Below are 115,343 nucleotides of genomic sequence, written 5' to 3' on the forward strand. Positions count from 1 at the left end.
AATCACTTTGCTGAGATTTTCGAAGAACTAGAGCAAGGTGATGAACTAGATGATAGTTTTGTTACATTTGCAGAGAACTTCGATCATCTTGAAAAAGAACAAGTTCTAAGAGCAATGTACAAGTCTCTATTTGCGGATAACTTAAAGCGCTTTGAAATGAACCCGACAATCGACCTTGAGCCAAAGGGCCGTGGCGAAAGAGCAAGTGGACCTCGTGGAGAAGTAAGAGCTGATGCTCGTGGTAATATTCGTTGTTTCGTAAATTACGGACGTGAAGACGGTGCTCAGATTAAGTCTTTCTTAGATGCAATCGCAGGTGAGCTAAATATTGATCAAAGAAGAATCCGTAATGTTCAACTTAAGGATAAATTCTCTTTTGTTGATATTCCTTTTGAAACAGGTAAGCTTCTAATTGATGGACAAGAGCAGGTTTTCATTGGAAATAAAAAGCTAAGATTTGAAGCTACTCGTGAGCGTGGTGGAGATCGTGGTGGACGCGGTGGTCGCGGCGGAGATCGTGGCGGACGCGGTGGAAATCGTGGTGGTCGTAGCGGTCGCAGTGGAAGTCGTGGCGGAAATGAAAGCTGGGGCAACAAACGCTCTTCAAACGGTGGAAGTAGAGGAAGTTCTCGTCAAAGCCGTTATTAATTAAATATGAGTAAATATGATGTCATAATTATTGGTGCGGGTGCTGCAGGTTTATTCTGTGGCATCCATGCTGCCAAAAGAGGGCGAAAGGTATTAATTCTTGAAGGTGCCAAAGGCCCTGGAAAGAAGATCTTAGTCTCTGGTGGTGGACGTTGTAATTTTACAAATCTTGATATCACACCAAATTTCTACGTTTCTCAAAATCCTCATTTTTGTAAATCTGCTTTAAGCCAGTATACGAATTGGGATTTTATTTCTTTTATCTCCGAATTGAATTTAACATATAATGAAAAAACACTTGGCCAATTATTTTGCGACCAAAAGTCACGAGGAATATTGGAAGGACTTTTGAAATCAATTCCTTCAAATTGTGAGTTAAAGGTTAGTAGTCGAGTGAATGAGGTATCTTATGAAGACTACTATAAAGTTAGTCTTACTAATGGAGATTCTTTCCAAGCAGATAGCCTAGTCGTTGCCACCGGAGGACTTTCATTTCCTGGATTAGGGGCCACTGATATTGGTTATCGTATCGCAAAGCAGTTTGGACACAAAATGGTTGAAACAACACCAGCTCTTGTTCCATTTACTTTAGAGAATGTCTTAACGAACTTAGCAGGTGTTGCTATTGAATCTGAGGTATGTGTAGGTAATAAGAAATTTCTCGAAAATATCCTATGGACACATAAGGGACTAAGTGGGCCATCGATTTTAAAGGCCTCTCTCTATTGGGAATCTAAGAGTAAAGTAAAGATTAACTTCTTACCTAAGTCTGATATTTACCAAATCCTAAAAGATAAAAATAAGAAGACACTTCTTAATGCTCTAAAAGAAGAACTGCCAATTCGCTTTGTTGAAGAGTGGTTAAAATTATTTAAGCTACCTCTTAACCGAAAATGTGCCGAGCTATCAGGTGATCAAAAAGAGCTTTTAGTTAAAGTATTTCATCATTGGGAATTTATACCTAGCGGTACAGAAGGCTATCGTAAGGCCGAAGTAACACGTGGTGGAGTCGATACAAATCAAGTAAGTTCAAAAACAATGGAGAGTCGACTTCAAAAAAATCTCTTCTTTATAGGTGAAGTTCTTGATGTAACAGGACTTCTTGGTGGATACAATTTCCAGTGGGCCTGGTCTTCTGGCTATGTAGCTGCAAAGTATGTATAATTAATGCATGCAAAATGAATTAATTGATAGAAATAGAAAGGCCGTTGTATTCACTGGTGGTGGAAGTGGGGGACATGTTGTTCCAGCACTAACTCTAATTAGTGAAATAAGAAAATCAAATATCAAAGTAGTGTATTTTGGATCTTACAAAGGGATTGAATCAAACCTGACAAGAGGCAAGGTTGATCGCTATATTGGAGTCTCTACAGGGAAGCTTAGAAGATATATAGATTTTCAAAATCTCACAGATATTTTTCGTTTAATAATAGGTCTATTTCAATCATTCATTCATCTACTTCTACTACGTTCTCGTGCTAGTACTATTGTGTCGATGGGAGGCTTTGTTAGTGTTCCCACTGTCATGGCCGGAAAAGTTCTTGGTTATAAAATAATAGTCCACGAACAAACATCACGTGTTGGTCTTGCAAATAAGATCGCATCGATTTTTGCTTATCGCGTTTTTGTAAGCTTCAAAGATTCTTTAAAGTATTTCCCCAAAGATAAGGTTCGATATTCTGGTTATCCAGTTAGAGAAGAGTTTAAAACAACTCAGCTCAATATTCGTACTTTTGAAGGCATTGAATTAAAAAATCCTGCTCTGCCAATCCTATTTGTTACTGGTGGAGGAAATGGCTCAAAATTACTTAATGATAAAATCAAAGAGAACTTAGACTCATTATGTGAAAAATTCACAGTCATTCATCAAGTTGGTAGTCAGTCTATCGATGAATTCAAGTCTCTTCGTAGTAAAACCTATATACCTTTGGCCTTCTTAGGTGATGAAATGCCAGATCTAATGAAAGCTTCTCGCTACATCATTTCGCGCTCTGGTGCTGGTACAGTTGCCGAGCTTATTGCTCTTGGAAAACCAAGTCTTTTTATTCCATTAAAAATTGCTCAAAAGAATGAACAATATCACAATGCCATGGAAGCACATCGCGTATTAGGCTCCATTGTTATTGAGGAAGATGAATTCAAGAATTGTTCAATCGAAGAAGAGCTCAAAAAGATTCCAAGCTCGAGTGTTCCACAGGATCGCGAACATGCAACTCAAATTATTTTAGATGAAGTCCTACAGTCTAAGTAGGACTCCACGAGATTTTATTGTTTTAATATATTCTGAAAACGGTTTTAGCTTGCGTCGTAAGTTTGATAGGTGAGTATCAATATTTTGGGCGTTGTTATTGCTTTCGGCCCAAACGACTTGAGAGATATGCTCTTTTGGAAAAACTTTACTTGGATTAGAAGCTAATAGCGTAATAATCTTATATTCTGTTGAAGTCAGTTTAACTTCTTTTTCATTTAGATACACTAATTGCTGGTCAAGATCGATATTAAAGCCTTGCTCTTCAAATCTAATTTCATTCTTCTTTTTACGACGGTGACGATTCTTCTTTGCTTCAACTTTATTTTTGATACGAGCAATTAACTCATTGATCGTTACAGGTTTTACAATAAAGTCCTCTGCTCCAATTTGAAGGCCCTTAACACAAGCTTCTTCTGATGGGTCACCTGTTAAGAAAATAACAGGAGTCTTCTTGGCAAGAAGTCGCGCTTTTTCGTAAAGTTCAAAACCATTTAGTTCTGGCATATGAAGGTCAAGAACCATAATGTCAGTTTTGTTAGTGTTTAGAAAAGTAAGTAGTTCGAGCGGTCTTTGAATTAACTGTAGATCAAAATCATCTTCCAAAAGATCTTGATAATTTTCTAAGTTATCAGAGTCATCGTCGACAATAGTTACATGTGGTTTCTTTAATCGGCTTAATCTAGACATAATTCAACTTCTTTAGTTTTCATCAATAACATATTGATTTTATAGGATGAAAGGGGGCGTCGTCAATAATTTGAATATATGTGCAGTGCGTTTATTGGGAGAAATTTTAAAATTCTCTATGATATTAATTACTTAAAAGGCCTCTAAAAAGGGCCTCTAGAGGCCTCTTAAGTAGTATTTTGAACTTATTTCTTTTCTTTTCTAACTACAGAACGCTTATTTGCAGCAAGTTCTTTCTTTCTGATACGAACATTTTGAGGAGTAATCTCAACCCATTCATCATTATCAATCCAGTCTAGGGCCCACTCAAGAGTTCTAGGTCTTACTGGAGGAAGAATAATATTTTCATCCTTACCTGCTGTACGAACTGATGTAAGTTGCTTACCACGACAGATATTTACGTTAGCATCGTTTTCTTTCTTGCTCTCACCAATAACCATTCCTTCGTAAACCATATCACCAGGTTCAACAAAGAACTCACCATTGTTGAGTAGGTTAAAGATTGCGTATCCAGTAACCTTACCAGCTCTATCTGAGATGATTGCACCATTTTGACGAGCAAGCATATCTCCAGCGTATGGACGGTAACCTAGAAATTCAGTAGAAAGGATTCCTTCACCACGAGTATCTGTCATGAAAGCACCACGGTAACCAATTAGACCACGTGATGGAATTTCAAATTCAATTCTTGTGCGACCTTCACCAATTGGCATCATTGAAGACATGATCCCTTTTCTGATTGAAAGCTTCTCTGTTACAACACCTGTGAAATCATCAGGAACATCAAGAACGGCAAGTTCATACGGCTCATGTTTCTCACCATCTATTTCTTGGAAAAGTACTTCTGGTCTTGAAACCATTAGTTCAAATCCTTTACGTCTAAGCTCTTCAAAAACGATAGCGATTTGAAGCTCTCCACGTCCTTTTAGCTTATATACTTTTGCATCGTCAGTTGCTTCATATTTAAGAGCAACATTTAGACGACAAGCATCTTGTAAGAATTCTTCAAGCTTTCTTGAAGTAAGGTATTCACCTTCTTGACCACTCATTGGAGATGTTGAAACGGAAACGTTAACAGCAACTGTTGGTGGTTCAACTTCAATTCTTTCTAGTGGATTTTGATCAGTTGTTGGAGTGATTGTATCTCCAATATGAACTTCTTCTATACCTGCACAGATTACAATCTCACCTGCATGAGCTTCGTTAACCTCTACTGTTTGAAGTCCTGAATAAGTTTGGATATTTGAAACTTTAAAGTTCTTTGATTTATCAGCACCAATACAAGTAAATTGTTGGTTCTTAACAATCTTTCCTTGGTGAATACGCCCTACGAATTGTTGTCCTAGGAATTTAGAATATGTAAGGTTTGATACAAGAAGTTGCAGTGGAGCTTCGATGTCTTGTTTTGGTTCTGGGAAGTAATCCGAGACCATGAAGTCTAGAACAGGAATCATATCTTCGCGAACAACTCCTGGCTCCATTGCTGCCCAACCATTTTTAGCTGATGCATAAATGAATGGAATATCAATATCAAAGTCTTCAACTTCTAATTCTGTTGCAATCTCAAGTAGTAGGTCTTCACATTCACCTCTAACTTCATCAATTCTTTGATCTGGACGGTCAACCTTATTAATAATAACCGCAACCTTAAGACCACGAGAAAGCGCTTTTCTTAGTACGAAACGAGTTTGTGGAAGAGGACCTTCTGAAGCATCAACGAGAAGAAGTACACCATCAACCATCATAAGAGATCTTTCTACTTCACCACCAAAGTCCGCGTGGCCTGGAGTATCAAGTAGGTTAATCTTTGTATCTTTATAAAAGAAAGAACAGTTTTTTGCAGTGATTGTAATCCCACGCTCTTTTTCGATTTCACCAGAGTCCATAACTCTTTCTACAATCTCAGCTCTTTCTTCAAAAGTATTGGATTGTTTTAAGATTTCATCAACCATCGTCGTTTTACCGTGGTCAACGTGCGCAACTACTGCGATATTTTTTAATTTCTCAAATTGACTCATTTTGTGCCCTTTCCTGTCTGTCTAATCTACTTTCTAATAATGAATTTATTTGTTACACAATATATATGATTCAGCTTGTAAATGTAACTAAATCTTTTGGTGGCCGAACGCTTTTTGAAGAAGTGACGTTTTCACTTGGAAGTGGTGAAATAATCGGCCTAGTTGGTAGAAATGGAACAGGTAAATCGACTTTGTTTAAAATCATCACTGGCGTCGAGCCCTATGATAGTGGTGATGTGAAGATACCAAAGTCTTATAAAATCGGTACCTTAGATCAGCATATTCACTTCACTCACAAAAGTGTTGTGGATGAGTGTATGTCTGCTTTAGGCCCAGAGTTTAAATATGAGACTTATCGAGCGGAGAAATTACTTACAGGGCTTGGTTTTTCAGATGAAGATTTTGAAAAAGATCCCCAAAGTTTTTCTGGTGGATACCAGATTCGTATCAATTTAGTGAAAACTTTATTAACTGAACCCAATTGTTTGCTCTTAGATGAGCCTACAAATTACCTCGATATTGTCTCCCTCCAATGGCTAAGGTCATTTCTCAAGTCTTTTAACGGAGAAGTTATTCTCATCACTCACGACCGTTCATTTATGGATTCAGTGACAACACATACGATGGGTGTTCATCGTGGAAAGCTTCGAAAAATAAAAGGTCAAACAAAGAAATATTATGAGCAATTGGAACAAGATGAAATTGTTTACGAGCAAACACGTATAAATCAAGAAAAGAAGATAAAGCATATGATGGATTACGTGGATAAATACCGCGTAAGTGCAAGGGGTGCTTCTCAGGCCCAGTCTCGACTTAAGGCCATTGAGAAAATGCAGGATATGCAACAACTTGATAAGATCGCTGATTTGGACTTCTCTTTCAATCATACTCCATGTCCTGGAAAGCAGATTATGAAAGTTAAGAATCTAAGTTTCGGCTACACTGAAGAGAACCTATTTTCAGGTGTGACTTTTGAAGTTGATCGTGAAGATCGTATTGGAATTATTGGAAAAAATGGAAAAGGGAAGTCGACACTATTAAATGTTTTATCTCACGAACTAAAGGAGCGAACAGGAGAGATTTGGGAGCATCCAAGTCTTGCTCTAGGTCACTTTGGTCAAACTAATGTCCAAAGGCTGCATCCTGAAAATTCAATTACTCAAGAGATTCAGGAAGTAAATACGGATCTAAATATCACTAGAGTAAAAGCAATTGCGGGAACAATGCTATTTACTGGAGAGGATTCTGATAAGAAGATTTCTGTTTTATCAGGGGGAGAAAAGGCTAGAGTAATGCTTGGGAAAATCTTGGCCCAAAAAACGAACCTGCTCTTTTTAGATGAGCCAACAAATCACTTGGATATGGAGAGTATTGACTCTCTAGGTGAAGCTATTAATGAATACGACGGCGCATGTTTGATCGTAACCCATAATGAGGATTTACTTAGGTCATGTGTAAATAAGCTTGTTATTTTTAGACAGGATGGGGCGGAGTTCTTTGAAGGTACATACGATGAATTCTTAGAAAAGATTGGATGGGAGGAAACTCCTCAGACAAAGAAAGAAAAGAAGGCCGTTGAAAAAGAGAAAAAGCCAGAAAAAACACAAGAGACTTCTAGCGTAAATAAGTATCGCGAGGAAGAAGTTATGGCCCAGATTGAAACTCTAGAGAAGTATCAATCTGTGTTAGAAGAAAAGATTCAAAATGCTTCAGCAGCAGGTGATACTGATGCAATAACTAGCGCGGGCCATGAGCTCGAGCTAGTTAATGCAAAAATAGATGAATTATTAGAATTATTGTAATTATTGTTGTGTTGATTCAGTGCTTTGAGAATTATCCTTCTCAGTCACAACGGCTTTATCTGCTATAGCATTAGCACATTCTGTGGCATCACTCTCATCACATGAACAATATGCTAGTATTTTTGCTTTAATATCGTATTGCTTTTTCTCTTTTGAATAAGATTCACAAGTTACTTTCTTTAAGCAAACACCCTTATTTGCACATTGAGCATTCTTTCCTTTAAAAAGATTCTTTGTATCAGTGAAGTTACAATTATAGTAGATAAGATCTTCAGGAAGAGGCTCTTCTTCTTGCTCATCAAGTACGAATTCTTCTTTTCCGTCATCATCACGAGGAATTGGAATTGATTTATCCCCTCTAGGTGGTGGGATCGCTTTTATCGCAGGTGTAACAACTTCCTGCGCTTCTTGAACTTCTTCTACTTCAGGAGCAACTTCGACAACTTCTTTTTCTTCTTCAAAGATTTTTGATAAACGCGATCTAAGAGCGTTACAACTAAACTCTCTCTTATCAGTCTTTTGAGCATCACAGAAACAATTTACGTTATCAATAATGCGCTCAAATGTTTCTTTATTGTTATTATAGCGTTCTCTAAGTGCTTCTTTGAAATTTGGTATCTTTGACGAAGCCTCTAAACACTGTGCTGTTGCATACTTATATGAGCCTCTGACCTTTATACATATACCTGCGGCAGAGTTTCTTTTCGAATCACTTGTATCAACCATTTGTACCGGATCTAAGCTAGAGTCATATGGACCGAAGATCTTTGGGTTACAACGAAAACGGTTCTTACCACCACAGCTGTAGTCTCTTGAATATACTTCATTATCAACAGCTTTCACTTTTGCATCATTCTTTGTTTTCCAAGGAGCCTGGCAGTAGCCTCCTTTTCTCGTTGATGCCCAACCTCCAAAGTAGCACATATTATCGCAACTACTCTCATGAGCACAAAGTTTAGGAGCTAACATATCTAGGAACAATGATGAATACATTGAACCAGTAGTACTTTCTTGTTTGTATAACCCGTTCTTTGATATATCAGATAAGGTTTGTAGATAAGCTTCTATAATGTCAGACGTGTATTCTTCTTGTGACAACATTTTTAAGGCGTGTTGTTGGATAAAGCCTTTATCAACCTTGATTTCAGTGTTTGAAACTGGATAACTAATTTGAACACCAATTTTTGGTTTTTTCAAAAATGGTTTTACCTTAATCATTTTCTTTGATTTAGTTTGTATTAAGTAATGGTCCTTAGTTACGTTAATAAGCTTACCTGTGTTGTAAACCTTAGGTACAGTTAGGGCCAATGCTGTGTTGATAAATAACAGAGATGCGATTAACCATTTCATCATTACACCTCCGTTCCTAATTCAACAATTGTACATTTATTCATAATTGTATCTTCATTAATTGATTGAACATTACATTTGTTATTATTAACTGATTTTTCATCATCAAATTGACAAGTAACTTGGTATGTTTTGTTTTGGCATGTATAAGTTTGTGCACAAACTCTAGACTCACTATTGTCATTTAGGCATTGACCAGCTTGGTTTTGTGAGAATGAAATCATTTGAAAGTCTTCGAAGTCTATTTGATCTGTTGCATTTGTACAAATCTCATCACGACATCGAGAATATAGCCTAGCAATTGGTGTGAAGCCATCTGCTTCGTTATATGTATAGTTTTGATTAATTGGATAACAATTCGACTTACCAACTTTTTCAAGTTCATCATCAGTTAATCTAATTTTTTTAGGATTACAGCTCTTTGATTTTGAAAGAATGCTTTTATCTCTTTGATAGCAGAAATAAAGCTTTCCTTCAGGTTGAGGAGCTTTACCAGATGATGTTTCTACACTTATCTCGTTGGCCTTTTGAGGATCATTAGTTGCAACATCTACGATTCTTTGCGCACTTTGATTATCAATACAACGCACATCAAAGTCTTCACCTTTCATGAGCCTTAGTGTCGTTTTTTGATTATCGTAACAATAATAATCCATATTCTGATCTTCATATTCTTTGATTTCTTGGTGTAGATTCAATACGTAGTCTCTACTTTTGATAGATTCTATTTTTTGCTCAATTTGTGCGAGTCTCGATCTTTGTTCTTGAGTAGCATTACCACTTTCAATAAGGGCCGCTAGTTGATTTTGTTCTTCAATATAAGGACTTACTACTTGAATGATTCTATTTTGTAAGAGCTTTCTTAAGTGAAGATAATAGCTTCTTTGGTATGCAGTTGATTCAAGAACATTAATTTGACTACCGTGTACATTCTCTTTTCTATATGAATGTCCATCAACAATTTGTTGAATGAAGTCAGTACTGCTATTTGCACTTGTTACTTGGGAAATTAATATACAACTAAGTACGCTAATCTTTGAGATGACGTTAGCAAACCTCAGTCGATTTCTTGAATTTTGTCTCTTCACAATTAGTTCCTTCTCTCTAATACTCCCTTGGCTTATCGGAAGGAGTTAGACAGAACTTGAGAGGAGTTGTCGGAATGTAAGCTTCTAAAATTACTGGCTTATTGCCGTTTCTCTGGCCTTCTCACCGCTGTATTGTTGAGGTGATTTTTTGAGGTTTTCTCTTGTTTCGTTTACAACACGATCTCTTGACTTTAATTTAACTTCAGCTGCTCCAAACCATGGGTCTTCATGAGATATAGCATCTTCATTTCCTTCTAAGATTTCAACAACTGGAATAATATCGAAAGAGCCGCGCTCTTTTTGTTTTACAGAAAGACGAAGAACCTGGGCACCATGGCCACCTTTAGCACTTGATTTGTCGATTTTTAAAATATACTTACTATCTTCTTCATAGGTCTTATATTTTTTTCGAGGGCATCCTCCAAGCTTGTAAGATGTCACAATATCGTACGCACAACCGTCACTGATATAGTATCGTAGTTTGTATTTAACAGTGATCTCATTTGGTGAATCTGCATCGATAATAATGTCTTTTTTAGGAAAGAAGCTTCTCCCGAGGTCGATAGTCATTGCTGAGACGCTCGTTGAAAACATAGAAAAATATAATCCTATAATAAATAATATCCTTAATCTATTCATCCTTTCCACCCATGAAAGTATTAGTACGACTAATTTATCGGATATTATTTGATTTTATTAAATTTAAGAGGAACAGAGTTGGCCATATCCCTTACAAAAACCTCGTCTAGCTCTTTATTAAGCTGCTCATCAAGGCAAAGGATTGTATTTTCATAAGAGTGGTCTGTGGCATTATGTTGAAAGTTATAGCTTCCAATACTTGATAAAATGCGATCAAAATAGAATACTTTTGAATGAAGAAAGCTTAAATGAAGCCATACGTTCGTTGTATCATATTTTGCGTAGTCATTAATTAGATTATTAAAGTGTGCAACTCCAAAATAGTCATTCCACTTATCAATACTTTTGACTTTCTTTTTTATTTTCTTATTTCGTTTTTTTTCAGATAAATCATAATCTTCTAATAACTTTCTTATTTCTTGATTTTTGAAGTCGATGATCTCATTACCAGTCATATCTGTTCCTGTTGTAATGAAGTCAACTGGTAGCCCTCTTTCTTGTAAACTCTTAACTTTAAAATGTAGTTTATTAAACATTTTAAATGAATCGAGCTTCTCAATGAATGGAGCATCCTTAAAAACAGAAGGGTAGTATGTGTCTGTTCGAATTGGGTCCATAATACCTAGGTAGTTCTGTGTATTATCCAGTGCCAGAAGATAAGCCTCTCCAATATTTCTTTGATTCTCATATGGTGATTGTTGAATGAAACGACATACTCCTTTCATTCTTCTATCTGAATCATTAAGAATTTCTCTGTAATACTCTTGACCGCGCTTTTGAAGTAATCTTTCTTCATCTCTTTTCGTTTCATACATACTAAGCTTATGAGAAAGATTGTGAATATCTTTTCCTGTGTACCTTACTATACGCCTTTTGTGGTCTCTAATTGGGCGTGTTTTCTTCTTTTTAAAATATTGCCAGTCTTTTAAAAAGCCAATAGCAATATCAGTAACCATCGGTCCCTCTATGAGAATATCGATATCTTTGTTTTTAAAGTCTGTTCCCATTGAAAGATTATCTGCATTGAGTTGATTTTGTCCTCCAACTATTGCGATCTCTCCATCTATAATCAATTTCTTGTGGTGATAAACTGTTCTTCCCTCATGGCGCCAAAAATCATTTGCCCTGATGAATTGTACTCCGGCTTTTTTAAGTCTCTTTGGGCATTCACTATGACCAAGGAGCTTAGACATCATACTGTCATCCATTGCATAAACTTCAACGCCTCTGTTCTTTGCTTTAATAAGTTCGCTAACAAGAACCTTTACAGATGAATCACAGACAAAGCTTAACGATGACATAAGGATCTCATCTTTAGCATTTTTGATTAGACTTAATTTTCTCTGATATGAATTTGTATTTTCTAGAACTTCTATCTTATTTCCAAAACTCAATTCAGACTTTGAAACTTTATCCATTTTCTTGTTAAAGCTTTCAGTGAAAAATCTATGATTTAAGTTCTTATAATCAATTTGATGATAGTTCTTTGAAAACTTCGATAAATTATCTAGTTTTTCTAGCAATGGTGGATGATTTAAGAATCCCCATTCTCTAAGAGGTCTAGTATCTGTTAAATGGAATCTTTCTTCTTTTGAAAAATCGAATTGAGAATAATAGTTGATTTTCGCCTCATTAAAAGTTTGGCCATTATAGAATTCAATATATTTATCAATATCTATTTTAAAATCGGTTTGAAGTTTATACCAATTTAGCTCATACCATTGTGAGTTTTGTAGACGTCCGTAAGAGTCTTTTTCGTATATGTAATTATCTCTTTCACTAGAAGAAAGATCGATAACATATGGAGTATCGCCAAAAGGGATCTGGGCCATTACTGACGAAGCTAAGCTTAATAGAATGAGGCTCTTTTTTAACATAGATGTAGTTTAAGTGAGACTCGTGGTTTTTTATTGAAATTTGAAAATTCTACTGGGCCGTTTAATTGGAAGACAGATGTAATTTAAAGTAGTTGTGGACTTTCCACATACTTTTTAATGCCTGCAATAATTCGACTGGCATAAACTCCATCAATAATTCGGTGATCTAGAGTTACACCAACGCTAAGTGTTTTCTGTATGATGACCTTGTCATCTTCTACAATAGGCTCATTTTTAACTTTAAATAAGCTCAGAACTATTGGTACATGAGATATCGTTGGGATAGGAGCAAATGCAAACTCGGCACCAAAATTTCCTACACTTGTAATCATACATGAGCCAAACGGGTCATTCTTTACACCAAATAGCGGTGAGTAGAAATTGAATCGATACATTGCAAGATCAAGTAAATAGAGAAGGGGACGAGTTAGGAAATTAGGAATGAGAGAGACAATCTTTTTTACTTTTTTAAAAGACTTATCTTTATTGTCTCTAATATTTTGAGCACTTTCCATGAGCTCTTTTCTTATTTCAAATACTGACTTTTTGTCGGCATCTCGAATAATCGCTCCGGAAAGATCATGTCCTTTGTGATCGACAGATACTTGTAAGAAGATATCAACACTTTCTCGTTGGTAGAGGTTTGCACCTCTTACGATTCGATTTATCTCAGGATTTTCATGAAACACTTGTGCGATGACTTTTGTAAATAAGTGAGTTGGTGTAACTCCATTCTCTTTTGCAAAGCTTTCAAAGTTTTTGGCATTAAACTTAAGAAGTCCATAAGTCGATGGGTCAACAGGCATTTTCCAAGTATTGATGGAAACTTTTCTCCACGAAGACAGACGCTTTACCTTCTTAAGCTTAATATGTTTCATAGGCGGGAATTGCCCTTTTGATCACCAATATATTTAAAGCGTGGTGTCTCAACACCATCGATGATAACAGTTTCTAAAAACATCTCTTTTGGTCTTACCCAAAGCTTTCCAAGATCGTTTTCATAAAGACATTCATAATAAACTAATTCTTCAAGTGTTTCAGAATGTCTCACTGTATCGTGTACGATATAATTCATTCCTTTGTAGTGTTGGTATAGTCCACCCTTAACAATGTCTTTCATTAATCTTTCCTCACTTTACGATAAAATTTAATGGCCATCATAAGAACCACAGCAAGACCTACTATCGCTCCAATTCCATAAAAGATTCCTTGTAGTGTTTTTAGTACTGCAAGAAAGACAATGGCAAAGAGGAAGAGAGTGGCCACTTCATTCCAGATACGAAGAAAAGAACTAGAATGCTTAAAAATATTATTTTGTAAGTCTTTATAAATACGATGACACTTAAATTGATAGACTAAAAGTAAGAGTACAAGAGTCAGTTTTAAGTGAAGCCAGTAGTGTCCTGTTAATGGCCAATAAGTCGTATAAACTAATGCTAAACCAAAAATAATTGTAAATATACACGCAGGCCAAGTAATTCCATACCATAGCCTACGTGACATAATTTTAAATTGTGCACTTAAAATATCGCGTTCAGTTTGTGACTTGTCTTGTGCCTCTGTATGATAAATAAAGAGGCGAACAATATAAAAAAGTCCTGCAAACCAACAAACAATACTAATTAAATGGAAAGCTTTTAAATACTCGTAAGTCATTACTTTCCAAATGTTGGAGCACCTGAGATATTTTCTTCATAGAAATTCCCAAATGTACTCATTTGCTTATGAAAGCTATCAGCAAGTTCTTGAGCTTTCTTTGTATAAGCTTCTTGATCTTCCCAAGACTTCTGTGGATTTAGAATCGTGCTTGGAATTTCTCCAACCATCTTTGGAATATGTAGACCAAAGATTGGGTCTTGCTCTGTTTCTACTTTATCAAGATTATTTGCTTGAATATTTCTAATGATCTGTCTTGTGATATTAAGTGGGAAACGTTGTCCAGTACCGTATGCACCACCAGTCCAACCAGTGTTAACCATCCAAACGTTAAATCCTAATTTATCAATATACTCACCAAGAAGTTTTGCGTACTCACTTGGGTGGCGAAGCATGAAAGGTGCACCAAAGCATGATGAGAAAGTAGCTGTTGGCTCTTTTACACCGATTTCTGTACCTGCAAGCTTTGCAGTATATCCTAGAACAAAATAGAACATTGCTTGTTCTTTTGTAAGCTTTGCCACTGGCGGAAGAACACCAAAGGCATCGGCAGATAGGAAGAATACATGCTTAGGAATATCTCCACGTGAAGATGTTTCTAATTCTTCGATGAATTCTAGAGGATATGATGCACGTCCATTCTCTGAAAGAGTCTTGTCATAAAAATCAACAAGTCCTGTATTCTCATCAAGAATAACGTTTTCAAGTAATGAACCAAAACGATTAGAAGCTTTATAAATTTCAGGTTCCCCCTCTTTAGAAAGCTTATATGTTTTTGCGTAACATCCACCTTCAAAGTTGAATGTACCTGCTTCACTAATTCCGTGTTCATCATCACCGATTAGGAATGTTCCTTCATCAGTTGAAAGAGTTGTTTTCCCTGTTCCAGATAAACCAAAAAATACTGAAACTTCACCATTTTCAAGACGTGAAGCACCTGAGTGAGTTGGCATAATATTTGATTCAGGCAGAAGGTAGTTCATGGCCGCAAACATACTCTTTTTGATTTCACCTGCATAAAGAGTACCAGCAATAATTGTTAGTTTTGATTTTAAGCAAGTAACAACAGCAGTTTCAGAACGAAGACCAAATTCTTTTGGGTCTAGTTGTAATTCTGGTGCGTGAAGAATTGTAAAATCATTTTCATTAAAATCTCTAACCTTATCTCTAAATAAGTGAGTAGAGAAAAGTGCATGATTTGGATTTGTTGTCACAAGTCTTGCTCCAAGATTGTGTACTTCATCAGCTCCAACACTTCTTTCTGTAATAAATAGGTCACGATCTTGATTTAGGTAGTTGATGATATGACTCTTTAGCTTAGAAAAAGTATCAGGTGTCATTTCTTTAAAGTTATTATCCCACCAAATAGTGTTTTCTGTAACTTCATCGCGAACGATGTAGCGGTCATTAGCACTTCGTCCCGTATGCTTTCCTGTCTCAACAACAAGCGCTCCATCTTTAGTAAGTTTTCCAATGCCACGAGCAACTGTTTCTTGTATTAAAAAACTACGTGGTGAGTCCACAAATATTCTATTATTTGGGCGCTCCATGTTAATTCCCATGTCTGCATAAAATTGAGTCATACATCATCTCCTGTTCGTAATATTGCGCACATGTTGTTTCTTTCTTCTTTGGTATAAATATATGCTTTTTAACCCACATTGATAATAGTTTTTATCCTAAATCTGGTCATATTTTTTAACGCTAGAAGTAGTCGGAAGCTCGATTTTATAGTATATTTTGGGGACTTATACACATAATGAATGATGCGAGTAGTAATACTGGCAAAGAAATATAAGGAAGAAAAATTATGCAGCCACTTTCGTCTCGAGAAATTAGAGAGAAATTTTTAGAATACTTTGAAAAGATGGACCATTTAAAAATCGGTGCTTCATCGATCGTTCCTCAAAATGATCCGACACTGCTTTTTATAAATTCAGGTATGGCGCCATTAAAGAATTACTTTCTTGGAAAAGAAACGCCACCATCACCAAGGCTAGCAAATTATCAACCTTGTATTAGAACTAAAGATATTGATGATGTTGGAGATCGCCATCACTTAACAATCTTTGAAATGCTAGGGTCGTGGTCAATTGGTGATTATTACAAAGATAAAGCATGTAAGCTTGCATATGACCTACTTGTTGATGAATTGGACTTTGATCCAAAACGCCTATATTTCACTGTTTATGGTGGAAATGAAGACCTTGGTATTAAGCCAGATACGGAGTCAATTGAAGCATGGAAAAAGTGCGGTGTTCCTGAAGATCATATTGTTGTTCTAGGTGATGATAATTTCTGGGGACCAGCTGGGGACCATGGACCTTGTGGGCCATGTACAGAAGTTTTCTATGATACTGGTGCTGAATATGGCCCTGAATATAAACCAGGTGGACATTTTGATGATGTAAGTCGCTATATTGAAATATGGAATGCTGGTGTCTTCATGGAGCTTAATAAGAAGAAGGATGGTACCTTTGAGCCACTTCCTCTCAAGTCTGTCGATACAGGTTCTGGTCTTGAAAGACTTGCTATGGTTATGAATGGTTGTGACTCAGTATATGAAACAGATCTTCTCGCTCCTCTAATGCAACTTTCAAAAGAGTTATTAGGCAAAAATACTGATGTTCAAACAGAGCGTATGATCTCTGATCATATGCGTGCAAGTATTATGATCCTTGGTGAAGGGATTATGCCAGGAAACGAAGGTCAAGGTTATATTCCAAGACGTTTAATTAGAAAGTGTGTTGCGGCCTGTATTTCAAGAGGCGTAAAACCAGTCTTTAAAAAGCATATTCAAAAAACAATTGAGATGCTCGGTGATTACTATCCACAGCTTAAGTCTGCTCGTGAAGCAATCATCTATAATATGGAACAAGAAATTAATGAATTTGTTCCTATTGTTGAAAATGGCCTTAAGAAAATTGAAGAGGAGCTTTCAACGAATCCTAAATCTAAAGAGCTATTTCCTGGTCATGTAGCATTTGAGCTTGTGACGACTCATGGGCTTCCTTTAGAAGTAATTAAGGCAGAGCTTGCTTCAAAGAATATCGAGTTTGCTGAAATTGAATATAACGAATGTTATGAGGCCCATAGAAAAGCTTCTCGAGTTATTTCGAGAAAAGGCGGGGTGGCAGCAGATCAAGAAAGAATTGAGCTTGAGTTTATCGAAGTCGATGATACAGAGTTCACTGGATACGATTCTCTAGAAACAGATAGTGAAATTTTAAAGATATATCGTGACGATGAAACTACATACTTTGCAACAAAGCACACGCCTTTTTACGGTGAGTCAGGTGGACAGGCCGGTGATATTGGAACTGCTAGAACTGCAACGGGTGAGTTACAAATTCTCGATACGATGAAAGTTAAGAATGTTCATGTTCACGTTGCTAAAGTTATCTCTGGTGAAATTGAAACTGGTGAAAAAATTGAATTAATTGTTAATGAAGATAATCGCAAAGCTTCAATGAGAAATCACTCTGCGACTCACTTGCTTCATTCAGCTCTTCACGAAGTAATTGGAAAGCATGCAATTCAAAAGGGTTCAATGGTTACAGCTGATCGATTACGTTTTGATTTCCAAAACCCACAAGCTGTTTCAAATGAAGAATTAATCAAAGTTGAGGCCCTTGTTAATAAGTGGATTATGCAAAATGATTCACGTACCACAAAGCTTTGTTCATATGAAGAAGCAATAGATAGTGGAGCGATGGCACTATTTGGTGAGAAATACGATAGTGATGTTCGAGTTATTGCCTTTGGAAAAGATAGTGTTGAACTTTGTGGGGGGACTCACGTTGGCCGCACAGGTGATATTGGTTTATTTGTTATCACTTCGGAAACATCTGTAGCTAAAGGAATCCGTCGTATTGAAGCGGTTACTGGATCTGCTGCAATTAAAGTTATGCAGGAAAGATCGGCATTATTAAATGCTGCGGCCAAAGAGCTAAGTACTAAACCGACTGAAGTTCCTGCCCGTATCAAAGATCTGCGCTCTGAGATGAAAAAGAAAATCAAAGAAGCACAAGCAAAAGCTGCACAAGGTGGATCAACTGAATTTAAAAAAGAAGTAAAACGTGATTACGAAGGCTTCAAGTTATTTGCTGCAACTATGGAAGCAGACGCTAAGGCCGTAAAAGAAGTCGGTGATAACCTAATTAATAAAGGCGACTATCAATTAATCTGTCTTTTAACAAAAGATGAGAAAGGGATGAAGTCATTTGTTTGGTCTAACTCAGATGTAAAAGCCGGTGACTTCTTAAAGAAGATCCTAGAGCCAGTCTCTGGACGTGGTGGTGGACGCCCAAATTTCGCCCAAGGTGGTGCTCCTGATGTTAACTCAGGTACACAAGTTATTGAATTTATTGAATCACTATAATGAAAATTGGCCTAGTTCATTAACTAGGCCAATCATTGTCTAAAATCCTAACACGTTAATCATTCTTACAATCTTCAATAACTTAGAACCTGTTCTAGGGTATAAAGTTTATGTCTTTTTGATTATGGAGTGTAAGACGTGACTACTAAGAAATTACCTACAGACTCTCTTTCGAGAGAAATTCGCCGTTTAACTATGCAACTTGAGTTGATTGAAAGACACTTGCAATCAGCAGAAATTGAGCAAAGTCGTGAAGTCGTCGAAAAATCAATCATTCTAAAAATGAACGATATGACTTCTTCCAATATAAATTATCTTGGAAAATTAAAGGGTGTACGTGGCACAAAATTAAAGAAGCGCTACGTTCAGGCCGAAATTACTTTATTAAGTAAGGGGATTAGTCGTTTCCCTGAAAAAAATGAAATACGCTTAAAACTCTTAAAGGATCGTTTCAATATTGCCATTGAACGTTTCAATCAAATATCTGCATAAAACTTGTTCATAATTAACTTTTTCTTTACCCAACTCCGAAGAGCTGGGAAGATAGAGATGGAGTTAATTATGGGAAGTTTCAATTATTCACATTCATATATTCAAAAGGTATTTACAGCACTTGAGTATTGTACAAATAATCGCTCACGTGTGAATGATATCTTTTATTTTTCGTCTCTGAGACATGTGGATGCTCCTCTTATTGAAGCGAAAGTTATTCCTGTTGAAGTCGTTGAGAAGATAATTGAAACTTGGATAAATTGCTACCGTGAATTGCTCGAAGATAAGCACCTTCTAAATGAAAGTGGATTGAAGCATCTGGCCCATTGGCAAGAGTTACTAATGCTTCCTCCTGCCGGTCTCCACTAAGACTTCTTAGCAAGATTAAAGGCAAGGGAAACTCTAGTTCCAATCTTATGCTCTGATGAAATTGCTACACGCCCATTTGAATAATCAGTAAAGTATTTAACAATAGGAAGTCCATAGCCCGTTCCTGATTCACCATGTGTACCTATGCGCTTTGACTTCTTATCAAACTTAAAAATATCTTTAATTAAGTTCTTAGGTATACCAACACCCTTATCGATAACGTCAATATATAGCTTTTGTGTATCATTATAGACTTTAATTAAAATATCCTGGCCATCATGACTAAATTTGATGGCGTTAGTTAATACATGACCAAGGATATGATCCGTCAGAACTCTTTTTTCACATAGGAATGATTTATTAGTATCAATATCAAAATGTAGCTTAAGGTTTTTTGTATTATGACTTTCAAAAAATCTCTTAGAGTAACTATGAATGAAGTCAGGAGAGATCTCAGCTTTTTGAAAAGTTAGGTTATCTGTATCAAGTTGAAAAGTACGAACAGACTTAATGATCTCTTCGATTTTACTAAATGAATTATTAATTTGTTGCTCCGACTTCATCCCAAGATCATGCTTCCTAGATAAGTTTTTTATCTTAAGTTTTAGAATCGTAATTGGATTAGATAAGTCGTGTAGGACAACATGTAAAAGAGTGTCCAATTGTTTATTTGTATATATAAGACGCGTTCGATGATTTGATTCAAGCCAAATATAAAAAGAGAAATAAACGGTTGTTAACGCTGAAAATTGAATAATATTTGAGCGAAGTAAAGACTTGTATTCAATTGATGTTAATGGCCTAACCAACTCTAATATATGATAGTCGAATACTAGAAAGAATGTGAAGACACACAACATGACAAAAAGTCCCGTTAGCATACCTGTTCTTTTATAGAAGACGCCCATAAAGATTGGGGTACCAGTAATCCAAAGAACACCTGGAGAATTCAATCCTCCAAATGAAAAGATCAATAGATTCATCATTAGGATTGATGGAATAACACATGTGAATTTCTCTAAATGATCAAGCTTTAAAATATTAGCTAGAATGAAAACAATAAACTGTAGAGCTGCTATCGAATAAAACATCTCTTTTGAAACAACTTCAAAAATTATATGTGGAAAATATATAAAGTAATAGAGATAGCTTATTCCCACCATGAGCATTGTTGCCATGAGTAGGAATCCCTCAATCTTATTCTCTTTGTCTGTGTTGAAATTCATTTCGGGAGACTAACTTAATTTCCTTGAATTATCTAGCCTTATTGAAATTTATTTACGGTGAAAAGTCTTTAAATTCAGTCGCTTAACTACTTTTGTTTAGGGTATTTAAAGTTTTAAAGTATAACTTATAGATAATACTTAGAATCGATTCTTTACAGTGAAATAACTTAGAGAAAGTATCGTTTTATGAACAGTGGCTTAGTTTGTGAATTTGTTTGGAATTGGTTGCGGGGATAGGATTCGATACCTCTGGAGCCGACCTTAAGGAGGGTCCAGCCTGAGGGCCTGCCCGAAGGTCAATAGGTTCCCCAGAAACAAAAAAACCAACTATTTAGTTGGCATCTTTTAATTATGAATTGGTTGCGGGGATAGGATTCGAACCTATGACCTTCGGGTTATGAGCCCGACGAGCTACCAACTGCTCCACCCCGCGACAAAGTAAAATCAATATATTATCGAAAGCTCCTTATGTCAAATTAAAATTGTCAGACATAAATTACTAAAATTCCTTGAGTTGCTACCGATATGAACTATGTATGAGGGATGTGAAAAAATAAATTTTTTGGAGATTAAACAATGGAAATGCAAAACCACAGTAAGCTAACTATTGATATCGATACAACAGAGCTTACTCCAGCGCAACTTCGAGCTATCAAAACAATCAATATGCTAATGGCACATATTATTACAACAGAAGACGAAGCCGACTTCTTTGATGGAACGGCCGAAACAATGCGCTTGTGTGCTTCACTTGTTAAGCAATCTCGTTTTTGTCACCAAGACTCTTCTATCCCTTATGGCGATCAGGCCTTAGAATTTGCTATTGAAGCATTAACAGAATTGATGGAATCATCATCTGTTGTTAAATACGATAATTAAGAATAAAAAATTTCTGAATATAAGAAAGGGCCTAAGGCCCTTTTTTTTTGTCTAATAATTAGCTATAAATGACTGTGAACTTTTATCAATAGGCTTGAGAATGAGTAATGAGAAGATTTGTTTGACTGGTGTAAAGCCAACTGGAATGCCACACCTAGGTAACTTCATTGGTGCTATTAAACCAGCAATAGAAAATGTGAAAAACTCTGATATGGAAGGATACTTCTTTATTGCTGACTATCATTCTCTTATTACAGTTCACGATGGTGAGCAGCTTCGAAGTGACATTTATGAAGTTGCCGCTACTTGGTTAGCAGCTGGCCTTGATCCAGAAAGGGCCGTTCTTTACAAGCAAAGTGATATTCCAGAGATTACTGAACTCAACTGGATTATCTCTTGTTTTGCATCGAAAGGATTAATGAATCGAGCACATGCTTACAAGGCAAAGAAGGATAAGAACGCAGAAGAAAAACGCGATGAGGATTATGGAATTAATATGGGACTATTTTCTTATCCTGTATTAATGGCCGCTGACATTCTTTTCATGAATACTAAGTATGTTCCTGTTGGTGAAGATCAACTTCAGCATATTGAAATCGCACGTGATATCGCTTCAAGCTTTAATCATAAATATGGTGAAATTCTAACTCTTCCTGAAGCAATTGTTAGCAAAGAAGAGAATAAGTTACTACCTGGCCTTGATGGACGTAAGATGAGTAAGTCTTATAATAATCATATTCCATGTTTCATTCCAGAGAAGAAGCTTAAGAAAATGATTAATAAGATCACTACTGATTCGACACCTCCTGAGGCACCTAAGAATCCAGATGATTCTCTAATTTTTGATATCTATAAGTTCTTTGCAACAAAAGAAGAGCAAGATGCACTTGCAAAAAGATACCAAGAAGGAATTGGCTGGGGTTATGCCAAGCTTGAACTCTTTGAGGTTGTTAATCGTGAGCTAAAACCAATGCGTGAGAAGTATGATGCATTAATGGCAGATAAATCTCAGATTGATAAAATTTTAGCTGATGGTGCTGCTAAGATACGTCCTATTGCTCAAGAGAATCTACGTCGCATTAAACAAGCAATTGGTGTTTCAAACTAAGATTTAATTTTTATGGTAAGGATGATCTTGTTTAATTGTTTGAGCACGATAAAGTTGCTCAACAAAAACTAGACGTGCAATCTTATGTGGAAAAGTCATAGGGGAGAGTGATAGTTGGTAATCAACAGTTTTTAAAAACTCTCTAGGAAAGCCTGCTGCTCCACCAATTAGAAAACAAATTCCACACTGTTTATTTTCCATCGTTTCATAAACATATTGGCTAAGCTTATCACTTGTTAAGGTTTTCCCATGTTCAGTAAGTGCAACAATATGCTGCTTTCCATGTTTGGCCTTAATGGATTCAACTTTATTTAAGAGTTCTTTTAATTCGAGATCAATATTTTCTTTGTGGCCCTTGCATTCATGGATGTGAAGTTTTGGGAAGTTAATTCGTTTGTGATAATCGTTCTCAAGGGCGATGAGATTCTTATCCTTTAACTTCCCAATGACGATGAGATGAAAGTCTTTCATAACTTGAAGGTTTAGAAATAACCTTTTTCATCACCTGAAGTTGATTCTGCTTCATCTGAATAATAATATTCGTTTGGAATATCAACTGAAGGAACAGACCATAGATTGTCGATATCGTAAGCTTCACGAGATGATTCATCAAAGATGTGAACAATGATATCTCCAGCGTCAATTAGGATCCAATCAGTTGATTGGTGAAGACCTTCTTTAGAAACAATCGTTTGTCCCTTTCGCTTCATTTGCTTTCCAATTTCATCAGACATCGCATTGGCCATTGCAGAGTTCGTTGCAGAAGCAAGAACAAAGTAATCAGCAAGAGATGTTGTCTTTCTCATATCAAGAACTTTAAGGTTAATACCTTTGAAGTTTCCTAGAATCCATGCACTTGCCATTGCAATATTTAATGGAAATTCTAATTCCTTATTATCTGCAATTTCATCAACATTTTTATTAATAAACTCGTTTTGTGACATTTATTCGTCCTTTATCGTTTTAAGCATTAGTGATTTTAATATATCAATATTTAATCCTGAAACAGAAGAAATAGGTAAGCACTTGCGATCAATTTGCTCTTCAAAAAAGACTTGAAACTTTTTGATCTCTTCATCTGTCATTGCATCAATTTTTGTTAAGCAAACGATTTCTTTCTTATTTAAAAGGTCTTCGTTATATCTACCAAGTTCTTGGCGAATGATTACATATTGCTCAAAGGCCTCGTATTCATCGAGACACCAAGAAACATCAACAAGATGAACAAGTGATTTTGTTCTTTCTATATGTTTTAAGAATTTAATTCCAAGTCCCTTTCCTTCTGAAGCATCTTCAATAAGGCCGGGGATATCAGCAACAACAAAAGAGTCTTCTTCACCTAGGGTAACAACACCTAGGTTTGGCTCTAAAGTTGTAAAAGGGTAGTCGGCGACTTTTGGTTTTGCCGCTGAAATTGAAGATATTAATGTTGATTTACCAGCATTTGGTAAACCTACCAATGCGATATCTGCTAGAAGTCTAAGTTCTAATTCAACATCAAGTTCTTGCCCTTCTTTTCCGGCCGTTGCTTTTCTTGGGGCTTGGTTTGTTGCACTTTTGAAGTGTAGGTTACCAAGTCCACCACGGCCACCTTCTGCTACTTTGATTCGCATACCGTGATCAGTTAAGTCTGCAATGACCTGACCATTTTCTTGTAAGCGAACAATGGTACCAACTGGTACTTTGATTGTGAGGTCGTCTCCGAAAGGGCCACACATCTGGCGGCCTCCACCCTGCTGACCATGTTCAGCACGATAGGTTTTCTTTCCACGAAAGTTGACGAGAGTATTCATCCCTTCATCTGCTTCGAAGAAGACACTTCCTCCATCTCCACCGTCACCACCATCTGGGCCTCCAAATGGGATATACTTCTCACGGCGGAAGCTTACGCATCCATTACCACCGTTTCCGGAGATTACTGTTATTTTTACTTCGTCAATAAACTTCATAATTTCTCACTCTTTATAGAGCGTTTATATAAAAAAAGGGAGCACTATGTATAGGCTCCCTTTCATATTTACAACTAATTAATAGTGTAAGATTTAATAATTCTTATGCTTCAACAACAGAAACAATTTGCTTCTTCTTGTTGTAGAAACCGAATTGAACTTTACCTTCTTTTGTTGCAAAAAGAGTATAGTCCTTTCCTACTTTAACGTTTTTACCAGCATGGAATTTAGATCCTGCTTGTCTTACAATGATGTTTCCTGGAACAACAGCTTCACCACCAAATTTCTTAACACCGTACATATTCGGGTTTGAATCACGACCGTTACTTGTTGAACCACCGGCTTTTTTGTGTGCCATATTTAACTCCTAAAATTAATAATTGATTAAGCTTTAACTTCTTTGATTTTTAAAGTTGTAAAGTGTTGTCTGTGTCCGTTCTTCTTCTGGTATTTACCTGGCTTTCTTTTGAAAACGATAACTTTTCTTGAACGATCATGTCTAACTACTTCAGCAACAACTTTTGCACCATCAACAGTTGGAGCACCAACTTTTGCACTCTCACCACCAACAAATAGAACCTTATCAAATTCTACAGTTGATCCAGCTTCTTGATCTAACTTCTGAACGTCAATAGTCATACCAGCTTCTACTCTGTACTGGTGACCTTGAATTTCTACTACTCCGTACATAAATTCTCCTATAAAAGGCAATCTTTGGGGGCCAGAGGTTTTCTCCAACACTTCCTTCCCTCGGACTGAAATATTAACTCTATGAAACTAGGATTTTTATGAAAAATTGGGCCTGTTGTCAAGCATTTAGACGCAATTACACGCAGCTTTTTGAGGATTTTTTGCCTAGCTCCTGTCATAGTGAGTCATTTGCTCATAAAGATATTTCAAAAGCCGAAAAGTTAGGATGACGGAGGTATCAGATGCAATCTGTAAGTAATGAAAAATACACGTATTATCAATTTGCTAAGGAGCAATCGCTTCCTATTTACATCAGATTGAGGGTTGCTGAGTTTGATCCGGAGGTTGTAGGCTTCTTACAGGTAATGAACTTTACGGAATTAAGTGAGAAAGAAGGGGAGTCTGCACAGCAGACTATAGCAACGAGTCAGATGGCGAAGGTTTTAACGATAGATGAGGCCACTCCAATGGTTGCCTCGCAAATTCGTTCAAACTTCCAAGATGATAAGTATGGAATGGAAAGTATTGTCCAAAAACCTGGATATAATGTTTATCGATATAAGAATATGGCGATGATTGTTCTCTCACTCGCATCAAATGAATGGCTAATGGGAACATTCCCTGAATTTGGTCACACAAATAAAGAATATGAGTGTCGAGTCGTAATTAACCGCTACTTATCTTGGGCCCTTGCCCCAATGGGGATTGCTGGGTTCTGGGGAAGAAAACTTAAGGAAGGAATCGTTCTTGGACGCATGAATGAAGTAAAGGGTGAAGTTGTATTTATTGATGTAAGAAACAGAACCTTATTTTCTAAGAGAGAAGGCGTAAGTCTTAAAAACTCTGAAGTATTTATCAAAATTGACCCTCTTCATAAATCATCACCAGCTAGAATGAGATTTGAAGATGCACAGGCCTTCTTGGCCATACATTCATCTTACTTTGGCGCCAATGGAATGCCGCTAGCAATTCGCCAAGTAGTGGCCACTATAGCTAAGAATTTTCACAGCTATAAATTTGCTATTTCGGATCTTTCCCAGGAGTTGAATTAGCCTTAAGTAATTGGGTTAGAAAATTATTTGGATTTTCAGATTCATCTTTTCCAATCATATGAATATAGATTGGAAAGCATGTTATGGTACAAGCTCCTGAATAGGTTACTCTTTTATTTTCCTCGTCTTTCCAAATGTAAACAGAGGTTCCATCGCGATTAAGGAATTGGTCTTGTTTTCCATAACGGTTAATTAATGACTGATGAAATGTATTGTGAAGAAAGTAATTTGGTAGTCGAGCATAGAAGTCTAAGACAGTATTATCCGAGTTTTTTATATGAACAAAAACAGGAAAGAAATAGTTCTGATGTCTAATTTGTATTTCATAAGTTTTTACTAATTCGCCATTATTGATAAGTCTCATGGCCTTATATTCTTTTTGAATATCCGATAGTTTTTGTCCGGGATGAAACGGCTTAAATTTATCAAAGGTAAAATTATAATTTGGTTCTTCAACCTTAGCTTTTGCCGTATTGATAAATATGCAAAATGATAAGAGAATATATGAACTAGTTAATAATTTTTTTAGAGTTTTTTTGAACATACGTTATTTTAAACGATTTAGATTTTTATATTTAAAAGGGGAATTTAATGCAACCAGCAGCAAAGAAGGAAGCGCAGAAGATCGGTATTGCGATGGTTTTAGGTCTAGTTCTAGGGCTAGTGCTACATTATTTTGGGAAAGGAGCTTATGTTCAATATATTGCTCCAATTGGTGATGCCTTTATTGGCCTACTAAAAATGGTTATTGTCCCATTAGTTTTCTCTTCTATCTTTATGGCCATGTATCACCTTGGGACTCCGGAGTCTCTTGGAAGAATGGGAGTAAGGGCCGTTGCTTATTATTTCTTCACAACTTGTATCGCCGTATTATTCGGGATCATTTTTGTTAATATTATCAACCCTGGAATCGGAGCAGATTTAGGCTCAGCAGGTGTTCAAGGATTATCAGAAGCGATGCAATCAAAGGTTGCAGGAAATTCTGGAGGTTGGGCTTCGCTTTTTGCTTCTATAAAAGAAGTTCTCTTAGGTGCAATTCCAACAAATCCATTTGGTGCATTTGCTGAAGGTAATATTCTACAAGTAATTGTCTTTTCAATCCTAATGGGAATGACAGCTTTATTTATTCCTAAAAAGAGTGAGCCTTTTGTTAAATTTGTAGGTGCATTAGAAGAGCTTGCAAATAAACTTACAATGGGAGTAATGAAATTAGCTCCTTACGGTATCTTTGTTCTAATGACTGGAGTACTTGCAAAGTCTGGAACAAGTGCGATTGTCTCACTATCAAAGTATATGCTTACAGTTATTCTAGGTCTTCTATGCCATGGAATCTTTCTACTTATTGTCGGAAGTATCCGTGGAAAGATGTCACCTTTAGAAGTCTTAAAGGGAATTGGTCCAGCAATTGTTACGGCCTTCTCAACTGCATCGTCAGCGGCTACTTTACCGATTACAATGATGAATGTTGAGGAAAACTTAGGGGTCGATAAAGACACTGCTAAGTTCGTGTTACCACTAGGAGCGACAATAAATATGGACGGAACTGCGCTATATGAGTCAGTTGCGGCAATCTTCATTGCACAGGCCTATGGTATTGAATTAGGGATAACTCATCAAATAATTATCTTTATGACTGCATCTTTGGCCGCAATTGGTGCAGCTGCGATTCCTGGCGCAGGGCTTATTACGATGTCGATCGTTTTATCGGCCGTAGGACTGCCTATTGAGGGGATTGGGCTTATTTTAGCAGTTGATAGAGTACTGGACATGTTCAGAACAGCTGTGAACGTTTTTGGGGATGCTATGGGGACAGTAGTTGTTGACTCGATGCTTAGGAAAAACTCATAGGTAAAATATAAGTTATTGATTTTAGTAGAGCTCTTAACTCGAAAAAATCTTTTCCTCGTTGACTCAGACACCACAATTTGAAAAAATATTAGGGCCCCATTTTTGGGGCCCTTTTTCGTAAAGAGAGAATTGAACACATATAAGGAAGATCAATGAGAAAAAACGGATTGTTGTTACTGGTTCTAGGCCAACTACTTTTTTCGTGCATCAGTACAGAAAAAGACGTTCCAAGTCCAAAAGAGATTACGGAGTCATTTAGTACTGAAGATGAGAATCTCGATGGTGCTGATTTCTCTGAAGAAAAGATCATTGCTCGAACTGCAAAACATGGTGCAGAGTTTTCTAGTGATCAAATTGTTGGTTCTGCTGTTATTGAGCACCCTGCAAATCACGAAATCAAAACTTATTTCTTATATGGTGCTGAGCACTTAAATCTTGAAAATAATTATTTTGATATTCCTGTTGTTTATAATGCCGCTGTTAAGAAGTGGATTAAATATTTCACAGGAAGAGGACGAGGCTTCTTTCAAAGATATTCAGGAAGGGCCGGAAGATATGCGCCGATCCTCTCTAAAGTTCTAAAAGACAATGGACTTCCACAGGACTTAATCTTTTTAGCAATGGCCGAATCAGGATTTCAAACAAAAGCAAAGTCTTGGGCAAAAGCAGTTGGCCCATGGCAGTTCATGCCATATACAGGTCGTCGTTATGGCCTTGAGGTAAATTGGTATGTTGATGAAAGAAGAGACCCAATTAAGTCTTCAATCGCAGCATCAAAATACTTAAAAAAATTATATAAGCAATTTGGTTCTTGGGAGCTTGCCGCTGCATCTTATAATGCAGGTGAAGGTAAGATGGGTAGAGCAATAAGAAGATATCGAACAAAAAACTTTTGGAAGATCAGAAGAGGTCGATACCTAAAGCCTGAGACAAAGAATTATGTTCCAAAAATTATGGCATTGGCCATTATCGGTAAAAACTTAAAGTCATTTGGCTTTGAAGAAATTGATTGGCATGAGCCTCTTGATTTTCAAGAAATCCAAGTTCCTGGCGGAGCGGATTTATTTAAAATTGCAAAAGACTTAAATGTAGAATTTGATGATCTTCATTATTTAAATCCAGAAATTCAAAGATGGTTTACACCACCAACGCATGAAACATATACGCTTCGAGTTCCTGTTGGAAAAAGAGATGCATGGGCAGATTGTTGTTCAGTTAAAAAAGAAGAGTATATTGCTTCACAAGAAGTCTTTCAAAAGTATCGTGTAAGAGGTCGTAAAACTCGTCTTGATGATGTAGCAAGAAAGTTTAAAATCAAAGATAAGAAGGTTCTTACTTGGCTAAATGATAATTACAAGTCTCACCGCTCTCGTGTTCCAAGAGGAACTTATGTGACTCTTCCATTTAGAATCGGGCAAAGTAAGAAAGATAATATGTATGCGGACCTATATGATAAACCTCGTAAGTCTGTCATTCGTAAAAGAAAATATCGTAACCGTATCCGTGTCGCTAAGAGACGTGGGAAAAAGATCAGTAATCCATCACAATTCTACACTGTGAAAAGAGGAGATTCTCTCTGGTCTGTTTCTCGTAAAACGGGAGTTAGCCTTGATACACTAATTGTCTCTAACCTAAAAATCATTAAGAAGAGACAAATTCGTGCAGGTGACCGCCTAGTGATTCGCTAATTTCAAAAAATGTAAGAAAAAAATAGTAAAACATATTGAAACCACGCTCTAATGCGTGGTTTCGCTATTTTAATTCTAAAAAAAATAAGCTATTGTATTCCTCACGAACACAACACACGTATACACGAGGAAATTCAAACTATGGCCTATAGCGATATTTTAAAGCTTAAAAAAGTCGAAGTTAAAAACGAAGAAAAGGTATTCATTAAAAATCTCATTGTTGGTAATGATATTTTTGCAATGGATCTCTTTGACCATCTCTATAAAAAGGACTCAACTTCAGTGAAATTATTAACTGAAGAAGAAGTTACTGAAGATAATTTTAAAGTCATGGGACCGTCTCTTGTAAGAGGCGAAAATAATATTTCAGTCCTGCGTGATCTTGGGATTATTGAAGAAGCTAATCCATTGAGCTCATGCTTTTATAAGGACTCTAAGTTTCATGATTTTGGTTCACGTACAAAGCCAATGCCTCTTTTATGGGGAGAAGAAAGTTATATTGATGAACATATTAAAGTTGGTCCAACTGATCTTCTTCCATCACTCAATAGTGAAGGGCTTTTAGAGCGTATTCGCGAAAATAGTTATAGCTTAAGAATTAAAGAAATCTATCGTACAACTCCTGAAGAGTTAATCGATCAGGCCCATTGGAAAGTGTACTTAACGAACGGTTTAATTATTGAATGTGAGAACCTTTATTGGGGAGAGTCTCCTGCCATCTTCTTAGACTTGTTTAAGGATAAGAAAACTCTTTCTACTGAGTTTATCGAGTTTTGCGAAAGTACTAAAACACCTTGTTCTCTATATGTTCACCTTGATCTTGAAGAGAAGATTACTGATGATGAAAAGACATACTTTTTTCCACTTTCATTCACACATGAATGGGGACATTTCATTGGTGAGATTGGTGAAGCAGAAAGCGAAGGATATGCTCAAACAGCTAAATTTGTTACTTTCATCGATAAAGAAGAGAGTACAGAAGAAGATATTTCTAAAAAAATCAATCTTCTGAAAAAAAACTTGGCCAAAAATTTCGACGCTTTTGATGTAAATAAGTCAAAAGAGCGCGTCATCCTAAGAGATTATTCTTATAGTCCAGAAATTGACGATTCTAAGATCGCACAAGAGTCTTTAAACGAAGATCATTTAATTTTCTTTAGCTTTAACGCACCTCTTAGGCAGTCTGCAGTGAAGAATGAAACATTCGTAGATTCCTGGATGTCGTCAAAATTCCTTGCAAGAGGCCTTGCAGTGCAATCAAAAATAAAATAAAAAAAACCTATAAACACCCCGTAAATGCTAATTCTTATGCAATTTCGGGGTGTTGACATTCATCTCAACTGCCTTGAAAATTTAATAACTAACATTTTTTATCAGTGTCTCTTCATATAAAGACGACACACGGATTTTTTTTACTCACTCAAGGAGAGGAATATGAAAAAGGTATTTTTAGGAGCAGCTACGCTAGCACTTTTAAGTACAAGCGCTTACGCAACTAAAGCAAGACTACTTGCTCTTGGTGACGAAGTTGAAGACAACTACTACACAATGGATGATCGTTACATTTTCACTAACGCTTCATACGTAAATAACTATGGTGACATGGTTGTATTAGAATATGGAGAAGAAGGGGTTGGTTCAGGATCATCAACTCTTGATACAGATGGTGACCCTAAACCAATGGGTGGATTCTTTAAAAAGATGGGTAAATTCACATACGGTGTTTACTTAGGAAACGAGTCAAATGTTTCAACTTCTTTAAGAATTATTTCATCAACTCCAACTGCTACAGCTAACTACCTAGCATCAGCAGATAACCAAATTGATCTTTTCATTGCTGGTCAAGCTGGTGTTAACTGGGGTGCTTCATTTACTTATGCATCATCAGAAAGAAATGTTGTTGGTCTAGATGGTTCAACAAATAATGAAATGGATGATTCAGCTATGGCAATTAGACTTGGTGCTAATAAAGATAACTGGGAAGGTTATGCGAATATCTCTCTTCAGTCTGAATCAGAAAACAAAACAACTGGTAACAAGTTTGATGGAACTTTAGGTGTACAAGTTGGTGGTTCTTATACTTTTAATCAAGATACAAAAGTATACGGTACTTATAAAACTTTTTCTTGGGATCAAACAAGACTTACTAACGAAGAAGAAGGTGAATTCTCTCGCTTAGAAGTTGGTGCTGGTAAAGAATACAAAATTGATGGTGGAATGGTTTTCGCAAGAACAGCTTTCCAAATGCTAAATGTAGAAGTAGATGCTGCTTCAGGTAAGGCGTCATTAGATACAATCAATCTTCCAGTAGTAATTGGTGCTGAAGCAAAAGCAACTGATTGGTTAACTCTAAGAGGTTCTGTAACTCAATCTATTTACTCAAACGCAGATTCAAAAGATCTTTCAAATGCAATCCTTGGTGGAGCAAGTAATACTCTAGGTGCTGCAGTTATGGCAAATTACTATGGTTCTTTCACAAATGGTGAAACTTCATTTGAAAATACTACAAGAGTTGCTGTAGGTGCTACTTTAACTTACAAGACTGTTAATGTTGATGTTTACACTGGATCAAACGGTGAAGACACAGATTCAAGAGTTGCAATGAAGTACAACTTCTAATTTGAATTTAAACAAATGATTAAGAAGGCCGTGGATGCAAAAACCACGGCCTTTATAAAAAAATTAAAAAAAAATTGCACAGGAAAACAAAAACGGTATAATTTAATAAATTAATTTTTCAAACGAACTAGATTACTAGTTAGAATAAAAACAAAACAAGGAGTAAGTTTTGAAAAAAATGACAGGTATTATCGCAATGGCAGTTCTTTCTTCTGCAGCATTTGCAAACACAATCGTTCCAGAAACTTCACGTGATGGAAAAACTAAAAACTCTTCAGCTATCGCTGTTACTCAAGAAATGAGAACTTTCGTTGCTGGTGAGTACAACATGACAACAAATGAAGCAGATACTTCTGGTTCAGTTGAAACAGAAACAACTAACATGAATGTTTATGGTGGTTGGGCAAACAAAATGATCTCTGTAGAAGCAGACCTTAACATGGCAAATGAAGAGCAAGGTACTACAACTGATACAGATACAAATGACTATGGTTTCAAAGCTGGTTATAGAATCAATAAAGAAATCGCTTTAGGTCTTGGTTACACAATGGGTAACGAAGAAGATAAAGCAGGGACTGAAACAGATACTTCAAGACTTGAGCTTGCTGGTTCATACAACATGGGTGATCTAGTTCTTGGTCTTTCTTTTGGTATCAACTCTTATGAGCAAGGTACAACTGATGGTTCATTCAATAACCTAATTGTTGGTGTTGGTTCAAACGCAAACAATATGTCTTGGGAAGCAGGTCTTGATTACACAATGGAAGAAGATGAAGATCTAAATGTTGGATCAAGATTTAAACTTTTTGCAGGTATGACAAAAGTTGTAAACAACATCGAACTTGATGGTGATCTTTCTTATACAACTGGTGATAACCAAGCAGTTGCTACTGGTAACAATGATTACTCTAACCTAGATCTTAGATTTGATGCTGAATTCCTAGTAGGGAAAATGTTCTATGTAACTCCAGGTCTTTCTTACTCATCTGAAGATGAAGCTGGAACAGAAACAACTGATCTAGCTCTTTCTGCTGACTTTGGTTACAGAGCGAACAAAATCGACGCTACTTTTGGTATTGATTACTCACTATCAAACGAAGTTGATAACGGTACAACTACAACTGACTATGACAACATGGCATGGAAAGTTAACGTAGCTTACCTATTCTAATTTAATCTTTTAAATTTTGAATATATGGGAAGGGAGACTTAGGTCTCCCTTTCTTATTTGTATGTATCCATAATATCCCTAAAGAATATCTTAACTTTCTAGTTCAAGTCCTTTGTATATAATTAAATGTATTTCATCTAAGGAGTACAAAGTGAAAAAGTCATGGACGTTACTTGCGGCATTAATCTACTCGTCAGCATTTGCTAATACAATTGTTCCTGAGGCTTCACGGGATGGTAAAACATTAAATCGCTCAGCATTAGCGGTAGCTTTTGATAAGAGAAACTTTGTGGGAGCACAAGCCTATGATGGAGATTATCTAGGGGAGAATGTTCAGCTCTTTGGCGGTGCTTATGTTGATGAGTTCTCATTTGAAGCCAAAGTTGATTTCGATGATGTCTTTTTTGATAATGACTTTTATGATGTTAAAGCAGGCTATCGTTTTAGTGAAAAGATGGCCTTAGCAATTGGAGCTTCAGCAAGTGACTTTATAGATGATCCTTCTGTTGAAGTTGGCCTATCAACGATTTCTAAAAATTTAATTATTGCAGGCTCTCTAACTGCTAACTTTAGAGATAATGCAGATGACAACTTCACTTTAACTGCTGGTTTAGGTCAGGATGATGAAGAACTAAGTTGGGAAGCAGGTATTCATTATGATCTTAATGATAACGAAGATGATTTACTCAGCATATTTGCAGGAACAACCAAAGTTGTAAACAATGTCGAACTCGACGGTGATATCGAAATCAAAACAAGGGATGAGTTTACAGAACTATATGTAAACTTTGATGCAGAATTACTCATTCAAAAAGAATTTTATGTAACTCCAGGAGTTTTCTTTAATTATAGGGAAGTCGGAAATAATGACGATGACTACTTAGGAATGTCTGGTGATTTCGGTTATAGAGCTAACCAAATCGATGCTACTGCAGGACTCGATTATGTTATCTCTGATAACGATAGACGTGATGGCCTACAGTGGAGAATTAACGCTGCATATTTCTTCTAATACATTTATTTTCTTCAGTTCTTTACGTATAATTTAACCATTGTTTTAATTGAGTTAACTTAAGGAGTAAGTTTTGAAGAGAGTTTTCAAACTGAGTGCAATAGCAGCACTATCACTATCAGCTTATGCAAATATTTTAATGCCAGAGATTTCTAGAGATGGAAAAACTAGAAATACATCAGTTATGGCCGTATCTCAGTCAACACGAACATTTGCCTATGGTGACTATAATTCAACTACATTTGAAGATGATGCATCTAATGAAGTCGATGTTGCTATTTCAGAGATCTATGGTGGTTTTAGTAACGGTAAGTTTAGTATGGAACTAGGCTACAATATGCAAAAGTATGAATCATCAACTTCTGATCTTGATTATGTTGATTTATCAATTCTTGCTGGATTTAGAGCTAATGACAAATTAACAATTGGTTTTGGATTAATTTCTGATGAGCTAACGAGTACAACGGATGATACTGCTCTAACGATCGGTGGAACACTTCTTGTAAACGGTACAGTACTCGGTGGGACAATTACGAAACATAATATCGATGCGATTACCGCAGAAGGATCATACCTTGAATTAACAGGTGCCTTTGGAGCGGCCAAGAATGACTTAAGTTGGGAGACAGGAATCGTTTATAAGACTGAAGGAGAAGATGATGTAATCGTCGGAAGTCGTCTTAGAGTATTTGGAAATACAACTTATATCACTGGATTATGGGAGTTTGATGGATCTCTTTATTACGAATACGGAGATAATCAAAGAGATGTGACTACAGATAATGATTATACTGAGATCTATGCTAGTTTTGATGCTGAATACTTAGTAAATCCAACTTTCTATATTACACCAGGATTTGAATATTATTCAATCGATCGTCCTCAAACATCAGCTGATTATAAAACGATGGCACTGAATACAGACTTTGGATACCGTAATGGTAAGGGCCTAGATGCCACATTTGGCCTTGGTTATATCGTTTCAGGAGAAATGAGTGGAGAAGATATTGACGGACTTGGTTTCAATATTAACGTAGGTCACGTTTTCTAATTGAATAAAAATATGTATTATTGAAGATAGATAGGGGAGACAGTAGTCTCCCCTTATTTTTTTGGGGGATATTTTGAAATATATTTTTATTCTAAGTGCACTATTAATAATGGCCCTTCAAACAGAGGCGAATTTCTTCTTACCTGAAATGTCTCGTGATGGAAAAACTCTTAATTCATCAGTCTTGGCCGTCTCTAGAGATTCTCGAAGCTTTGCTGGATTAACATATGATTATAGCGACCTTAAAGAGGATGGTGGAAGTAATACTGATTACGATATAACTACGCCAGGTGCTTTTGGTTCTTTTTCAACAAGTGACTTCTCAGCTCAATTAGAAACGCAGTTTGCAAAGTCTGAATTAGGAGTTACTCAATCAAGTAGTGATCTTTCATCTTTATTATTAGGTTATCGTTTAAGTAATAAAATGACTCTTGGACTCGGATATCTGCAAGATGAGTATGAACTGGGCGTTGATGCTAAGAAAGTAGAAGCTGGTGGAACTCTTATGTTTGATGGAGTTGTATTCGGAGGCTCTATTGCATACCGTGAAGTTGATGAAACAAGCTTAGATGGTGGATATTTTATTCTTACGGCAGGTATGGGACAAAAAGAAAAGAACGATATCGTTGAAGCCGGAGTCCAGTTGATGACTGAAGGCTCTGATGATCTTACAAGAGGTAAACGTTTTTCTATCTTTAGTAATATGACTAAGTTAATTGGAAGTGTTGAAGTAGATGGAAGCTTTAAGTTTGGTTTTGGAAATTATTTTAAAGATGATGGTAATACGACAGATGGAAATAATTACACTTCTTTAGAGTTTGAAATTGAAGCAGAATTCTTAGTATCGAATAACTTCTATTTAACACCTGGACTAGCGTATGATTCTAGTAACGCGCCAGGTACTTCAGAAGATACTTCGTTAGTAAAAATTGGAAATGATTTTGGTTATCGCAGAGATAATTTAGATGCTACCTTGGCCGTGGATTATATCTTTGTAAGCGAGAAGAATGATATTGATTACGATGGTTTAGGACTTGGTCTAAATATCGCCTACTTATTTTAACAAGTATAAAATAATAAAAATTAAGATTGGGGAGGCTATGCCTCCCTTTTTTTATGCCTTAAGATGGAATTAATATCTTAAGGAAGGATTATGAGTAAAAAGATTTTAAGTTTTTTAGTTCTTACGCAATTAAGTGTTTTCGCTAATCGCGTTATGCCAGAAGTCTCAAAAGATATGAAAACTCGTAATTCTTCATCCATGGCGGTGGCAAACGAAAGACGCTCATATCTTGATGTGGCCACATTTGGTTATGATGCTGAAATTGAAGGAATTGATGATCTAGACTCATCTGACTTTGATATTAATGGAGCTTTCGCTAATAGGTGGCTTTCTGTTGAATTCGGATATAGTGAAAATGCAAGCTTTGGAGAAACAGAACCTATACTTACTGAAGTTGGTTATCGTCGAGAGGCAACATTGCTCTTAGGCTTTAGGCCTATTGATATGTTCTCTTTTGGTTTGGGCTATCGAAATTTAGAAAATGATTCAAACCTAGGTAATAAGAAAAACTTTAATCGTTACGAAGTTGAGGCATCCACTACTTTTAATTATGAAAGAATCGTTTTTGCAGGTGCTTACAAATACGTTAAGCCTAGATCAGATCAACATGGTTATTATTCTGATATAACGTTTGGAACAGGCTATTTAGATGAAGTTCTCTCTTTTGAAGCTGGAATAAGTTTTAAAACTAAGAGCCTTGAACTTTCTCGTGGTGATCGTATGGAAGTTTTTATTGGTGGAACAAGACGTTTTCACAATATGGAATTTGATACTGATTTGGAGTATGAATATGGTGATGGAGGTTATGAAAGTGGAGACTATAATCGCTATGATTTCTCTTTTGACTTCGAATATTTAATAACGAAATTCATTTATCTAACACCTGGTTTTCGAATACAAAAGATCGAGTTAAATAATGCTGAGGTATCAAGCCAGCTGTTAAGTTTTGATTTTGGCTATCGTGAAGATGGCCTTGATGTAACTTTTGGATTTGAGAAGTTGATTAGTGGAGACATCATCATCTCTGGAAATTCAAATGATATCGACTTATTTAAATTTACAGTTGATGCAGGTTACGCTTTCTAATAAGAGATATTTCTTAATGCTTCATAAGCTACTGCTGTAGCAACATTAGAAAGGTTTAGTGATCTAACATGTTCTGAGAACATTGGAAGACAAAATAGGCGATTGGGGAAAGTTTCAAAGATATGCTTTGGTAATCCCTTTGTTTCAGAACCAAAAACAAGATAACACCCTTTAGTATAACCACGTCCATAGAAGTGATTTTTTTTTGCTGTCTTTGTATAGAAGAAGAGGTCTTCATCTTTAGGGGACTCTTTTTGGTAGAACTCATCCCAGTTTTCATATTCAGCAACATCAACATGCTTCCAATAATCAAGTCCAGCTCGTCTAACTGCTTTTTCAGATAGATCAAAGCCATAGGGCTTAATTAAAACAAGTCTTGCTCCAAGGGCAATACATGTGCGCCCAATACTCCCGGTATTACCGGGAATATCAGGCGCGTATAGAACAATATTAAAAATTGCGTCTTTACTCACTTTAAATTCTTAGTTCTGCTTTAGGAATTCAACTAGTGATCTTACGATTACACCAGATGCACCTTTAGATGGACAGTATGGTAGGTGAGATTGAGAATCACCAACACCTGCGATATCAAGGTGTGCCCAAGCTACATCGTTCTTAATGAACTCTTGAAGGAAAGCTGCTGCTTTTGCAGTTCCACCAAAACGTGATCCACCAATATTTTTAAGATCTGAAATTGTTCCTTTCATATCTTTTTGCCATTCTGGGATAATTGGAAGTTGCCACATATATTCATCAGCTGACTTAGATGCTTTTAGAAGATTATTTGCTAATTTGTCATCGTTAGACATTAGACCACAAACTTCTGTTCCTAGAGCAACTAGACAAGCACCTGTAAGAGTTGCAGCATCAATTAGTGCATCTGGCTTAAGGTCACATGCATAGTCTAGACAGTCTGCCATAACTAAACGGCCTTCAGCATCTGTATTTAAAATTTCAACTGTTTTACCATTTCTTGCTTTTACAATTGCATCTGGCATCGTTGCTTTTGAGTTTACAGCATTATCAGTCATACCAAGGATACAAGTGATTTTTACTGGAAGCTTCATAAGTGCAGCAGCTCTGAATGCAGCAAATACTGTTGCAGAACCGGCCATATCAAACTTCATATTCATCATTGATCCACCTGGCTTAAGTGAATATCCACCAGTATCAAAAACAAGTCCTTTACCAACGAAAGCGATATGCTTCGTGTTTTTAGTAGTTTTTGATGGAGTGTAAGTTAGGTGTACAAGTTGAGCATCGTAAGCAGAACCATCATTTACAGAGAGGAATAAGTTCATATTCTCTTTTTGTAGTTCTTTTCTACCCATGATTTTACATTTTACACCTGGGATATCTTTTACATCTTTTTGAACCATTTTTGCATATGCTGTAGAGCGAAGAACATTTGGTGGCTCGTTTACAAAGTCACGTGCAACGTTAACTGATTCAGCTACATGCTGAGCGTCTTTGATTGCTTTTTGGAAAGCTTTTTTCTTAGTTCCCTTATCTGCTGAATCAAGAATAACTTCTTCTAATTTTGCAGACTCTGACTTTGAAAGATACTTATCAAATTTATAAGCAGTCATCTCAAATGCTTCAACAAGAATTGCTAGAGATTCTTCTTTTTTAGATTTAAAAGTGAAAGTATCAAATGCAACAGCTACTTTCTTATATTTTGAAACTGCTTTGTATGCTTTTGCTAATTCTTTTCTAATGTCTTCTGTTGTAACTTTTGTTTTGTCACCAAGGCCAATAACTAGAACATCACTTCCATAATGGTTGAATGAATAAGTTGAACCTTTTGATCCTGTGTAATCAGCTGAACTATTCATTGATTCAAAAGTCGCTTTTAGCTCTTTTGGCCAACCTGTTAGAACAACAGTTGATACATCTTTTTTACCTTTAGTTTCTGTTTTTGAGTAAGCACCGATAACATAACAATCAGCACTTGAAACTTCTTTAGTGTTTAAATTCAAAGTGAATTTCATATTTGCTCCTTAAAGGGGTTTCAAAGTGAATTAAGAGGGTATAAACTAACAGTAAGTATACAAAAAGACAAAGAATGACAATAGTCGGCAAGGGTGTTCATGAATCAGTTTGCTCGCATTAAAGACCTAATTCCAAATAAGATATTTCAAAGATATCTTGCGTCAAACTTTATTGTCCCTTTTGCAATGAGTCTAACATTCTTTGTGGCCTTCCTTTTAACAACCCAACTATTTAGATTTATGAGAGTTGTAACTAAGAAAGGCGTAAGTATAATGCAGTTTATGGAGATCTTGGGCCACATCTCTATGAGTTTTATTCCAATGGCCACTCCTTTATCAATCCTATTTGCCATGATCTACACACTCAATAAATTAAGTGAAGATAGTGAGATTGTTGCATTAAGATCGATGGGAATAAATAAGCATCGAATATTCTTTCCTTATTTTATTATCTCTATTCTCATAGCTTGTTCCGTTGTCGTATTAAATACGAATTTAGTACCGACCTCTAAGAAGATCTTTAGAAATGAGTTTCGTCAACTTGGCTCAAAGGGTGTTCTGACAGACATTAAGAAGGAGCAGTTCTTTACAGATATTCCAGGAGTTATTCTCTTTGCTGAAGATGTGCAAGACGATGGGAAGATATTAGATGGTGTCTTTCTTAAAATCACTTCTAATAAAGATGTTGATAAGCTTATTATGGCAAAAAAGGGAATTTTAAATAAGCCAAAGTCTGATGCTGCTCAATCGATGAATATTCAATTTGATTTCTATGATGGAAGTATTGTCACCTTAGATAAAGATGGTAATGAAGTCGAAAAGATTCTATTTGAAAAATATGAATATCCAATTGTTTCAAGCTTTTCGGTTAAGTCAGTGAATAAAGCAAGTATGATGTCTTCAACAGAACTTAGAAGACATCTTCGTAAGCTAAAGAATAAGCGCAATAAGACAGAGAATAAGAGAGCTCGTAATAATCTCTCAAGTGACTTAAGAAAGGGCTATATTGAGTACTGGGGACGCTTCACTGTTCCGATTCAATGTGTGGTCTTTGCTCTATTAGGTTTCGTCTTTGGAGTTAAGAAAGGGCGTGGTGCAACTAAGAATACTAGTGCTATGGCCTTATTTATTACGATTTTTTACTATGGCCTATATTTTTCAGGTATTTCATTGGCCAAGAAATCAGATGTGGCCATTCCATTTATTCTATTCACACCTGCTATTATCACAGCATTTATAGGAATGAGATTTTATAAAAAGCTAGATTGGAATTCTTAGGAGAGTTAATGAAAAAGCCTGAAGATTACTCTTCAGACTTCTTTTGAGCTTCAATATATTCTTTAGATGTTTGAAATGATCCGTCTTTATTAAATATGAATAGTGGTAGCTTATATTCTTTTGCAATTTCTACAGGAAAAACTAAACTTTTTACACCTGAACGAGATGTCATACCAAGTAGATCATTATTATAAAATACGTGCATAGCATTGATATTCCCAAGTCTAACAATCACGCGTTGGCCTTTTATAAAAACATATCTACCTTCTTTAAGTGTAAATGCTTTTATAGGCTCATCATCTTTTTTGTAAACAACCCAAGAATCACCTGAAGTTGATCTCAAAAAGACATTTTGCATATCGTCTTCGTAAGAGTTTCTTATGTTTTCAGGAATTAACTCATTTCTTTCTTCATCTGAAATTTCTTTAAATCCAAAAAGAGGAGAAGGTAAGTTGTAGAAGTTTATTTCTTTTGGCGCTTCTTCTTTTTTCTCAGTCGTTTTTTCTTCTTCTGGGACCTTTGTTTCAACAGCAGCAACTTCTTCTTTCTCTTCAACATTAGCTTCAACGGCCGCAGTCTCTTCTTGAGCAACTTGAGTTTCTTCTTGAGGAGTTTCTTCTACCGGCGGCTCTTGTGTTGTTTCAATTGCCTTAGTTTTAAGGACAACTTCTTTGGAAGTATCTTGAGAATCGACCTCTTTACTCTTATTGATATTGATATAGATAAAAATACCAATTGAAATTAAACCAACGAGACTAATAACTTTATATTTTAATGAGTCAGAGAACTCAAAACTCTTTGGTTTTAAGTCTTGTTTCCTTTCAACTTGTGCTTGAGGAAAGTCTTCTGCTTCTAATTGTTGTTTACTACTACTTGATGATTGGCCATATAATTCTTCAAGAAGATTAATGGCCTTATTTTCGTCGATATCATAAGTCTTAGAAAGAGTTTTAACAAAGCCACGTACGTACGCAATATTTGGTAGACGATTAACATCATCAGCTTCTAGTGCAGAAAGGTTTGTGATATTAATACGTGTATGACTTGAGACAGCTTCAATTCCTAGCTTCTTCTCTTCTCTGGCTTTTTTGAGATAAGAGCCTAAAGTATCTCTATTCATCTCTTCATTTGTCTGGGCTTCTTTTGCAACATCCTGTTCCATATAACGCCTTTTTAAAGATTGTTATTCTTATTTTTCTTTGAATAATAGATTTTTTTCATTAATTTATTTTTAAATTTTAAACTTCTCTTGGCGTATTGTGTGCGAGGGAATGCTTCAATAATGTGATTAAATTCAGCAATTGCTTTCTCTTCTTCACCTAGTGTTTGATAAACTTTTCCTAACTCAAAATATGCTGCTGGTTGGTCTTTACACTTTCCAGTCTTAGCAATATTAAAGTTTTTAATTGCTTCAGCAATCTTACCTTCTTCATGTAACAGAATACCTAGTTGATAAGGGGCAGGACAATAGTCTAGTGTGTAGCCCAGTACTTCTTTTAGGTAATCCTTGGCCTTTTGCTTATTTCCTCTTTTAAGTTCAATTAATGAAAGGTTGTACTTAACTCTGTATGTGTAGCGATAGACTAGATCTTTTAAAACTTCCTTGTATTGCTTCTCAGCTAAATCAATCTTTCCTTCTTTAAAATAGATTGAAGCAAGATTATTTCTTGCATCAGAATTTTTTGGATCAATTTCAATTGCTTTAAGAATTAATCTCTTTGCCTTTTCTGGACGATCTTTGAAGAAGTAGGCTAGTCCAAGGTTGTTAAGAGTTTTGGTATCATTTGGTTTTAATTGATTGGCATTTTCTAAAGCTTCTAATGCTTGAGAGTATTCCTGATCAATCATTTTTTGAGTTCCATATGTATAAAAAAGTTCTGCTTTTTTATCTGAATTATCTTTTTGTCCTGATGAACATGAAGTCATCAGAAAAACTAAACTAATTACAATGAAAAGTAGGGAATTTCTTTTTCTCATAAATACGCCAAATGTTAATAGTTATCGTGGTTAGACTACTTTAATTGTAATTGTTTTAACGATTCTTTACAACGTTAATCTAAGAACTTACAAAGCTTTCCTATGTTTAAAAATATTAACCGATTCAAAGTGTCGGGTACCTGGGAAAAAGTCAAATAGATGGGCCTCTTGGACATCATATTCTGCTAAAATTTTTGCAGTATCTCGAGCAAGAGTTTGATTGTTACAGCTTACGTAAATGATATATTTTGGTTTAAATAACTTAGTGTATTCATCGATATTCTTCAGGCCACTTCTGGGAGGGTCTATTACTAAGAGATCGACCTCTTCAACATTCAATTTCTTTAACTGTTCTATTGCTGATGAGTTGTAAATATCAACTTCATGATATTCTTGAGTCTTTTGGTTTTGAAGCATTATATACTTAGCTGGTGTTGCATCAATAACAATACTTCTATGGTTTAGTGATTTTGTTAAATTACCATTTCCACCAAATAGATCGACAGTTGTTGAGTTCGAGTCTGTAAACTGTCTCATGTGCCCTTCAATAAGATCGAGAAGTCTCTGATTCATTGGTGGATTAACTTGTAAGAATCCTTGAGCAGAATATCTTGAGTCATATGTTTTTAAGACTTTACCATCTCTTTCAAAAATTTCGACATGCCCTTTGGGTCTATTTGCTTCTTTTTGCCAATTTTCTTTAAGAGAGAATAGGGCATTGTTTACATTTTCATTGGCCATGAGACATTTTTCAATAGAGATGATTTTAGTATTGTCCTCATTGAAAAAACCTAGCGAATTAGTCTTCTTATTATAGTGAAGTTGAATACGATTACGATATTCATACCTTTCACTTGCCTTATGAACCTTGAGAAATTGAGATAAATCAATCTTATACTGACGTGAAAAATTATCCAGGAATGCTTGTCTTTTAAATTCTAGTTCATCGTCGTAACTAGTGTGTAGGAAGTGACATCCACCACATTCGTTGAAATAGGGACACTTGGATTCTTCTCTAATTGGAGAAGCTTTATCAATATGCTTTAGCTTTGCAAATTGAATATTCTTTTTTGCTTTATAGACTTCAGCGACACCCTCTTCATTGGGGAGGCATTTTTGAATAAAAGTTATTTTGTCTTCGAGTTTTGAAACACCTTGTCCAATAGAGTCGATATGTTCGACTTTAAAATTCACATCAAACTTTTGAAACTTGAGTGATTTGTTGGGTTTCGTTCTTTTCTTCATAGGAAAATATGTCTCAATCTGCTATAAGTATCAACTTAGCTAAATTAGTAATATTATTAAATAATATGGCATCATTATTACAAAAATTGTCATTCTTGTTTGAACTTTTTTTTAATGGAAGTTTTATCCTCTTATACACCTTATATAGTAATAAGAAGATACCGGCTACTTGGAATCAAAAGTTTATCACTAACACTCTAGACCTCATGGTCTGGGTTGTTCCTATTGCTATTGCTCTTACTGTTTTAAAAAATATTATTGAATCAAAAAACGGAGAGGACTTCTTTAGGCGCTACGTCTTCTCCCTTTTAGTTTTCATTCCCTGTTTAATTACATGGGGAGATGTTGAGTTTACATATTTACTCGCAAGTGCTCACTTGCTATCAACAATTTTATCTTTATATGATGATGGGGGAGAACAGGCCCCTCGGGTTTATGCTAATCGCTTTGAAGCAATAAAGAATAAGATAAAACTAACGTCTGCCCAGTGGGTTCTCTTTACCTTTGGTGGAGTTATCTTAGTTGGTACATTCTTATTAATGCTTCCAATGGCCGCTGCTGATGGTAATTCGATTAGTTTTGTCGATGCGCTATTTACGGCAACTTCAGCTACTTGTGTTACGGGACTGGCCACTCTTAGTACTAAAACAAGCTTTAGTATGTTTGGGCAGTTTATAATTCTAGGACTCATTCAAATTGGTGGTCTATCCATCATGACTTTATATTCTTCTATGGCCATCGTGCTAGGGCGATCTTTAAAAATGAAGGATCGTATCATCATGCAAGACCTTTTAGATGTTTCATCTTTAGAAGAACTTGTGGCCATGATTATTAGTATTGTTAAATACACATTCATTATCGAATTATGGGGTGCCATCATTTTAACGATTGGTTTCACATTTGAAGGATTTGAATTTGGAGATGCTTTATATAATGGGTTTTTCCACAGTATTTCGGCATTTTGTAATGCTGGATTTGCTCTCTTTGATAACTCATTAGAAAATTATGCAACGAATCCTCTTATCCATGGGACGATTTCAATCTTGATTACCTTAGGTGGGATTGGATTTATTGCACTAAAGGAACTTAAACAAGTTGTGACTCGAGAAAAGACAATTGTCCGTCTTGGAATGCACACAAAAGTTGTTCTAATTACTTCTTTTGCCTTAACTGTTGGTGGTGCTATCTTTATTTTCTTTGGAGAATTCCTTGGAGCACTAGATGGTTACAATCTTTGGGAAAAAATCCAGATTGCAACTTTCCAGTCTGTGACATTAAGAACTGCTGGATTTAATACAATTCCACTAACAAACTTACATTCATATACAATATATATGATGGCCATGTTTATGTTCATTGGTGGATCGCCTGGTTCAACTGCTGGTGGGGTTAAGACCACAACTCTTGCAATTCTTGTTCAATCAATTATATCGACACTTAAAGGTGATAAGAACGTTATGATGTTTGATCGTAAGATTGCTGGTCCAGTTGTTGTTCGTGCAACGGCCCTGATGTTTATATCAATTGTTGTATCAACAGCTTTCATCTTTATTATGATGAAAATTGAACCAAACCAAAACTTCTTACCTTTATTTTTTGAAGTACTAAGTGCTGGTGGGACAGTCGGGCTTACTTTAGGTGTTACACCGTTTTTAACAATGGCAGGGAAATTGGCAATTTCATTTCTCATGCTAATTGGACGTATTGGTCCATTAACATTAATTTTAGCAATTGGTGAAAGACAGAAATACTCAGGTAAATTAGACTATCCTGACGGAAGAATAATGATTGGTTAAAATAGAATTTATTAGAATAAAGGAATATACATGCTAGTAGCTGTAATTGGGCTAGGAACATTCGGAGCAAAAACTGCTGTTGGTCTTTTTGAAAAAGGCGCAGAAGTTATTGCAATTGATAAGAATGATGAATTAGTTGATAAGATTAAAGACCGTACAACTCACGCTGTTTCACTTGATGTAACAGACGAAAGATCTCTACGTTCAGTAAATATTTCCGATGTTGATACAGCGGTAGTTGCCATTGGGGATAATATTCAAATGTCAATTATGGCCGTAACAATGCTTCGTAAACTGGGTGTTGGTCGAGTTATTGCTCGTGCCACTTCAAAACTACATGAGCACGTTTTGCATGAAATTGGGGCCTCTGAAATTATTAAGGTTGAAGAGGAGATGGGGGAGATTGTCGCTTCAAAAATCATCGCACCTCACGTTCTTCAACGTTATAACTTTGCTGCTGGTTATTCTATTGTCGAACTTAAGTTAGGAAAGAAATTTGAAGGAAAGACACTTGTTGAAAGTAAGATTCGTCAGAATTACTCACTCAATATTGTCGCTCTTCAAAAGAAAGTTCCATATATCACTGAAGACGGTAAGTCTGCTTATCGTATGGAGATTAACGATTGTCCGATGCCGATGGATATTATCGAGTCAGATGACATCGTTGTTCTGGTAGGTAGTGAGAAGAATTTTAATAAGCTTTTTGCGGATTTAGAAGACGCATAAAGGGGAATAATTTTGAATTTATCATTAAGAAACCGAGTCGCAACAAGTTTCTCATTGGCCGCAGCAGTGGTCATACTTCTTGCGTTTATCGTGTTCTATCATTTAAATAATTTGAATAAAGAGATTGAATCAATTACTGATCGCTCTAATAAAGTAACACTTATTACTGATGAGGTTAGAATTTCTGCGGTTCAAATATTAAAAAATCAACGAAGAATTCTAACGAAGAAGCCGACACCAGAGATGGTGGAAAGAATTTTAAACCTTTGTGAATCATTTACTTCGCAACTGCAAAGACTTGATGCTCACTACGATGAGCCAGAGGTGAAGAAGATCATTGGTCAGATGTTATCTTATACTGACTCATTGAAGGTTATCTTAAGTAAAGCTTCATTATTTCATCGAAATAATATTGGTATGACCTCTATTGGGGAGCTGGCCGATAAAATTCTAGATGCATTTTCTGAGTTTCAAGATATTCAATATTATCAAAATGTAGAAAGAGAAGAGAAGATCAAAAGTATCATCAACGAGACAAAGCGTAAGATGATGATTACTTTAATTATTGCTTTTCTTTGGACAATTATTTTAGGTCTGGTCATCCCAGGAAAGATCGCCTTACCGTTTAAGAAAATTAAGGATGCAATTCGAGAGCTACAGGATTGTAACTTTGATGTTTCCATTTATTATTCTCAAGACGATGAAATTGGTGAGATTGCTCAAGAGATGAATAAAATGATTCACTCATTCAAAAAGTTTGAAGAATTAAGAGCAGATAAGATTGTCGTTGAAAATAGAAAGTTTGATGTTTTGGCCAATATGGTTAAAAGGCCAGTTCTCTTAGCAAATGCAAAAGGGGAGCTGATGTATATGAATAATCAGATTTATCAACTCCTACAAGTTCAGTCTGAGGATACGATTGGTAAGGTTATGACTGATTCGATTATTCCACAGTGCATTATTGAAACTTATGAACTTGCCATTAAGCGTCGATCGAAGATTGAAAACCAAGAGATTAAGATTGCTAAACGTGATGAAACTAAAAAATCAGATAAAGAAGTTGGTGATAAGATTTCAGTAAAGGTTGATATCGAAGGTGATGAAGCAGATGCTGCTGAGCAAAGTGAAGAAGTCGAAGAAGTTATTGAATACGTTTACGAAGGTTATGCTTCTGTAATACCTATTCGTGGACGCGAGTCGTCACTAGATTATTACCTTATGGTTATGACTAAAGAGGTTCAGGCATCATAAAATTTATGACGCCTGGGCCCAAAACCCCTCTAATATAATAGTTATCCTTAAAAATCTATGCTATGATTCGTGGAATTTAGCGGAGTTATAGTTACAATGATCGATAGTAAATTTATTAGAAACTTTTCTATTATTGCCCATATTGACCACGGGAAGTCGACCCTTGCGGATCGTTTAATTGAAAAGACAGGTTCCATTACTGACAGAGAAAAGTCAGATCGAATTCTTGATAATATGGAGCTTGAAAAAGAGCGTGGTATTACAATTAAGGCCCAAACGGTTCGTCTTAATTATGTAGCTCGCGATGGTCAAACTTACTATCTGAATATCATCGATACTCCAGGTCACGTTGACTTCTCTTATGAAGTATCGCGCTCACTTGCATCATGTGATGGTGCACTTCTTGTCGTGGATGCATCTCAAGGTGTAGAAGCACAAACACTTGCAAATGTTTATATGGCCATTGAAAATGATCTCGAGATCATGCCTGTTCTTAATAAGATCGATCTTCCTCACGCAGATGCTGACCGTGTAAAGCAGGAGATTGAAGACGTTGTTGGGATCGAAGCTTTAGAAGCAGATGAAGTATCTGCTAAGTCAGGTCTTGGTGTAGAGGACTTACTAGAGTCAATTGTTGCAAAAATCCCTTCTCCAAAAGGGAATCCAGATGCACCACTTCAGGGACTGATCTTTGATTCATGGTTTGATCCATATCAAGGAGTTATCTTCTTGCTAAGAGTTGTTGAAGGAAAACTTTCAAAGAAAGATAAAATTTATCTGAAAAATTCAGATCAAGAATATGAAGTCTTAAAGCTTGCTGTTAACACACCATTTTTCACTGAGGTAAAAGAGCTGGGTGCTGGTGAAGTAGGTATGGTTATCTGTGGTATTAAGAACATCCGTGACGTAAAGGTTGGAGATACTGTTGTTAATGCCAAAGCGAAAGATACGCCAAGTTTAGGTGGATACGAAGAAGTAAAACCAATGGTTTTCTGTGGTATTTTCCCTGTTGATTCAACTGATTATGAAATTTTAAAAGATGCACTTGAGAAGCTTGCCCTTAATGATTCATCTTTCACATATGAGCCTGAAACTTCTCAGGCCCTAGGTTTTGGTTTCCGTTGTGGATTCCTTGGCCTTCTTCACATGAATATTATTCAAGAAAGATTAGAGCGTGAGTTTAGTTTAAATCTAATTTCAACTGCACCTTCTGTGTCTTATAAAGTAAAAATGCTTGATGGTGAAATTGTTGACGTTGAAAACCCATCAACAATGCCTGAGCCAGGAACTTTTGAAGAAATTACTGAGCCAATGGTTTCAATCGCTATTCACGTACCAAATGAGTTTGTTGGAAAAATTATTCGTCTATGTGAAGAGAAGCGTGGAATTCAAACTGATATGAAATATATCACTGAAGAGAGAGTTCAAGTTACTTATGATCTTCCTTTAAGTGAGATGGTTTACGACTTCTACGATAAACTAAAAAGTTATACTAAAGGTTATGCTTCAATGGATTACGAGTTTAAGGACTATGCTGCCTCTAAGCTTGTAAAAGTTGATGTTCTTCTAAATGGTGAGAAAGTCGATGCACTATCAATCATTTGTCACCAAGATAATGCTTACTACAAAGGACGTGATCTAGTTGGGCGTCTAAGAAAAATCATTGATCGTCAGCAGTTTGATATTGCCATACAGGCAGCTATTGGTGCTAAAATTGTTGCTCGTGAAACGGTTAAAGCTCTTCGTAAGAACGTTCTTGCAAAATGTTATGGTGGTGACGTTTCAAGAAAGAGAAAACTTTTAGAGAAACAGAAAGAAGGGAAAAAGAGAATGAAGATGGTAGGTTCTGTTGAAGTACCTCAAGAAGCATTCCTTGCTGTTCTTTCAACTGATGAAGATGCTGGTGGGAAAAAATAAAAATGGATGAGCTTAGAAATATATTAGATGAAGCTATTCAGAGATATTCTTCAAATGATTATTACGAAAAGTTAAAGTCAGCAAAAGAAGAGTATTTCAAGTTAACAGGTAAGCTATCAGAAGAAGACGAAGACTATGAATCACGTATGAACGGTTTCGTTTACTGGTATATCACTCAACGTGATCAAGATTCAGCAGGTCCTTTAATTAAAAATTATCTTTCAGATATTTCGATTGATGACTCTAAGAAAGAAGCGATGCTTGAAATTAATCATTCTCTCTTTGAGTATCGTGGTCAAAATCTTTTTAAGAAACATGTCTTTAAAGACATTCTTCATAATTCAAAATTCTATATCCCAAAAGATGAATTCACTCTTCAGCTTGTAAAGGATGATCTCTTCATTGCAAGAACAATCACTCATGAAGGCAAGACAATGTTACTTGATGATATCTCTGTTCTTCCTTACGATGCCAGGGGTCCACTTGTAAAAGAGTCGAAGAAGGTTAGAAAACTCAATGACCGAAAAAGAGATATGCAATTTCTTTTAAAAATTGAGGCCCTTAAAACGAAGTGGCGTCAGTATGGCCATATCGACCCAAAGAAAATTTTTATTTTTAAATAGAGTTAAGCTTCTTCTAGTGCTTCAACTTCTTTGAAAGTATGCTTCTTTTTCCAAAGAACATAGGGAATTACACCAAGAAGATTAACTGTGATATTGACCAAGAAATATAGGTTGAAAAAAGAGGCGCCTTTTTCTTGTCCAAATGCCTTGAATAATTCTTCAAAGACTAAGTGTCCAACTCCTGCACCTGCAGGTGATACAGGTACTGCAATCGAAATAAGTCCGATTGGTACAATACTGAAAAGTTGTTTAATTCCGATATTCGTATTTAGAAAAGAGTGACTGAGACTCCAAAATGCTGTGATCGCAATCATATGAATAAGAATGGAAAGAGTTATGGTCTTAATAATTACGCGTCGGTTTTCACCAATACGCCAGAATGTTTCAGTAATATCTGAAAGCTTATTTCCAATGACAGGTAAGATTTTAAGTAATTCAATGACATGTTTCTTAATTGCCTTAGGCATAAATAAGATAATGAGAAAAACACTCGCTCCAAGAAGAAGCATAATATTAAATGAGATAAGAGGTTTCACTTTAGGTGAAAGGTTAACGAGATCTCCATAAAAGTAAATTGAAGATAGTCCTGCAACAATGATGAGTCCAATAAGTCCAATGATGCGATCAATTAAAGCAGTGCTTAAAAGAAATGATTTCCTTAAAAGTGGATCACAGTCTCTTACATAGAGAAGCTTAAGAAAGTCCCCTGTAACAACACCCGGGAGAAAAGTTGAAAAAAATTGTCCAATTAAATTAATTGGATAGATCTTATTAATATGAATCTTTTCACTCTTTGTCTTCAGTAGCATTGACCAGCGAAAAGCGGCCAAGAATGAACCTAGAATTAAAAGAGAGAATGCGATCAGGGCCCATGGCCCATTTTTAAGGACTTGCCCAATTAAGCTAAGATCGAGCTTATCGGATTTTACCAGCCAGTAGAGAATGGCCACAGCAAAAATGATTTTTAGAATTGTCTTATATGACGCCTTGAGCATATTCTTTAATTTCCCTCTTAAGGCTTAAAAGTTAACATAAATAGTGCTAATCTAGTATAAATTTTTAGAAAGGAAGAAACTTGAAAATTACAGTTATTGGAACAGGCTACGTTGGACTCGTTAGTGGAACATGTTTTGCTGAAATTGGTCACACTGTAACTTGCGTTGATATTGATGAAAGTAAGGTTGCCATGATGAGACGTGGTGAATCACCTATTTTTGAACCGGGTCTAAATGATCTCTTAGAAAGAAATATTAAAGCTGAAAGACTTACTTTTTCAACAGGACTTGAGTCAGTAAAAGATTCAAAATCAATCTTTCTTGCTGTGGGAACTCCATCTGGAGATGATGGCAGTGCAAACCTTTCATATTTATTTCAAGCAGCTGAAGATGTTGCAAAAAATATTAGTGATGATGCAATCATTGTTATTAAATCAACTGTTCCAATTGGAACTTGTGAAAAAGTTAAAGAGATTGTTGCTAAAAATACAAACAAGAAATTTCACATTGTTAACAATCCTGAATTCTTAAAAGAGGGCTCAGCTATTGAAGACTTTATGAGACCTGATCGTGTTGTTATCGGTCATAATGATCCTGAAGCTGCAAATGCTATGGAAGAACTTTATGAGCCTTTAGTTAAGCAGGGGAACCCTATCTATATGATGTCAAATCTTTCGGCAGAGATGACAAAGTATGCGGCCAACTGTTTCTTAGCAACTAAGATTTCTTTTATAAATGATATTGCAAGACTTTGTGACACTCTTGGAGCGGATATCAATGAAGTTCGCCAAGGTATCTCAAGTGATAGAAGAATTGGTTCTCACTTTCTTTATCCAGGACCTGGTTATGGAGGATCATGTTTTCCAAAAGATGTTAAAGCTTTAATTTATACAGCAAAAGAACATGGCCATACACTTAGAGTTGTTGAGTCAACTGAAGATGTTAATGATGAGCAAAAGCTATACATGGCAACAAAGATAAAAAAACATTACGGTAGTAACTTAAGTGGAAAGACTTTCGCTTTTTGGGGAGTTGCATTTAAAGCAAATACCGATGATGTAAGAGAGTCGCCAGCAATTTATATGGCACAAGATCTAATCGATGCTGGTGCAAAAGTTCGCTTCTTTGATCCTGAAGGTGGACCAAATTTTATGAAGGCCGTTGGTGAAAAGTATCATAAATCAATTGAAGAAGTGTCTAATAAGTATGACTGTCTAAGTGGTTGTGATGCAATGGTTACAGTGACAGAGTGGAGAGAATTCTCAACTCCTGACTTTTCAGAAATCTCGGCCCGCTTAAATGAAAAAGTGATCTTTGATGCTAGAAACCTTTTTAAAACGCAGAAAGTTTTAGATGAAGGTTTCACTTACTATGCAATAGGAAAGAAAATATAATGAATGAATTGGTCGTTGCCAATATTCAAGTATCTTCAACTCTTGATTACAAATCAAATCTAAAAAAAATTAAAACATACTTAACTCAAGCAAAAGAAGAGGGGGCCCAAGTGGCCTTCTTGCCTGAGTGTTTTTACTCGATCTCCAATGGTCGAGCGCCAAGCCCTTATCTTGTGGAGTGGGACAATGAACACTTTGATAACATCAAGCAATTGGCCATTGATTCTGGGCTCTTCCTTATTGGGGGCTCTGTTGCTTTTAAAACTGATAAAGGTATTCTTAATAAGGCCATTAACTTTGATCCTCAAGGTAATGTTATTGGTAGCTATGACAAGTGCCATTTATTTTCTTGTGACATCACAACAGTAGATGAACAAGGAAATACAAAGCATAAGAAAATAAATGAAGGGGATATTTATATTGCAGGCAATGATCCTCTCATTATAGATGTCCTTGGTTGGAAAATTGGAATTGCAATCTGCTTTGATCTACGCTACCCAAGCTTTCTTCAATATTATTATGATAAGAAAGTCGATCTAATTACCTTTGCTTCAGCTTTTACAGTTCCCACTGGAATGGCCCATTGGCATACGCTTTTAAGGGCCCGCGCTATCGAAGGGCAATGCTATGTCGTTGCAAGTGCACAAACAGGAGAGAATAACCCTGGTATCCATACTTTTGGCCATTCTTTGGTTATTAATCCTTGGGGAGAAGTGCTTTCTGATCTCAAAGAACTTGAAGGAGTGTCTATTAAAAGACTCAAAAAAAGTAAGATATCAGAAACTCGTTCGAGAGTAATTCTATAGTCTAATTTACTGAAATCATTCAAGAAACAATATAATTTTGTGGATTTTCATAATTAGTTGCCGATAAGAGTCTAAGATAAAGCTTAGGAGGCAAATATGGAATTACTAGAAATTACGCTTGTGACTGTTGTCATGGCACTTGCCACCAGTGGAAATATTATTCTTTCAGGTTTAAGTTATTGGGAAGCTGAAGATAATATGCAAAAGCATATTTCTCATACTCAAGACGACTATGGAATTAGAGAAGCTGAGCTTGAAGAGCATACAAAAGTCGCATAGTTAAATACATTGAAATTTTCAAAAAAATAAGGGCCACTATTAAGTGGCCCTCTTTGTTACATAAATGGGTTATCGCCCTTTGAGTGATCAGTGACATCCACAATATCAACGATATCAGGAAAGTGCTGCTTAACTAATCTTGCAACACCATCTGTAAGAGTTGCTTGAGAAGCAGAGCATCCTTGGCAACCACCAGTCATTTTGACGTAGAGTTTATCATTGTCGTAATCAACTAGCTCGATATCTCCGCCATGAGCGGCAAGAGCTGGTCTCACTTGTTCATCAAATAGCTTTTCAATTTTTCTAATCATAACTATATCCTATTCCATTAATTGATTTAAATATCCCATTATCGAAATTGCCGCATTTTCAACTCGCATGATTGATGGCCCAATATTTACTTCTTGGAAACCACGATCGACAAATTCCTTAATCTCTTGGTTTGTCCAACCGCGCTCGGGGCCGATGGCAATTGTTAATGGTCGCTCTATATCTATCTTAACATCTTTTAGCTTTGTTTGTGCATATGGTGAAAGAATAATTCTTTGTTCATCTTGAGCAAGACTTTGTTCATATTGATAGGTCTTATGTAGTTCAGGTGACTTATAAAAAACTGCTGATTGACTAAGGCCAAGAAGGGACAGCTCCTCAAAACGTTCATATATTTTAGACGTTAAGTAGCTCTTATCACTTAGAATTGCCTTATGTATTTTAAATCGGCTAGCTCCCATTGCACTACAATGCTCAAATAACTTCTTCATTGTTGGAGGTCGACTTGCCGCTATTGAAAGAGTTATTGGATAGTGTTTACCTGCTAAGATTTCACCTACAATAACTTCAATTTGTTCTCCTAGGGTAAAGACCTTTAAAGTTGTTAGGCCTTCTTCAAGGATTGTTCCTTTCAGTTCGTCGCCAATTTCAACCTTGATCACATTACGTAAATGTTCACTTTGTTCAAAAGTGAGAACAGCTTTTTTACCTTGAATTTGATCTTTTCTAAGTATGATTGAATTCATTTTCTTTAATTTTAGTTAGTTATAGCTATCAATCTTTTACCACTACTTGCACCTAATGGGTATGAGTTTTAAAGCAACTTTGTCACAGATCGTCAATAGAGAGCACTCATTCACGCTACTTATGGCACCAATGGGGTGGGGGAAAACAAGGCTTATTTGGGAGTTTGTTGAGGACTTTGATCGAATTATTATTGTCTCTCCCTTACGTTCAATCCTGGAAGATTTAAAAGATAGAGATTGTGTTGTGAATAATATTTCTGATAAAGGGGTCTTTCTTACAACTGTGGAGTCCTTTTCTAAGAATGATCTAGACTTTGCTTTGAGGTCAAACTCGCTCTTTGTCTTGGATGAATTTCATCTCTTCTATGAATGGGGGGAGACATTTCGTCCAAGGCTTCTTGAGTTCTTATATAAAATATCTTCATCAAGTACCAAGGTGATCGGCTTAAGTGCGACAATAACAGATGAGCTTTATCGTATCATTGAAAGGGATGTTGAAAATAATTTTAAGCACTTTTGTCTTTTAAATATTGGTAACTTTCAAAAGAAGAATATGTATAAGAAGAAGGATGTCGTAATAAGGCCCCTGCTCTTGTTAAAGCTTCTCTGGCGACAACTTTTCTTCTCTCAGGGAAGAACGATATTATTTTGCTCAACAAGAAAAGAGGTTTTTATGTGGAATCGTTTCTTTTCTCGTTTAGGTCTATCTTGTGACTATTGTGTCGGTGGTGAAGTTAAAGACTTTATAGCCAGAGAGTGTGAGGCCCCCGCTCAAATCGTAATAGCAACAAGTGCCTTAAGTCATGGAGTAAACCTTAGAGGAATTGAAAATATTTATATAAGCTATTGTCCAAATGAGTCGACAAATTTCCAAATGATAGGAAGAGGCGGACGTTTTGGTGAAGAATTCCAATACGTTGGAACAAAAGAAGTCGGAAACTCTTGGATTGCAAGAATTCACTACAAGATATGTGATTATCTCTTTATAATGACCAAGGACGTATTACTATGGTTGAATTAGAAGGTATTCTTGTAAATAAAATTCCATATCAAGACAAACACTTGATAGGGAATCTCTTACTTCGAAATGGAAATAAAATTTCTGTGATGTTCTATGGCGGACAAGGTGGAGGAAAGAGGAAGGTATCTTCTGTTTTACAGGTGGGTTACCTATTTAAGGTGAGCTTTGGACGTATCAAAGATAGTTTTGAAATCATGACTTCTAAAGAGCATGTGGAAAAGTGGTATCATAAGAATATTTCTCATAATCCAATGGCCTTTTATCTTTTGTGTTTCTATTGTGAATTGACACAATCATTTGCTCCTCAAATCACGCAAAAAGATGACTTAGACCTACAAGAGCGCACACATGAAGGAACCTTTAGACTTCTTTCAAATGCGATCTTTCGTCTTGATGCTGAAGTTATAAAGCCAACATATGATCCTAATTTCGAGTTATTTATATTCTTAGTTAAAGCAATGGTTGAACTTGGAATTTTTCCTCGTACTGAGACTTGTGCTATTTCTGGAGTCGAGATTAGTGATGACGATTATGTCTCTTTATCTATTGAACAAGGTGGCTTTGTTCACTATGACCACTTAAGTCCAGAAGAGCAAAGACTTATCAGTACAGATGAAGGTCGAGAGTTAAGATCTGAGATGCTTAGAGTTGCTTCAAGTAAGTATCTTGATTGTCCAAAAAAGTTAAATATTTCTAAGAGTATTTTAAATAAATTAGTTAATTATATTTGCTATCACCAGCACACAACAAGAGAACATTATAAGTCTCTTTCTCTTCTTTTATAAATCCTCGAATATTTTATAAGTAAATGAGAATGACTTCGCTAGATTTGTATTCTTTGCTACATCAAAAAGAGTTTCATCTGAATAATTTAGGACAAATGAGCTTCTCGTGAGCATATAGGATAGGTTGAAGCTTGTTGAGAGATAGTACTTATTTTCGCCTTTGATACCATCAATAGAAACAGCACTATCTTGCCAATAGGTAAGTGAAGTTCCTAAGCGAAGCTTTGAGTTTGGAGAGTGGCCAAGACCAAAAGAGGTTGAATAACCAAAGCCAGGGGCCACTTCTTTATCATCAATTTCTCTTTCAAATCCGTAATGTCCTTCAAGAGTTAGCGAGTAATCAAAATCATAAATTAATTTGTAGAAGGCAAAACCAATTGTTGATTCAAAGACCCCACGGCTGAGTGAGTCTGATAGAAGAGGATCTTCATAATTATAAATTGAATTTCCATTTGGAAATAATTGTTTAAAGAAAATAAAACCACGGGGTTTTAGCGGGTTGTAGGTAAACTCTGGTAAGAACTCCCAAGTGAACTGAATACTGGGATCAACCACTTCAGTAGTACTCGATTCTGTTGAAGTTGACTCAACTGTTCTCTTCTTTATAGGTAAATCAAACGCAATCTGATAGCAACTATCAAATAAGTAACTTCCTTTAAAAGAAATAGTTTCTGTAATTTCATTCTTAGAATTAACAGATTCAATTTTACCACTTGCTAGTGCTTCATTTGTAATTGTTGAATTTGTATAAGCAAGCTTTGCTTCCCACTGGTGATCCCCAAGAATAATATTTGGAATATTTGCTCCTCCACCACAGCAAGAAGATGCATATGTTTGGAAAGAGAAAAGTGAGAGTAGGATTAAAGTGTAAGTGGCCATGATACTGAGTCGTAAATATTTCCGTTTTCTTCTAATTGTAAATGGAAGTCCCAAAGACCGCCCATTGTGAAGTAGACGTCTGTTAGTTCATAGATTCCTGTTGCCAATTTATTTATTGAAATTGGATAAGATCCATGTCCCATATTTGGCATCCATAGATACGCCTTGAAATTACCAATTGGGTCTGTGAAATTTCCAGCACTGTCAGTTAAAGATATTGTAATCTTTGAGCTATCATACAGGAGTGGCCCCTTTTTCCACTCCCGTGAAATAGTTAGGGATTCTGTTTCAAAGCGAAGGTCCGTTGTAATACTATCATCACCTCTAAATGGATCTGATAGCTTTCCAGTGAATGGTGAATCACCACAACTTATGACAAAAAGTGAAAGTAGGATTAATGAGAAAAACCTCATTACTTCTTAAGCTCCACATCAACAGCAACGATTTCTTCATTAAGCTCAAAACGTACTTGCCAGTACCCTTTCATACGACCCATAAAGAATTTTGCTGTTCCATCAATTACTTGATCTTCACCATAGGCCCATTCAATTGCTGGTCCACCATGTTGATGACCGTTAGCCATCATCATCCATACATAGACTTTTAAGTTTTCAGGAGCTATTTTCTCTCCTGAATCTTTATCGTAAACTACGGCTTCAAAATTTGAAGGAGCTCCATCGAATGGCCCGTTCGTCCATTCCATATCAACACAAAGATTTTGTGATTCAAATTGATATGGGCAGGCAATGATTGAAGTTGTCAGCAGTAGTGCAATAATTGTTTTAAACATTTTTACCTCGCGATATAGCAGCCAAGTGTTTTTGAAAGTGTATATGGTAATTTCTTATTTTCTTTTAATGCAGTTAGAACATCATTCAAATAGAACTTTGTTGAAAGCTCTGGGCTTCTCTTATTTGTCACAGCACCTTGGTACATCACTTCTTCATTCTCATCGATTAGAAAAACATGTGGTGTCTTAAATGCTGAAAACTTATTAGCATATTTTAAGTCTTTATCAATAAAGATAGGGAAGTTGATTTTAAATTGATCAAAATATTTTAAAGCGGAGTCTTTACTTATGTGCTTATTAGAACTGAAGCCGATAAACTCGACATTATCAAATTTCTTAGCGAGTGAGTTAATATAATCAAATTGTTTTTGTGAGCATGGGCAACTTGGAGAAAGAAAAATAAGAACTTTCTTCTTATCTTTAGATGTGGAAATAGCTCTTTCTTTATGTGATGAAAAATCATAGCGTATTTCACTGAGTGCACCAAAGGCCATGCTTGAGATCAGTAGAAGAATTAGTGTTTTCATGAAGTTCTTATATAAAACTTAAGCCGATTTCACAACAGAACAAGGAGCTTTTGTGTACTATTTATTATTGATTAAAATCAGCTTTTGAGGACGTGAGAGCTTTTTTATCTGTGCTTCTCGTTTACTGGCACTTGAGCGATCTAGATGTTCTTCTGTAAAGAGAATTTTTTTAGGAGGGTTGGCCTTGGTGAACTTTGCACCTTTAGGGTCATTTTTGTGTTCTTCAAATCGTCGCTCTACATCAGTTGTAATCCCCGTGTAGAGCTTTCCATTTTCAGTTTCAATAATATAAACAAACCATTTGTCGGCTTTTGCCATTAATTCTTTCTCGCTTGGTATGTATCGTCTTTCATAAGCATCCCAGTACCGATACCGTACTTTTCTTGAGTGCCTAGAAGTGATTTTAACTCACCAGTTGAGATTTTACCATTGAAGTAATTAAGGTAGCTTTCAAGTTTTGTCTTTAGAGTTTCACCGTGCTCATTTAATAGTTCAATTCTAAAGTTTGAGACACCCTTTGCCATTAACTCATCCACAAGGTCTGTTGAACTTTGGGCAACGGCATTGAACATCGTGTTTCGACATTCTTGATCGGCCTTAATAAAGTGCATATTTCCAAATTGATCTTTTAATTCCACATGGTGTTCTTCACATGGTTTTCCACAATCTTTAAATGAAGAACCTTCAGATAAGAATGCAGCAAATACACAGTGTTCCATATGAAAGCTTGGCATATATTGGTGAATATTGACTTCTATTTTCCCAGCGTCAGTGTTGACCAGAAGGTTCTCAAGTTGTTTTGCATTGAGATCATAAGATGAAGTCAGTGTCTCAAAACCTTTATCAAGCAGATAATTGGCGGTTTGAGAGTTTGAAATATTTAATGAGAAATCTCCTTTTAAAGGGATGTCACATTTAGAGCGTAGATATTGATATGAACCTAGGTTACGACAAAGAATAAAGTCTGGTGCAAGTCGAGTTAGGACATTTAGATGATGGTATTCTTTTGGTTTAAGAATTCGATTAGTTGCAACTCCTACACGACAATTCTTAAGTCCTCTTAAAAGCTCAAGAGATGGTTTGTAGTCTTTACCAAATTCAAAATCTAATGTGATATTAAGCGCATCATATTCACATTCTTTTAAAATATCGAAGGCTTCTTTTACTTGGTCAATATCTCGAAGTAGGAAATTAAGAGTGATATCTATTTCACTAACTTCTTTTTTTGTCAGCTGATATTCAAATGCTTTTGGTATTTTCACTTCAAGACGTTTTTCATTAAGTCTAGCTACGGCATCTTGTCTTAGCTTCTTTAATGTCTTTGAGTGAATGAATGGAGACTTCTCTCCTAGAGTAAGTTTGAAATCATCTACTGAATAAATTGTTCGAGAAAGAGCGGATGCATCTTTTTTAACTTTTTCAATATCTGCTTCTCGTCTAGCTTCTTCAACGATATCTTCACTTTCAACGATAATAGTATTCTTTCCATCATCAATTTTATAAGAAAGCTTTTCACTAACAATTGCTTTTAGCTCGATTTTGACAGGGATTCGTTTTTGCTTGTTAATATCTGTCACAAGAGATTCACTTTCTTTGATGACGTTTGGATCAGAATTTAGATAAAGCATCATTCCAGGGCGAAGCTGTTGCCACTTAATATCGTGTGCAAGTGATAGAGTAACTCTTTTTCCTTTTCTTTTTACATCAAAGATAGATGAGCCTACTTCTATTTCTTTATTGTCATCACAAACAACAATACCCATTCCATTTTCAAAGCTACGGTCTGTATCAATTTCAATTGTTGGCCTGGATACTTTTTTTACCTTACCAATTTCAATCCCTCTGTGATTTCCGTAATTTCCTTTCACTAATCTTTGGTGATCAACTCCGTGGAGCCAGCCAGAAAAGAAGCCGCGAGAGTATGTTAGAGACATTTTATCAAGGTCTGCCTGAGAAAGAGGCTTTCCTTCTAGCTTCGCTTTAAAAGCACTTGCAGCAGTTGAAACATATGATGGTGCTTTAAGACGGCCTTCAATTTTAAGTGAATCGACACCAATATCTTGAAGTTCATTTGCTTCCTCTATTCCACAAAGGTCTTGAGGAGAAACAAGATAGCTCATTTTATTTCCGTCTTTTGTCAGATCTCTCTTTTCACCGTCCACAAACATTTCATAAGAAAACCTGCAACTTTGGGCGCATTGTCCGCGATTGGCAGAACGTCCTCCAATACTTTCAGAAGTAAAGCATTGACCTGAATAGGCGACACATAGAGCACCGTGTGTGAAGACTTCTAATTCTTTATCTGTATTTTTTCTGATTTCTTTAATTTCAGGAATTGAGTTTTCACGGCCTAGTACAAATCTTTCAATATTGAGGTCATCAAGAAATGTTATGTGGTCGTGATTTGTTACTGTCATTTGAGTTGAGCCGTGAATGACTTGATCAGGATATGTCTCACGAATAATCTTTGCTAGGCCGATATCTTGAACGATAAGAGCGTCAGGTCCTAATGCAACAACTTCTGAGAGTTTAGCAATTGCCGCCGGCAACTCTTCTTCGAAAATGAGTATGTTAAAGGCCACATGAACCTTAACACCATAGAGGTGGCACATATCGATGATCTCTTTTAACTCATTTACAGAATGATCATGTGTTCTACCGCGGGCATTAAATCCGGGCATTCCCACATAAATTGCGTCAGCGCCACCATGGATGGCAGCAAGGCACATTTGCATATTCCCCACAGGGGCCAAAATCTCAGTTTTCTTCATTTGTGGGTTGTAGCACGAAGTGTCGAAAATACAAGGAAAATCAGGCAATTAGGAAAAAATTATGGTCAAAATAATTAGCCGATTAGAGTACAAAAAGGTATACTTTCACCAATTATATTTAAGAGTAGGGGGCAATGTGTCAGAAAGCAATATTAAGGACATGCAGCAGATTGTTAGTTTAGCTAAACGTCGTGGGTTTATTTTTCAAAGTTCTGAGATCTACGGTGGTCTTTCATCTTGTTGGGATTATGGCCCATATGGAATTGAATTAAAGAGAAATTTAAAGAATAAGTGGTGGCAGGCAATGACTTTCCGCTCAGATATCGTTGGTGTTGATGCTTCGATCTTCATGCACCCTCAGGTATGGAAAGCTTCTGGTCACGTTGATGGCTTCAATGATCCAATGGTTGATTGTAAGGCATGTAAGTCTCGCTTCCGCGAAGATAAAATCGATACATCAGCTCCATGTCAAAATTGTGGTGCTGAGGGTGAATTCACAGAACCACGTGATTTTAACCTAATGTTTAAAACTAAAATGGGTCCTGTTGAAGATTCATCAGCAGATGTTTACTTAAGACCTGAAACAGCTCAAGGAATTTTTGTAAACTTTCTAAATGTTCAATCGACAATGAGAAAGAAGCTTCCATTTGGTATTGCTCAAATTGGTAAAGCGTTTAGAAATGAAATTACTCCTGGAAATTTCATTTTTAGAACTCGTGAATTTGAACAAATGGAAATGCAATACTTTGTAAAACCAGGTGAGCAAATGAAGGCGATGGAGGACTGGAAAGAACTTCGTTGGAATTGGCATATTTCAAATGGTATCCGTCCTGAAAACTTAAGATGGCATCCACACGTTGGTGATGAGCTTGCCCACTACGCAGATGCAGCTGAGGATATTGAATATAAATTCCCTCATGGTTGGGATGAGATGGAAGGTATCCACTCAAGAACTGACTTTGACCTAAGAAAGCACGAAGAGTTTTCTGGGAAGAATTTAAAATATACTGATGTTCAAGATGGAAATAAAAAATATCTTCCATATGTACTTGAAACTTCTGTTGGTTGTGATCGTGCACTACTAGCAATTCTTTGTGATGCATTCAGAATTGAAAATGAAGGTGATAAAGAGAATGAAAGAACGGTAATGAAGTTCCATCCATCTCTAGCACCGATAAAAGTAGCAGTTCTTCCACTGACAAAGAAATTAAACGAGCAAGCAACTGCATTATTTCATGACCTGCAAAAAGAATTTAAAGCAGAGTATGATGTCGCAGGTTCAATCGGTAAGCGTTATCGTCGCCAAGATGAAATTGGAACACCAATGTGTGTAACTTTTGATTTTGATTCTCTCGAAGATAATGCGGTTACAGTTCGAGACCGCGATACAATGAATCAAGAGCGCGTAGCGATTGATCAACTTAAAAACTACTTAAGAGATCGTATCTATATTTAATTTTTTGTAAAAGGCCACATTGATCGTGGCCTTTTTTCTATACTAAGCAAGGAGCGCAGTTATGAGTAAATGGGTTTACTCGTTTTCAAAAGAAAAAACTGAAGGTAACAAAGACATGAAAAACCTTCTAGGTGGTAAAGGTGCCAACCTAGCTGAGATGTCTTCTCTTGGATTACCGGTCCCTCCAGGTTTTACTGTTACAACAGAAGCCTGTATCGATTATCAAAAAACTAAGTCGTTTAATGACGATATTAAAAAGCAAGTAGAAGAAGCATTAAAGCTTGTTGAGTCTTCAACAGGTAAGACTTTTGGAGGTGGAGATAATCCTCTGCTTTTCTCTGTACGTTCAGGGGCAAGAGTATCAATGCCTGGAATGATGGATACTGTTTTAAATCTAGGATTAAATGATGAAACAGTCGAGGCCCTAAGTAAGAAGTCTGATAACGAAAGATTTGCTTGGGACTCTTACCGTCGTTTTATACAGATGTATGCAAACGTTGTTATGGGAATGAGTCATTCTCTTTTGGAATCAACTCTAGAAGATTTGAAAGAAGCAAAAGGTGTAGACTCTGATACAAAACTTGATGCAAAAGATTTTAAAAACCTTGTTAAAGTTTATAAACAAATTATTGCTCAAGAAACAGGTAAGAAATTTCCAACAGATCCAATGGAACAACTTTGGCTTGCTATTGAAGCAGTCTTTGGATCTTGGGATAACCCTCGCGCAATTAAGTATCGTCAGTTAAATGGAATTCCAGGAGATTGGGGAACAGCTGTTAATGTTCAGGCCATGGTCTTTGGAAACATGGGAGACGATTGTGCAACAGGTGTTTGTTTCACACGTGACCCATCTAATGGTGAAAAGAAGTTCTTTGGTGAATATCTTGTGAATGCACAAGGGGAAGATGTTGTTGCAGGAATTAGAACGCCGGCTCCAATTAATGAATGTTCAAAGAATGATTCTAATCGAAGTGAAAAAACACTTGAAGAATATATGCCAAAGGCATTTGCCGAGTTAACAGATCTTTATCAGCAACTTGAAAAGCATTATAAAGATATGCAGGATATCGAGTTTACGATTGAAGCTAATAAACTTTATCTTCTACAAACTCGTAATGGTAAGAGAACTGCAGCAGCAGCTCTTAAAATAGCTGTAAATCTTGAGGAAGAAGGGATTGTGACGAAGGAAGAAGCACTTATGCAAATCGATCCAGAAGCGCTTAATCAACTTCTACACCCAAGACTTGATCCAGATGCAACGAAGAATATCATTGCTAAAGGTCTTCCAGCATCTCCTGGTGCTGGTGCCGGAAAGATTGTTTTCCATTCTGATGATGCAACTAGTATGCATGAAAATGGTGTAAAAGTTATTCTTGTTCGCCAAGAGACTTCACCAGAAGATATTGCGGGAATGGCCGCAGCTCAAGCAATTCTAACTGCTCGTGGAGGGATGACTTCTCACGCGGCCGTTGTCGCTCGTGGGATGGGAAAACCTTGTGTTGCTGGTTGTTCAGAAATTCTAGTGGATAGTAAGAATCGCACCATGATTGTTGGTGATAAGAAATATGTAGAAGGTGACTTCATAACACTTGATGGTGGAACTGGTGAAGTTATTGAAGGTGAAGTTCCAACACTTGACGCTGAAATAAATGCAGACTTTGCAAAGTTTATGGCGTGGGCCGATGAAATTAGAACCTTAAGAGTTCGAACTAATGCTGATAATCCAGAAGACAGTGAGACTGCTGTTAAGTTTGGTGCTGAAGGAATTGGCCTTTGTCGAACTGAGCATATGTTCTTTGAACCAGAAAGAATTCTTGCCGTTCGTGAGATGATTTTTGCAGATTCAACTTCTCATAGAGAAAAAGCACTTAAGAAATTACTTCCATATCAAAAAGAGGACTTTAAAGGAATATTTAAGGCCCTTGATGGAAAACCTGTAAATATTCGACTTCTAGATCCTCCTCTTCACGAATTTCTTCCACATGAGTTAGAAGATAAAAAAGAATTGGCAGAGTATATTGATGTTGAATTAAAGACGATTGAAGAGGGTTGTGAAAGACTACACGAATTTAATCCAATGCTAGGGCATAGAGGGTGTCGTTTAGGAATTACTTATCCTGAGATCTATACAATGCAGGTAACGGCCATTACACAAGCAGCACTTGAATCAATTGATGAAGGTGTCGATGTAAGACCTGAAATAATGATTCCTCTTGTCGCAACAGCAAAAGAATTATCAATTCTTAGAGAGATCTTAGTTGCAACGATTGAACAAGTTAGAGGTGATAAAGAGTTTAATTATAAGCTTGGTACGATGATTGAACTTCCTCGTGCGGCCATTACTGCAGCCGATATTGCAACGCATGCTGACTTCTTCTCTTTTGGAACAAATGATTTAACTCAAACTACTTTTGGATTATCTCGTGATGATGCTGGACGTTTCTTAACTGAGTATATTTCAAAATCAGTTCTTCCAAGTGATCCATTTGTTTCACTTGATCAAGAAGGTGTTGGTTATCTTGTTAAATTTGCAACTGAACAAGGCCGAAATGCCAATAAAGAAATTCACGTTGGTATTTGCGGAGAACATGGTGGAGAGCCTAAATCAATCGACTTCTGTCATAGAATTGGCCTTGATTATGTTTCTTGCTCACCATACCGAGTTCCAATTGCACGTTTAGCTGCAGCTCAAGCAGTAATACGCAACAAATAATGAATTTAGAAGAGATCATAAATAATGTAGCAAATGAGTTTGGCAGTTATAATTTTAACTGCCTTGCTCTTGCTCATATAGACTTTAAAAAGAAATCATATGAGAGTTATTCTTTATACGATAACCCTTTTTTGAAAGGCCAAAAAGTTTATTTTGATCTCGCTTCTCTTACAAAGCCGTTTACTTTAGGCTTCTCTTATTTAAAAAGCCCCGAATTCTTTAATGATGACATGAAACTCCTACTCAATCATCGTGGAGGACTAAAGGCATGGGGAAGGCTTTCACGTGATTCTTGGCGCAAGCAAGTATCATCTTATGCAATTAAAGAAAGTGATACCGTCTATTCTGACTTTGGTGCTCTAAGGCTTCAGTTAGAAATTGAAAAAAAAGAAAATCTCTACGACTTAGTTTCACCAATGTGGGATGAGGAGATTGTCCACTGGCTTGATATCGAAGATGAAATTTGTGCTCCCACTGGTCGAAGACAAAGGCAGCTAATCGATGGTGAAGTGCACGATGACAATGCATATGTTATTGGGGAGAAGGTTTCTCACGCAGGACTCTTTGGTACAATCGATGGAGTATGTCGAACATTACTAAAGGCACAAGAGAGTTATTCATTAATTCAAAATACGAAAAGACAAAGTGATCATCGCTTTATTAATGGTTGGGACAGTGTTTTAAATCCTTCAAACACGCTCGCTGGAAGTGGTGCAACAACTAATACATTTGGGCATCTCGGATTTACTGGAACATCAATGTGGATTACTCCCGAAACAAACACAGGAGTTGTTCTCCTGTGCAATGAGGTTCTCGGTTATTGGAATGATCGTGCCAAATTAAATGCATTACGCCGTAGCTTGGAATTCTAGGTCTATAAACATTGAAATTAACTGTATGTTTGGATCATCACTCGTTAATTCAATAACCTTTTCAATCTTAGATTCATCTATATTATAGAAGTCTTCAACATCTCCATCTAGTAAGAGTATTCGTTTTGGATCATTAACATCACGTACGTATGTCTTGATTGTTTTTCCTTCTTCATCAATTAATTGAACTGTCATTACTGAATCAGGATCGGCTCCACCGATTCCCATAACTTCTTGTTGACGTCCATACATATAAGAAAAGTCATTTCGTACTTGTTTAAGTCTACCTAAATCGACATCTTTCTTTGCTCTTCGCATTCCGATAAGGACTCTAGATTTCAATAGGTGCTGAAGTTCGTGGTGTTGTCCATATTCTGCAATTACCATTGCACCCATCGCAAAAGCTTTTCCGACTGTTCGGTTCTTTGATGTTGAGTATCCATAGCTTTGCCCATACAGAGGACCAGTTTCAGAATGATCCTTTGCCATTTGAACTAACTTTCCATTTTGCGAATATAAATCATCATTGTATTGTTTAAAATCAGTAAAAATAGCATCTCGGATTTGTTGTTGGCTTGAATTTCCATTAACTTTTCTTACAACGTTATTTGAAAGAATTTGAGTATGAAATGATTCAAACATTCCGATTATCTCTTCCTCTTGAATCTCTTGGTTTTTTCTTGAGAGTCCACGCCAAACAATATCTTCAGAGTACCATCGGTCCATTTTATAATCATATGTTTCTTTTGAACGATATGAGCGACTACCAAAAGATGTTCTAAAGTCTGTGTCTGCAAAATTTAGACTTACAAGTTGATCACCTTCTTTCTTATGGCGATAAAAGATATTATTCTTTTTAAAGAACTCTTCAAAGTCTTTATTGATCTTTGCAAGTTGCTCTTTCGTAATTCGCGTATTTCCATTTAAGGCTTTTGCTTGTTCTAGGTATTGTGCATATTGACCGATATCGACAGCAGCATTTGTATAGTCTTCAATTTTATCTGGTGAAGAATATTTCTTATAATCAATATCTGTAAACTTCGGTGCACTTGGGAAAGCGAGTTGAGGAGATCCCTCTAATGGAATACCTGAACTCACTCTATAATTTAAATCTTTATAAAGTCTAATTGTGTTTAGAATCCCTTCTTTTACTTGTTGTGCCCATTCTTCGTCTGACATGTATAAGTCATTACTTGGGAAAGCTAATCTTGCTGGAGGTAGACCTTCTTTCATTAGAGCATAATTAAGAGCAAAGACTCTTGAGGTTCTTCCATTTCCATTTGGAGTTGGATGGATTGAGACAATATCTCTTTGTAATTGTGCAACCAATTCAATATATTCTTCAGCTTTTTCAATTGTATCTATTGCTCCAATCTTTTCTCTTTCTTTTGCAAAAAAATCAAATCTCTCTTCTGAAAGTTTTCTAACAACTTCTTCAATTAGCTCAGGAGTGGCCTTAACATTTCTTTCCTGTATTTTTTTTACTTTAGCTGCCGTTTCAGGTGCAAAGGCTTCAAGTCTTTCTTTCGCTGTATCACTTAGCTTTTCGACCTGAGGGTAGTGGATCTTTCCTCTAACTTTCCCTTCCTCGGCCATATAGCCCATGCCCTCTGCTGGAGCCTTTTCAAAAGTTAGATAAGGATTATATTCAATATTCTTAAGGGCCTGTTCTGATATTCCTGAACCCATTTCATTCCCATACCAATACTCTTTACGAACACTACCTAATTGATCCTCTCTAACACTTTCTATTCCATCCTTCATCATGCTGGCATGTGCTCTTAGGTATTCATCGAAGTTAAAGTCTGGCTTTTCTTCCATTAGATAACTTCTTGTTTCCATGTAGTTATGGATAGCAGGCTCACTCCAGCTCTTTCGATTTTGTTTTCCACCAATAGCAGCACGTAGTAATTTCTTTTCACCATTATACTGATAAGGATGATCACTATTTCTTAAGGTAGTATCACCATTGTATATTTTATTTAAATGTAGAGCTGTATGTTCATAATCAACAAAGTATGTGGACTCTATCCCTAGTTTCATGGCAGAAAGGTCTTTGCCAGTGTATTTATAATTTAACGCATTTTCTAAGGTTTCAACTTCGACACTATTTGAATTCACATCAAGGAAGCTTGAAAGTGCACGTAGACAAGACTCTTTTTCAATTCCTGTGATTGAAGATGGGTTTCTCTTAAGTGTTGTCTGAGTAAAATTAATACTTGTACAACCAAATAATAGTATTAGGTAAAGTAAGTTCATTTTATAAAAATTCATCTTCATCAATTCCCTCAATGTAATACTTATCTCTTTTCGTCAGGAATATTATTTGCCTTAATTTTTTTTCTATAAAGAGATACAATATTAGCCACTTGGAGATTTTAATGAATTTAGCTAATTATATGGATATTACGAAATTACAGGATGTTACAAATGTGAAGAAGGTTTTCTTCTATCGCATATGTGGGACAGGTATGGGAGCAGCAGCTTGTCTATTAAAAGAGTCTGGCCTTGAAGTGGCCGGCGCCGATCGTATGTTCTATCCTCCAATGAGTACCTATCTAGAGTCTTCTGGAATCGATATTTTTAATCTCGAAGATGAAAACTTAAAAGACATTATTAAAGGTTATGACCTGATTGTAGTAGGTAATGTTGTAGCAAGACAATCTGATGATGCTCGCATGCTTGAAGAACTTGGTATTCCATTCTGTTCGTTTCCGGCTGCTATTGGTGCTTTCGTTTTAAAAAATAAGAAAGTTGTTGGTGTGTCTGGAACACATGGAAAGACAACAACAACTTATTTTGGAGTTCAATTATTTGAAAAGCTTGGAATGAATCCCGGTTATTTAATTGGTGGGGTAATGGATGAGAGGCCACCTGCAAGAACTGGTGAAGGAGAGTATTTCTTTATCGAGTCTGATGAGTATGACTCAGCATATTTTGAAAAGTATTCTAAGTTTCGTTCATACTTTATTAATACATTAATTATTACATCTCTTGAATTTGATCATGCTGATATCTTTGAATCAATTGAAGATATTAAAGATGAATTTAAGGCTATCTTACCTGAAGTAGATGAAGTGATCGCTTGTTCAGAGTGGGAAAGTATTAAAGATCTTAAAACGGCCGATAAGTCGTGGTCAGAATATAGTCGTGAGAACGTAAAAATTATCAATGTTGAAAATGGATTATCTACTTTTAGCATGAAATGCTCTCAAGGGGAGCATACCTTTAAGACCAATCTTATGGGAATGCATAATATTTTAAATCTAACATCTATTATCATCGTTGCATTAAAAGCTGGGAAAACAGTTGATGAAATACAAGAAGGAATTCTTGATTTGAAAATGGTGCAAAGAAGACAAGAAGTGAAAGGTGAGTTTAATGAATCTCCTATCATTGATGACTTTGCCCACCACCCAACTGCCGTTACAGAAACTGTAAGTGCGATCTCTCTTAAGTATCTAGGTAAGAAGATTCACGCATATCTTGAACCGGGCTCTGCGACAGCAAGAAGTGATCTTTTTCAAGAGCGTTTTGTTGACTCTCTTAAGGATGTTGCAAGCGCAACTATCATAAAACCAATGAGACCTACTACGGCCAAGGGGCAGGGGGATCTTGATGTTGAAAAACTTAAAGCAGATCTTGATGGTATCGGTGTAAAAACATCAATTGTAACTGAATTAGATATGCTGATTTCATTAATTAAAGAGAATTCTAATAAAGATAGTATCCAGCTTGTTATGAGTAATAGCTCATGTCTTGGATTATGGAGTAGCGAGTTTGTTAAAACTTTATAAGTATTCCATTTCCATCCTATTCTTAGTCAGCACGATCTTTGCTAAGGGACCAAGTGATTCAGAGGTAATTAAAAATTATCTTAGTCTTCATAGAGCACAATACAAAGCAACTTGTAATATGCAAGTCTATAACAAATCGAAAAAACTCTATAAAGACTTTCTGGGTGATGGAATCTTTATTCCTTTCAAGTTAGATGGCCAATTAGATGATGATGCCATTAGTGAGCACCTGCCTCTAATGAAGAAAAAAAGAGAGTGGATTGCTAATATCAAAAAAAGATTATCTAAAATGCGCTCATTTAGAAAAGTCTTGGCAAGAAATAGAGAAATTAAATCTCAATTTGAAAAAGCGATGCAACACAACTATCACTATCGTTATGCAAAGACTTTAGATGAAAAGTCTATATTAGCGATCAAGTCAAAAGTAGAGATAAAGAAGTTTCTAAAAGACTTTGAAAGATATCTTGGAAGTCTATACTTCTTTCAGTCATTTAAGTTCCCAGTGGATCATCTTCACTTGAGATCTGAATACGATAAATATAAAGATATTGAAACACCTGAAGGAAAAGCTAAATCTAATTCAACTTACTTATTAAGAAAGATTGTAGAAGATGGAAGTGTTGATTCCAAAAGAGGACGCTCTGACCTTTCTCTTCGCTCATTAATTGATAGTGTTTATTTACGTATTATTGGCTTTGATGAGCCGTTTCTTACTGAAGACTTACGTTATGATATTTCAGATCTTATCGATCGACTTGATCGTGTCTTACGTCGTGGTCATAAGAAAACATACAAGCGTATAAAGTATTGGGAGAAGAAGATTATTGAGCGTGAAAATTATTACGTTGATCTTCTTAAGAAGAGTAAAACCAAGAGTGATATTTTAAAGAAGATTTTTGAAGATAAGAGCAAGGCCCGATATGCCCTTAGTCACTATGTTTATGACAAGTCTGCTCTTGTTTACAAATTTTGGAAAAAGCAAAAAGAAATTTATCGAAAGCTATATGCACTTGAAACAATTCTAATTCATGAAGTCGGCCGCCTTGATGATAGTTACGGAAGTGAAAGACGTGACGTTGCCAAAGTCGTTATCAATCGAGTGGATAATCCAGAATATAATACGATTGAACCTAATGAACCATTTTTTGATGCACTTATAGAAAATGGAGTTTCTAAAACAAAACAATATCCCTGGTTGAATGTTCTTTTTAAACGAGGACAGTTCTCGTTTACTTACTTCTTTATTCCAGCTTCAAAAGGAATCTTTTGTCCGGATCAATCACGTTCCGCTAGAAAGTTAAGGGCCAAAAACTTAAAGATGGTTTTAGAAGAATTAAGAAGGCCAGACGAAGACTTTAAAGCAACTCGTTATTTTTCTCGTGCATCAATGCTTGGTCGTATTGATATGTCGAGCCTTTGGGATGAGTATGAAAGTATGCCTGAAAGAACAGGACCTTTAATTCACGACACAAAACGTTTAAATACTTTATTAAAGCGAAAAAACCTCGATTTTCTTTATGAATTTAAAGATGTCGAAGGTGATAGCTATGATGTGTATAAGTATAAAAATAAAGTTTATGTACATTCTGTGAAACAAGATAAGTTTTATAAGTATCGAAATCCACATTATTTCAAATACTTCGTCAAAAAGAGCGACTACTAGTTTTTTATTGAGTCTAACTACTTGAAAATAGTTGTCAAAAAGCTTGTTAAAACGGCTCTCTAGCAGTATATTCAATTAATTATTAGTGTATTAATTATTTATAGCTAGGAGATGAGGATGCTAAAGGATTTTACATTTACTTCTGAATCAGTAACAGAAGGGCACCCTGATAAAATTGCTGACCAAGTTAGTGATGCTGTTCTAGACGCAATGTTAGAACAAGATCCAAAATCACGTGTTGCATGTGAGACTATGGTTACAACTGGACTAGTCGTACTTGCTGGAGAAATTACTTCTAAAGCAAATGTAGACTTTCAAGAAACAGTAAGAAATAAAATTAGAGAGATTGGTTATGATCACTCAGATAAAGGTTTTGACGCTAACACTTGTGGTGTAATGGTTGCTCTTGATAAGCAGTCACCAGATATCGCTCAAGGTGTAAACGAAGGTGAAGGAACTTATACTGAGCTTGGTGCAGGTGACCAAGGTCTAATGTTTGGTTACGCATGTGATGAAACAGATAACTACATGCCAATGACTATTGATCTATCTCACAAACTTGCTCAGAGACTTTCTGAAGTTAGAAAAGATGGTACTCTTGGTGAACTAAGAGCTGACGGTAAGACACAAGTTTCTGCTCAGTATGAAGATGGAAAACTTTCTCGTATTGATGCAATTGTTGTTTCAACTCAACACTCTGACAAAATGACTCTTGCACAAGTTCAAGAAGCAGTTAGAGAAGAAGTTGTTAATAAAGTTGTTCCAGCATCACTTGTTGATAACAACACAAAATACTTCATCAACCCAACTGGTAAATTTGTTATTGGTGGGCCAATGGGTGACTGTGGTCTAACAGGTAGAAAGATTATCGTTGATACATACGGTGGTCACGGTGCACACGGTGGTGGAGCATTCTCTGGTAAAGATCCAACAAAAGTTGACCGTTCAGCGGCATACGCAACAAGACAAATCGCAAAGCATATCGTTGCCGCAGGTCTTGCTGAGAGAGCTCTAGTACAAGTTGCATATGCAATTGGTGTAGCTGAGCCAATGTCACTTCTAGTAGATACTTTTGGTACAGAAAAAGTTGATGTTGCTAAGATCAACAATGCTGTTAATCAAATTTTTGATATGAAGCCAGCGGCGATTATCGAAAGACTTGATCTTCTAAGACCAATCTATTCTCCAACTGCTGCTTACGGGCACTTTGGTAGAAGTAAAGATGGTTTCTTTCCTTGGGAAGAATTATCTTATGTCGAAAAATTAAAGGCTCTATGTCTATAGAATAAAATAAAGCTCCCTTTGGGAGCTTTTTTTTATATAATAAAGTCCTATGAATGAATTCTTCATGTTCACATTACGATACACACCATTTTGGTCGATACCTATTATGATCATAGGTGGCCGTTTTGCCTATTACTACTGGCTAAGAGGCTATACCATTCCGCCGCTATTCTTTGCTATGCTCTCAGCTATCTCAACATTCTTTCTCTTTCTTTGGGTGATGGCAGGAGGTCCTGATAAAATAGTTCACTACTTTTTAGAACTTATTCACGGACTGTAAGAAACTTTTAGATACAAAAATCAATAAAATTAAGCACTTAACCTTTGTGTGGCAGAAATGTTGTGGTGTTAAAAAATTGACACGTCTACAGATTGTTCGATACCATTTTGTTGGGACAATTTTTAACCGCTCAAGATGAGAGGCAACAACACATGAAAAATGATTTTAATTTTTTGACTGATACATTCACGAACGAAGAGTCAGCAAATGAAGTAAAAATCGACCAATCACTAAAACCGGTCATTATTGTCGTAGAGGATGATCAAACTCTCTCTGCGATGATTACAAAATATCTTAGTAAAAAAATCAATCTTGAAGTCTTTAGCTTCAGCTCTCCAAATTCAGCAATAGAGCATATTACAGCAAACTCTGTAAATCGTTTCTGCTTGATTACGGATATAAGTTTTGAAGATAGTTCTTCAGATGGTTTATATCTGATAGACCTTCTCAAGGAGAGAGGACTGACATTTGCATCAATTGCAATGACAGGCTTCGCTTCTATTGAAACGGCCATTGCTGCAACTAAGAAGGGTGTATTTCATTATTTAACAAAGCCATTTGAACTAGAGGATCTTAAGGATCTTGTTGTGAAGGCACTGATGAATAAGCTTGAGTATCGTGAAAGCCTTGAGGTTAGTAATAATATTCAGCAAAAGAATGAAAAACGATCGCTAGGTAAACGCTATAAGTTAGAGATGCCAACTGAAGAAGATGTTTTCTGCGGTATGATTGGACGCTCTAAACCTATGCAAAAGATCTTTGAGCGTATTAAGAAGGTTGCAGCCTCAAACTCTACTGTCTTAATTGGTGGTCCTTCTGGTACTGGGAAGGAGCTTGTTGCACGGGCCATTCACCAATGCTCTAAACGCCAGTCTAAGAAGATTGTTAACGTTAATTGTGGGGCCATTCCTGGTGAGCTTCTTGAAAGTGAGTTATTTGGCCACGAAAAGGGAGCATTTACAGGTGCAGTTTCAAGTCGAATGGGACGTTTTGAAGCGGCCAATGAAGGCTCAATTTTCTTAGATGAAATTGGGGATATGCCACTCCTTTTACAAGTTAAATTATTAAGAGTTTTACAACAAAGAGAAATTGAACGTGTTGGATCTACTGTAACGACACCTGTTGATGTTCGTATTATTACAGCGACACACAGAGACCTTGAGGATTCAGTACAGCAAGGTAACTTCAGAGAAGACCTTTATTACCGTTTAAATGTAATTCCTATAAAGATTCCAGCTCTTAAAGATAGAAGAGAAGATATCCCATTATTAATTTCTTATTTCTTATCTCGCTTTGTAAGTGCAGATGGAAGAAATGATATTGAGCTCGATGATGAGACATTTGAAATTCTTATGTCTTATGAATGGCCAGGAAACGTAAGAGAGCTAGAAAATCTTATTGAACGTTTAGTAATCTTAAGAGGTGGAAATAAAATACGTCCACAAGACTTACCTCCTAAGATCCTTGCATTAACAAACCGTAGTGCAATTGATACAGAAGATCTTGTTAATCTTCCTGATAACGGACTTAATCTTAAAGACTTCATGAGTGAAGTAGAAGAGTCCTTAATTCGTCAGGCCCTTACAAAGACTAATGGGAATAAGAATCAAGCATCTAAACTTCTTCAGATGAATCGAACGACATTAATCGAAAAAATGAAGAAGCGAAATTTAGATTTTTCAATTCAACAATAAATCACATTGTTTCAATGCCAAATTGACACCAATACTTTAGCCGACTTTCATAGTCGGCTTTTTAAATCACTGATTATCTGTCATGACATTACTTTGACACGGAAAAATTGTCCCATGAGAAAAATTTTCCTTTGAAATAACTCAAAATATAGTAAAATAGGTTAGGGCATGCTTCAGGAAGAAGAAATTGCCAAATAATTGACGTTATTAAATTTGAAACAGGAAGTTTCTACCATCATGAAGAAAGATTTTAATTTCAAAAATTTCTTATCTTTTATAGCACTCTTTTTTAGTGTTGCTATCCTTAGTACAGCTTCCGCAAATGTTGTTACACCTGAAATTCATAATGATTTTCTAAGAGTTAAGTTCTTTCTAGATAAGAAGCTTGTAAATGTAACTAAGTCTAGTACTGAAGTATCGTTTTCAACTCTTGATGGAGATGTCTATACGCAAGTAAGAGAAGGGCTTAAGAACTTTTCTTCATCTAAGTATATAAAGAGAGTTTCTTACACAGAGCCAACTTCTGGAAATAATGTTTTTACAATTACTCTCTCTCTAAAGAAGAATGTTGAAGTTTTCTCTTTTTATAAAAATCGTGATCGTGCTTACTACGTAGACTTTTGGAAAGATGGCCAAGTTAGTAATAAACAAGCTGCCATAAAGACACTTCCTAAACTAGTAAAAAGAGATACTAATGAAGCGAAGATGTCGACACCTAAGTTCGTTAAAAAGGCTTCAACACAGGTAAAGAAAAAGCCTAAGAAGAAAGTAAGAAAGAAAATTGTTAAGAAGGCTCCTAAGAAAGAAAAAGAATATAAAGACTTCAGATATGGAGCTTCTTTCATTTGGAATTATGAGCCTTTAGCTCCAAAGTTGAAAAATCAAATTAGACTCGATAGAAAAACTGCAGAATACTTCTTTCCAATCAAGAACTTTGATTATGAAAAAAGTGATTCTCAGGCCCATATGCAACTTACTTTGAACTTGTACAGAAAAGCAAAATGGGGATTGATGTATAAATCAATTAAGCTTTACGAGAAGAAGTTTCCAAATAATTACAATGCCTACAATGATTATATGAAGGCAAATGCTCTATTACGTGAAACTTTAGAAAAAGGTGATCTAAAGCCTGTTGATACAGCTGTTTCAATGTATACGAATATTGTCGATCGTACTGATAATTATGAAATGAGAAAAGGTCTTTATAAGTATCTTGTTACTTTCTATCGTGAAAGAAAAGATTACGTAAAGGCTTTAAAATACGCTAAGCGCTTCTTTAGTGATGCAAAAGAAAACTTTGACTATGAAGAACTTGAGTATATGGGTGAGTTCATCTTAGCTTCTTTGGCCAATTTAAACCAAGTTGATAAAGTAAAAAACCTTATTAATGACAAAACTCTAATTAAGATAATCTCTAAACAAAAGCTTAAGGCTTATGAGATTTATACATACCTAAGACAAAATGATGAAGAAAAGGCCATTGAGGCTTTTGAATCATTTGAACAGTCTACTAAGGGAGAGTACTTAGGTTCTATTTACTACAACGCTGCTGAAGCATACTTTAGACAAGCAAATTATAGTAAAGCATTTAGAATTTATGACACGTTTATCTCTAAATATTCATTCATGAGCGAGTCAGCACAGGCAAGGTTACGTATGGCCTTGATTGCAGACCTTCAGGACCGCCCAAAAAATGAAGTCCTTGAGCTTTACAAGAATGCAATTAATCGAGCACAGAATCAAGATGTTAGTCTTGAGGCCCGTATTCGCTATGTTGGTCTTCGTACAATTAGAAAGAACAAGAGAAGTGAACAGGATAATGAAACGAGAGTATTCCTAGATAAGGGAACAGATAAGAAGCTTAACGCTAACTTAGAGAGGCTCTTATGGCAAACACGTCTTCGTAGCTACATCGTTGACGGCAAGTATGAGGAAGCTCTGACATTTCTTACAGCTCTTCCAGTTGCAGCAATGAAGATTAGTGAAAAGAAAGTATTTGAAGCAGATGGTGCCGAAATTGTGTACGGGATCATTAAATCAAATTTTGCAGAGGGGAAATTTGCTCGTGCAATCCGTGCTTGGGAGATCTATAAGAATACATATTTCAAAAAGATAGGTGCTGATCCAGAAATACAATTTATTATCGCAAAATCGTATATAAATCTTACACTCTGGGATGGATTTCAAAAAATGTATGAGAAAATGTTAGCGAGCAAAAAGGAAACTGCTCACACATTTCCACTATGGGTTCCACGCAAGGAAGTTAAGAAATTGGACTTATACAAGAACGAATTACAAATTCTAAGAAATTTGAAGTTAAAAAATTATGCATCTGTTGATCGTATAATTGCTAGTACTCAAAAATCATATCCAAACTTTGAAAAAATCACTTTCTATAAGGCCCTAGCTCACTACAAAAAGGGTGAGTATGCAAAGGCAGAAAAAGAATATGAAAAGTTTTATGCAAGCGGTGCAAATGCGAACACTATTGATGCAAAAGACTTAATCGACTCAATCGAGTTCTATCTTGAATCAATCTATGAAAGCAAGAAGTATGATAAGTACCTAAAGGTTTCACAGGCCCTTCTTAAAGATGCTAGTGAATTTCATGTTCCGGAAAGCGTTGCAAAAGGTCTAAGAGAGCAGGTTAATTATCAAAGAGTTGAAATTTTATTTAATAAGAATAGTAAGTGGGCAACAGCAGAAGCAGAAAGCTTTCTTACAGAGTTCGATAAGTCATTATATAAGAATCGCGTAAAGTTCTTATTAGGAAAGGAAAGCCTAAAGAAGAACAACTTCACACTTGGTGAGAAGCTTTTAAATGAGATCTTAAATGACAAAGATGCGAAGGAATATTTAAAAGAATTAGTTAGAAGTGAATTAACACTTATTAATTTAAAGAAACGTACACTTTAATTTTTGCCCACGGATCGGGCATGACAGACAGGAGGTCAAATGAATACGTTTACAGCAGAACTTTTTGGACAGGATCCTAAAATTGTTAAAGCTTTAAAAGTTGCAAACAATGTTGCTGTTACAAAAGCACCAGTGCTTATTGTAGGTGAGGCAGGTGTTGGAAAGAAGACTCTAGCGGGTTTCATTCACGAAAACTCGACAAGACAAGGTAAGCCATTTGTAACAGTTGATTGTTCAAATGAGTCAAACCAAGTAGAAAATGAAATCTTAGGTTACAGAGATCCAGAAACTGGACGTTTTATCAAAGGTGCATTTGAAAATGCTAATGGTGGAACAGTAGTTCTAGTAAACGTAGATGGTCTTGAAGATACATTTCAAAAGAAATTACACAAAATTCTAGGTGAATTACAAGATTACGAAATTGACGTAAGAATGGTTGCAACAACAACTAAGAATTTATCAAAGCTAGTAGGAGCAGGACGTTTCTACCGTGGTCTTTATACATTCATCTCGTCTAACTCAATCACTCTAACTCCACTAAGAGAAAGAGTTGGTGATCTTGAGTATATCGCAAGAAACATTATTAAGACGACTCTTGATGGTCAAGAAGTTTCAGTTCAAGAAGAAGCAATGAATAAGATTCTTTCTCACTACTGGACTCATAATGTTAAAGAACTTAAAGCAGTTCTTGAAAATGCTCTTGCAAACTTTGAAGGTGATGAAGTTTCAGCTGAGCATTTAGAAATCGGTGAGAAGAAAGCAGTTAATGTGATCTCTGAAGACGATTCAGAAGGAATCAGATTAATGTCTCTTAAAGAAGCTGAAAAGTTACTTATCAAGAAGGCACTTATTCATACTTCAGAAAACAGAACACAAGCTGCAAAGATTCTAGGTGTTTCAATTAGAACTCTTAGAAATAAAATCAATGAGTACCGTGGTGATGGTAACTCATACTTTGTTAACTTAAGATAAGGTGATTCATGAGGGTTGAGGACAAAACATTAAAAGCATTAGCATCTTCTTTGAATTTAAGACAGATCCGACATGAGATCTTAACTTCAAATATCGCTAACGCGGATACACCAGGTTATAAAGCAAAACGTGTAGACTTCGAAGAAGCACTACAAAGAGCTTTAGACGTTGATGGGAATCTTGAGATGTTGACCTCTGACGAGAAACACTTTGACGTTGGCAATGGTGGGTTTGATAATCTTCAACCTGAAATTTATGAAGATCCAAATGGAATCGTCTCTGAAGATGGAAATACTGTCGACAGAGACGCTGAAATGGCCAAAATGGCCGAAAATAAAATCTTATACGATGCATCTGTAAAGTTACTTAATAAGAAACTTGGGATGCTGAAATATACAATTAACTCTGAGAAGTAGGGGGAATAAATGGATTTATTAACCAGCCTAAAAATTAGTTCATCAGGAGTTGCTGCAAATAAGAAGCGCATGGCCGCGATTTCTTCAAATATTGCTAATGCTCAAACGACTAGAACTGCTGAAGGTGGCCCATATCGTAAGAAGGAAGTTGCTTTTGGTAGTGAGCCTGCACGCGATAGCTTTTCAGATGTACTAGAGGGTGAGCTTGAAGAGCAGGCCCAAGCAGTTCATGCAACAGAGGTTATCTCAAGTGATAGACCTCCAATTTTAAAGTATGAACCAAATCACCCAGATGCTAATGAGCAAGGGTATGTTGCCTATCCGAATATCAATGTGATGGAAGAGATGGCAGATATGATTTCAGCTTCAAGAAGTTATGAAGCTAATATTAATGTAATGAATACAACTAAGAGTATGGCGATGAAAGCGCTTGAAATTGGTAGTGGAAACTAGGAATAGGGGTTAAACCATGGCGATCAATAATATAACAACAATGAATGACGTCTTTAACTCACAGAAAATGCGTGATTGGACAAACCCAGCTGGTGGAGCAGAGAAGCCAGGTGGAGATTTTAAGCTAGAAGGATTTGATGAAATTGCAAAGGTTGCTCCTTCTGAAAAAAATCAGAGTTTTTCTGAACTTCTTGCTAATCAAATCATGGATGTAAATAAACTACAAAAAGAAGCTAATACGGCAATTGAGAAATTAGTTAGTGGTGAAAGTAAGAATATCCACGAAACGATGCTGGCCGTAGAGAAAGCTGAAATTGCTTTTAAGACGATGAATCAAGTTCGAAGTAAAGTAATTGATGCATATAAAGAAGTAATGAGAATGCAAGTCTAGTTGATAACTAGTTAATGATCTCTTAATTTAGGATGAATTAAGAGCTTCAGGTGTCAGGAGGATACGTGAAAGATTTTTTCGACAAAATGCTAAGAAACTTCAAAGAGTTCTATGGTGAGCTCGATGCAGGAAAGAAGATCTCTCTCTTTGCTGTAACTGGAGTTATTCTAGTCTTCCTACTAGGTGTTGTCCTTTGGGCCACACATACAAATTATAAGGTACTTTATTCAGACTTAAATAAAGAGGATATGACAAAGGTTGAGGTCTTCTTAAGTCAAAATAATGTAGAAAAGAAAACATCAGCAGATGGAAGAACGGTTAGTATTCCTGAGGATATGATCGAAACTGTTCGTCTAAAAATGATGACTTCTGGTTTTTCATTCTCTGGTACAGTTGGTTACGAAGTCTTTGATAACCAATCGTTTGGTACAACTTCATTTGTTCAAAAAGTTAATAAGCAAAGAGCACTAGAAGGTGAGCTTATTAAAACAATTAAGCACCTTAGAGGTGTTAAAAGAGCTCGTGTTCACTTAAATATTCCAGAATCATCACCATTTGTATCTGAGAAGAAACCACCAAGTGCCTCTGTTGTACTTGAATTAAATCGTGGTGTTACTCTGACGGAACAAGAAATCAAGGGGATCTCTTCTCTTGTCGCTTCATCTGTTGAAGGGATGAGACCGACTGGTGTTGTAATCCTTGACCATAGAGGAAAGAAGCTATCTGAGAATATCGGAGATGCAATGACGGCAAATACAGCAAATCGTCTTGCTCTTGAGTCAAAACTTAATAGAAAGTATGAAGCCCAAATTGAGGATATCTTAACAAAAGTAGTTGGTGCCGGTAAGGTTATCGCTAAAGTGTCTGTTGATATGGATTTTACTGAAAGTGTATCAACACAAACAAGTTATGATTCTGAAAATAAGGCCGTTCTTTCTGAAGTAACAAATACACAGAATTTACAAGGTTCTCGTCCTTCTCCACAGGGGATTCCTGGAGCGAGATCAAACCTTCCAGGTGAACAGCCTCAACCAGGTGTTCCTGAAACAAGAAATGACGTGAAAAAAGAGTTAGCGACACGTAATTACAATGTACCTAAGAAGGTAACGCGTTCCAAATCGCCAACAGCAAGTGTTAGAAAAATTTCAGCTGCAGTTATGCTAGATGGAAAGAGAGTTACACAAACTGTTGATGGTAAGACTGTTACAAAGTATGAGCCGTGGTCAGAAGCAGATATTGCAAACTTTCAAGCAATCGTTGCTTCAACTCTAGGTATCGATGATCGTCGTGGAGATGTGATTACGATTAAGAATATGGAGTTCCAACAAGAAGATCTTGAAGCAATTGATGCTTTAATGCGTGAGCGTGAAAACAGAGAGCTAATCAAGAATATCTTTAAGTATCTTGCAATTGGTTTAACGATCTCTCTTTTCTTCTTCGTTGTTGTTAGACCATTTATTCAGTGGGTTACAGATAACGCAGTTGAAACAGTAGAGGACTTCTTACCAAGAACTCTTGAAGAATTAGAGAAGGTTCAAGCGAACCAAAAACTTCCAGGACTTGAGGATGCTCTTCCACAAATTGAAGAAAAGCTCAATCCTGAGAAGATTGAAGGAAATATGCTACGTGAAAAGATTATCTCACTTGTTGAGACTAATCCTGGAAAAGCAGCACAGATTGTACATGATATGATTCATGCACAGGAATCGGATAAGTCGATTGCTTAGTATGATGTTAATTAATAGGAAAAGAGCCCTTTAAGGAAGAGGAGAGAAAAGTGGCCGATCAATCATTAGACCCAGATGTAGAGTACTCGCTACTATCAGGACAAGACAAAGCAGCACTTCTGCTTAGTTCTCTTGGTGTAAGTACAACACAACTAATTTTCTCACATATGCGTGATAACGATGTAAAGCGTCTTATCAATGCAATGTCTAATGTTAAGAAAGCTCCTATTTGGATGATCAAGAGAGTTCTAGAGGAATTCTACTCAGAACTTAATGAAGAAAATGATCTACTATTCTCTGATAACTCTTCTCGTGACTTTATCGTAAATGCTCTTGGTGAAGATAGAGCAAAGCAACTACTTGGACAGATTATTGATGTTGGTGCAAATCAAACTCTTGAATCTCTTGAGCTAGTTGATACAAGAACACTTGCAAACTTCCTAATTAATGAGCATCCGCAAACAATTGCTCTTATCATCGCTCACTTATCGGCCGAGAGAAAGGTTGATGTTCTAAGACGTCTACCAGAAGGTCTACAGGCCGAGGTTGTATTAAGAGTTGCAAACCTAGACTTCGTTTCTCCTGAGCTTATTGCACAACTTGATGATGTTCTTAAGACTGAACTTTCTACTCTTGGAACAATTGATACAAATCAACTTGGTGGTGTTGAGCCTATCGCAGATATGCTTAACCTTATGGATAAGAATTCTGAGAAGAATATCATGGGGCGAGTTGAAGAAAAAGATCCTGAACTTGCTGAAGAGATTCGTAAGCTTATGTTCGTTTTCGAAGACCTTGTCTACGTTGATGATCGTGGTATCCAGGCGCTTCTTAAAGAAGTTGATCAACAAAAACTTGTTATTGCACTTAAGACTGCACCAGAAGAAATACGTTCAAAGCTATTTAGAAATATGTCAAATCGTGCAGCAACTCTTCTACAAGAAGACCTTGATGCTCTTGGGCCAACGAAACTTTCAGATGTTGAAAAAGCTCAAGCAGAAATCGTACATAAATGTAAAGAACTTGAACAACAAGGAAAAGCGTTCATCTCTCGTGGTGGAGACGGCGACGCACTTGTTTAATAATAATTTAATTAGAATGGCGGCTTAATGACCACAGAAGTAAAAGACTATCAATTTCAATCATTTTCTCAGAAACCGATGAATTCGGAAGTTGAGGACTTTGAGTTCCAAGATTTTGAGGGAATGTCTGTACGTGAGATCGAAGAGAAGCAAAAGGTCATTCGCGTTGAAAGACAGCAAGCAAGAGAGACAGGTTTCGACCTTAATCCTATTGTTCATGAAGCACGTGGTATTAGAGCGCAAGAAGATAGTGACTTTGAGCAGGCCGTTAGAGAAGAAGTTGAAAAACGTATTCAACAAGTAAAAGAAGAAGCATATAGAGAAGGACTTGAGCTAGGAAAGGAAGAAGGTCGCAAAGAAGTAAGAGAAGAATTATCAGCTAGTGCTGAAGAAAAAATCTTACTTTTAAATGATATGGTTTCTGAGGTCTTAAGTTCTCGAATTAAGTTACTATCTGCCCAAAAGATGCAAACTTATAATCTATTAAGAACAATTGCAAAATGGGTTGTTTTAAAAGAACTCAAGGATGATGGAGAATATATTGTCCGTTTACTTGAGAAGCTTATTGTCGAGGCCCAAACTAGAGATAACCTACTTATACGTGTTAATGAAAAACACTTTGAGCAAATGCCTGAGGTATTAGAAGTTGTTCAGGAAAAAGTAGGAGAGCTTAAAAATGCCCGTGTTGAAATTGACTTTGATATTGAAGCACCGGGGATCATTGTCGAGTCTTCTAATGGAATTGTTAATGGAAGTCTCAAAACTCAATTAGAGAGTCTTGATAAGTTGTTTGAAGCCGTAGGGCTTGCAAGCGAAGAGGTTGACTCAGATGAATCAGAATAGTCCATTTGAATCGTTAGATTTAGAGGCCATTCACAAGGCCTATGAATATGCCACACCTTACCAAAAGGTAGGGAAGGTTTGTGCATCAAAAGGTATGCTATACGAAGTGAACCTTTCTCGTGCTGTTATTGGTTCTAATGTCGAATTCGTAACAGAGTTTGGTGATCGTTGTTTAGGAGAAGTTGTCTCTATTGATGGGCCAAAGTGTCTAACAATGCCTTATTCTGAAATCTCAGGTATCAATTCTGAAACAAAAGTATTTTTAAAAGAGCTTGTGACAAAAGTAAATGTCGGCGAGCAATATCTTGGTCGCGTTATTGATTTTCAAGGAAATCCTATTGACGGGAAAGGGCCAATTAAGAAATCAAATGAAGTAAGGTCAATCTTTGGGAAACCAATAAATCCGTTAGAGAGGCCACCTATTAGTCAAGTTCTTGATACTGGTGTTAATGCAATTAATGCATTTATGACAGCTGGAAAAGGACAACGCCTTGCCATTATGGCCGGTTCAGGTGTTGGTAAGTCTGTAACACTTGGTATGGTTGCACAAAAGTCTTCGGCCGATGTTAATGTCATTGCTCTAATTGGAGAACGTGGCCGTGAGGTTCGTGAATTCATTGAGCATGATTTAGGAGAGGAAGGACTTAAAAAATCAATTGTTGTTGTTGCAACATCAGATACCTCGGCCCTTATTCGTATGAAAGCTGCATATGTAGCTACAACATTTGCTGAATACTTTAGAGATCAGAATCAAGATGTACTATTAATGATGGATTCAATCACACGTTTTGCGATGGCTTCTCGTGAAATCTCTTTAAGTGCTGGGGATCCTCCAGGTCAAAAAGGTTATACTCCAACAGTATTTGCTCAATTACCAAAATTAATGGAGCGTGCGGGAACGAAAGCTAATGCAGGATCAATCACTGGTATTTATACGGTACTTGTTGAAGGTGGGGATATGGATGAGCCAATTGCTGATGCTGTTCGTGGTATTAGTGACGGACACATTATTCTCTCTCGAGAACTTGCCTCTAAGAACCAATTCCCGGCAATTGATGTTCTTCAATCATTATCAAGGGTAATGAATAAAGTTGTGACAAGTGAGCATCGAGTTGTTGCGGGTCATATGCGTGATCTAATGTCTGCATACCGTGATAATGAAGACCTTATTAATGTTGGTGCCTACGCTAGAGGTTCAAACCCTAAAGTGGATAAGGCAATGATCATAATTGAACAATTAAATGATCTACTTAAACAAATGCAAGGTGAGGATCATTATCAAACGATCGAAGAACTTTATGATTCGATGGTAGGTTTAGCTAAATATGCTGAAGAAGCCTATCAGTCAGATGATGAGGAATAAATAAATGCGTCGTAAGAAGTTTAAATTAGATGGACTATTAAAACTACGAGAGTTTAACGAGCAAAGAGTTAAGCTTGAACTAGGGCAGATTAATAGTGAAAAAGGAAGACTTCTTGAAAAGATTGCTAAATGTAAGCAGGATATTGAAGAAACCTATAAAGCTCAAGAAGCTTTTTTAGAAACATATACTCCTGGTAGAAATGCACAATTCTTCCCAATGTTTATTCAGTCAAAAAGAGAAGAAATTAAAGTGTTAGAAAACCAGCTTCACGCTGTTGATAGAGCTTACCAAGAAAAGATTAAAGAGCTATCAGTTGCAAAAGGTGAAGTTAAAGTTATTGATAATTTAAAACAAGACTTTGAAACAAAACAAAATAAAGAAATCGAAAAGAAACGCCAAGAGGCCATTGATGAATTAATGATGGCCAAAAGACACTCTAAGAAATTGGCCGGAGAACTATAAATGAAAGCATTATTACTAAGTACTTTATTAGTTTTTTCATTAAATACAAAAGCTGAAGATAAAAAGATCTACACTCAAGAAGAGTTCGATAAAGCTCTTGATGCAGCTATTGAAAAGAAAATGAAAAGAATTGGACGTGGTAAGCTCGTTGAGTTTTCTCAAGAACTTCTCAAAAAAGAACAGGATCTTGAACAAAGAGAAAAGGCCTTAAAGAATCAACAGAATCAAATTGCTGTTAATCAGAAGGAGCTTGAAGGGCGTATTCAAGAGTTTAAAAAATACCAAACAAACTTCTTATCTTGTCTTGATAAGAAAGACTCAGATGAGAGTAAGCGTGTTATCCATATGGTTGATGTTGTTTCAAATATGAGACCACAAACAGCAGCTGATCTATTGTCACAACAAGACCCATCGATTTCGATAAAGATTTTAGGTGAACTTGATCCAGTTAAGGTATCGAAAATCTTTAATATGATGGATAAAGAGATCTCGGCACGTCTTCAAAAGCAATACATGACCATGAAGAAGTAGGGTAAAACTTTCCTTGGTTAATTTTTTTCTAATTTTATGTAAAGATATTGCAAAGCGTTAAGTGAAAAAGGAATATAATGCTTAAAAACTTACTAGGACAAAATTCACAGGTTAAGGCCAGCAAAGGAAAGGGTGCTAATGATGCAAACTCTCTGAAAGCGTCTAACTTATTGGATAAGTCAGGTAAGGGACTAACAGCACAAGAGAAAAAAGGGTTGAATAAGGAGTTCTCTAAACTTCTTAACGAGGGTCAACCTAGGGGAAAAAATAAAGGACAAAATAACTTTTTGGCCACGAATGTAGCAAAAGAAATTCGTCCTAATTTAAAAGATTCAAGTAAGGCCAATTTAGCTCAAAATGCTAAACAGGGCATAGAATCTGAATCACTTAATCAGCTTTCTAAAAAGGCTAATTCTGCTCTAAAATCAACACCAAAGTCTTTATTTTCTACTATAAGTAATCAGGCAAATGCTCCAAAAAGTGATATTGATAGCGTTCTTGATACTAAGAATATTGTTTCATTACAAAAGGCCAAAACTGTTTTAGCAAATCGCAAAACACAGGGAAGCCAGAAAGAAACATTACTGACAGATAAAGATTTACCTAGAGTTGCTTCAAAAGGGATCAAGTCTCAGGCTGAGCTTGGAACAAATACTAAGGCCGTCTTAGATGATATTTCAAAAACGGATTCATCTGTTAAAAATGATGTACTTTTAAGAATGCCAAATAAGAGCCTTGAAAAGGGAAAAGCATCAAAGCTTAACCTTAGTCATCAAACATCAGATGCATTTGTTGCAAACCGCTCTTTTGCTGGAAATAATCAAGTTAAGAATATGGCCAATAATATTGGCTTAAATAAGTTTTCAAAAGAAGCGAACCTTAAGAATGACTCATTAATCAAAGTAAAACCTGAAACAATGAAGTCTTCACAAAATTCTGTTTCTCTTGAGGATATTCTAGGCCAAGAAACACCAAAGTCTGAAAACCGCTCTAGTTCTCTTCAAAATAATCTAATAGGAGCACTTGGAGCAGATAATTCAGCTTCAAACTTTAAGGCCCAGATTAATCTTGCAAAAGCTCCAGAGGTTCTTGATTTATCAGCAGTAACAAACTCTGATCAAATTATTCAAGAAGTGACAAATTACATTGAAATGAATCGCATTGAAAATGGAAAGTCTCTTCAAATGTTAGTTAAGCATGATCAATTAGGTCACTTTAATATCACAGCAAATAAAGAGATGAATGGAATGGTTGCCCTAAATATTGAAGCGCAATCAGTAGAAGCAAAAGAGTTCTTTAAAGAGAATGAAGTAAAGCTTCTTAAAAACCTAGATATGAAAGGTATCCGTGTTGCAGATTTTAAAATTCAAACAGCAACATCAGGACAAATGAGTGACACAGCTTCACAATCTGATTCTTTCAATAAAGAGAAAAAAGACTCTGAAAGAAGATTTGATGCACAAGCGGACAAAATCTCCACTTTAGAAAATAGTGGAAATGAGTTTGATTCTGCGAGACAATTAGATAGTGAAGATTCTTTAACATTTGATAAGAATGCTAGAGAGCGCCGTCAACAAAGATGGCAAGAATATAGTCAACGAATAGGTGCATAATGCCAGAAATTGGAAAACCACAACAGAGAAATTCATTTTCACAGGTGCGAATGGCCCCACGCCAGACTTCTGGTAATACAAATGCCAACGCAAATGTAGGTGAGCGTCTTAACCGCATAGCCGGAAATGATGTTGGTGAACAAAAATTCGTTGATGCAAAAGAACACAATAAAATGGGACAAGAAGGTTTCCTAAAACTTCTTTCTCATCAGTTAACACATCAAGATCCGATGAAGCCGATGGATCAAAAACAACTTTCAGCTGACCTTGCACAATTCTCTCAATTAGAGCAGATGACAAATATGAATCAAAAGCTTGATAATATGGGTAAGAATGACCCACAGGAGCTAAAGTTTTTTGGTGCAAGTTTTCTTGGTAAAGAAGTTTTAACAAGAGGTTCCTCTGTTAGTTATGATGGGCAGTCTTTTTCAAAAGATATCCCTTTCTTTATCGACAAAGAAGCAAAGAATGTAATCGTAAATATTTACGATAAAAATAAACAACTCATTGGAAAAGTTGAAGCTGAAAATCTTGGAAGAGGACAACACACTCTTGCATGGAATGGCCGTCAACTTGATAATACCAGAGCAGCTAAAGGCGACTATCGTCTTGAAGTTTGGGCCTTTGATAAGGACATGAATAAATTTAAAGCTGAAACTAAATCGACTGGTATTGTAAACGGTGTTGATTTTGAAAATGGTGAGACTGTTTTTACATTACAAAATGGAAATAAAGTTTTTCTTCGTGACGTAGATAGCTTTAAGCTCCCTAATAATGGGCAGCTTGGTAAAAGTGGTACAAATTCTGCCGCGTTGCAAAAGCAAATGTTAAAAAATTATAATAATATTAACGAATCCACTAACCAATAATTGGAAATAAATGGGAACTAAAGACATTTCAAATTTTCATATTCCAAATGTAAGCCAGGTCCCTGGTTCGAAGAAAGTTGATCTTCGTAACCGTCTTGGTAATGTTGGTGGAAACGAAGCGGCTCAATCTGAGTTTAAGAACTTATTAAACGATCAGATCTCAAACGAAAAGATTAATAGGGCCCACCAAATTGATCAGCTTGCACAAACTCAAGCTGAACATGGAATCAAGTTATCTACTCATGCAGCCAAGAGACTACAAGAGAGAAATATTCACGTTGATTCAAATGAATTTTTTAAGCTAAAGGATGCTTTCCAGAAACTTCAAAGTAAGGGTGGAAAAGATTCTTTAGTGATTACAGATAAAGCAGCTTATATCGTTGACGTACCAGGCAAGAAGGTTGTTACGGCCATCGATAAAGGAAGTATAGAGAGTAACGTTTTTACAAAAATTGATTCGACTGTATTGGTTTAAGATTTAATTAGCTGGTCCTAACGGAAGCTTAGTGTTTGCCTGTCGTTGTAAGCACATCAAAAAATCTTCACTCCATTTAGTCGTCTTAAGATCTAAACATTTAGATTTTGTTTTTAGTCTAGGAGGGACGAATGAGTATTTTACGATCTTTTAACATTGGTGTATCTGGTTTAAGCGCTTCAGGAGCGGGAATGAACGTTGTTTCAGATAACATTTCAAACGCTGGAACAAATGGTTTCAAAGCTTCACGTGCAGAATTCCAAGATGTACTTGCCGTTTCTCTTAAAGGTATTGAGGGTGGTGACCAATTTGGTGCTGGTACAAAACTAGCTCACATTAAGCCAATGATGACTCAAGGTGATGTTGCAAGAACTGAGTCAATTACTGACCTTGCAATTCAAGGTGATGGTTTCTTTAAAGTTAAAGCTCCATTTGGAAATGGGTTTACAAGAGATGGATCAATGCACTTTAACAAAGACGGTGAGCTTGTTAATAGTGATGGTTATAAAGTTCTTGGTTTCAAATCTAATGAAGATGGTGTTCTAACAAACAAAGAAGGTGAGATCAAGCTTGGAAATACAACGATCCCAGCTCAAGCAACAGAGAAGGTTAAGCTTTCAATGAACCTAGACTCAAGAGCTTCAGTAAAAGAATTCGATCCAAATAATCCAGAAGAAACTTCAAACTTTTCTTCTTCAATTACAGTATACGATAATGTAGGTACAGCTCGTCTTGTAACTGCATACTATAATAAAACAGCAGATAACAACTGGACATATAGAATTATGGCAGACGGTGCGGATGCTCAAGGTGGTGTTGCTGGAACAATGGTACAAATGGCAGAAGGTCAACTTGTATTCAATGACAAAGGGCAATTACAAGAAGAAATCGAAACATCTAACTCTTTCAACTTTAATAAAGGTGCAAGACAAGATCAGAAAATTTCATTTTCATGGGGTGAATCAATCTCTGAAGGTGGAGATGGTACAGATGCTTCTACTCAGTATGGTTCTGGTTCAGCTGTTGCAAGACACACTCAAGATGGTGCTTCAGCAGCAACTCTTGGATCTCTATCATTCAACGATGATGGTATCCTTACAGCAGTTTATGATAATGGTGAAACAAGAGATATTGCTCAAATCGCTATTGCAAAATTTGATAATAATGAAGGTCTTTTCAAAATGGGGAAAAACCTTTTCAAAGAATCTAAAAACTCTGGTCAACCAGCAATGGGGAAACCAGGTGAAGCGGGACGTGGACAAGTTCTTTCAAAGTCGATTGAGCTTTCAAACGTTGATATCGCAAGTGAATTCGTTAATTTAATGACTTCTCAAAGAAACTTCCAAGCTAATGCGAAGACGATCTCAACTGCAGACAAAATGATGCAAGAGATCTTCAGAATCAAAGGCTAATAATACTCAAAATACTTCCTAATGCTAAGAAAAGAAAGGCCCTCGATTGAGGGCCTTTTTTATTTGCGAATAATTAGTTTCTACGATGGCGTCTTTCTTTAAAGACATGTGCACGACAACTTGCATGCATGATATTTGGATGATTCCTAGGCCCTGAGAATCGTTGAAAATCAAAGCTTGGAACTTCACATCCGAACTGACACTTATAATTGAATACTCTTTGAAATCCATTCGTGTATGTAATTGTGTACTGATAGTCGATAACAGACATACGTCTATGTGAATCGTTATAAATCTCACAATTTACAAATGGTCCCCAATTAATTTGTCCATCAATTACGCGATGGCGCTCTTCTTGGGCCCAGATTTTTTGTGTGAGAAAAAGTAGTAGTGCTAGGCAAAGTAGCTTTTTCATAAAAGTCCCTCTTTATTCAAAATAACTTATATAAAAATGCTAGGAGAGTTTTAAAACTATGGCAAGTAAACCTGAGTTAACTCTATGACGCATACCTTACTGATTAAGAAGTCGATCGGCCTTGATTGTTAGACCAACGTTTTCTCTTGTCACCTTGCAGTATATTTTTGTGCCTTTAAATTGCTCTTCTTTCCACATGTCTTGGTAGTCATTCCATTCACTATCTGCAAAGAATTGGTCAAAGAATGCACCGATAGAATCCACAAGGCCTTCTAGTAGCTTTGTATGATCTGCGTCATCAGCTAGATCCATCGACGCAAAATATGTTGTTGCAGGTGCCGCTTCATTTGTAGCATCAACAAGGGAAGCGATAACAAGAACTTCACCTTTGTATAATTGGCCATATATTTCAAAAACCTTACTGGCGTCGACTAACTCATTGCGATATGTATCCTGAAGAAGTTCAAGTACTGAATCTGCCCATTCATTTGGTAGATCAATTAAAAACGGCCCATTTGTTCTTGAAAGCATTCGTATATCCTTTGAGTAGGGTGCTAATAAGTATTAAATCAATAGAAGATAATTAACAACGCACTATTTGTGTGTCAATATATCTGGACTTTAAATAAGATTAAATCAAAGGAGACAATAATGAGTGTTTATATCCTTTCTGGAGCAAGAACTCCAAGTGGAAGCTTTTTAAGTTCGCTAGCACAAGTAAAAGCGACTCAGCTAGGTGCAACTGCAATTGAATCAGCAGTTGAGAAAGCTGGTATCGCAAAAGATAAAGTTGATGAAGTATTTATGGGTAACGTTGTTCAGGCCGGTGTGGGTCAAGCCCCTGCTCGCCAAGCTGCTATTTTTGCAGGACTAAGTGAAGCAACTCCATGTACGACAATTAATAAAGTATGCGGATCGGGAATGAAGACAATCATCTCTGGTGCTCAGTCAATTATGACAGGTGATAACCAAGTTGTTGTTGCTGGTGGTATGGAAAATATGTCACAAGCTCCTCACTTATTAATGAATTCTAGAACTGGTGTTGCAAAGTTTGGTGCTGCAGAAGTTAAAGATGCTATGCAGTGGGATGGACTTTGGGATGTTTACTCTGACCAACCAATGGGAAGTTGTGCTGAAGAGTGTACAGAAAAGTATAACCTTTCAAGAGAAGCTCAAGATGCTTACTCAATTGAATCTTTTAAAAGAGCACAAGCTGCAATCGAAGCTGGAATCTTTAAAGATGAGATCGCTCCAGTAACAATTAAGGGCCGTAAAGGTGATACTGTTGTTTCTGAAGATGAAGGGCCATTTAAAGCAAAATTCGATAAGATTCCTGCTCTTAGGCCAGCATTCAAAAAAGATGGAACAATCACTGCTGCTAATGCTTCAACAATTAATGATGGAGCTGCCGCTGTTGTTCTTGCTGGTGAAGAATATAAGGACCAAGCTGATTTTAAAATCGTAGGTTGGGCATCACACGCTCAAGCACCAACTTGGTTTACAACTGCTCCAATTGAAGCAATGAAGAAGAATCTTGAAAAAACTGGATTAAATATCTCTGATATTGATGTATTTGAAATCAATGAAGCATTTGCTGCAGTTCCAATGGCCGCAATGGAAGAGCTGAAGATTCCACACGACAAACTTAATATTTATGGTTCAGGTGTTTCTCTTGGACACCCAATTGGAACTTCTGGAACACGTATTGTTGTGACACTTATGACAGCAATGAAAAATAAAGATGCAAAATACGGACTAGCTTCTATTTGCATTGGGGGCGGTGAAGCCTTATCATTAATACTAGAAAAAATTAAATAAATTTGCAGGACTTTCATGGTCCTGCTTTTTAAGTAGGACTATGGATGGCCCAAACGCAAAAGCAACATAAATCTGGTATCGTACGTTTCAAAGCAGGTGAAGTTCTCTTCAACCAAAACGATCCAGCAGACTCACTCTACATTATTCAAAAAGGTCAAATTAGACTCTATATCCCAAAGGGACAGGGTTTTGTTGAAATTGCCATTCTTCGCGCAGGTGAGGTTATTGGTGAGATGGCATACTTTGATGAAAAGGGTTCTCGTCGTAGTTGTTCTGCTGCTGCGATAGTACCTACAGATGTTGTTCGTGTAACCTTTGCAGCATTTGATAAAACAATGCAAGGCCTAAATCCTTGGTTTAAAACAATCGTTAATACTCTTGCTGATCGACTAAGAAAAACAAATGATCGTGTTAAGCAACTTGAAACCAACTCTGTCGGTTTTGGAAAAGATGGAAAAGTCGGTGAGTACGTTTTCTTTCATACAACTGATGTATTGAGAATTCTTGCGGGAATTTATCTTTCTTCTAAAGTACATGCTCAAAAAGGTGAAGACGGTGCACATCGAATTCATATGAATTCGATTCGCTACTACCTCTTTGATATTTTTGGTGTTGCTGAGATTAAGTTTGAAGAAATGATAGAGCTTCTAAAGCGTGAGGGAATTATAGTGATGGAAGCTGATAAAGATGGCCAAGAAAAATTGGTGAAAATTCCTGATCTTGATTCATTAAGGCTTATTGTTGCTTATGTTAATGGTGAAAAAGTTAAAACAGATGATAAGAAAACTAAAACCACACGTAAGTGTAATATGATCCTTTCTCGTATGAAAGCCCAGCTTCTTGCTAAGAATGTGACAAGCGGAAAAGCTTCTGTAAATTTGAGTGCCATCATTGATGAATTAAAAGAAGGACAGGCCATTGTAAATTCAGGTGATCTAAAACCTGCCATTGTCTCTGGTATTGTGGAAGATATTCTTGTTGATGATCAAGGTAATATGACAAATATGGTAAATGTTGATTCACTTTTTAAGATGCTTCCTGGTCTTGTTTTTCAAGATGCTTGGCAAAGAATTAATGAAGAGAAGTCAGGCAATAGTTACTAAAACTATTCTCCAGTTGGGTAGAAGTTAACTTCAACATTAGCACCATCACTATAAACTGCACTTCCGTACAGTTTTAGGAAGTAACCCGATTTGATTACAGAAGGGTATGCTGGAGTTGTATCTGATTCAGAAACGACTCTAATATTAAAGTTTGAGAAGTATTGAGGCTCTGAACCATTCATCATAAGCTTCCAACCATTTGAGGAACTCTCTGAAATTGTACTGCCATTAATCTTTAATGATATCGAACCTAATTGTGGTTTTGCATCCAAGTGAACATAACCATAAAATTTCTTAGGTGCTTCATAGTAGTATTGAATTGATTCTGGGTAAGTAAGTCTAGCATTTCCATGTAGTTGGATCATATGTCCTGTCTGAGGCTCTCCCGCTGTTGGTTCATAACGAGTATCTTTATTCGTCATAACACCGCGATATGTAAAACCACTTCCGGAACCTGTGTACTCAGGAATATTTACACCTGATTTTGTCAGAACAATTGTATCAGGATCAACTAATTTATTAGGGTCTGCAATTTTAATGAAGTTATACTTATGGGCAATAATGGCATCATCAATAGCGCTATTAACAGAGCTAAATAACGATCTAAAGCTAGTATTACAAATATCTACTTGATCACCATTTGTTACTGAAGCAGGAATAAACGGATATCCACCCGTTAAGTTTGTATAGGCCGTACTTAAGACAGATTGACTTGCTTTTCGGTAAATCCAATTCTTTTCTCCATCTCCAACTTGTGGACAAGATGATGAACCTGGCTCAGCAGCTGCTGTAATTGAAATTAATCTCATCATTGTTGAATTTAGACGGTAGCTTCCAACTCCACTACAGCTAGCATTATATGTTGGATTTTTTGCCCCTGAATGAAAAGAGCCATCATAATTTCCACGCATACAAAGTAGGTCGTGTACTTTACCTTTCATATATTCTTCTGCAACAGGATGATTTCCTGGAAGGCTATATCCTGTCGTGTTCCAATTACTACTATCTTCATTAGACATGAGAATAATTAATGTATAGGCTTCGTCTCTAAAGACACCATTTGATTGATTATTCTTAATAAGGTCATTGATTCTTTGGAGACCGGCCTCTCCTGTTCCACCTGCTGGTGGAAATTGACCAATCACTGTAGAGGCTTGATGTTTCGAAATATTTTGAACACCGCCACCTGGTGAAGTTCCATCTTTTGAAAAGAAATATGTCCCGGCATTTACACCACCACTTGAGACAAGCGGGGCAAGCATAACATGATAATCAAATCTTTCTGAAATATTATTTACGACATTATTTAGGGCCGCTTTTGTATTGTTATTAATGAATGTTGAACTAGATGTGTTGTCCCATACGAAGAGTAGGTCAACAGGTGGTTGAACGTAAGTAAAGCTTGTTCCAACTGTGCCAGCTCCAGTCTCTGTTTGTGGAGTGCTAAAACCATTAGAATTCTTTGGTGTAGCGAATTCTTCTTTTGCACATGAGGCCATTAAAATAAATGTTACAACCATTAATAACTTTTTCATCAACTAACTTATCGGTTTTAGTTTAAGAAAACTTAAAGAAAATTTCGGCCCCTTTTACTTAAGTATTCAAAAGCATTTAATGGTGGGAAAACGGCAATATTTGTCATGAATTTAGTTAATGATATCAAGAGGTTAAAATAGAAAAGTCTAATAAAATGGAGATTTAAATGGCGCAATGGTATTACGTTGAAAAAGGTGAGAGGGTAGGCCCCGTTGAAAATAGCGAAATTGAAAACCTTTTCAATAGTGGAAAGCTTAATGCTGAAAGTTATGTTTGGACAAAAGGTTATGATAATTGGAAGCATATCTCAGAAGCAACTGAGCTTGGTTATCTTTTGAATGAAAAAGTAGAAGATGCGCTACCTCCAGAATTAGATATGCCGCCAGTCATTGATGATCAAAATGTCGTGCTTTATAGTTGGGATGATCTGAAAGAAGACGAAAAGATTATTACAATTAAAATTGGCCAAGACCGTGGCGTTGATGAAGAAGTCGAATATGGCCCATTTAGTATAATTGATCTTCAAAGGGCCTATCAGCAAAATCGTATTAATGAAAAAACTCTTGCTTATATTCCTGGTGAAAACGAATGGTCTTATATTGCAAATACTCCAATTGCAAAAAAAATCTTTGGTAAAGCACCTCCTTTAATTACTGAAAGTGATGATGAAAGAAGAGAAAGCCGTCGTAAACCATTTGTTGCAAGAATGTTCTTTCATGATTCTCAACAAGTATTTGAAGGTGTTTGCCGCGATATTTCAGTTGGTGGAATGCAAGTTCTTGTCTCTAATTTTCCGTTTAATGTTGGTGATGAAATTACTTTAAATGTGCATCCAGAAAATTCAAATTACCACTTTGTTGCTTCAGGACTAGTTGTAAGACATTTAAGAGATAATCAAGGCTTTGCTTTACGATTTGTTAATCTTTCAGATGAAGCTGAAGATTCGATTCAAAAGTATGTAGGCTAATCCTTTATGAAGAGTTCGATTTATATTCGAGAATATTACGCGACTAAAGAGCCTCGTAATAATAAATCGAAAAAAAATATCATTCTCTTTCACGATATTGGTGGTGGCCATTATACTTTTGAAAATCTAATTCCATTAATGAATGATGAAGGAATTAATGTCGTTACATTCGATTACCTTGGGCATGGATTAAGTTCTGGTACACGTGGACATTTTGAAAGTATCGAGCAAATTAAAGGCTTCTTAACAGAATTACACACATCTAGTCAGATTGCTCAGTCAGAAGAAGTTTATACTTTATCAATTAATCAGGGAGCATTAGTGGCCTTGTATTATGCAACTTTATTTGAAAATGTTGCAGGAAATATATTTATCAATCCACGCTTAAGAGTTGAGTTAGATAAGAAGTTTTCAACTGATTTATTCAAGAGCATACCGCTTCCAATTTCTAAACTTCAGCTGAATTTACGCAAACAAAGTAGTGACTTAACAGCAAATGGATTTATTACAAAAAAGTCGTTAATCACGTTAAATAAGCTATTAAAGAAAGTACAATTAGACATTTACTTTATGAAATGTCGAAATCTTATATTTAGCAGTGATCGAAATAGTATTATATTTGAGACATTAATGAGCGAATTCCACGATGAAGTGGAGGTTCCAGAGATGAATTCAATTAAAATGATAAAAAAACAAGACATTATTTTTAAAGAAACTTATAATTGGTTATATGAAAATTAAATTTTTAAATCTGATATTAATTGCTCTGCTTTTCTCATGCGGTAATATGACAAAGAATTTCGTTAAGAAAGGGGATGCCTACATCAAGGGTGGAACTGCCGGTGGTGAGCCGTGGAGAGACTCTCTTAAGTTTCAGCGTATTTCTTGGTATTCAGATTTAAATTTAATGTATGACGTTTTCCTTGCCAAAATTGATCCAGATTCAAAGTTTTGGAAGTGGTTTTCTGAAAGTGAATCGAGAAGATTAAAGAAGTGTCATGCTGTTTATATAATGATCGACTTTAGCCTAGATTCAGATCGAATCTCACATTCAATGTTCTATAATCAAATCCTTTCAGATGACTTAACAGACATCGTAACAAATGACTTTGATTCGGCCCTGACAAATCATCCTGACTACAATAAATTTTTCTTGGCCCTCTATAAAACAAAAACTCTTTGTGCATCTCGTGATATCGGTGACTTAGAGATTAGTTTTCCTAATTACAGAACAAGAATTTTACATTTTTAGTTAATTTCTTCTCTAAAGTTAAACTATTAAAGTTCCGATAAATTGTTGAGGAGCTTTAGTAATGAGTGAAGAAAAGAAATTTGAAAGATTTGGCCGCTACCTAATTCTAGATCATCTAGTTGATGGTGGAATGGCAAAAATTTGTCGTGCAAGATTCCTTGGTGAACAGGCCGATAAAATCGTTGCGATTAAAATGGTCCAACCACAATTCTCTTCTGATGAGGCATTTCAACAAATGTTTATGGATGAGATTAAGACGACCTTTGGTCTTCTACATCCTAATATTGTACAGACTTACGATTATGGTTTTCATAATAATCAGTTATTCGTAGCAATGGAATATTGTGATGGACGTAACTTAAAGCAGTATATTGATAAGCTTAAAGAACACAATTACGTCTTTCCTGTTGAAATTTCAGTTTTCATTACAATTCAAGCTGCTCAAGGGCTCCACTATGCTCATACATTCACAGATAAACTAACAGGTAAGCCTGCTAATATTATCCACCGTGATATTTCTCCTCATAATATCATGCTAACTTTTGATGGCTCTGTTAAAGTTATCGACTTTGGTATTGCAAAGTCTGAAACAAACTCTGAAGCAACTCAAGCCGGAACTATTAAAGGTAAGCTTTCATATTTAGCACCAGAATATTTAGATGGATTAGATCTTGATCCAAGATATGACTTATTTGCAACTGCTATTACACTTTGGGAAATGCTTTGCTCTAGAAAGCTTTTCAAAGCTTCAAATGACTTAGCAGTACTTAAAAAGATTCAAGAGTGTAAGATTCCAGTTCCATCATCTATTAATCCGATGGTTCCAAAAGAACTTGATAAAATCATTCTTAAGGCCCTACATAAAGATCGTAGCAAGCGTTATCAATCTCTAGAGGAGTTTGCTAGGGCATTAAATAAATTTCTATACTCAACATATCCTGATTTCAACTCTTCAGATTTATCATATTTTGCAAAAGAGTTATTTAAGGATGAGATTAAGACAGATCGTGAAAGAATGTTTGAATTTGGACAGATCGATTTAGGTCCATATATCAAAGATTATAAGGCAGAGAGTGAAGGTGGAGCACCTTCTCAATCGAGTGGCCCTCAGAATAATTCTGCTAAAAAGAGAAAGCAAAAAGAAGCTCTCTTTGAGTTAGATATTGATGAGCAGACAGATATTCAAGTTGAAGGTTCAATGCCTAAGCTTGATTTAGCCTCTAAAACGTCTAAAACAAAAATTAATACAATTGATATTAAATCCAATAAAACCAGCGCTGGTACGAAAATTAAACGTATCAAAAAGAAGAAAAAACCAGTTAAGAAGAAAAAGTCTTATTTAATTCACGTTGCTTCGATCGCTGCTCTTGCTGTTGGTGTTTATTTTGCTAAAGACCAGATCCCTTTCTTAGGTGATAAGCCAGTTGAGAATACAAAGCAGGCCGAGGTCGCAAAAAAGGGCTCAAAGAGAGAGCCAACAAGTAGTGTGAAATCTACGTTAACTTTAAAGAACTTTAATAGAAATAAAGATAAGCTCTATATTAATGGTGAACAAAAAGAAGTTGATGTTCTAAATCGCATTAAGTTATCAACTAACGAATTGATGACGATTAGAGTAGAAAAGAGTGGAAGAGAGCACTTCATTATCCACGATATTAGTCTTCAAGAAGGTGAGTCTCGAAGTATAAAGGTCGAGTCTATGCCGATTGCATACTATGGATATCTACAAACGAGTTCAGCTTGTTTAGTAGGAAAAGTTAGCTTTGAATTATTCGGTGAACAACGAGAAGAGAAGCTTCCAATTCGCTTTGTTCCAGGAATTCCACTTGCTACTGGGATAAATGCACAAGGGGATAGTGTCCCTAAGGAATATGAAGTTACAGTTGAAAGTGCTAAAAGCTCTGTTCCTTATCGTGTGAAGTTTGAGATCTCTAACTCAAAAGTTGTTGATCTATGTAAATTACTATAATGGTTTTCTGCTGTGCTACCCAAGAAATTGGGAGTGACCTATACGTGAGATTATTAAATAGAAGATGGCCCGTTATCGGGCCATTTTTATTATCTTGAAATTGCTTTAATTAATGTGGCTAGAATTGATTCTTGTAACTTCGAAATAGAAGAGATATTTGCCATAACCAAGAATGGGCTTTTGTAGATATTCCCACAAATAGTTAGCTGACCTTTATTCTCATCGTATTCAACAATTTGAAAAGGATTAACGAATTCTGATTCAAAGTGCTTCATAAGTTTCTCTTCGAATTCTTTTCCCTTTGTTGGATTTGGTACTCTCTCTCCATCAATTGTTATATGAACCAGGACTTTTTTGTCATTATTCTTTGATGCGTTTTCAATATCATTATAAATAAACTTAAGCTTACTTGCTCCAAGATTCACTTTGAAAATATGCCATAGTTCTTCAAAGAATGCAGTTCGATCATTTGGCCAAAGAGCTTTTAGATGATCAACGACTTCAAATAATTCATCCAGAAGAACAATATTATTTTGTAGTACCCAGTTTCCAGATACCTTCTCAAAGAGTTGAGCAAGATTTTCATTTGATTCTGATTCAAATTGATCTGGCCCGTTAAAGAAGTTTTGTGTCTCTTGCACTGGAGTGTGCTTAGATTCCTTAGTTAGGAAATTATGTATACTTTCTTCTTCAAGTTGCTCAGGATTGTAGAAAATGCAGTCAAATTTTTCATTTGATAACTCATCGAAATCCACAACTTTACTCTTTGAAGTGTTTCCAAGTTGTCTAATAATGATTTGATTCTGATTCTTGATGAAACCAATTTGGCGTTGCATTAAGTCCTCTCTCTGTCGTTGTATTCAAAGATATTAGCGAATTTACTTGCGATACGTCAATGTCGAGAGGCCCTTTGTGGCCTTATCTGCTCAAGATTTAACTAGAATAGGGGAATAATATGGATAGTATTGTTTCATTTATGGGAGTTGCTATAATTGACATATGTTGTCGATAAAAAGAATTCTCGCATTTTCAGCTTTATTACCACTTGTGTCAGTCAACGCACAAGATGCTTGGTTGTTTAAAGAATATTATGATGCAAAGAATGAGAAGAAAGAGGTTTCAAAAGATAAGGACCATTACGTTAAGAAATCAGCTCTTTATCAAATTGATCTCAATGGTGACTTTCGAAGAGAATATATTGGCACTAAGATAGTGGATGGGATACCACATCTTACAATTTATAATATAAATCGTGAGCAGATATTTAATTATAAATTTCCAATTTCTGGTTTTGATTCGTATATATATCGTATAAGACGTCGAAAAATTAATAGTGATAAAATGGCGATTCTTTTTTACTTATATGATGGAAAGACTAGTTATATTGATAAATACGGCTCTTCATCTCTTTGGGCGATGGTTGTTGAAAATGGAAGTCTTAAAAACCTAGAAATAAAAGAGCTAGGAAAAATTTGGACTGAAAATACCGATAACTTTGGTCATTATAAGAGAGCACATCATGTAAATTTTAAAGATGTTAATAGCGATGGGCAGCTAGATTTAATTATATCTAGTGGCTCTGTTCACAAGTATTTTTCACATATAAAGGGAGTTAAATGGCGTAACTTATGACGCCTTTTTAATATCTTCTTTTTCTTGTTCTTCTCTTTTGTCAGCTAAACTTGTTACATTCGACTTATCTGGTGCATGTGCATCAGTCTTAAGCTTATCTGCATACGAGTCCTTATTAGCTCTAAAGAACGTATATGCACTAACAAATACTGGTAAGAGAATAAAGAATAGATAGAGTAGATTCTCTGAAGTTTTTGATTCTGTATATGATTCAACTTTTAAAAGATCTGAGTTATGTGTTCTTTCTTCTTTTTGGCCAGAAGGCTTTCTAGCTGGAGAAAAATCATAACCTTTGGCCTTAGACGGTTCAACTTCCTTATATTCTTCAATTGAAGATTCAAATGTATCTTCTACCGCTGGCTTTCTTGCGAAAGAGAATTGTGATGAAAGATATAAAAGTGAAATGGCCAATACTAATTTATTCATTTTATCTCCGTCCTAGAAGTGGTTGAATCCACACAATTATTTTATCATTTTATAGAAGAGAGTTTGAGGTGGTAATCTTGGCCTCTCTGGCTTTTAGAAAGATTCTATAATTGAGTCGATTAAGTTCACAAATTACTAATATTGCTTAGAAAATAATGAACATCGCCTAAGATATATTCGCAAAACTCCGATGATTAACTATAAGAAAGCAAAGAAGCCGAGTCCCTTGGTCGGATAATGTGTTGATTAAGTTTGAAAGGGGAACTTAAGAAGTGAATCAGTTAAAGAAATATGTTACATCAGTTCGAGTCGATCCGGATAAGATCGAAAAGGACTTTTTAGATTTTTGTAAGTCTTTTACAATGCGATTCATTGCCTCAATATTTCTTTTTAAAAAGAGAAAGGGGGAGGTCGTTTCTGGAGCTACGACTTTTTTCACCATCTTAAGCTTCGGTCCAGCTGTGATGATTTTAATATCAATCGTTGGTGCTTTCTTAAATGATAACGATGTCGCTAAAAATCATATCATATCAATGATTTTTTCTAACTTTCCACAGGTTGATAGTTCGATCTTAAGCGCTGTAAGAGAGGTTGTCGAAGAACAGATTAGAAGTCCGTATGTCGATTGGCATCAGCTCGTATTATGGTTCTTTGCTTGTCTTGGTATCAGCACTTCATTTATTTTTGGTATCAATACATTATCAAAAGTTGATATCGATGGTGGAATGATTCAGGATGATTTACGCTCAGCTTTCTTTGGTATTTTCTTGGCTCTATTCTTTTTGGCCTTAGCATTCTTAAATGAGAAAAACCTCGTTGTAGGCTTATTAAGTGAAGTAACACAACATGCAAGTACGTTTTATTATATTATTGAGCTCTCTATTTTGCCATTTACAATCTTAACCTTTGGATTAGTTTACAAATTCTCTACCCAAATTAAGGTTAGCTACAAAGATGCTCTATGTGGTGCCGCTGTTTTTATGATGTGCTTCTTTGCCGGTAAATCTACTTATTGGATATATTTACGTTATTTTAAAGAAGATCTAATACAAGACTATGGGAGCTTTTATAACCTTTTAGTCGCTATGATCTGGATATATTTTATCATATGCTCATTTTATCTAGGAGCATGTTATACTTATGTACCAAAGATAAAGATTTTTAATAATAAGAAAAGAAGGTCGCGTTGAGAAAGGAAGATGCAATCATATTAATGTGTCATGAAGTTTGTGAGGACTTGCACATCAATAAGGTTCTTAGAAAGAACTTCTTTGCATATTTCTATTCATGGGTTTTCTTATCATATAATGAAGTCGAGAAGAAAGTTGATGAGCTTGATAAGTCTCAAAACTTCTTTGATCGCTGGAAAAGCTCATTTAAGTATCTAAATTCAATCTGTGATTACGAGGAAAAACTTCAGCTCTTTAGTCGTTTATTTGAAATTTTCGCAGTTAAACTTAAAAACTCCAAAGCTCCTAAAGTATTACATGAAGCCTTTGTATCATTAGAGATAAAAGATAAGGACTTTGAAAATCTTAAGGACACTTTCTATAAAATACAGTATTTTAGAAAATCAGGATTAAGAGACTATTCAAATGCTCTTTTATTTTCTTTAATGATTTCTTATTCAAATGATGGGGTTTTAGATGAGTCTGAGTTTTCGTATTTAAGAAACTTATTAAGATCGATATGTGATCATATGCCAAATATACCAATTCATTCTTTTGATATTAAAAATGTATTAGCAGTAAATGCTTACTCTGAAGAAGAAATCAAGAAGCTTTCTCAAGAAGTTATCGCTGCAATTAAATCAGATGGTAACGTTGATAGAAAAGAATTGGCCGCTATGAAGTCTGTTATTAAGAAAATGCATCTAGGTGAATTTCATGATGATGAGTGGGAGACAATTGCTCCATTCTTATCTCTCATAATTCTACTTGCAGATGGTGAAATCTCTCAGAAAGAAGAGGATTGGTTCTTAAGTCATTATAAGGGCTTTGAAATCAAAACAATTGAGCAAGCTTTTTGGTTACATAGCATTTTGATTCAATCACCTAAAGTATTCAAAGATAATTATAAGTTCATCAAAACAATTTCCGGTAGCAAAGGACCATTATTTGATATGACAAATATGTTATTTCTAACCTTTGCAAAACACTTCTTATCACTTGATCAGAAGAGAATCGATGTACTTGCTGACTTTTTCAAAGATGGTAGAGAAAAAGATGTAATAAAAGATATCGATGAGATTGTTGCAGGAAAAGTTGTTGAAGAAGAAATTCTTTTAATTATAAACCTTGTCTTAAATGACCGTTATGATCTAAATAAGATTAATGAGTATTTAAATCAAAAGTATATTGAGAGAGTTTTTAAAGGGATTAAGAAAGAGGACTCAAAGCTTAAGTATTTAGCGATCTGTCATATTATCTTTGCAGATGAAGAGATCAGTTCTTCTGAGTATAAAGCTCTCTGGGATTCATTTAAAGAGTCTCGACTTGATCCTGAGTTACTTGAAACGGTACTATATGACTTTTCTTTATGTCGTATGAAAATTTATAAGATGGATAAGTATTATAAGTACCTATCTTAGTCTAATGTCTTTTTAAAAATCTTCATTTTATAATCGATACCTAGAATTTCCTTAGGCCCTAGATCAATCCAAATATTATCACCAGAGAGTGGTTCACTTGAAAAAATTAAGTGATTAACAAAGCCTGTTTTAGTTGGTGCTTCACATTCTGGAGAGTAACTACTACAAGTATCGCGATCAAGACATTTATTCTTGTATGTTGAGTAGTAGAGCTTCTTTCCACCATTAAATGCTAACATTAGGTTCCCATTCGTAATAATGAATGAAACGAAGTTTTCTGTCGGTGGAGCATCTTCATCAAAATTTAAATCACCAACAATCTCTATTAGCTCATTAATTGCTTCGTTAATAATATTTGTAAACTCTTCGATATTTATTTCTTCAGCACTTAAATTGATATCTTTTGAGACCTTACTAAGTATGAAATAGAAGAGGGTTTCACTATCAGTGGTTCCTAGAATAAACTTTTGAAAATACTCAGGGATATGTTCAATAATTTTTTCTCTGTGCTTATCAAAGTTTTTAATATTTCCGTTATGGGCAAAAGTCCAGTGGCCATATTGAAATGGGTGAGTGTTTAGAATATTGGTTTCCCCAATAGTTGCCTTTCTTATGTGACCTAATACTGTTTGTGAAGAAACGACGCCAGATACCTTTTTAAAGATCTTATCTTCCAAGGCAGCAGATGTGGATTTGATAATATGTGGAGAGTTTCTAACATAGTATGCGACTCCCCAGCCGTGTGGATGTTCACGACTTTGCACTTCAAGGGCATTATCGGCCTGAACTAGACTTTGGTGAACTTGACTTAATATTACTGATCTAAATCCAAATAATCGACACATAGAAAATTCCTTATTCTATGTGTCTGATCGGATTTATCTGATAAAATTTAAAGTTGAACGCACATTTCTTCGGATAGACTCAATTTTTTCCTCTTCTGAGAAGTGAGCAACCTCTTTATTCATCATCTTCACAAATGAAGACTGAGAAACTAAAGAGATAATGATTATATTGTGCATAATATTTCTAGCGGCCCATAGAAGAAGAGTCTCTTCTCCCTTGAAGTCGATCTCTTTCCTAATCATCTCCATGAGAATCTCTGTTCCTGGAGGACCTTTTTGTTCACCTGAACATGATTTAGGAATAATATCTTCTTCTAAGGGAAGATTATTTACTAGAAACATCCTCATTGAATTATAGAAAGTATTACTTTCTTTTTCAAAGTGAGAGTAGATTCTAACAGCACAATCTTCAGTAGATGTTGCAACAGAGTAGAGTTCTGTGAATTGAGACCTTAAGGTTTCAATATTGTGATTTAATACCTCAGCAAAAAGACCTACCTTAGATTTAAAGTGGTAATTAATAGCAGATATATTTACGTCTGCTCCTTTTGCAATATCACGAACAGAAGTATTATCGTAGCCACTGTCTGCAAATAACTGACTTGCTACTTGTAATATGGTTTCTTTAGTTGAAATAGTCATTTTATACCTCAACCTTTTCAGCGGTTACATCTGTTGTTATTTCTTCTTCTGATTCGACTTCGCCTTCTTCTTTTTTGAATAATTTATTTTTAATCCTTTCTCCAAATATTGTGACATCTTCAATAATTGCATATGCACAAGGAATGAAGATTAGAGTCATTATCGTTCCTGAAGTAAGACCCCATGCCATCGACATTGTCATTGGCACAAGCATCGCATCAGAACCACCGATTCCGTAAGCCGTCGGTAATAGACCTGAAACAGTTGTAAGTGAAGTTACAAGTACTGCTCTTAGCCTTAGTCCAGAAGCCTTAACAAGGATCTCATCGAGACTCAATTTACCTTCTTGTCTTAGCTCGTCAATGAAACTAATTAGAACAATCCCTGAGTTTACAATAATACCAGCAAGTCCAATAATACCAATAAGGGCCAGGAAGCTAATTGGTCGTGATCGATCAGGGTAACCACTTAGAATTGGTGTTGCAAAAGCAATTGAAAAACCAATAAAGCCTAGTGGTATTGTCATCATAATGATCATTGGCCTTAAAAAACTCTTAAATAAGAATACTAAGATCGCAAAAATCGCAATAATTGCTAGTACACCAGCTTCAGCAAGTGACTGTAGAGACTCCGCTGTACTTTCTGCAGCACCACCAAAACGTAGTGATACCCCAGGATATTTTGAAGATACTCTTTCAAAGATCTCTTTTAATTTAGAGTTTGCAGCAGCTGATGTTGTATTTATATTATCAACAGAACCAATAAGCGTTTTTGCTCGTTTAAAGTCATACCTCTTAACATTTGGTGTCCCTTCTTCTTTTCTCACTTTTGCAACAGAGCTTAGAGGAATGAGATTTCCACGGTTATCCATAACTTTGATATTTAAGATATCACTTGGTTTTCCGCGAAGGGCCTTCTTAAATCTTACTTCAAGATCAACATCTTTATTATCAAGAGTTACTGTACTTGCAATACTTCCTGCGACGGCCGACCTAACTGCATTACCAATTTGAGATGCTGTTACACCTAATTGATCAGCTTTTACATAGTCAATATCAACGTAAACTTCTTCATCACCAAATACATCATCAGTTTTAAGATCTAGGACTCCATTGATTTGGCCGAGTTCATTAGAGATCTCTCCAATGATTTTATCAAGCTGTTCAAAACTATTAGATCTGAAAGTTCCTTGGATATCTTCACCTACAGGAGGTCCATTTACTTGAGATTCAAAAGTTAGAGATTTTAATTCTGGCATCTTGATTTCACGTAACTTCTTTAACATTACTGTTTCAGCAATATTAAATTTGGCATAGTCATTCACATAGACAAAGATTAGACCAACGTTATTTCCCTCTTTATCCTTTGGATCAGAAAATCCAACTGAAGCTTTTCCTGCAAAACCAACAATATGCTTGGCCTGCTCACCAATCTTTTCTTTAATTTTTTTGCTTATTGTAAGCATATATTCTTCAGTTTGCTCAACTGGAGTTCCTCTTTTGGCTTCATAGCGAACTAGGTAGATTTCAGTTTGATCCGCAGGGAAGAGGATAAACTTATTACCAACTGCCATGAAGACTAATGAACCGATAATAACTGAAGTGAAGAAGAATACCGAAATATAACGGTGTCTAACTGCAACAGTCATTAAGCTTTCAAATTTTGATTGAAACTTTGCAAACCAATCAGCTTTCTTTTCTTTACCTGTCTTCTTTGCTGAACCTGAGTATTTTGCAAGTCTCATTGGAAGTAAGAAAAAAGACTCGATTAAAGAAAGTATTAAAGAAGCGGTAACAATAATAGGGATTGCCTTAATAAATTGTCCCATGATTCCTTTTGTAACAAGCATTGGCAGGAAGGCCGCAATTGTCGTCATGGCCGTCCCTGTAATAGGAAGCCATAGTGACTTAACACTCTTTAGGGCTGCATCTTTTGCACTATATCCTTCTTCAGTCATCAATCTTGTAAAGTTCTCACTGATAACAACACTATTATCAACAAGCATACCAAGGGCAATAACGAGTGCTAGAATAGTCATAGCGTTTAACGTTAGGCCATAGTCAGGCATAAATCCTAGAGTACCAAATACTGCTAGAGGAAGAGAGAAACTAGCGAGTAAACCAATTCTTCCTGGTAAAAAAATAAAGAGGAAGAAAACGACCAGCAATAAACCAGAAATTGCGTTAGAAGCAAGTACTTCTAATTTATTTACAACTTTAATCTCTTCGTTGTTATAAACGTAGAACTTATATTCAGGATATCTCTTTTCAAATTCCTTCATATGTTCTTTGATCTTTTCAACCATTTGAATTGTGTCTTCACCAGCTTTTTTAGAGATTGTAATTAAAGTAGCTTCTTCTCCATTATAAGAAGTAATAACTTTTCTCTCTTCTTTACCATCAACAACTTTTGCCACATCTTTTAGGAAGATATTTGAACCAGAGAAGTTAGAGCGAATTAAAATATTACGAAGTTGCTCCACGTTTTGAACTTTCGCTTCAATACGAACAAGCTTTTGATCATCTTCTGATTTAAGTGTCCCACCTGGAATATTAACATTTCGAAGTCTTAACTTATTTAAAACTTCATCAATTCCAATATGCATTTGGTTTAATTTCTTAAGGTCTAGAATAATTTCAAATCTTCTTTTAGAAAATCCATCAAGAGTAACACCTTTAACGGCCTTGATATCTTCAATATCTTCTTTAAGAACATCAGCCAGTGCATCTCTTTCTCTTATATTATTAGGTCCAACAAGTGCGATTTGATATACTGGAATCTCTTCTGAATTAACTTCTTGAAAGAGAGGTGCATCTTGAAGATCTGTCGGTAAGTCTGAAACGCGATCAACCGCTTTTTGTAAATCGCTCATAACGTCATCGACGCTATCAACATTATCCATATCAACACGTATTACAATTTTAGATAGCCCTGCCTGTGAAGTTGACTTAACGTCCTTTACTCCTGAGACAGTTCTGATTTCATCTTCAATTGGTTTTGTGATCTTAATCTCTATGTCATTTGCCGATGCACCATCATAAACTGTTGTTACAACAGCAGTTGCAAAGGAAACTGTCGGATAAGATTCGGCCGTCATTTTATTTAGTCCCATTAATCCATAGATTAAGAGGAAGAAAGTGACAACGATTGTAAATTTATGATTCTCTATAAAGAATTTTGATACAAGACTCATAGTTGTGCTCTTTTGTTTAACTTACATGGAGTTTGATTAAAAACTGTAAAATAATTAATAATTGTTTCGATTACTTGGTACTTAGTACTAATTTCATCAAGATTTGAATTTAGGAGTTGGTTCTCATCAATTAATAGATCTTGTGAAGTTAGACGGGCCTGACTAAATTTTCTCTTAGAATCTTTTAACGTTTCTCTAAGATGTTTCGCATTTCTTTTTTGTGCACGAATTACATTTTGAAGAGTTAGAACTGATCTTAATGTTTGAGCATGAAATGCATCTAGTTTCCCTTTTACCTCTTGTGAATCAGCGAGGTTTCTTCTTCTAATAATTTCGTCTTGGATGGCCTTTGTTTTATCTTTTTCTCCACCGATTGGCATTGTCCATTGAAGACCTACTGAGAAACGGCTATCTCCTTCATCTGAAAGTTTTTTGAAGCTATCTGAATAACTATAGTCTTTCCCGACAACTTCAAATTGTGAAATTAGCTTGAGATTTGATTTGTCATAATTCTTATTAACTTCTCTTGAAAGTTCTAAATCTTTTTGAAGAAGGCCAAGAATCTCATCGTATTGTGTGTATTCAAGAGGAAGGGAAGTCATGTGTTGTGCTATTTTCTGCGTACAGGCCATGACATCATTAACTGTATTATCAAGATTATAATTTGCTAATCTAAGATCTTTACCACCTAATTTATCTGGAAAGAGTGACTTTAAAGTTTTGATCAACTCGTTTCGTTCAAACTCTAAAAGATAGAGTTGCCCATTACGTGCTTCAACTTGTGAGCTAATTCGAGCAAGATCACCTTTGTCAGCAATGTTGCTTTGAAATCTCTTTCTTGTATCTTTTTCGAGTTTCTTTGTTGTTTTTAAAAGAGCACGTGCAATTTTTGTGGATTCATTATTGGCCACAATCTTCCAGTAGAGCTTTCTAACTTCTTGAATAAAAGTATGCTCTGAAATTGATCTTTGTCTTTTAGATATTTCTTCTTGTACTAAAAGGCTCTTATCTTGTACTCGAGAAGTTGAACCCAGGAAATCCTTATAAAGATCTAAAGCTAAAAAGGCTCCAGCTGATGTTGTTGTCCCATCTTTATAGAGATTATTTGTTACTTGATTACTATTCATCACAACACCGTACTGAAGTCCGTACTTTGAGTTCTTTGATAACTTTGCTTTAAAGTCTGCCACAGGAGAGCTTACTGGAATAAATTGAACAAAGGATTGCTCTTTTGTTTCCTGATAATTTGCTTCGGCATCAAAAGTAAAACCAAAGTTCTCATCATACTTGGCCCTTTCTTGCTTCTTTGCTAATTCATCAAGAGATATCCTTAAGCGATTAAAGTTCTCTTGGCCGGCCCAGTTTACTAATGTTTCTTCGTTAACAGTAATAGTCTCTGCGTGGATACTTTGATTGATTAATAGTACGAGGAGAATCGAAGATGATAATCCTTGGCATAAGTACTTGAAAATATTCATAAAAGTCCTAGGTTTTAGTCAAACGTATGTTTAGTTCAAACGATTGTTTGAATCTTACGATAGTATAGAAGAAATATCCAGTAATTTATTTTGTGTTAGTTAAAGTGAATACGTTCTGTTTGTAAATAGAGATTATTGCCTACCTGGTTCGTGTTCATTGTTGATGCGATATAATTTATTTGAGTCTCTTACTAAGACTCTTTAGCTTTATCAGGAGGTTGAGCTGAATTATCCTCAAAGAGCATTAGAAACTTTTAAGAAATTCTCTAACTTATTAGAGTTTCGACGTTTCTATATCGCTTCTTATGAGAGAATGGCCAAGCGCTACGATTCTGCCGAACGTGCCCAACTTTCCCACGAATTAATTGATGAGTCTCTTCAGGATATAATTGCTGATGCTGATGTAAATGAATTAATCTCTTGTCGAAAGGGCTGTTCAGCATGTTGTCATACTCAGGTCTCTGTAAATCGTGATGAAGCTGATTTACTTGCAATTAGCATTTTAGAAGACGGAATAAAGATTGATGTTGAAAAATTAGTTAAGCAGTCTTTGAAAAAAGATAGTACTGAAGCTTGGTTTGAACAGGACTTCCAGGATAGGAGCTGTGTCTTCTTAGATGAAAACGGTGCTTGTAAGGTCTACTTTGATCGACCAAGTGTATGTCGTACAAATTATGCCGTTAGTGATCCAAGCGCTTGTGATACAAGCAATGGCCACTACCAATCGATTCGCCTATTAAAGACTAAAAAGCCAGACTTAATAACGATAGCCGCTTTTAACTTAAGTGGGGAAGGGGGAGCTCTTCCACATATGCTTGTCCAGGCAATCAATAGAATCTCTCAAGAAAAACTAACGAAATCAATGAAGAAAAACTTCAAAAGGTTTAGGCTAAAGCAGCTTAAAAACCTTTTCAATGACCTAATGATGTAATAAAAACATCAATATGCCATGTCCACTTTGCTTAAATAATTCAACGCAGCTCTACGCGCACGCCATTCAAAATGATTATTTTGAGTGCCTTAATTGTTCTTATGTTTTCAAGGATCGCAATAAATTATTAGAAGCAAAAATTGAAAAAAGTCGTTATGACAATCATAATAATGATAGTGTCGACCAAGGATATGTGGACTTTCTCAATCGCCTAATTCTACCTTTAAATGAAAGACTTCATCGTCCTTCAAAAGGATTAGATTTTGGCTGTGGCCCTGGCCCGACTTTGTCTTTAGAGATGGCAAAACTAGGACACGATGTTAAAGATTATGATATTTACTACGCCGATGATAAGTCTCTCTTAGTTGAAGAAGGTTATGACTTTGTAACTTCCACAGAGGTTTGGGAGCACTTCTATAGTCCATATGAAGATATTAGAAGATGTTGGAGTCTTGTAAAACCAGGTGGGCTCTTAGGTGTAATGACTTACTTTCTTCCAGAAGATAAAGATAAATTTAATAATTGGTGGTATCTAAGGGATGAGACTCATGTAGGATTCTTTAATGAGGACGTCTTTACTTTTATCGCAAAAGAATTAGGTGCCAGTATTGAGATAATTAATCGACAGGTCGTTATTTTAAAAAAGGATTTATGATGAAGATTTATGGAATTAAAAATTGTGACACTGTAAAAAAAGCTCTTAAGTATTTAGATGCAAAAGGTGCAAGTTACGAGTTTATTGATTATAAGAAAACTCCTCCAACTAAAGAAGATTTAAAAAGATGGGACGAAGCTTTTGGTGAGTTACCTGCAAATAAAAGAGGTCCAACATTTAGAAAGATTAAGGATGAATTTGAAGGGGCAACTAAAGCACAACAGATTAAACTTCTAATAGAAAATACATCTGCTATTAAGAGACCAATACTTGAAAAGGGTAAGAAGACATTACGTGGCTTCAGCACTGAAGAGTGGGATAAAGTAGTAAAATAATAATTTATGTTAAAAGATTTAAAAGACACAAATACATATCGCAAAAAGTGCATGGGTTGTTCAAGACCTAGCACTCTTTGCGTCTGTCATCATTTAAGGCCATTTACTTTAAATACTAAGTTTGTGATTCTTATTCATCCGATGGAGGCCAAGAAGGAAAAACTTGGTACTGGTCGAATGACTCATAAAGTTCTAGAAAATAGTGAACTCATTATGGGAATTGATTTTACTCAAGATAAGCGAGTAAACGCTTTACTTGAAGATGATGACTATTATCCAATGGTCTTATACCCAGGTGAGGATGCGCTTAATATCTCTTCTCCTACTGAAGATGATATCAAGCTTCTATCAAAGAAGAAGCCTTTGATCTTTGTGATTGATGGAACTTGGCCTTGTGCCAAGAAGATGATGAAGCTATCAAAAAATATCAATACGCTTCCTCGTATCTCATTTTCATCAGACAAAGAGTCCGCATTTCTCATCAAGCACCAACCACATAAGCAGGCGCTTTCTACTGTTGAGTCTGTGCATGTCCTAATCGAAGAACTTGGAAAATTTGGTGTTGAAGAATTAGATGGAAGCCAAGACTCAATGATTACGGCCTTTAAGGCCATGGTTCAAAAACAAATTGATATTGCCTCCGATCCAAATATCCCAAGCTATCGCGGACGTAAAATGAACAACCAGAGGGTTGCTTTGGTGCGCGAAAAAAAGAATCGCTCCTTTATTCTCAAATAAGGCTAAAAAACCCATTTATTTGGCACTTGAAAACTATACTAAGTGACTGTAATTGCTCAGTTAGTACTTAAGTTCCTGCTTTTTTAGGATCTCTTAAGGCCCTATAATAAAATAGTATTAAATAAAGAGGGATCTTATGAGAACTTTAAGCGTACTCAATAAATTATTTACCATGGCCATCATCTTTTCGATGATCAATTTAAATATTGCTATCAATATTGAACAGGCCCGTTTCAATATCTCTTCAACTCAAGCCTACGCGCAAGCACCTGAGGACCCAGCTCCAGAAGGTGAGCCAGAAAGAGATCCGCAACAAAGTTCATCAGGTGGATCAATGGAATCCCAAGAAGTTCGTTCAAATGATGGAACTGTTGTACTAGAAAACACACAAGAAACAGATACGGATGCAATCACTCAAAAACGAAAAGAAATGAGTGGTACTTATAACAAAGAAGAAGCAAGTGGCCTATTCAAAATCTTTGGTAATGGCGTTGTCGCACCTATTATCCTTGGGACTATTGCTTATATTACCTCGAAAATGTGGTTCTACTTTCAGCCTTCAAAGCCTATGGATATTTGGCCCGCAGTAGCTGGCGCAGTCATTTTAATTGGTAATGAATTAATGTCCATGTTTAAACAAACTGAATCACTTAAAGATCGTAAAAGTAAAATTGAATATGAAGGCCTTTCTGAAGATGGAACAGTTGATGTTTCTCAACAGCAAATGCTTGAGGAAGAAAAAGCTATTCTCGAAGAGATGAAAGAAACTGCAGAATCTAAGGCCAAGTTTCAACTTGCCGCTGGTGCTGCTTTTGCCATCGCAGCTGGTGTAGCAGCCTGGAAGCAGAATGAGCAACTTTCATTTGGGCAATTATGTGCACAGTCAGCAAATGCAGCTTTTTTAGCTGCTAATGCAACAGCTTCAACAGCGCTTACATGTGGTGCTACTGTTGGAGGTGCAAAATTATCAGAAGAAAGTGCTAGTTGTGAAATACCTACAGTTAGTGTCGCTGAAATAGAGGCTCTAAAGCTTGCACCGGGACCTTCTGAAGTACAATATAAAGCATTTGTTTCTCTAATAAAAAAGAAGTCAGGCGCTTCTTCAAAGTGCTTAATTGGAACAGAAGCAGCTGGTAAAGCTGCCCTGGCTGAATGTAAAGCGACAACTAGCTCAACAGGAGGAGCGACGAGTGGGCAAATAACGGCACTCACAGGTGCTATTACAAATTTAACTGAGGCTACAACTTTAATGAATAATAATTGCCTTATTTATACTGAAGAGTCATTAAAAGAAAGCGGTGAAATGGCATCTGTTACAGTAACAAGTTCAAACAATATAAAAAGTAATAATTTTTATACGAGAGTCCTCGGCTTACTTATAGGGAAGGCTTATGCAGGGATGGGGAATTCTCTCGGAGTTCTACTTGGACTAATAGGTGCATACCTTGTTCCAACTGGTGCATATATGACAAACTTTATGCTTTCTAGTGCTAAAAGAGGATGGTTATGGCTTGGCTTTAGTGGACTTGCTATTGGAACATCACAAGCAACGATGGCCGAAGCAAAAGCAATTGATGATAATATTAAAAAGATAGAATCAATTTTGAAAAAATTTAAGTCTGCTCAAGCTGTAACAAGGGTAGCGACTAGGAACCTATCTAAGAAGACGACTCGATTTGCAGCTTATCAACCACAAAAGATTGGAACAGAGCTAGAGTGTGTTGGAGGACTTCCAAAAATTAGAACAAATAATGGATCTAAAGCGT

The 115,343-nt window shown here is 36.1% G+C and carries 108 protein-coding genes and 1 tRNA gene (2 of these 109 cut by a window edge); 67 read left to right on the forward strand and 42 right to left on the reverse strand.

Features of this window, described 5'->3' with window-relative positions:
• The 3 genes in view from ACMAZI_RS03075 to ACMAZI_RS03085 are tightly spaced (at most 7 nt apart) and all read left to right on the forward strand, a layout consistent with a single transcriptional unit that may run on beyond the window.
• Positions 1–648, forward strand: partial view of a DEAD/DEAH box helicase gene (locus tag ACMAZI_RS03075; protein WP_412473790.1) — the 3' end only. Its footprint begins 1,149 nt before the window's first position; only the last 648 of its 1,797 coding nucleotides appear in the window; the start codon falls outside the window, past its left edge; its stop codon occupies positions 646–648.
• A gap of 6 nt (positions 649–654) precedes the next feature.
• Positions 655–1,812, forward strand: a complete 1,158-nt coding sequence (locus ACMAZI_RS03080) for an NAD(P)/FAD-dependent oxidoreductase (RefSeq protein ID WP_412473789.1) — start codon at positions 655–657, stop codon at positions 1,810–1,812.
• 7 nt (positions 1,813–1,819) lie between these two features.
• Positions 1,820–2,899: a UDP-N-acetylglucosamine--N-acetylmuramyl-(pentapeptide) pyrophosphoryl-undecaprenol N-acetylglucosamine transferase gene (locus ACMAZI_RS03085; RefSeq protein ID WP_412473788.1), complete on the forward strand. Its 1,080-nt coding sequence runs from the start codon at positions 1,820–1,822 to the stop codon at positions 2,897–2,899.
• On the opposite strand, the gene ACMAZI_RS03090 is transcribed toward ACMAZI_RS03085, so the two are convergent.
• Together ACMAZI_RS03090 and typA are read right to left on the reverse strand one after the other, a co-directional pair.
• Positions 2,885–3,586 (reverse strand): response regulator transcription factor, encoded by a 702-nt coding sequence (locus ACMAZI_RS03090; protein WP_120405416.1) that lies wholly within the window; start codon positions 3,584–3,586, stop codon positions 2,885–2,887. The genes ACMAZI_RS03085 and ACMAZI_RS03090 overlap by 15 nt on opposite strands.
• Positions 3,587–3,771: 185 nt before the next feature.
• The gene (typA, locus tag ACMAZI_RS03095) at positions 3,772–5,604 is read right to left on the reverse strand and encodes a translational GTPase TypA (RefSeq protein ID WP_114705649.1); all 1,833 of its coding nucleotides are present in this window, start codon (positions 5,602–5,604) and stop codon (positions 3,772–3,774) included.
• 65 nt (positions 5,605–5,669) lie between these two features.
• Between typA and ACMAZI_RS03100 the strand changes: the two genes are divergently transcribed.
• Positions 5,670–7,406, forward strand: a complete 1,737-nt coding sequence (locus tag ACMAZI_RS03100; protein WP_412473787.1) for an ABC-F family ATP-binding cassette domain-containing protein — start codon at positions 5,670–5,672, stop codon at positions 7,404–7,406.
• On the opposite strand, the gene ACMAZI_RS03105 is transcribed toward ACMAZI_RS03100, so the two are convergent.
• From ACMAZI_RS03105 to ACMAZI_RS03140, 8 genes are all read right to left on the reverse strand, one after another.
• Positions 7,407–8,759, reverse strand: a complete 1,353-nt coding sequence (locus tag ACMAZI_RS03105) for a hypothetical protein (protein WP_412473786.1) — start codon at positions 8,757–8,759, stop codon at positions 7,407–7,409. It abuts the gene before it with no gap.
• Entirely contained in the window at positions 8,759–9,844 is a 1,086-nt protein-coding gene (locus ACMAZI_RS03110; RefSeq protein WP_412473785.1) for a hypothetical protein, read from the reverse strand. Before ACMAZI_RS03110 ends, ACMAZI_RS03105 begins: the two co-directional genes overlap by 1 nt.
• Before the next feature lie 90 nt (positions 9,845–9,934).
• Entirely contained in the window at positions 9,935–10,438 is a 504-nt protein-coding gene (locus tag ACMAZI_RS03115; protein ID WP_120405413.1) for a hypothetical protein, read from the reverse strand.
• Between the two features lie 89 nt (positions 10,439–10,527).
• The gene (locus ACMAZI_RS03120; RefSeq protein ID WP_120405412.1) at positions 10,528–12,360 is read right to left on the reverse strand and encodes a phospholipase D-like domain-containing protein; all 1,833 of its coding nucleotides are present in this window, start codon (positions 12,358–12,360) and stop codon (positions 10,528–10,530) included.
• 83 nt (positions 12,361–12,443) lie between these two features.
• Positions 12,444–13,238, reverse strand: coding sequence for a 2-oxo acid dehydrogenase subunit E2 (locus ACMAZI_RS03125; RefSeq protein WP_114705643.1), 795 nt, complete (start codon positions 13,236–13,238; stop codon positions 12,444–12,446).
• Positions 13,235–13,480, reverse strand: coding sequence for a DUF1653 domain-containing protein (locus ACMAZI_RS03130; protein ID WP_120405411.1), 246 nt, complete (start codon positions 13,478–13,480; stop codon positions 13,235–13,237). Before ACMAZI_RS03130 ends, ACMAZI_RS03125 begins: the two co-directional genes overlap by 4 nt.
• Positions 13,480–14,016 carry a CopD family protein gene (locus ACMAZI_RS03135; RefSeq protein ID WP_114705641.1) on the reverse strand — a complete coding sequence of 179 codons (537 nt, stop codon included), beginning with the start codon at positions 14,014–14,016 and terminating at the stop codon, positions 13,480–13,482. Before ACMAZI_RS03135 ends, ACMAZI_RS03130 begins: the two co-directional genes overlap by 1 nt.
• Entirely contained in the window at positions 14,016–15,599 is a 1,584-nt protein-coding gene (locus ACMAZI_RS03140; protein WP_120405410.1) for a phosphoenolpyruvate carboxykinase (ATP), read from the reverse strand. Before ACMAZI_RS03140 ends, ACMAZI_RS03135 begins: the two co-directional genes overlap by 1 nt.
• Positions 15,600–15,826: 227 nt before the next feature.
• Between ACMAZI_RS03140 and alaS the strand changes: the two genes are divergently transcribed.
• The 3 genes from alaS (at position 15,827) to ACMAZI_RS03155 (ending at position 19,258) form a co-directional block, all read left to right on the forward strand.
• Positions 15,827–18,397: an alanine--tRNA ligase gene (gene alaS / locus ACMAZI_RS03145; protein WP_120405409.1), complete on the forward strand. Its 2,571-nt coding sequence runs from the start codon at positions 15,827–15,829 to the stop codon at positions 18,395–18,397.
• A 138-nt stretch (positions 18,398–18,535) separates the two neighbouring features.
• Positions 18,536–18,889, forward strand: coding sequence for a hypothetical protein (locus ACMAZI_RS03150; protein ID WP_114705638.1), 354 nt, complete (start codon positions 18,536–18,538; stop codon positions 18,887–18,889).
• 69 nt (positions 18,890–18,958) lie between these two features.
• The gene (locus ACMAZI_RS03155; protein WP_114705637.1) at positions 18,959–19,258 is read left to right on the forward strand and encodes a hypothetical protein; all 300 of its coding nucleotides are present in this window, start codon (positions 18,959–18,961) and stop codon (positions 19,256–19,258) included.
• On the opposite strand, the gene ACMAZI_RS03160 is transcribed toward ACMAZI_RS03155, so the two are convergent.
• Both ACMAZI_RS03160 and ACMAZI_RS03165 read right to left on the reverse strand, forming a co-directional pair.
• On the reverse strand, positions 19,255–20,484 hold the full coding sequence (locus tag ACMAZI_RS03160) for a sensor histidine kinase (protein ID WP_412473784.1): 1,230 nt from the start codon (positions 20,482–20,484) through the stop codon (positions 19,255–19,257). The two genes, ACMAZI_RS03155 and ACMAZI_RS03160, sit on opposite strands and share 4 nt — an antisense overlap.
• Before the next feature lie 357 nt (positions 20,485–20,841).
• Positions 20,842–20,917 (reverse strand) — tRNA-Met (locus ACMAZI_RS03165).
• Positions 20,918–21,060: 143 nt separating this feature from the next.
• Between ACMAZI_RS03165 and ACMAZI_RS03170 the strand changes: the two genes are divergently transcribed.
• The gene (locus ACMAZI_RS03170) at positions 21,061–21,363 is read left to right on the forward strand and encodes a hypothetical protein (protein ID WP_114705635.1); all 303 of its coding nucleotides are present in this window, start codon (positions 21,061–21,063) and stop codon (positions 21,361–21,363) included.
• Positions 21,364–21,463: 100 nt separating this feature from the next.
• Positions 21,464–22,471 (forward strand): tryptophan--tRNA ligase, encoded by a 1,008-nt coding sequence (locus ACMAZI_RS03175; protein WP_412473783.1) that lies wholly within the window; start codon positions 21,464–21,466, stop codon positions 22,469–22,471.
• A gap of 3 nt (positions 22,472–22,474) precedes the next feature.
• Here the strand turns inward: ACMAZI_RS03175 and ACMAZI_RS03180 are convergent, their stop codons facing one another.
• From ACMAZI_RS03180 to rplU, 5 genes are all read right to left on the reverse strand, one after another.
• A complete protein-coding gene (locus ACMAZI_RS03180) occupies positions 22,475–22,942 on the reverse strand; it encodes a 23S rRNA (pseudouridine(1915)-N(3))-methyltransferase RlmH (RefSeq protein WP_120405407.1) in 468 nt (155 codons plus the stop codon).
• A gap of 11 nt (positions 22,943–22,953) precedes the next feature.
• Positions 22,954–23,415 carry a ribosome silencing factor gene (rsfS, locus tag ACMAZI_RS03185; RefSeq protein WP_114705632.1) on the reverse strand — a complete coding sequence of 154 codons (462 nt, stop codon included), beginning with the start codon at positions 23,413–23,415 and terminating at the stop codon, positions 22,954–22,956.
• Complete coding sequence (gene obgE / locus ACMAZI_RS03190) at positions 23,416–24,420, reverse strand: GTPase ObgE (RefSeq protein WP_120405406.1); 1,005 nt, start codon at positions 24,418–24,420, stop codon at positions 23,416–23,418.
• Positions 24,421–24,523: 103 nt separating this feature from the next.
• Positions 24,524–24,778: a 50S ribosomal protein L27 gene (gene rpmA, locus ACMAZI_RS03195; protein WP_114705630.1), complete on the reverse strand. Its 255-nt coding sequence runs from the start codon at positions 24,776–24,778 to the stop codon at positions 24,524–24,526.
• A gap of 26 nt (positions 24,779–24,804) precedes the next feature.
• On the reverse strand, positions 24,805–25,110 hold the full coding sequence (gene rplU / locus ACMAZI_RS03200; RefSeq protein ID WP_114705629.1) for a 50S ribosomal protein L21: 306 nt from the start codon (positions 25,108–25,110) through the stop codon (positions 24,805–24,807).
• 242 nt (positions 25,111–25,352) lie between these two features.
• Here rplU and ACMAZI_RS03205 point away from each other — a divergent pair, with 242 nt between their 5' ends.
• Positions 25,353–26,162, forward strand: coding sequence for a hypothetical protein (locus ACMAZI_RS03205; protein ID WP_412473782.1), 810 nt, complete (start codon positions 25,353–25,355; stop codon positions 26,160–26,162).
• Here the strand turns inward: ACMAZI_RS03205 and ACMAZI_RS03210 are convergent.
• Entirely contained in the window at positions 26,131–26,706 is a 576-nt protein-coding gene (locus ACMAZI_RS03210) for a hypothetical protein (RefSeq protein WP_412473781.1), read from the reverse strand. The genes ACMAZI_RS03205 and ACMAZI_RS03210 overlap by 32 nt on opposite strands.
• A gap of 47 nt (positions 26,707–26,753) precedes the next feature.
• On the opposite strand from ACMAZI_RS03210, the gene ACMAZI_RS03215 reads away from it, so the two are divergent.
• From ACMAZI_RS03215 to ACMAZI_RS03255, 9 genes are all read left to right on the forward strand, one after another.
• Positions 26,754–28,010, forward strand: a complete 1,257-nt coding sequence (locus ACMAZI_RS03215; RefSeq protein WP_120405403.1) for a dicarboxylate/amino acid:cation symporter — start codon at positions 26,754–26,756, stop codon at positions 28,008–28,010.
• Between the two features lie 152 nt (positions 28,011–28,162).
• Positions 28,163–29,698, forward strand: coding sequence for a transglycosylase SLT domain-containing protein (locus ACMAZI_RS03220; protein WP_412473780.1), 1,536 nt, complete (start codon positions 28,163–28,165; stop codon positions 29,696–29,698).
• A 141-nt stretch (positions 29,699–29,839) separates the two neighbouring features.
• Positions 29,840–30,970 (forward strand): hypothetical protein, encoded by a 1,131-nt coding sequence (locus tag ACMAZI_RS03225; RefSeq protein WP_120405401.1) that lies wholly within the window; start codon positions 29,840–29,842, stop codon positions 30,968–30,970.
• Positions 30,971–31,132: 162 nt separating this feature from the next.
• Positions 31,133–32,317 carry a hypothetical protein gene (locus ACMAZI_RS03230; protein WP_412473779.1) on the forward strand — a complete coding sequence of 395 codons (1,185 nt, stop codon included), beginning with the start codon at positions 31,133–31,135 and terminating at the stop codon, positions 32,315–32,317.
• 169 nt (positions 32,318–32,486) lie between these two features.
• A complete protein-coding gene (locus tag ACMAZI_RS03235) occupies positions 32,487–33,488 on the forward strand; it encodes a hypothetical protein (RefSeq protein ID WP_412473778.1) in 1,002 nt (333 codons plus the stop codon).
• Between the two features lie 151 nt (positions 33,489–33,639).
• Positions 33,640–34,500, forward strand: a complete 861-nt coding sequence (locus ACMAZI_RS03240; RefSeq protein WP_412473777.1) for a hypothetical protein — start codon at positions 33,640–33,642, stop codon at positions 34,498–34,500.
• A gap of 73 nt (positions 34,501–34,573) precedes the next feature.
• Complete coding sequence (locus ACMAZI_RS03245; protein WP_412473776.1) at positions 34,574–35,551, forward strand: hypothetical protein; 978 nt, start codon at positions 34,574–34,576, stop codon at positions 35,549–35,551.
• Between the two features lie 73 nt (positions 35,552–35,624).
• Complete coding sequence (locus ACMAZI_RS03250) at positions 35,625–36,614, forward strand: hypothetical protein (RefSeq protein ID WP_412473775.1); 990 nt, start codon at positions 35,625–35,627, stop codon at positions 36,612–36,614.
• 90 nt (positions 36,615–36,704) lie between these two features.
• A complete protein-coding gene (locus ACMAZI_RS03255) occupies positions 36,705–37,700 on the forward strand; it encodes a hypothetical protein (protein ID WP_412473774.1) in 996 nt (331 codons plus the stop codon).
• Here ACMAZI_RS03255 and ACMAZI_RS03260 read toward each other — a convergent pair.
• Complete coding sequence (locus tag ACMAZI_RS03260; RefSeq protein ID WP_412473773.1) at positions 37,697–38,173, reverse strand: tRNA (cytidine(34)-2'-O)-methyltransferase; 477 nt, start codon at positions 38,171–38,173, stop codon at positions 37,697–37,699. The genes ACMAZI_RS03255 and ACMAZI_RS03260 overlap by 4 nt on opposite strands.
• A 9-nt stretch (positions 38,174–38,182) precedes the next feature.
• Positions 38,183–39,691: a leucyl aminopeptidase gene (locus tag ACMAZI_RS03265; protein ID WP_120405393.1), complete on the reverse strand. Its 1,509-nt coding sequence runs from the start codon at positions 39,689–39,691 to the stop codon at positions 38,183–38,185.
• A 99-nt stretch (positions 39,692–39,790) separates the two neighbouring features.
• Between ACMAZI_RS03265 and ACMAZI_RS03270 the strand changes: the two genes are divergently transcribed.
• A complete protein-coding gene (locus tag ACMAZI_RS03270) occupies positions 39,791–40,969 on the forward strand; it encodes an LptF/LptG family permease (RefSeq protein ID WP_334678010.1) in 1,179 nt (392 codons plus the stop codon).
• A 25-nt stretch (positions 40,970–40,994) separates the two neighbouring features.
• Here the strand turns inward: ACMAZI_RS03270 and ACMAZI_RS03275 are convergent, their stop codons facing one another.
• From ACMAZI_RS03275 to ACMAZI_RS03285, 3 genes are all read right to left on the reverse strand, one after another.
• The gene (locus tag ACMAZI_RS03275; RefSeq protein WP_114705613.1) at positions 40,995–42,131 is read right to left on the reverse strand and encodes a helix-turn-helix domain-containing protein; all 1,137 of its coding nucleotides are present in this window, start codon (positions 42,129–42,131) and stop codon (positions 40,995–40,997) included.
• 11 nt (positions 42,132–42,142) lie between these two features.
• Positions 42,143–42,946 carry a tetratricopeptide repeat protein gene (locus ACMAZI_RS03280; RefSeq protein WP_114705612.1) on the reverse strand — a complete coding sequence of 268 codons (804 nt, stop codon included), beginning with the start codon at positions 42,944–42,946 and terminating at the stop codon, positions 42,143–42,145.
• A gap of 87 nt (positions 42,947–43,033) precedes the next feature.
• Positions 43,034–44,191: a class I SAM-dependent RNA methyltransferase gene (locus ACMAZI_RS03285; RefSeq protein ID WP_412473772.1), complete on the reverse strand. Its 1,158-nt coding sequence runs from the start codon at positions 44,189–44,191 to the stop codon at positions 43,034–43,036.
• Positions 44,192–44,256: 65 nt separating this feature from the next.
• Here ACMAZI_RS03285 and ACMAZI_RS03290 point away from each other — a divergent pair, with 65 nt between their 5' ends.
• The 5 genes from ACMAZI_RS03290 to ACMAZI_RS03310 all read left to right on the forward strand — a co-directional run bounded on the left by ACMAZI_RS03290 (position 44,257) and on the right by ACMAZI_RS03310 (position 50,504).
• Positions 44,257–45,987 (forward strand): TrkH family potassium uptake protein, encoded by a 1,731-nt coding sequence (locus ACMAZI_RS03290; RefSeq protein ID WP_158536751.1) that lies wholly within the window; start codon positions 44,257–44,259, stop codon positions 45,985–45,987.
• A 30-nt stretch (positions 45,988–46,017) separates the two neighbouring features.
• Complete coding sequence (locus ACMAZI_RS03295; protein WP_114705609.1) at positions 46,018–46,713, forward strand: potassium channel family protein; 696 nt, start codon at positions 46,018–46,020, stop codon at positions 46,711–46,713.
• 12 nt (positions 46,714–46,725) lie between these two features.
• Positions 46,726–47,964: a HAMP domain-containing protein gene (locus tag ACMAZI_RS03300; RefSeq protein ID WP_114705608.1), complete on the forward strand. Its 1,239-nt coding sequence runs from the start codon at positions 46,726–46,728 to the stop codon at positions 47,962–47,964.
• A 96-nt stretch (positions 47,965–48,060) separates the two neighbouring features.
• Positions 48,061–49,881, forward strand: coding sequence for a translation elongation factor 4 (gene lepA, locus ACMAZI_RS03305; protein ID WP_133296895.1), 1,821 nt, complete (start codon positions 48,061–48,063; stop codon positions 49,879–49,881).
• 2 nt (positions 49,882–49,883) lie between these two features.
• Positions 49,884–50,504: a hypothetical protein gene (locus ACMAZI_RS03310; protein WP_114705607.1), complete on the forward strand. Its 621-nt coding sequence runs from the start codon at positions 49,884–49,886 to the stop codon at positions 50,502–50,504.
• Between the two features lie 2 nt (positions 50,505–50,506).
• Here ACMAZI_RS03310 and ACMAZI_RS03315 read toward each other — a convergent pair whose 3' ends face one another.
• Positions 50,507–51,499, reverse strand: a complete 993-nt coding sequence (locus tag ACMAZI_RS03315; RefSeq protein WP_412473771.1) for a lysylphosphatidylglycerol synthase transmembrane domain-containing protein — start codon at positions 51,497–51,499, stop codon at positions 50,507–50,509.
• Positions 51,500–51,579: 80 nt separating this feature from the next.
• Between ACMAZI_RS03315 and ACMAZI_RS03320 the strand changes: the two genes are divergently transcribed.
• The 3 genes from ACMAZI_RS03320 (at position 51,580) to ACMAZI_RS03330 (ending at position 53,978) form a co-directional block, all read left to right on the forward strand.
• Complete coding sequence (locus ACMAZI_RS03320; RefSeq protein WP_114705605.1) at positions 51,580–52,893, forward strand: UDP-glucose dehydrogenase family protein; 1,314 nt, start codon at positions 51,580–51,582, stop codon at positions 52,891–52,893.
• Positions 52,893–53,699 carry a nitrilase-related carbon-nitrogen hydrolase gene (locus ACMAZI_RS03325; RefSeq protein ID WP_412473770.1) on the forward strand — a complete coding sequence of 269 codons (807 nt, stop codon included), beginning with the start codon at positions 52,893–52,895 and terminating at the stop codon, positions 53,697–53,699. Before ACMAZI_RS03320 ends, ACMAZI_RS03325 begins: the two co-directional genes overlap by 1 nt.
• A 96-nt stretch (positions 53,700–53,795) precedes the next feature.
• Entirely contained in the window at positions 53,796–53,978 is a 183-nt protein-coding gene (locus ACMAZI_RS03330) for a hypothetical protein (protein WP_114705603.1), read from the forward strand.
• Positions 53,979–54,034: 56 nt separating this feature from the next.
• Here the strand turns inward: ACMAZI_RS03330 and ACMAZI_RS03335 are convergent, their stop codons facing one another.
• Together ACMAZI_RS03335 and ACMAZI_RS03340 are read right to left on the reverse strand one after the other, a co-directional pair.
• Positions 54,035–54,289, reverse strand: coding sequence for a NifU family protein (locus tag ACMAZI_RS03335; RefSeq protein WP_114705602.1), 255 nt, complete (start codon positions 54,287–54,289; stop codon positions 54,035–54,037).
• Between the two features lie 9 nt (positions 54,290–54,298).
• Complete coding sequence (locus tag ACMAZI_RS03340; protein WP_114705601.1) at positions 54,299–54,994, reverse strand: RsmE family RNA methyltransferase; 696 nt, start codon at positions 54,992–54,994, stop codon at positions 54,299–54,301.
• A 61-nt stretch (positions 54,995–55,055) separates the two neighbouring features.
• Between ACMAZI_RS03340 and ACMAZI_RS03345 the strand changes: the two genes are divergently transcribed.
• The gene (locus ACMAZI_RS03345; RefSeq protein ID WP_158536750.1) at positions 55,056–56,015 is read left to right on the forward strand and encodes a DEAD/DEAH box helicase; all 960 of its coding nucleotides are present in this window, start codon (positions 55,056–55,058) and stop codon (positions 56,013–56,015) included.
• Complete coding sequence (gene recO, locus ACMAZI_RS03350; protein ID WP_114705599.1) at positions 56,003–56,800, forward strand: DNA repair protein RecO; 798 nt, start codon at positions 56,003–56,005, stop codon at positions 56,798–56,800. The genes ACMAZI_RS03345 and recO overlap by 13 nt, the downstream gene beginning before the upstream one ends.
• Here the strand turns inward: recO and ACMAZI_RS03355 are convergent.
• The 6 genes from ACMAZI_RS03355 to ACMAZI_RS03380 are packed head-to-tail and all read right to left on the reverse strand — an operon-like array spanning position 56,795 to position 61,767.
• Positions 56,795–57,679, reverse strand: a complete 885-nt coding sequence (locus ACMAZI_RS03355) for a hypothetical protein (protein ID WP_412473769.1) — start codon at positions 57,677–57,679, stop codon at positions 56,795–56,797. The two genes, recO and ACMAZI_RS03355, sit on opposite strands and share 6 nt — an antisense overlap.
• Positions 57,661–58,092, reverse strand: coding sequence for a hypothetical protein (locus ACMAZI_RS03360; RefSeq protein ID WP_114705597.1), 432 nt, complete (start codon positions 58,090–58,092; stop codon positions 57,661–57,663). Before ACMAZI_RS03360 ends, ACMAZI_RS03355 begins: the two co-directional genes overlap by 19 nt.
• Positions 58,092–58,469: a hypothetical protein gene (locus tag ACMAZI_RS03365; RefSeq protein ID WP_114705596.1), complete on the reverse strand. Its 378-nt coding sequence runs from the start codon at positions 58,467–58,469 to the stop codon at positions 58,092–58,094. The genes ACMAZI_RS03360 and ACMAZI_RS03365 overlap by 1 nt, the downstream gene beginning before the upstream one ends.
• Before the next feature lie 2 nt (positions 58,470–58,471).
• Positions 58,472–58,996, reverse strand: coding sequence for a redoxin family protein (locus ACMAZI_RS03370; protein ID WP_114705595.1), 525 nt, complete (start codon positions 58,994–58,996; stop codon positions 58,472–58,474).
• A 57-nt stretch (positions 58,997–59,053) separates the two neighbouring features.
• Complete coding sequence (locus ACMAZI_RS03375) at positions 59,054–59,314, reverse strand: GIY-YIG nuclease family protein (protein ID WP_114705594.1); 261 nt, start codon at positions 59,312–59,314, stop codon at positions 59,054–59,056.
• A complete protein-coding gene (locus tag ACMAZI_RS03380; protein WP_114705593.1) occupies positions 59,314–61,767 on the reverse strand; it encodes a U32 family peptidase in 2,454 nt (817 codons plus the stop codon). Before ACMAZI_RS03380 ends, ACMAZI_RS03375 begins: the two co-directional genes overlap by 1 nt.
• Before the next feature lie 136 nt (positions 61,768–61,903).
• On the opposite strand from ACMAZI_RS03380, the gene ACMAZI_RS03385 reads away from it, so the two are divergent.
• The 3 genes from ACMAZI_RS03385 to ACMAZI_RS03395 all read left to right on the forward strand — a co-directional run bounded on the left by ACMAZI_RS03385 (position 61,904) and on the right by ACMAZI_RS03395 (position 66,808).
• Positions 61,904–63,223 (forward strand): glycine--tRNA ligase, encoded by a 1,320-nt coding sequence (locus ACMAZI_RS03385; RefSeq protein ID WP_148666853.1) that lies wholly within the window; start codon positions 61,904–61,906, stop codon positions 63,221–63,223.
• Between the two features lie 61 nt (positions 63,224–63,284).
• On the forward strand, positions 63,285–65,936 hold the full coding sequence (ppdK, locus tag ACMAZI_RS03390) for a pyruvate, phosphate dikinase (RefSeq protein WP_114705592.1): 2,652 nt from the start codon (positions 63,285–63,287) through the stop codon (positions 65,934–65,936).
• Positions 65,936–66,808 (forward strand): serine hydrolase, encoded by an 873-nt coding sequence (locus tag ACMAZI_RS03395; protein ID WP_114705591.1) that lies wholly within the window; start codon positions 65,936–65,938, stop codon positions 66,806–66,808. The genes ppdK and ACMAZI_RS03395 overlap by 1 nt, the downstream gene beginning before the upstream one ends.
• Here the strand turns inward: ACMAZI_RS03395 and ACMAZI_RS03400 are convergent.
• A complete protein-coding gene (locus tag ACMAZI_RS03400) occupies positions 66,785–69,067 on the reverse strand; it encodes a Fic family protein (protein WP_205742337.1) in 2,283 nt (760 codons plus the stop codon). The genes ACMAZI_RS03395 and ACMAZI_RS03400 overlap by 24 nt on opposite strands.
• Positions 69,068–69,189: 122 nt before the next feature.
• Here ACMAZI_RS03400 and ACMAZI_RS03405 point away from each other — a divergent pair, with 122 nt between their 5' ends.
• From ACMAZI_RS03405 to ACMAZI_RS03500, 20 genes are all read left to right on the forward strand, one after another.
• Entirely contained in the window at positions 69,190–70,605 is a 1,416-nt protein-coding gene (locus ACMAZI_RS03405) for a Mur ligase family protein (protein ID WP_412473768.1), read from the forward strand.
• Positions 70,589–72,268, forward strand: coding sequence for a hypothetical protein (locus tag ACMAZI_RS03410; RefSeq protein WP_412473767.1), 1,680 nt, complete (start codon positions 70,589–70,591; stop codon positions 72,266–72,268). Before ACMAZI_RS03405 ends, ACMAZI_RS03410 begins: the two co-directional genes overlap by 17 nt.
• A gap of 117 nt (positions 72,269–72,385) precedes the next feature.
• Positions 72,386–73,552: a methionine adenosyltransferase gene (gene metK, locus ACMAZI_RS03415; RefSeq protein WP_114705588.1), complete on the forward strand. Its 1,167-nt coding sequence runs from the start codon at positions 72,386–72,388 to the stop codon at positions 73,550–73,552.
• A 49-nt stretch (positions 73,553–73,601) separates the two neighbouring features.
• On the forward strand, positions 73,602–73,832 hold the full coding sequence (locus ACMAZI_RS03420) for a hypothetical protein (protein WP_133296865.1): 231 nt from the start codon (positions 73,602–73,604) through the stop codon (positions 73,830–73,832).
• Positions 73,833–74,005: 173 nt separating this feature from the next.
• On the forward strand, positions 74,006–75,526 hold the full coding sequence (locus ACMAZI_RS03425; protein WP_158536749.1) for a sigma-54-dependent transcriptional regulator: 1,521 nt from the start codon (positions 74,006–74,008) through the stop codon (positions 75,524–75,526).
• Positions 75,527–75,763: 237 nt separating this feature from the next.
• Positions 75,764–78,442, forward strand: coding sequence for a tetratricopeptide repeat protein (locus tag ACMAZI_RS03430; RefSeq protein ID WP_114705586.1), 2,679 nt, complete (start codon positions 75,764–75,766; stop codon positions 78,440–78,442).
• 39 nt (positions 78,443–78,481) lie between these two features.
• The gene (locus tag ACMAZI_RS03435) at positions 78,482–79,414 is read left to right on the forward strand and encodes a sigma-54-dependent transcriptional regulator (protein ID WP_114705585.1); all 933 of its coding nucleotides are present in this window, start codon (positions 78,482–78,484) and stop codon (positions 79,412–79,414) included.
• Between the two features lie 8 nt (positions 79,415–79,422).
• Positions 79,423–79,830 carry a flagellar basal body rod protein FlgB gene (gene flgB / locus ACMAZI_RS03440; protein ID WP_114705584.1) on the forward strand — a complete coding sequence of 136 codons (408 nt, stop codon included), beginning with the start codon at positions 79,423–79,425 and terminating at the stop codon, positions 79,828–79,830.
• A gap of 9 nt (positions 79,831–79,839) precedes the next feature.
• The gene (gene flgC, locus ACMAZI_RS03445; RefSeq protein WP_114705583.1) at positions 79,840–80,283 is read left to right on the forward strand and encodes a flagellar basal body rod protein FlgC; all 444 of its coding nucleotides are present in this window, start codon (positions 79,840–79,842) and stop codon (positions 80,281–80,283) included.
• A 16-nt stretch (positions 80,284–80,299) separates the two neighbouring features.
• Positions 80,300–80,674 (forward strand): flagellar hook-basal body complex protein FliE, encoded by a 375-nt coding sequence (gene fliE, locus ACMAZI_RS03450; protein ID WP_412473766.1) that lies wholly within the window; start codon positions 80,300–80,302, stop codon positions 80,672–80,674.
• A 65-nt stretch (positions 80,675–80,739) separates the two neighbouring features.
• Positions 80,740–82,401: a flagellar basal-body MS-ring/collar protein FliF gene (fliF, locus tag ACMAZI_RS03455; RefSeq protein WP_114705582.1), complete on the forward strand. Its 1,662-nt coding sequence runs from the start codon at positions 80,740–80,742 to the stop codon at positions 82,399–82,401.
• Between the two features lie 50 nt (positions 82,402–82,451).
• The gene (gene fliG / locus ACMAZI_RS03460) at positions 82,452–83,483 is read left to right on the forward strand and encodes a flagellar motor switch protein FliG (protein WP_114705581.1); all 1,032 of its coding nucleotides are present in this window, start codon (positions 82,452–82,454) and stop codon (positions 83,481–83,483) included.
• Positions 83,484–83,510: 27 nt separating this feature from the next.
• Complete coding sequence (locus tag ACMAZI_RS03465) at positions 83,511–84,326, forward strand: FliH/SctL family protein (protein WP_114705580.1); 816 nt, start codon at positions 83,511–83,513, stop codon at positions 84,324–84,326.
• Positions 84,313–85,689, forward strand: a complete 1,377-nt coding sequence (locus ACMAZI_RS03470) for a FliI/YscN family ATPase (RefSeq protein WP_114705579.1) — start codon at positions 84,313–84,315, stop codon at positions 85,687–85,689. The genes ACMAZI_RS03465 and ACMAZI_RS03470 overlap by 14 nt, the downstream gene beginning before the upstream one ends.
• 4 nt (positions 85,690–85,693) lie before the next feature.
• Positions 85,694–86,152: a flagellar FliJ family protein gene (locus ACMAZI_RS03475; RefSeq protein WP_114705578.1), complete on the forward strand. Its 459-nt coding sequence runs from the start codon at positions 85,694–85,696 to the stop codon at positions 86,150–86,152.
• On the forward strand, positions 86,153–86,683 hold the full coding sequence (locus ACMAZI_RS03480) for a MotE family protein (protein ID WP_114705577.1): 531 nt from the start codon (positions 86,153–86,155) through the stop codon (positions 86,681–86,683).
• A gap of 77 nt (positions 86,684–86,760) precedes the next feature.
• Entirely contained in the window at positions 86,761–88,296 is a 1,536-nt protein-coding gene (locus tag ACMAZI_RS03485; protein WP_120405374.1) for a hypothetical protein, read from the forward strand.
• Entirely contained in the window at positions 88,296–89,165 is an 870-nt protein-coding gene (locus tag ACMAZI_RS03490) for a flagellar hook assembly protein FlgD (protein ID WP_120405373.1), read from the forward strand. The genes ACMAZI_RS03485 and ACMAZI_RS03490 overlap by 1 nt, the downstream gene beginning before the upstream one ends.
• Before the next feature lie 10 nt (positions 89,166–89,175).
• On the forward strand, positions 89,176–89,640 hold the full coding sequence (locus tag ACMAZI_RS03495) for a TIGR02530 family flagellar biosynthesis protein (RefSeq protein ID WP_114705574.1): 465 nt from the start codon (positions 89,176–89,178) through the stop codon (positions 89,638–89,640).
• A 131-nt stretch (positions 89,641–89,771) separates the two neighbouring features.
• Positions 89,772–91,052, forward strand: coding sequence for a flagellar hook protein FlgE (locus ACMAZI_RS03500; protein ID WP_114705573.1), 1,281 nt, complete (start codon positions 89,772–89,774; stop codon positions 91,050–91,052).
• 73 nt (positions 91,053–91,125) lie between these two features.
• On the opposite strand, the gene ACMAZI_RS03505 is transcribed toward ACMAZI_RS03500, so the two are convergent.
• Together ACMAZI_RS03505 and ACMAZI_RS03510 are read right to left on the reverse strand one after the other, a co-directional pair.
• The gene (locus ACMAZI_RS03505) at positions 91,126–91,467 is read right to left on the reverse strand and encodes a hypothetical protein (RefSeq protein ID WP_334678027.1); all 342 of its coding nucleotides are present in this window, start codon (positions 91,465–91,467) and stop codon (positions 91,126–91,128) included.
• 96 nt (positions 91,468–91,563) lie between these two features.
• Positions 91,564–91,998: a hypothetical protein gene (locus ACMAZI_RS03510; RefSeq protein WP_114705571.1), complete on the reverse strand. Its 435-nt coding sequence runs from the start codon at positions 91,996–91,998 to the stop codon at positions 91,564–91,566.
• Positions 91,999–92,118: 120 nt separating this feature from the next.
• Here ACMAZI_RS03510 and ACMAZI_RS03515 point away from each other — a divergent pair, with 120 nt between their 5' ends.
• Positions 92,119–93,285: a thiolase family protein gene (locus ACMAZI_RS03515; RefSeq protein ID WP_114705570.1), complete on the forward strand. Its 1,167-nt coding sequence runs from the start codon at positions 92,119–92,121 to the stop codon at positions 93,283–93,285.
• A 44-nt stretch (positions 93,286–93,329) separates the two neighbouring features.
• Positions 93,330–94,388: a Crp/Fnr family transcriptional regulator gene (locus ACMAZI_RS03520; protein WP_412473765.1), complete on the forward strand. Its 1,059-nt coding sequence runs from the start codon at positions 93,330–93,332 to the stop codon at positions 94,386–94,388.
• A gap of 2 nt (positions 94,389–94,390) precedes the next feature.
• Here the strand turns inward: ACMAZI_RS03520 and ACMAZI_RS03525 are convergent, their stop codons facing one another.
• Complete coding sequence (locus ACMAZI_RS03525; protein WP_334678030.1) at positions 94,391–95,923, reverse strand: hypothetical protein; 1,533 nt, start codon at positions 95,921–95,923, stop codon at positions 94,391–94,393.
• A 167-nt stretch (positions 95,924–96,090) separates the two neighbouring features.
• Here ACMAZI_RS03525 and ACMAZI_RS03530 point away from each other — a divergent pair, with 167 nt between their 5' ends.
• From ACMAZI_RS03530 to ACMAZI_RS03545, 4 genes are all read left to right on the forward strand, one after another.
• Entirely contained in the window at positions 96,091–96,891 is an 801-nt protein-coding gene (locus ACMAZI_RS03530) for a GYF domain-containing protein (RefSeq protein ID WP_120405367.1), read from the forward strand.
• Positions 96,892–96,897: 6 nt separating this feature from the next.
• Positions 96,898–97,632, forward strand: coding sequence for an alpha/beta fold hydrolase (locus ACMAZI_RS03535; RefSeq protein ID WP_114705566.1), 735 nt, complete (start codon positions 96,898–96,900; stop codon positions 97,630–97,632).
• A 46-nt stretch (positions 97,633–97,678) separates the two neighbouring features.
• Positions 97,679–98,143: a hypothetical protein gene (locus tag ACMAZI_RS03540; protein ID WP_412475107.1), complete on the forward strand. Its 465-nt coding sequence runs from the start codon at positions 97,679–97,681 to the stop codon at positions 98,141–98,143.
• 61 nt (positions 98,144–98,204) lie between these two features.
• On the forward strand, positions 98,205–100,112 hold the full coding sequence (locus ACMAZI_RS03545; RefSeq protein ID WP_120405365.1) for a serine/threonine protein kinase: 1,908 nt from the start codon (positions 98,205–98,207) through the stop codon (positions 100,110–100,112).
• Between the two features lie 89 nt (positions 100,113–100,201).
• Here ACMAZI_RS03545 and ACMAZI_RS03550 read toward each other — a convergent pair whose 3' ends face one another.
• On the reverse strand, positions 100,202–100,948 hold the full coding sequence (locus ACMAZI_RS03550; protein ID WP_114705563.1) for a hypothetical protein: 747 nt from the start codon (positions 100,946–100,948) through the stop codon (positions 100,202–100,204).
• Between the two features lie 163 nt (positions 100,949–101,111).
• Between ACMAZI_RS03550 and ACMAZI_RS03555 the strand changes: the two genes are divergently transcribed.
• On the forward strand, positions 101,112–101,744 hold the full coding sequence (locus ACMAZI_RS03555) for a hypothetical protein (protein ID WP_412473764.1): 633 nt from the start codon (positions 101,112–101,114) through the stop codon (positions 101,742–101,744).
• Here the strand turns inward: ACMAZI_RS03555 and ACMAZI_RS03560 are convergent.
• Positions 101,739–102,170 (reverse strand): hypothetical protein, encoded by a 432-nt coding sequence (locus ACMAZI_RS03560; RefSeq protein ID WP_114705561.1) that lies wholly within the window; start codon positions 102,168–102,170, stop codon positions 101,739–101,741. The two genes, ACMAZI_RS03555 and ACMAZI_RS03560, sit on opposite strands and share 6 nt — an antisense overlap.
• Before the next feature lie 272 nt (positions 102,171–102,442).
• Between ACMAZI_RS03560 and ACMAZI_RS03565 the strand changes: the two genes are divergently transcribed.
• On the forward strand, positions 102,443–103,360 hold the full coding sequence (locus tag ACMAZI_RS03565; RefSeq protein WP_114705560.1) for a YihY/virulence factor BrkB family protein: 918 nt from the start codon (positions 102,443–102,445) through the stop codon (positions 103,358–103,360).
• Entirely contained in the window at positions 103,357–104,760 is a 1,404-nt protein-coding gene (locus ACMAZI_RS03570) for a hypothetical protein (RefSeq protein WP_412473763.1), read from the forward strand. Before ACMAZI_RS03565 ends, ACMAZI_RS03570 begins: the two co-directional genes overlap by 4 nt.
• Here ACMAZI_RS03570 and ACMAZI_RS03575 read toward each other — a convergent pair.
• Genes ACMAZI_RS03575 through ACMAZI_RS03590 form a run of 4 tightly spaced genes read right to left on the reverse strand, consistent with a single transcriptional unit; the run spans position 104,757 to position 110,918 of the window.
• Positions 104,757–105,605 carry a class II glutamine amidotransferase gene (locus ACMAZI_RS03575; RefSeq protein ID WP_334678036.1) on the reverse strand — a complete coding sequence of 283 codons (849 nt, stop codon included), beginning with the start codon at positions 105,603–105,605 and terminating at the stop codon, positions 104,757–104,759. The two genes, ACMAZI_RS03570 and ACMAZI_RS03575, sit on opposite strands and share 4 nt — an antisense overlap.
• A 33-nt stretch (positions 105,606–105,638) precedes the next feature.
• Positions 105,639–106,247, reverse strand: a complete 609-nt coding sequence (locus tag ACMAZI_RS03580; protein WP_412473762.1) for a TetR/AcrR family transcriptional regulator — start codon at positions 106,245–106,247, stop codon at positions 105,639–105,641.
• Between the two features lies 1 nt (position 106,248).
• Positions 106,249–109,440 carry an efflux RND transporter permease subunit gene (locus ACMAZI_RS03585; protein WP_412473761.1) on the reverse strand — a complete coding sequence of 1,064 codons (3,192 nt, stop codon included), beginning with the start codon at positions 109,438–109,440 and terminating at the stop codon, positions 106,249–106,251.
• A complete protein-coding gene (locus ACMAZI_RS03590) occupies positions 109,437–110,918 on the reverse strand; it encodes a TolC family protein (protein ID WP_334678038.1) in 1,482 nt (493 codons plus the stop codon). Before ACMAZI_RS03590 ends, ACMAZI_RS03585 begins: the two co-directional genes overlap by 4 nt.
• Positions 110,919–111,231: 313 nt before the next feature.
• Between ACMAZI_RS03590 and ACMAZI_RS03595 the strand changes: the two genes are divergently transcribed.
• The 5 genes from ACMAZI_RS03595 to ACMAZI_RS03615 all read left to right on the forward strand — a co-directional run.
• The gene (locus tag ACMAZI_RS03595) at positions 111,232–111,849 is read left to right on the forward strand and encodes a YkgJ family cysteine cluster protein (protein WP_114705554.1); all 618 of its coding nucleotides are present in this window, start codon (positions 111,232–111,234) and stop codon (positions 111,847–111,849) included.
• 13 nt (positions 111,850–111,862) lie between these two features.
• The gene (locus tag ACMAZI_RS03600) at positions 111,863–112,504 is read left to right on the forward strand and encodes a class I SAM-dependent methyltransferase (RefSeq protein WP_114705553.1); all 642 of its coding nucleotides are present in this window, start codon (positions 111,863–111,865) and stop codon (positions 112,502–112,504) included.
• Complete coding sequence (locus tag ACMAZI_RS03605; RefSeq protein ID WP_114705552.1) at positions 112,501–112,839, forward strand: arsenate reductase family protein; 339 nt, start codon at positions 112,501–112,503, stop codon at positions 112,837–112,839. The genes ACMAZI_RS03600 and ACMAZI_RS03605 overlap by 4 nt, the downstream gene beginning before the upstream one ends.
• Positions 112,840–112,845: 6 nt before the next feature.
• Positions 112,846–113,577, forward strand: a complete 732-nt coding sequence (locus ACMAZI_RS03610) for a tRNA-uridine aminocarboxypropyltransferase (RefSeq protein WP_334678040.1) — start codon at positions 112,846–112,848, stop codon at positions 113,575–113,577.
• 136 nt (positions 113,578–113,713) lie between these two features.
• A protein-coding gene (locus tag ACMAZI_RS03615; RefSeq protein ID WP_412473760.1) for a hypothetical protein crosses the window boundary here: on the forward strand, positions 113,714–115,343 show its 5' portion. The gene runs 683 nt beyond the window's last position; the window shows 1,630 of its 2,313 coding nt (coding positions 1–1,630); it begins with the start codon at positions 113,714–113,716; its stop codon lies off the right edge, out of view.

Origin of the sequence: Halobacteriovorax sp. YZS-3-1, assembly GCF_047084945.1 — a bacterium.
Taxonomy (GTDB): domain Bacteria; phylum Bdellovibrionota; class Bacteriovoracia; order Bacteriovoracales; family Bacteriovoracaceae; genus Halobacteriovorax_A; species Halobacteriovorax_A vibrionivorans.

Bases quoted from the DNA above. Each gene is read 5' to 3' on its own strand.
- ACMAZI_RS03080 (WP_412473789.1), top strand. From the start codon at position 655: ATGAGTAAATATGATGTCATAATTATTGGTGCGGGTGCTGCAGGTTTA.
- ACMAZI_RS03085 (WP_412473788.1), top strand. From the start codon at position 1,820: ATGCAAAATGAATTAATTGATAGAAATAGAAAGGCCGTTGTATTCACT.
- ACMAZI_RS03090 (WP_120405416.1), bottom strand. From the start codon at position 3,586: ATGTCTAGATTAAGCCGATTAAAGAAACCACATGTAACTATTGTCGAC.
- typA (WP_114705649.1), bottom strand. From the start codon at position 5,604: ATGAGTCAATTTGAGAAATTAAAAAATATCGCAGTAGTTGCGCACGTT.
- ACMAZI_RS03100 (WP_412473787.1), top strand. From the start codon at position 5,670: ATGATTCAGCTTGTAAATGTAACTAAATCTTTTGGTGGCCGAACGCTT.
- ACMAZI_RS03105 (WP_412473786.1), bottom strand. From the start codon at position 8,759: ATGATGAAATGGTTAATCGCATCTCTGTTATTTATCAACACAGCATTG.
- ACMAZI_RS03115 (WP_120405413.1), bottom strand. From the start codon at position 10,438: ATGTTTTCAACGAGCGTCTCAGCAATGACTATCGACCTCGGGAGAAGC.
- ACMAZI_RS03120 (WP_120405412.1), bottom strand. From the start codon at position 12,360: ATGTTAAAAAAGAGCCTCATTCTATTAAGCTTAGCTTCGTCAGTAATG.
- ACMAZI_RS03125 (WP_114705643.1), bottom strand. From the start codon at position 13,238: ATGAAACATATTAAGCTTAAGAAGGTAAAGCGTCTGTCTTCGTGGAGA.
- ACMAZI_RS03130 (WP_120405411.1), bottom strand. From the start codon at position 13,480: ATGAAAGACATTGTTAAGGGTGGACTATACCAACACTACAAAGGAATG.
- ACMAZI_RS03135 (WP_114705641.1), bottom strand. From the start codon at position 14,016: ATGACTTACGAGTATTTAAAAGCTTTCCATTTAATTAGTATTGTTTGT.
- ACMAZI_RS03140 (WP_120405410.1), bottom strand. From the start codon at position 15,599: ATGACTCAATTTTATGCAGACATGGGAATTAACATGGAGCGCCCAAAT.
- alaS (WP_120405409.1), top strand. From the start codon at position 15,827: ATGCAGCCACTTTCGTCTCGAGAAATTAGAGAGAAATTTTTAGAATAC.
- ACMAZI_RS03155 (WP_114705637.1), top strand. From the start codon at position 18,959: ATGGGAAGTTTCAATTATTCACATTCATATATTCAAAAGGTATTTACA.
- ACMAZI_RS03160 (WP_412473784.1), bottom strand. From the start codon at position 20,484: ATGAATTTCAACACAGACAAAGAGAATAAGATTGAGGGATTCCTACTC.
- ACMAZI_RS03170 (WP_114705635.1), top strand. From the start codon at position 21,061: ATGGAAATGCAAAACCACAGTAAGCTAACTATTGATATCGATACAACA.
- ACMAZI_RS03175 (WP_412473783.1), top strand. From the start codon at position 21,464: ATGAGTAATGAGAAGATTTGTTTGACTGGTGTAAAGCCAACTGGAATG.
- ACMAZI_RS03180 (WP_120405407.1), bottom strand. From the start codon at position 22,942: ATGAAAGACTTTCATCTCATCGTCATTGGGAAGTTAAAGGATAAGAAT.
- rsfS (WP_114705632.1), bottom strand. From the start codon at position 23,415: ATGTCACAAAACGAGTTTATTAATAAAAATGTTGATGAAATTGCAGAT.
- obgE (WP_120405406.1), bottom strand. From the start codon at position 24,420: ATGAAGTTTATTGACGAAGTAAAAATAACAGTAATCTCCGGAAACGGT.
- rpmA (WP_114705630.1), bottom strand. From the start codon at position 24,778: ATGGCACACAAAAAAGCCGGTGGTTCAACAAGTAACGGTCGTGATTCA.
- rplU (WP_114705629.1), bottom strand. From the start codon at position 25,110: ATGTACGGAGTAGTAGAAATTCAAGGTCACCAGTACAGAGTAGAAGCT.
- ACMAZI_RS03205 (WP_412473782.1), top strand. From the start codon at position 25,353: ATGCAATCTGTAAGTAATGAAAAATACACGTATTATCAATTTGCTAAG.
- ACMAZI_RS03210 (WP_412473781.1), bottom strand. From the start codon at position 26,706: ATGTTCAAAAAAACTCTAAAAAAATTATTAACTAGTTCATATATTCTC.
- ACMAZI_RS03215 (WP_120405403.1), top strand. From the start codon at position 26,754: ATGCAACCAGCAGCAAAGAAGGAAGCGCAGAAGATCGGTATTGCGATG.
- ACMAZI_RS03220 (WP_412473780.1), top strand. From the start codon at position 28,163: ATGAGAAAAAACGGATTGTTGTTACTGGTTCTAGGCCAACTACTTTTT.
- ACMAZI_RS03225 (WP_120405401.1), top strand. From the start codon at position 29,840: ATGGCCTATAGCGATATTTTAAAGCTTAAAAAAGTCGAAGTTAAAAAC.
- ACMAZI_RS03230 (WP_412473779.1), top strand. From the start codon at position 31,133: ATGAAAAAGGTATTTTTAGGAGCAGCTACGCTAGCACTTTTAAGTACA.
- ACMAZI_RS03255 (WP_412473774.1), top strand. From the start codon at position 36,705: ATGAGTAAAAAGATTTTAAGTTTTTTAGTTCTTACGCAATTAAGTGTT.
- ACMAZI_RS03265 (WP_120405393.1), bottom strand. From the start codon at position 39,691: ATGAAATTCACTTTGAATTTAAACACTAAAGAAGTTTCAAGTGCTGAT.
- ACMAZI_RS03270 (WP_334678010.1), top strand. From the start codon at position 39,791: ATGAATCAGTTTGCTCGCATTAAAGACCTAATTCCAAATAAGATATTT.
- ACMAZI_RS03275 (WP_114705613.1), bottom strand. From the start codon at position 42,131: ATGGAACAGGATGTTGCAAAAGAAGCCCAGACAAATGAAGAGATGAAT.
- ACMAZI_RS03280 (WP_114705612.1), bottom strand. From the start codon at position 42,946: ATGAGAAAAAGAAATTCCCTACTTTTCATTGTAATTAGTTTAGTTTTT.
- ACMAZI_RS03285 (WP_412473772.1), bottom strand. From the start codon at position 44,191: ATGAAGAAAAGAACGAAACCCAACAAATCACTCAAGTTTCAAAAGTTT.
- ACMAZI_RS03290 (WP_158536751.1), top strand. From the start codon at position 44,257: ATGGCATCATTATTACAAAAATTGTCATTCTTGTTTGAACTTTTTTTT.
- ACMAZI_RS03295 (WP_114705609.1), top strand. From the start codon at position 46,018: ATGCTAGTAGCTGTAATTGGGCTAGGAACATTCGGAGCAAAAACTGCT.
- lepA (WP_133296895.1), top strand. From the start codon at position 48,061: ATGATCGATAGTAAATTTATTAGAAACTTTTCTATTATTGCCCATATT.
- ACMAZI_RS03310 (WP_114705607.1), top strand. From the start codon at position 49,884: ATGGATGAGCTTAGAAATATATTAGATGAAGCTATTCAGAGATATTCT.
- ACMAZI_RS03315 (WP_412473771.1), bottom strand. From the start codon at position 51,499: ATGCTCAAGGCGTCATATAAGACAATTCTAAAAATCATTTTTGCTGTG.
- ACMAZI_RS03325 (WP_412473770.1), top strand. From the start codon at position 52,893: ATGAATGAATTGGTCGTTGCCAATATTCAAGTATCTTCAACTCTTGAT.
- ACMAZI_RS03330 (WP_114705603.1), top strand. From the start codon at position 53,796: ATGGAATTACTAGAAATTACGCTTGTGACTGTTGTCATGGCACTTGCC.
- ACMAZI_RS03335 (WP_114705602.1), bottom strand. From the start codon at position 54,289: ATGATTAGAAAAATTGAAAAGCTATTTGATGAACAAGTGAGACCAGCT.
- ACMAZI_RS03340 (WP_114705601.1), bottom strand. From the start codon at position 54,994: ATGAATTCAATCATACTTAGAAAAGATCAAATTCAAGGTAAAAAAGCT.
- ACMAZI_RS03345 (WP_158536750.1), top strand. From the start codon at position 55,056: ATGAGTTTTAAAGCAACTTTGTCACAGATCGTCAATAGAGAGCACTCA.
- recO (WP_114705599.1), top strand. From the start codon at position 56,003: ATGGTTGAATTAGAAGGTATTCTTGTAAATAAAATTCCATATCAAGAC.
- ACMAZI_RS03355 (WP_412473769.1), bottom strand. From the start codon at position 57,679: ATGGCCACTTACACTTTAATCCTACTCTCACTTTTCTCTTTCCAAACA.
- ACMAZI_RS03360 (WP_114705597.1), bottom strand. From the start codon at position 58,092: ATGAGGTTTTTCTCATTAATCCTACTTTCACTTTTTGTCATAAGTTGT.
- ACMAZI_RS03365 (WP_114705596.1), bottom strand. From the start codon at position 58,469: ATGTTTAAAACAATTATTGCACTACTGCTGACAACTTCAATCATTGCC.
- ACMAZI_RS03370 (WP_114705595.1), bottom strand. From the start codon at position 58,996: ATGAAAACACTAATTCTTCTACTGATCTCAAGCATGGCCTTTGGTGCA.
- ACMAZI_RS03375 (WP_114705594.1), bottom strand. From the start codon at position 59,314: ATGGCAAAAGCCGACAAATGGTTTGTTTATATTATTGAAACTGAAAAT.
- ACMAZI_RS03380 (WP_114705593.1), bottom strand. From the start codon at position 61,767: ATGAAGAAAACTGAGATTTTGGCCCCTGTGGGGAATATGCAAATGTGC.
- ppdK (WP_114705592.1), top strand. From the start codon at position 63,285: ATGAGTAAATGGGTTTACTCGTTTTCAAAAGAAAAAACTGAAGGTAAC.
- ACMAZI_RS03395 (WP_114705591.1), top strand. From the start codon at position 65,936: ATGAATTTAGAAGAGATCATAAATAATGTAGCAAATGAGTTTGGCAGT.
- ACMAZI_RS03400 (WP_205742337.1), bottom strand. From the start codon at position 69,067: ATGAACTTACTTTACCTAATACTATTATTTGGTTGTACAAGTATTAAT.
- ACMAZI_RS03405 (WP_412473768.1), top strand. From the start codon at position 69,190: ATGAATTTAGCTAATTATATGGATATTACGAAATTACAGGATGTTACA.
- metK (WP_114705588.1), top strand. From the start codon at position 72,386: ATGCTAAAGGATTTTACATTTACTTCTGAATCAGTAACAGAAGGGCAC.
- ACMAZI_RS03420 (WP_133296865.1), top strand. From the start codon at position 73,602: ATGAATGAATTCTTCATGTTCACATTACGATACACACCATTTTGGTCG.
- ACMAZI_RS03430 (WP_114705586.1), top strand. From the start codon at position 75,764: ATGAAGAAAGATTTTAATTTCAAAAATTTCTTATCTTTTATAGCACTC.
- ACMAZI_RS03435 (WP_114705585.1), top strand. From the start codon at position 78,482: ATGAATACGTTTACAGCAGAACTTTTTGGACAGGATCCTAAAATTGTT.
- flgB (WP_114705584.1), top strand. From the start codon at position 79,423: ATGAGGGTTGAGGACAAAACATTAAAAGCATTAGCATCTTCTTTGAAT.
- flgC (WP_114705583.1), top strand. From the start codon at position 79,840: ATGGATTTATTAACCAGCCTAAAAATTAGTTCATCAGGAGTTGCTGCA.
- fliE (WP_412473766.1), top strand. From the start codon at position 80,300: ATGGCGATCAATAATATAACAACAATGAATGACGTCTTTAACTCACAG.
- ACMAZI_RS03465 (WP_114705580.1), top strand. From the start codon at position 83,511: ATGACCACAGAAGTAAAAGACTATCAATTTCAATCATTTTCTCAGAAA.
- ACMAZI_RS03470 (WP_114705579.1), top strand. From the start codon at position 84,313: ATGAATCAGAATAGTCCATTTGAATCGTTAGATTTAGAGGCCATTCAC.
- ACMAZI_RS03475 (WP_114705578.1), top strand. From the start codon at position 85,694: ATGCGTCGTAAGAAGTTTAAATTAGATGGACTATTAAAACTACGAGAG.
- ACMAZI_RS03480 (WP_114705577.1), top strand. From the start codon at position 86,153: ATGAAAGCATTATTACTAAGTACTTTATTAGTTTTTTCATTAAATACA.
- ACMAZI_RS03485 (WP_120405374.1), top strand. From the start codon at position 86,761: ATGCTTAAAAACTTACTAGGACAAAATTCACAGGTTAAGGCCAGCAAA.
- ACMAZI_RS03490 (WP_120405373.1), top strand. From the start codon at position 88,296: ATGCCAGAAATTGGAAAACCACAACAGAGAAATTCATTTTCACAGGTG.
- ACMAZI_RS03495 (WP_114705574.1), top strand. From the start codon at position 89,176: ATGGGAACTAAAGACATTTCAAATTTTCATATTCCAAATGTAAGCCAG.
- ACMAZI_RS03500 (WP_114705573.1), top strand. From the start codon at position 89,772: ATGAGTATTTTACGATCTTTTAACATTGGTGTATCTGGTTTAAGCGCT.
- ACMAZI_RS03505 (WP_334678027.1), bottom strand. From the start codon at position 91,467: ATGAAAAAGCTACTTTGCCTAGCACTACTACTTTTTCTCACACAAAAA.
- ACMAZI_RS03510 (WP_114705571.1), bottom strand. From the start codon at position 91,998: ATGCTTTCAAGAACAAATGGGCCGTTTTTAATTGATCTACCAAATGAA.
- ACMAZI_RS03515 (WP_114705570.1), top strand. From the start codon at position 92,119: ATGAGTGTTTATATCCTTTCTGGAGCAAGAACTCCAAGTGGAAGCTTT.
- ACMAZI_RS03520 (WP_412473765.1), top strand. From the start codon at position 93,330: ATGGCCCAAACGCAAAAGCAACATAAATCTGGTATCGTACGTTTCAAA.
- ACMAZI_RS03525 (WP_334678030.1), bottom strand. From the start codon at position 95,923: ATGAAAAAGTTATTAATGGTTGTAACATTTATTTTAATGGCCTCATGT.
- ACMAZI_RS03530 (WP_120405367.1), top strand. From the start codon at position 96,091: ATGGCGCAATGGTATTACGTTGAAAAAGGTGAGAGGGTAGGCCCCGTT.
- ACMAZI_RS03535 (WP_114705566.1), top strand. From the start codon at position 96,898: ATGAAGAGTTCGATTTATATTCGAGAATATTACGCGACTAAAGAGCCT.
- ACMAZI_RS03540 (WP_412475107.1), top strand. From the start codon at position 97,679: ATGACAAAGAATTTCGTTAAGAAAGGGGATGCCTACATCAAGGGTGGA.
- ACMAZI_RS03545 (WP_120405365.1), top strand. From the start codon at position 98,205: ATGAGTGAAGAAAAGAAATTTGAAAGATTTGGCCGCTACCTAATTCTA.
- ACMAZI_RS03550 (WP_114705563.1), bottom strand. From the start codon at position 100,948: ATGCAACGCCAAATTGGTTTCATCAAGAATCAGAATCAAATCATTATT.
- ACMAZI_RS03555 (WP_412473764.1), top strand. From the start codon at position 101,112: ATGTTGTCGATAAAAAGAATTCTCGCATTTTCAGCTTTATTACCACTT.
- ACMAZI_RS03560 (WP_114705561.1), bottom strand. From the start codon at position 102,170: ATGAATAAATTAGTATTGGCCATTTCACTTTTATATCTTTCATCACAA.
- ACMAZI_RS03575 (WP_334678036.1), bottom strand. From the start codon at position 105,605: ATGTGTCGATTATTTGGATTTAGATCAGTAATATTAAGTCAAGTTCAC.
- ACMAZI_RS03580 (WP_412473762.1), bottom strand. From the start codon at position 106,247: ATGACTATTTCAACTAAAGAAACCATATTACAAGTAGCAAGTCAGTTA.
- ACMAZI_RS03585 (WP_412473761.1), bottom strand. From the start codon at position 109,440: ATGAGTCTTGTATCAAAATTCTTTATAGAGAATCATAAATTTACAATC.
- ACMAZI_RS03590 (WP_334678038.1), bottom strand. From the start codon at position 110,918: ATGAATATTTTCAAGTACTTATGCCAAGGATTATCATCTTCGATTCTC.
- ACMAZI_RS03595 (WP_114705554.1), top strand. From the start codon at position 111,232: ATGGCCAAGCGCTACGATTCTGCCGAACGTGCCCAACTTTCCCACGAA.
- ACMAZI_RS03600 (WP_114705553.1), top strand. From the start codon at position 111,863: ATGCCATGTCCACTTTGCTTAAATAATTCAACGCAGCTCTACGCGCAC.
- ACMAZI_RS03605 (WP_114705552.1), top strand. From the start codon at position 112,501: ATGATGAAGATTTATGGAATTAAAAATTGTGACACTGTAAAAAAAGCT.
- ACMAZI_RS03610 (WP_334678040.1), top strand. From the start codon at position 112,846: ATGTTAAAAGATTTAAAAGACACAAATACATATCGCAAAAAGTGCATG.